Source organism: Chroococcidiopsis sp. [FACHB-1243] (assembly GCF_014696895.1).
Lineage (GTDB): Bacteria > Cyanobacteriota > Cyanobacteriia > Cyanobacteriales > Chroococcidiopsidaceae > Chroococcidiopsis.
This window is the reverse complement of sequence record NZ_JACJQX010000027.1, coordinates 1-103,728: the sequence shown is the minus strand read 5'-3', so window position 1 is coordinate 103,728 and position 103,728 is coordinate 1. Positions and strand designations below refer to the sequence as shown.

At 44.7% G+C, this 103,728-nt stretch carries 104 protein-coding genes and 6 pseudogenes; 43 read left to right on the top strand and 67 right to left on the bottom strand.

Annotated features, from left to right (window positions below; all coding sequences use genetic code 11):
- Window positions 1-401 precede the first annotated feature (401 nt).
- The 4 genes from H6G17_RS20320 (at window position 402) to H6G17_RS20310 (ending at window position 1,603) form a co-directional block, all read left to right on the top strand.
- Window positions 402-572: a hypothetical protein gene (locus H6G17_RS20320; RefSeq protein WP_192160246.1), complete on the top strand. Its 171-nt coding sequence runs from the start codon at window positions 402-404 to the stop codon at window positions 570-572.
- A 221-nt stretch (window positions 573-793) separates the two neighbouring features.
- Window positions 794-928: a hypothetical protein gene (locus tag H6G17_RS34205; RefSeq protein WP_277876049.1), complete on the top strand. Its 135-nt coding sequence runs from the start codon at window positions 794-796 to the stop codon at window positions 926-928.
- Between the two features lie 18 nt (window positions 929-946).
- Window positions 947-1,168 (top strand): hypothetical protein, encoded by a 222-nt coding sequence (locus H6G17_RS20315; protein WP_192160245.1) that lies wholly within the window; start codon window positions 947-949, stop codon window positions 1,166-1,168.
- A gap of 3 nt (window positions 1,169-1,171) precedes the next feature.
- Window positions 1,172-1,603 carry a PIN domain-containing protein gene (locus tag H6G17_RS20310; protein WP_192160243.1) on the top strand — a complete coding sequence of 144 codons (432 nt, stop codon included), beginning with the start codon at window positions 1,172-1,174 and terminating at the stop codon, window positions 1,601-1,603.
- Between the two features lie 69 nt (window positions 1,604-1,672).
- Here the strand turns inward: H6G17_RS20310 and H6G17_RS20305 are convergent, their stop codons facing one another.
- Window positions 1,673-2,851 (bottom strand): tyrosine-type recombinase/integrase, encoded by a 1,179-nt coding sequence (locus tag H6G17_RS20305; protein ID WP_192160234.1) that lies wholly within the window; start codon window positions 2,849-2,851, stop codon window positions 1,673-1,675.
- A 136-nt stretch (window positions 2,852-2,987) separates the two neighbouring features.
- Between H6G17_RS20305 and H6G17_RS20300 the strand changes: the two genes are divergently transcribed.
- Both H6G17_RS20300 and H6G17_RS20295 read left to right on the top strand, forming a co-directional pair.
- Window positions 2,988-3,497, top strand: coding sequence for a hypothetical protein (locus H6G17_RS20300; RefSeq protein ID WP_192160228.1), 510 nt, complete (start codon window positions 2,988-2,990; stop codon window positions 3,495-3,497).
- Between the two features lie 119 nt (window positions 3,498-3,616).
- A complete protein-coding gene (locus tag H6G17_RS20295) occupies window positions 3,617-4,300 on the top strand; it encodes a hypothetical protein (RefSeq protein ID WP_192160226.1) in 684 nt (227 codons plus the stop codon).
- A gap of 184 nt (window positions 4,301-4,484) precedes the next feature.
- Here H6G17_RS20295 and H6G17_RS20290 read toward each other — a convergent pair whose 3' ends face one another.
- A complete protein-coding gene (locus tag H6G17_RS20290; RefSeq protein WP_192160224.1) occupies window positions 4,485-5,195 on the bottom strand; it encodes an IS6 family transposase in 711 nt (236 codons plus the stop codon).
- 297 nt (window positions 5,196-5,492) lie between these two features.
- On the opposite strand from H6G17_RS20290, the pseudogene H6G17_RS20285 reads away from it, so the two are divergent.
- From H6G17_RS20285 to H6G17_RS20270, 5 genes and pseudogenes are all read left to right on the top strand, one after another.
- Window positions 5,493-5,642 (top strand): annotated as a pseudogene (locus H6G17_RS20285) (IS1 family transposase); the annotation flags it as partial.
- A 91-nt stretch (window positions 5,643-5,733) separates the two neighbouring features.
- Complete coding sequence (locus tag H6G17_RS20280) at window positions 5,734-6,627, top strand: AraC family transcriptional regulator (protein WP_192160221.1); 894 nt, start codon at window positions 5,734-5,736, stop codon at window positions 6,625-6,627.
- An 89-nt stretch (window positions 6,628-6,716) separates the two neighbouring features.
- On the top strand, window positions 6,717-7,097 hold the full coding sequence (locus H6G17_RS20275) for a DUF4440 domain-containing protein (protein WP_192160219.1): 381 nt from the start codon (window positions 6,717-6,719) through the stop codon (window positions 7,095-7,097).
- Window positions 7,093-7,269, top strand: a pseudogene (locus tag H6G17_RS34750) (rhodanese-like domain-containing protein); the annotation flags it as partial. The gene H6G17_RS20275 and the pseudogene H6G17_RS34750, both read left to right, overlap by 5 nt.
- Window positions 7,270-7,360: 91 nt before the next feature.
- Window positions 7,361-7,492 (top strand): annotated as a pseudogene (locus H6G17_RS20270) (IS6 family transposase); the annotation flags it as partial.
- Window positions 7,493-7,504: 12 nt separating this feature from the next.
- Here the strand turns inward: H6G17_RS20270 and H6G17_RS20265 are convergent.
- A complete protein-coding gene (locus H6G17_RS20265; protein WP_192160217.1) occupies window positions 7,505-7,753 on the bottom strand; it encodes a DUF3598 family protein in 249 nt (82 codons plus the stop codon).
- Window positions 7,754-7,839: 86 nt separating this feature from the next.
- Here H6G17_RS20265 and H6G17_RS20260 point away from each other — a divergent pair, with 86 nt between their 5' ends.
- Window positions 7,840-8,550: an IS6 family transposase gene (locus H6G17_RS20260; RefSeq protein WP_192160215.1), complete on the top strand. Its 711-nt coding sequence runs from the start codon at window positions 7,840-7,842 to the stop codon at window positions 8,548-8,550.
- 207 nt (window positions 8,551-8,757) lie between these two features.
- Here the strand turns inward: H6G17_RS20260 and H6G17_RS34745 are convergent, their stop codons facing one another.
- From H6G17_RS34745 to H6G17_RS20135, 27 genes are all read right to left on the bottom strand, one after another.
- Entirely contained in the window at window positions 8,758-9,006 is a 249-nt protein-coding gene (locus H6G17_RS34745; protein WP_347276454.1) for a hypothetical protein, read from the bottom strand.
- Window positions 9,007-9,112: 106 nt separating this feature from the next.
- Complete coding sequence (locus H6G17_RS20255) at window positions 9,113-10,096, bottom strand: ParB/RepB/Spo0J family partition protein (protein ID WP_192160213.1); 984 nt, start codon at window positions 10,094-10,096, stop codon at window positions 9,113-9,115.
- Window positions 10,077-10,748 (bottom strand): ParA family protein, encoded by a 672-nt coding sequence (locus tag H6G17_RS20250; protein WP_192160211.1) that lies wholly within the window; start codon window positions 10,746-10,748, stop codon window positions 10,077-10,079. Before H6G17_RS20250 ends, H6G17_RS20255 begins: the two co-directional genes overlap by 20 nt.
- Before the next feature lie 149 nt (window positions 10,749-10,897).
- Window positions 10,898-11,317: a hypothetical protein gene (locus tag H6G17_RS20245; protein ID WP_199316874.1), complete on the bottom strand. Its 420-nt coding sequence runs from the start codon at window positions 11,315-11,317 to the stop codon at window positions 10,898-10,900.
- Between the two features lie 109 nt (window positions 11,318-11,426).
- A complete protein-coding gene (ssb, locus tag H6G17_RS20240; RefSeq protein WP_192160209.1) occupies window positions 11,427-11,822 on the bottom strand; it encodes a single-stranded DNA-binding protein in 396 nt (131 codons plus the stop codon).
- 161 nt (window positions 11,823-11,983) lie between these two features.
- Complete coding sequence (locus H6G17_RS20235) at window positions 11,984-12,169, bottom strand: hypothetical protein (protein WP_192160207.1); 186 nt, start codon at window positions 12,167-12,169, stop codon at window positions 11,984-11,986.
- A 188-nt stretch (window positions 12,170-12,357) separates the two neighbouring features.
- A complete protein-coding gene (locus tag H6G17_RS20230; protein WP_192160205.1) occupies window positions 12,358-13,296 on the bottom strand; it encodes a hypothetical protein in 939 nt (312 codons plus the stop codon).
- A 122-nt stretch (window positions 13,297-13,418) separates the two neighbouring features.
- A complete protein-coding gene (locus H6G17_RS20225) occupies window positions 13,419-14,675 on the bottom strand; it encodes a PcfJ domain-containing protein (protein WP_192160203.1) in 1,257 nt (418 codons plus the stop codon).
- Between the two features lie 379 nt (window positions 14,676-15,054).
- On the bottom strand, window positions 15,055-16,173 hold the full coding sequence (locus H6G17_RS20220; protein ID WP_277876051.1) for a DUF86 domain-containing protein: 1,119 nt from the start codon (window positions 16,171-16,173) through the stop codon (window positions 15,055-15,057).
- A 13-nt stretch (window positions 16,174-16,186) separates the two neighbouring features.
- The gene (locus H6G17_RS20215; RefSeq protein ID WP_192160199.1) at window positions 16,187-16,501 is read right to left on the bottom strand and encodes a nucleotidyltransferase family protein; all 315 of its coding nucleotides are present in this window, start codon (window positions 16,499-16,501) and stop codon (window positions 16,187-16,189) included.
- A gap of 111 nt (window positions 16,502-16,612) precedes the next feature.
- Window positions 16,613-17,125, bottom strand: coding sequence for a DUF433 domain-containing protein (locus tag H6G17_RS20210; RefSeq protein ID WP_192160198.1), 513 nt, complete (start codon window positions 17,123-17,125; stop codon window positions 16,613-16,615).
- A gap of 1,099 nt (window positions 17,126-18,224) precedes the next feature.
- The gene (locus H6G17_RS20205) at window positions 18,225-19,241 is read right to left on the bottom strand and encodes an AAA family ATPase (protein WP_192160196.1); all 1,017 of its coding nucleotides are present in this window, start codon (window positions 19,239-19,241) and stop codon (window positions 18,225-18,227) included.
- Between the two features lie 62 nt (window positions 19,242-19,303).
- Complete coding sequence (locus H6G17_RS34200) at window positions 19,304-19,429, bottom strand: hypothetical protein (RefSeq protein ID WP_277876046.1); 126 nt, start codon at window positions 19,427-19,429, stop codon at window positions 19,304-19,306.
- Window positions 19,430-19,471: 42 nt separating this feature from the next.
- The gene (gene holA, locus H6G17_RS20200) at window positions 19,472-20,437 is read right to left on the bottom strand and encodes a DNA polymerase III subunit delta (protein ID WP_192160194.1); all 966 of its coding nucleotides are present in this window, start codon (window positions 20,435-20,437) and stop codon (window positions 19,472-19,474) included.
- Window positions 20,438-20,572: 135 nt separating this feature from the next.
- Window positions 20,573-20,857, bottom strand: a complete 285-nt coding sequence (locus H6G17_RS20195) for a GIY-YIG nuclease family protein (RefSeq protein WP_192160192.1) — start codon at window positions 20,855-20,857, stop codon at window positions 20,573-20,575.
- Between the two features lie 389 nt (window positions 20,858-21,246).
- Window positions 21,247-21,807: a hypothetical protein gene (locus H6G17_RS20190; protein WP_192160190.1), complete on the bottom strand. Its 561-nt coding sequence runs from the start codon at window positions 21,805-21,807 to the stop codon at window positions 21,247-21,249.
- On the bottom strand, window positions 21,773-22,510 hold the full coding sequence (locus H6G17_RS20185) for a hypothetical protein (protein ID WP_347276453.1): 738 nt from the start codon (window positions 22,508-22,510) through the stop codon (window positions 21,773-21,775). The genes H6G17_RS20190 and H6G17_RS20185 overlap by 35 nt, the downstream gene beginning before the upstream one ends.
- A gap of 131 nt (window positions 22,511-22,641) precedes the next feature.
- Window positions 22,642-24,453 carry a DNA polymerase domain-containing protein gene (locus H6G17_RS20180; protein WP_192160187.1) on the bottom strand — a complete coding sequence of 604 codons (1,812 nt, stop codon included), beginning with the start codon at window positions 24,451-24,453 and terminating at the stop codon, window positions 22,642-22,644.
- 216 nt (window positions 24,454-24,669) lie between these two features.
- Complete coding sequence (gene dnaX / locus H6G17_RS20175; protein WP_192160186.1) at window positions 24,670-26,004, bottom strand: DNA polymerase III subunit gamma/tau; 1,335 nt, start codon at window positions 26,002-26,004, stop codon at window positions 24,670-24,672.
- Between the two features lie 78 nt (window positions 26,005-26,082).
- The gene (gene dnaN / locus H6G17_RS20170; RefSeq protein WP_192160184.1) at window positions 26,083-27,432 is read right to left on the bottom strand and encodes a DNA polymerase III subunit beta; all 1,350 of its coding nucleotides are present in this window, start codon (window positions 27,430-27,432) and stop codon (window positions 26,083-26,085) included.
- A 66-nt stretch (window positions 27,433-27,498) separates the two neighbouring features.
- Window positions 27,499-28,575: a DUF5895 domain-containing protein gene (locus tag H6G17_RS20165; protein ID WP_242038503.1), complete on the bottom strand. Its 1,077-nt coding sequence runs from the start codon at window positions 28,573-28,575 to the stop codon at window positions 27,499-27,501.
- Window positions 28,532-28,846: a hypothetical protein gene (locus H6G17_RS20160; RefSeq protein ID WP_192160183.1), complete on the bottom strand. Its 315-nt coding sequence runs from the start codon at window positions 28,844-28,846 to the stop codon at window positions 28,532-28,534. Before H6G17_RS20160 ends, H6G17_RS20165 begins: the two co-directional genes overlap by 44 nt.
- 70 nt (window positions 28,847-28,916) lie before the next feature.
- Entirely contained in the window at window positions 28,917-29,144 is a 228-nt protein-coding gene (locus H6G17_RS20155; protein ID WP_192160182.1) for a hypothetical protein, read from the bottom strand.
- A 12-nt stretch (window positions 29,145-29,156) separates the two neighbouring features.
- Window positions 29,157-29,531: a hypothetical protein gene (locus H6G17_RS20150; RefSeq protein ID WP_192160181.1), complete on the bottom strand. Its 375-nt coding sequence runs from the start codon at window positions 29,529-29,531 to the stop codon at window positions 29,157-29,159.
- A gap of 51 nt (window positions 29,532-29,582) precedes the next feature.
- A complete protein-coding gene (locus tag H6G17_RS20145) occupies window positions 29,583-30,299 on the bottom strand; it encodes a PD-(D/E)XK nuclease family protein (protein ID WP_192160180.1) in 717 nt (238 codons plus the stop codon).
- Between the two features lie 67 nt (window positions 30,300-30,366).
- Entirely contained in the window at window positions 30,367-31,206 is an 840-nt protein-coding gene (locus tag H6G17_RS20140) for a ThiF family adenylyltransferase (RefSeq protein WP_192160178.1), read from the bottom strand.
- Window positions 31,203-31,781, bottom strand: coding sequence for a Mov34/MPN/PAD-1 family protein (locus tag H6G17_RS20135; protein WP_192160176.1), 579 nt, complete (start codon window positions 31,779-31,781; stop codon window positions 31,203-31,205). Before H6G17_RS20135 ends, H6G17_RS20140 begins: the two co-directional genes overlap by 4 nt.
- A 35-nt stretch (window positions 31,782-31,816) precedes the next feature.
- Here H6G17_RS20135 and H6G17_RS20130 point away from each other — a divergent pair, with 35 nt between their 5' ends.
- Window positions 31,817-32,098 (top strand): hypothetical protein, encoded by a 282-nt coding sequence (locus H6G17_RS20130; RefSeq protein WP_192160170.1) that lies wholly within the window; start codon window positions 31,817-31,819, stop codon window positions 32,096-32,098.
- Here the strand turns inward: H6G17_RS20130 and H6G17_RS34740 are convergent.
- From H6G17_RS34740 to H6G17_RS20100, 5 genes and pseudogenes are all read right to left on the bottom strand, one after another.
- Window positions 32,093-32,697 (bottom strand): annotated as a pseudogene (locus H6G17_RS34740) (hypothetical protein); the annotation flags it as partial. The gene H6G17_RS20130 and the pseudogene H6G17_RS34740 sit on opposite strands and share 6 nt — an antisense overlap.
- A gap of 147 nt (window positions 32,698-32,844) precedes the next feature.
- Complete coding sequence (locus H6G17_RS20115; RefSeq protein WP_192160165.1) at window positions 32,845-33,066, bottom strand: hypothetical protein; 222 nt, start codon at window positions 33,064-33,066, stop codon at window positions 32,845-32,847.
- A 99-nt stretch (window positions 33,067-33,165) separates the two neighbouring features.
- Window positions 33,166-34,533 (bottom strand): DUF2254 domain-containing protein, encoded by a 1,368-nt coding sequence (locus H6G17_RS20110; RefSeq protein ID WP_192160163.1) that lies wholly within the window; start codon window positions 34,531-34,533, stop codon window positions 33,166-33,168.
- Window positions 34,530-35,543, bottom strand: a complete 1,014-nt coding sequence (locus H6G17_RS20105) for a mechanosensitive ion channel family protein (protein WP_192160161.1) — start codon at window positions 35,541-35,543, stop codon at window positions 34,530-34,532. Before H6G17_RS20105 ends, H6G17_RS20110 begins: the two co-directional genes overlap by 4 nt.
- A gap of 65 nt (window positions 35,544-35,608) precedes the next feature.
- Window positions 35,609-36,412 (bottom strand): ion transporter, encoded by an 804-nt coding sequence (locus tag H6G17_RS20100; RefSeq protein WP_192160159.1) that lies wholly within the window; start codon window positions 36,410-36,412, stop codon window positions 35,609-35,611.
- A gap of 453 nt (window positions 36,413-36,865) precedes the next feature.
- Between H6G17_RS20100 and H6G17_RS20095 the strand changes: the two genes are divergently transcribed.
- Complete coding sequence (locus H6G17_RS20095; protein WP_192160158.1) at window positions 36,866-37,264, top strand: hypothetical protein; 399 nt, start codon at window positions 36,866-36,868, stop codon at window positions 37,262-37,264.
- Between the two features lie 107 nt (window positions 37,265-37,371).
- Here H6G17_RS20095 and H6G17_RS20090 read toward each other — a convergent pair whose 3' ends face one another.
- The gene (locus H6G17_RS20090; RefSeq protein ID WP_192160156.1) at window positions 37,372-38,082 is read right to left on the bottom strand and encodes an outer membrane beta-barrel protein; all 711 of its coding nucleotides are present in this window, start codon (window positions 38,080-38,082) and stop codon (window positions 37,372-37,374) included.
- A 37-nt stretch (window positions 38,083-38,119) separates the two neighbouring features.
- Complete coding sequence (locus H6G17_RS20085) at window positions 38,120-39,379, bottom strand: fasciclin domain-containing protein (protein WP_192160154.1); 1,260 nt, start codon at window positions 39,377-39,379, stop codon at window positions 38,120-38,122.
- A 614-nt stretch (window positions 39,380-39,993) separates the two neighbouring features.
- On the opposite strand from H6G17_RS20085, the gene H6G17_RS20080 reads away from it, so the two are divergent.
- The 3 genes from H6G17_RS20080 (at window position 39,994) to H6G17_RS20070 (ending at window position 42,283) form a co-directional block, all read left to right on the top strand.
- On the top strand, window positions 39,994-40,479 hold the full coding sequence (locus H6G17_RS20080) for a PRC-barrel domain-containing protein (RefSeq protein WP_192160152.1): 486 nt from the start codon (window positions 39,994-39,996) through the stop codon (window positions 40,477-40,479).
- Window positions 40,480-40,660: 181 nt separating this feature from the next.
- The gene (locus tag H6G17_RS20075; protein ID WP_192160151.1) at window positions 40,661-41,029 is read left to right on the top strand and encodes a hypothetical protein; all 369 of its coding nucleotides are present in this window, start codon (window positions 40,661-40,663) and stop codon (window positions 41,027-41,029) included.
- 234 nt (window positions 41,030-41,263) lie between these two features.
- Window positions 41,264-42,283 (top strand): AI-2E family transporter, encoded by a 1,020-nt coding sequence (locus H6G17_RS20070; RefSeq protein WP_192160253.1) that lies wholly within the window; start codon window positions 41,264-41,266, stop codon window positions 42,281-42,283.
- 117 nt (window positions 42,284-42,400) lie between these two features.
- On the opposite strand, the gene H6G17_RS20065 is transcribed toward H6G17_RS20070, so the two are convergent.
- The 3 genes from H6G17_RS20065 to H6G17_RS20055 all read right to left on the bottom strand — a co-directional run bounded on the left by H6G17_RS20065 (window position 42,401) and on the right by H6G17_RS20055 (window position 45,559).
- Complete coding sequence (locus H6G17_RS20065; RefSeq protein ID WP_192160149.1) at window positions 42,401-44,455, bottom strand: serine hydrolase domain-containing protein; 2,055 nt, start codon at window positions 44,453-44,455, stop codon at window positions 42,401-42,403.
- A gap of 112 nt (window positions 44,456-44,567) precedes the next feature.
- Entirely contained in the window at window positions 44,568-45,062 is a 495-nt protein-coding gene (locus H6G17_RS20060) for a hypothetical protein (RefSeq protein WP_192160147.1), read from the bottom strand.
- Between the two features lie 329 nt (window positions 45,063-45,391).
- On the bottom strand, window positions 45,392-45,559 hold the full coding sequence (locus H6G17_RS20055) for a hypothetical protein (protein ID WP_192160145.1): 168 nt from the start codon (window positions 45,557-45,559) through the stop codon (window positions 45,392-45,394).
- 247 nt (window positions 45,560-45,806) lie between these two features.
- Between H6G17_RS20055 and H6G17_RS20050 the strand changes: the two genes are divergently transcribed.
- The gene (locus tag H6G17_RS20050) at window positions 45,807-46,619 is read left to right on the top strand and encodes a hypothetical protein (RefSeq protein ID WP_192160144.1); all 813 of its coding nucleotides are present in this window, start codon (window positions 45,807-45,809) and stop codon (window positions 46,617-46,619) included.
- A gap of 30 nt (window positions 46,620-46,649) precedes the next feature.
- On the opposite strand, the gene H6G17_RS20045 is transcribed toward H6G17_RS20050, so the two are convergent.
- Both H6G17_RS20045 and H6G17_RS20040 read right to left on the bottom strand, forming a co-directional pair.
- Window positions 46,650-47,450, bottom strand: a complete 801-nt coding sequence (locus H6G17_RS20045) for a DUF1206 domain-containing protein (RefSeq protein WP_192160143.1) — start codon at window positions 47,448-47,450, stop codon at window positions 46,650-46,652.
- A gap of 520 nt (window positions 47,451-47,970) precedes the next feature.
- Complete coding sequence (locus tag H6G17_RS20040) at window positions 47,971-50,034, bottom strand: ATP-binding protein (protein ID WP_242038501.1); 2,064 nt, start codon at window positions 50,032-50,034, stop codon at window positions 47,971-47,973.
- 445 nt (window positions 50,035-50,479) lie between these two features.
- Here H6G17_RS20040 and H6G17_RS20035 point away from each other — a divergent pair, with 445 nt between their 5' ends.
- The 5 genes from H6G17_RS20035 to H6G17_RS20015 all read left to right on the top strand — a co-directional run bounded on the left by H6G17_RS20035 (window position 50,480) and on the right by H6G17_RS20015 (window position 57,755).
- Window positions 50,480-50,779 carry a hypothetical protein gene (locus H6G17_RS20035; RefSeq protein ID WP_192160141.1) on the top strand — a complete coding sequence of 100 codons (300 nt, stop codon included), beginning with the start codon at window positions 50,480-50,482 and terminating at the stop codon, window positions 50,777-50,779.
- A gap of 139 nt (window positions 50,780-50,918) precedes the next feature.
- A complete protein-coding gene (locus H6G17_RS20030; protein ID WP_192160139.1) occupies window positions 50,919-51,077 on the top strand; it encodes a hypothetical protein in 159 nt (52 codons plus the stop codon).
- Between the two features lie 42 nt (window positions 51,078-51,119).
- The gene (locus tag H6G17_RS20025; protein WP_192160137.1) at window positions 51,120-51,965 is read left to right on the top strand and encodes a hypothetical protein; all 846 of its coding nucleotides are present in this window, start codon (window positions 51,120-51,122) and stop codon (window positions 51,963-51,965) included.
- 27 nt (window positions 51,966-51,992) lie between these two features.
- Window positions 51,993-56,822 (top strand): translocation/assembly module TamB, encoded by a 4,830-nt coding sequence (locus H6G17_RS20020; RefSeq protein ID WP_192160135.1) that lies wholly within the window; start codon window positions 51,993-51,995, stop codon window positions 56,820-56,822.
- Window positions 56,823-56,834: 12 nt separating this feature from the next.
- Window positions 56,835-57,755: a metallophosphoesterase gene (locus tag H6G17_RS20015; RefSeq protein ID WP_192160131.1), complete on the top strand. Its 921-nt coding sequence runs from the start codon at window positions 56,835-56,837 to the stop codon at window positions 57,753-57,755.
- A 14-nt stretch (window positions 57,756-57,769) separates the two neighbouring features.
- Here H6G17_RS20015 and H6G17_RS20010 read toward each other — a convergent pair whose 3' ends face one another.
- The gene (locus H6G17_RS20010; RefSeq protein ID WP_192160252.1) at window positions 57,770-59,557 is read right to left on the bottom strand and encodes an alpha/beta hydrolase; all 1,788 of its coding nucleotides are present in this window, start codon (window positions 59,555-59,557) and stop codon (window positions 57,770-57,772) included.
- A gap of 874 nt (window positions 59,558-60,431) precedes the next feature.
- Between H6G17_RS20010 and pstS the strand changes: the two genes are divergently transcribed.
- Window positions 60,432-61,535 carry a phosphate ABC transporter substrate-binding protein PstS gene (gene pstS / locus H6G17_RS20005; protein ID WP_192160129.1) on the top strand — a complete coding sequence of 368 codons (1,104 nt, stop codon included), beginning with the start codon at window positions 60,432-60,434 and terminating at the stop codon, window positions 61,533-61,535.
- A gap of 79 nt (window positions 61,536-61,614) precedes the next feature.
- Here pstS and pstB read toward each other — a convergent pair whose 3' ends face one another.
- The 7 genes from pstB to sppA all read right to left on the bottom strand — a co-directional run bounded on the left by pstB (window position 61,615) and on the right by sppA (window position 67,706).
- Entirely contained in the window at window positions 61,615-62,448 is an 834-nt protein-coding gene (gene pstB, locus H6G17_RS20000) for a phosphate ABC transporter ATP-binding protein PstB (RefSeq protein WP_192160127.1), read from the bottom strand.
- 41 nt (window positions 62,449-62,489) lie between these two features.
- Window positions 62,490-63,383, bottom strand: coding sequence for a phosphate ABC transporter permease PstA (gene pstA, locus H6G17_RS19995; RefSeq protein WP_192160251.1), 894 nt, complete (start codon window positions 63,381-63,383; stop codon window positions 62,490-62,492).
- Between the two features lie 72 nt (window positions 63,384-63,455).
- Window positions 63,456-64,409, bottom strand: coding sequence for a phosphate ABC transporter permease subunit PstC (pstC, locus tag H6G17_RS19990; RefSeq protein WP_192160125.1), 954 nt, complete (start codon window positions 64,407-64,409; stop codon window positions 63,456-63,458).
- A 432-nt stretch (window positions 64,410-64,841) separates the two neighbouring features.
- Window positions 64,842-65,921, bottom strand: a complete 1,080-nt coding sequence (locus H6G17_RS19985) for a VCBS repeat-containing protein (protein WP_192160123.1) — start codon at window positions 65,919-65,921, stop codon at window positions 64,842-64,844.
- Window positions 65,922-65,955: 34 nt separating this feature from the next.
- Window positions 65,956-66,132, bottom strand: coding sequence for a hypothetical protein (locus H6G17_RS19980; protein ID WP_192160121.1), 177 nt, complete (start codon window positions 66,130-66,132; stop codon window positions 65,956-65,958).
- Between the two features lie 89 nt (window positions 66,133-66,221).
- Entirely contained in the window at window positions 66,222-66,743 is a 522-nt protein-coding gene (locus H6G17_RS19975) for a Yip1 family protein (protein WP_192160119.1), read from the bottom strand.
- A gap of 15 nt (window positions 66,744-66,758) precedes the next feature.
- A complete protein-coding gene (gene sppA / locus H6G17_RS19970; protein ID WP_192160117.1) occupies window positions 66,759-67,706 on the bottom strand; it encodes a signal peptide peptidase SppA in 948 nt (315 codons plus the stop codon).
- Window positions 67,707-67,972: 266 nt separating this feature from the next.
- Between sppA and H6G17_RS19965 the strand changes: the two genes are divergently transcribed.
- The 3 genes from H6G17_RS19965 to H6G17_RS19955 all read left to right on the top strand — a co-directional run bounded on the left by H6G17_RS19965 (window position 67,973) and on the right by H6G17_RS19955 (window position 71,723).
- The gene (locus tag H6G17_RS19965; protein WP_192160115.1) at window positions 67,973-68,491 is read left to right on the top strand and encodes a DUF1772 domain-containing protein; all 519 of its coding nucleotides are present in this window, start codon (window positions 67,973-67,975) and stop codon (window positions 68,489-68,491) included.
- Window positions 68,492-68,549: 58 nt separating this feature from the next.
- Window positions 68,550-71,054: a glycoside hydrolase family 31 protein gene (locus H6G17_RS19960; RefSeq protein ID WP_192160113.1), complete on the top strand. Its 2,505-nt coding sequence runs from the start codon at window positions 68,550-68,552 to the stop codon at window positions 71,052-71,054.
- Between the two features lie 162 nt (window positions 71,055-71,216).
- Window positions 71,217-71,723, top strand: coding sequence for a PRC-barrel domain-containing protein (locus H6G17_RS19955; protein ID WP_192160111.1), 507 nt, complete (start codon window positions 71,217-71,219; stop codon window positions 71,721-71,723).
- A gap of 143 nt (window positions 71,724-71,866) precedes the next feature.
- Here the strand turns inward: H6G17_RS19955 and H6G17_RS19950 are convergent, their stop codons facing one another.
- The 12 genes from H6G17_RS19950 to H6G17_RS19895 form a co-directional block, all read right to left on the bottom strand.
- Window positions 71,867-72,712, bottom strand: coding sequence for a YihY/virulence factor BrkB family protein (locus tag H6G17_RS19950; RefSeq protein WP_192160109.1), 846 nt, complete (start codon window positions 72,710-72,712; stop codon window positions 71,867-71,869).
- 128 nt (window positions 72,713-72,840) lie between these two features.
- Window positions 72,841-73,809, bottom strand: coding sequence for a TIGR03885 family FMN-dependent LLM class oxidoreductase (locus H6G17_RS19945; protein ID WP_192160107.1), 969 nt, complete (start codon window positions 73,807-73,809; stop codon window positions 72,841-72,843).
- Between the two features lie 75 nt (window positions 73,810-73,884).
- Window positions 73,885-74,772, bottom strand: a complete 888-nt coding sequence (locus H6G17_RS19940; RefSeq protein WP_192160105.1) for a hypothetical protein — start codon at window positions 74,770-74,772, stop codon at window positions 73,885-73,887.
- Window positions 74,773-74,796: 24 nt separating this feature from the next.
- On the bottom strand, window positions 74,797-75,084 hold the full coding sequence (locus tag H6G17_RS19935) for a hypothetical protein (protein ID WP_192160103.1): 288 nt from the start codon (window positions 75,082-75,084) through the stop codon (window positions 74,797-74,799).
- On the bottom strand, window positions 75,060-76,628 hold the full coding sequence (locus H6G17_RS19930; RefSeq protein WP_192160250.1) for an alpha-amylase family protein: 1,569 nt from the start codon (window positions 76,626-76,628) through the stop codon (window positions 75,060-75,062). Before H6G17_RS19930 ends, H6G17_RS19935 begins: the two co-directional genes overlap by 25 nt.
- Before the next feature lie 121 nt (window positions 76,629-76,749).
- Window positions 76,750-77,364, bottom strand: coding sequence for a DedA family protein (locus H6G17_RS19925; RefSeq protein ID WP_192160101.1), 615 nt, complete (start codon window positions 77,362-77,364; stop codon window positions 76,750-76,752).
- Between the two features lie 23 nt (window positions 77,365-77,387).
- Window positions 77,388-77,765 carry a sensory rhodopsin transducer gene (locus H6G17_RS19920; protein WP_192160100.1) on the bottom strand — a complete coding sequence of 126 codons (378 nt, stop codon included), beginning with the start codon at window positions 77,763-77,765 and terminating at the stop codon, window positions 77,388-77,390.
- Between the two features lie 37 nt (window positions 77,766-77,802).
- Window positions 77,803-78,666, bottom strand: coding sequence for an HAD hydrolase-like protein (locus H6G17_RS19915; protein ID WP_192160098.1), 864 nt, complete (start codon window positions 78,664-78,666; stop codon window positions 77,803-77,805).
- 22 nt (window positions 78,667-78,688) lie between these two features.
- Complete coding sequence (locus tag H6G17_RS19910; RefSeq protein WP_192160096.1) at window positions 78,689-81,088, bottom strand: glycoside hydrolase family 15 protein; 2,400 nt, start codon at window positions 81,086-81,088, stop codon at window positions 78,689-78,691.
- Between the two features lie 120 nt (window positions 81,089-81,208).
- Complete coding sequence (locus H6G17_RS19905) at window positions 81,209-82,627, bottom strand: Nramp family divalent metal transporter (protein ID WP_192160094.1); 1,419 nt, start codon at window positions 82,625-82,627, stop codon at window positions 81,209-81,211.
- Window positions 82,628-82,800: 173 nt separating this feature from the next.
- Window positions 82,801-83,325 (bottom strand): hypothetical protein, encoded by a 525-nt coding sequence (locus H6G17_RS19900; protein ID WP_192160092.1) that lies wholly within the window; start codon window positions 83,323-83,325, stop codon window positions 82,801-82,803.
- Window positions 83,326-83,602: 277 nt separating this feature from the next.
- Window positions 83,603-85,744, bottom strand: coding sequence for an ATP-binding protein (locus tag H6G17_RS19895; protein ID WP_192160090.1), 2,142 nt, complete (start codon window positions 85,742-85,744; stop codon window positions 83,603-83,605).
- A 317-nt stretch (window positions 85,745-86,061) separates the two neighbouring features.
- Between H6G17_RS19895 and H6G17_RS19890 the strand changes: the two genes are divergently transcribed.
- The 5 genes from H6G17_RS19890 to H6G17_RS19870 all read left to right on the top strand — a co-directional run bounded on the left by H6G17_RS19890 (window position 86,062) and on the right by H6G17_RS19870 (window position 90,558).
- The gene (locus H6G17_RS19890) at window positions 86,062-87,192 is read left to right on the top strand and encodes a site-2 protease family protein (protein WP_192160088.1); all 1,131 of its coding nucleotides are present in this window, start codon (window positions 86,062-86,064) and stop codon (window positions 87,190-87,192) included.
- The gene (locus H6G17_RS19885) at window positions 87,193-87,393 is read left to right on the top strand and encodes a hypothetical protein (RefSeq protein WP_192160086.1); all 201 of its coding nucleotides are present in this window, start codon (window positions 87,193-87,195) and stop codon (window positions 87,391-87,393) included. It abuts the gene before it with no gap.
- A gap of 143 nt (window positions 87,394-87,536) precedes the next feature.
- Window positions 87,537-88,865 (top strand): DUF2254 family protein, encoded by a 1,329-nt coding sequence (locus tag H6G17_RS19880; protein WP_192160084.1) that lies wholly within the window; start codon window positions 87,537-87,539, stop codon window positions 88,863-88,865.
- A 175-nt stretch (window positions 88,866-89,040) separates the two neighbouring features.
- Window positions 89,041-89,943 carry a DUF3267 domain-containing protein gene (locus tag H6G17_RS19875; RefSeq protein ID WP_192160082.1) on the top strand — a complete coding sequence of 301 codons (903 nt, stop codon included), beginning with the start codon at window positions 89,041-89,043 and terminating at the stop codon, window positions 89,941-89,943.
- Window positions 89,944-90,180: 237 nt separating this feature from the next.
- Window positions 90,181-90,558: a response regulator gene (locus tag H6G17_RS19870; protein WP_192160079.1), complete on the top strand. Its 378-nt coding sequence runs from the start codon at window positions 90,181-90,183 to the stop codon at window positions 90,556-90,558.
- Between the two features lie 44 nt (window positions 90,559-90,602).
- On the opposite strand, the gene H6G17_RS19865 is transcribed toward H6G17_RS19870, so the two are convergent.
- Window positions 90,603-91,658, bottom strand: coding sequence for a response regulator (locus tag H6G17_RS19865; RefSeq protein ID WP_192160077.1), 1,056 nt, complete (start codon window positions 91,656-91,658; stop codon window positions 90,603-90,605).
- Window positions 91,659-92,059: 401 nt separating this feature from the next.
- Here H6G17_RS19865 and H6G17_RS19860 point away from each other — a divergent pair, with 401 nt between their 5' ends.
- The 3 genes and pseudogenes from H6G17_RS19860 (at window position 92,060) to H6G17_RS19850 (ending at window position 94,060) form a co-directional block, all read left to right on the top strand.
- A complete protein-coding gene (locus H6G17_RS19860) occupies window positions 92,060-92,662 on the top strand; it encodes a general stress protein (protein ID WP_192160075.1) in 603 nt (200 codons plus the stop codon).
- A gap of 45 nt (window positions 92,663-92,707) precedes the next feature.
- Window positions 92,708-92,959 (top strand): annotated as a pseudogene (locus tag H6G17_RS19855) (DUF1830 domain-containing protein); the annotation flags it as partial.
- 378 nt (window positions 92,960-93,337) lie between these two features.
- Window positions 93,338-94,060 carry a general stress protein gene (locus H6G17_RS19850; RefSeq protein ID WP_192160071.1) on the top strand — a complete coding sequence of 241 codons (723 nt, stop codon included), beginning with the start codon at window positions 93,338-93,340 and terminating at the stop codon, window positions 94,058-94,060.
- Between the two features lie 54 nt (window positions 94,061-94,114).
- Here the strand turns inward: H6G17_RS19850 and H6G17_RS19845 are convergent, their stop codons facing one another.
- Window positions 94,115-95,419, bottom strand: coding sequence for a chloride channel protein (locus H6G17_RS19845; protein WP_192160069.1), 1,305 nt, complete (start codon window positions 95,417-95,419; stop codon window positions 94,115-94,117).
- A gap of 344 nt (window positions 95,420-95,763) precedes the next feature.
- Here H6G17_RS19845 and H6G17_RS19840 point away from each other — a divergent pair, with 344 nt between their 5' ends.
- From H6G17_RS19840 to H6G17_RS19805, 8 genes are all read left to right on the top strand, one after another.
- Complete coding sequence (locus H6G17_RS19840; RefSeq protein WP_192160249.1) at window positions 95,764-96,948, top strand: HhoA/HhoB/HtrA family serine endopeptidase; 1,185 nt, start codon at window positions 95,764-95,766, stop codon at window positions 96,946-96,948.
- Window positions 96,949-97,047: 99 nt separating this feature from the next.
- Entirely contained in the window at window positions 97,048-97,614 is a 567-nt protein-coding gene (locus tag H6G17_RS19835) for a DUF3611 family protein (protein ID WP_192160068.1), read from the top strand.
- Between the two features lie 377 nt (window positions 97,615-97,991).
- Window positions 97,992-98,438, top strand: a complete 447-nt coding sequence (locus H6G17_RS19830; RefSeq protein ID WP_192160066.1) for a PRC-barrel domain-containing protein — start codon at window positions 97,992-97,994, stop codon at window positions 98,436-98,438.
- A gap of 95 nt (window positions 98,439-98,533) precedes the next feature.
- Window positions 98,534-99,145, top strand: a complete 612-nt coding sequence (locus H6G17_RS19825; protein WP_192160064.1) for a hypothetical protein — start codon at window positions 98,534-98,536, stop codon at window positions 99,143-99,145.
- Window positions 99,146-99,229: 84 nt separating this feature from the next.
- Entirely contained in the window at window positions 99,230-100,084 is an 855-nt protein-coding gene (locus tag H6G17_RS19820) for a hypothetical protein (protein WP_192160062.1), read from the top strand.
- 143 nt (window positions 100,085-100,227) lie between these two features.
- Entirely contained in the window at window positions 100,228-100,650 is a 423-nt protein-coding gene (locus H6G17_RS19815) for a hypothetical protein (protein ID WP_192160059.1), read from the top strand.
- Window positions 100,651-100,769: 119 nt separating this feature from the next.
- Window positions 100,770-100,985 carry a hypothetical protein gene (locus H6G17_RS19810; RefSeq protein ID WP_192160057.1) on the top strand — a complete coding sequence of 72 codons (216 nt, stop codon included), beginning with the start codon at window positions 100,770-100,772 and terminating at the stop codon, window positions 100,983-100,985.
- A gap of 9 nt (window positions 100,986-100,994) precedes the next feature.
- Window positions 100,995-101,831: a M48 family metallopeptidase gene (locus tag H6G17_RS19805; RefSeq protein ID WP_192160055.1), complete on the top strand. Its 837-nt coding sequence runs from the start codon at window positions 100,995-100,997 to the stop codon at window positions 101,829-101,831.
- 43 nt (window positions 101,832-101,874) lie between these two features.
- Here the strand turns inward: H6G17_RS19805 and H6G17_RS19800 are convergent, their stop codons facing one another.
- The 3 genes and pseudogenes from H6G17_RS19800 to H6G17_RS19790 form a co-directional block, all read right to left on the bottom strand.
- On the bottom strand, window positions 101,875-102,183 hold the full coding sequence (locus tag H6G17_RS19800) for a hypothetical protein (protein WP_206757167.1): 309 nt from the start codon (window positions 102,181-102,183) through the stop codon (window positions 101,875-101,877).
- Window positions 102,184-102,328: 145 nt separating this feature from the next.
- Window positions 102,329-102,964, bottom strand: coding sequence for an SH3 domain-containing protein (locus H6G17_RS19795; RefSeq protein WP_192160053.1), 636 nt, complete (start codon window positions 102,962-102,964; stop codon window positions 102,329-102,331).
- Between the two features lie 141 nt (window positions 102,965-103,105).
- Window positions 103,106-103,627 (bottom strand): annotated as a pseudogene (locus tag H6G17_RS19790) (efflux RND transporter permease subunit); the annotation flags it as partial.
- Between the last annotated feature and the right edge of the window lie 101 nt (window positions 103,628-103,728).

Genomic DNA, 103,728 nt, shown 5'->3' with positions numbered 1-103,728 from the left:
CATTGGAAGACATCCTCCAGCTTGCTCTGTTCTCGATCCTATATAACCTAATAGCTTCTATCTTCCCGCGTTTACAAAAACACAAACTAGAGTAGAACCAGAAAGGTTCGACCTGGCTTTGAGAACCCATCGGGCTTACCCTTTTCAGTGCGTTCTACATTCGCTTTGGATTTAGGTGTCAACTATATTCCGGTGAGGCTTGAGACCTGCTGTTTACTGCTTCGACAACCAGTAAACCTCTTCTGAAACTCTTACGAGTGCTTCAGCTTGCTCACGTACCTTTTTTTGGTTCAGGTGTATCAACCTCTTTTCACCTGTCAATCAATAACGGAACTGACGTTGATTCACCAATGTTCACCTTATCCAGCTTTCCCTTGCCCTGCCATCCCTGGAGGTTAAGAATGGTTCAGGCTTTTGTGCCTTGCACTCCATCAGGGTCATTACTTACTGCTGATGTAGGCGGGGTCAATGACCCTTTTACAGGGGAACATGGGGCAGGAACCCAAGGGGAAGACGGCTTCCCAGTAGAGGCGCAATACTTAAGGTCGCGCGTCGAAATCGATTTGATTTGAGATCTCAATCCATTTCGATCTCAAAATTTTAAAATCTTTGCACAGTAGGAGTTTCAAACTACACTAGATTCACCAAAATTGTCAGCAGATTCGCTCTTACCCTTGTGCTGCTTCAGTTTTCAAAGATTAAATCGAAATGGTTTGAGATCCTAAACCATTTCGATCCATGATACACTTTCTTTTTTTAGTCTAGTCCAGTAGATTCAACAGAGAAAGTTGTTATGAAAGGCTGCGAGCTTTCCTCTTTCTATAGCCGACTAGGAACCACGACAAGTATGGAGCTTGCCTGTTTGAATCACAACAAGGGCGATCGCGCTCTAGAGCAATCGGTTATCCTGAGAACAGAAGTAGTATAATGCCTGGGAGGATTGAACGTGTCTAGCGTTGAATTTCAAGCCAAAGTTGAAAATGGCAATATCGTAATTCCTGACGAATATCGGCAAGAATTATCAGAAGTCGCTACTGTAAAGATTGTTATATCAAAGCAGTCCAAACAACAATTTATTCCATTCGATATCATGGATGAGTTAGCACAAAACCCTGTTTCAATTTCAGGAATTCGCACGATTTCGCGAGAAGAAATGCACGAGCGATAAAAGATGGATGAGCCGCTTTGTTTTATTGATTCCAATGTTTGGCTTTATCGTCTAACAACCGATCCAAACTCAAGTGAGGCTATTGAAGTTAGAAAACGGACGATGGCAATTGAGCTAACTAATAGTGTTAACGGTATTGCCAGTACTCAAGTTATCAATGAAACTTGCTCCGTATTACGTAGAAAGGCTGCATTTACTGAAAAACAAATTAAGCAAGTTATTCAATCTTTCTACAATAGAATTACTGTAGTAAAGTTGACTAATGAGATTCTCATAAATGCATCTGACTTACGAACTCGCTACAGCTTGTCATTTTGGGATGGTTTGATTGTTGCTACTGCATTATCTGCAAATGCTGATATTTTATATTCAGAAGATATGCAAGATAATTTGGTTATCGAGCAAAGACTGACAATTGTAAATCCCTTTAAGTAAATGTATAACCTTCTTCAATCTGCATTGGTAAACTGTACTTTTGTAGTCATAGCTTTTAATTTTATAAGTTTAACTGCGATCCTTGCGGGCGATCGCCTGCCGATAAGCAGCCTCAGCCGCCACCCCACGCCCGTACTCGCTGTAACGCCGGAAAGCGCTTTCCGATTCGTGCCGTGTCAGCTTCCGCGCTAGATAACTGTCTATGCCCATCAATACCAAGCGAGTGGCAAAGGTATGGCGCAACTGATGTGGATGAACTACCAGCAATCGTTTGGCTTTTGTTTTCAATTGGGGCGGTAGGTACGCCAATGCCCATTGGGGAAAATTAGATGGATTGTTGAGAGCCAAAAATGTTTGCATTTGCTGGGTTTGAGTTTCATCTAAACAGCTAGATAATTCATGCCGCTCAAACCAATCTTGGATCAACATTCCACAAGCGATGTGTCCCAAATCCCGCACCATTTTGTAAATGCCATCATATCCCAAACGTTGGGAATTCAATTTTGGTTTTGGAGAATGGGAGAGGAATAGTGGGTTTATCTCCTCCATAGTCGTGTTTTCTTGCTGCCGTCTCGCTTCCAGGTAGTTGTCTAGAGCAAGCGACGACTCTGGAGCTAGGGGAACCCAACCAGTACTATCGTGTTTGGCTTGCCGGATAAATACTCGCTCGCCGTCGTAGTCGGATACATTCAGCTGCGAAACTTCTTCTGCCCTCAACCCATGTTCCAGTACTGCTAGAATTGCTCGATCGCGCAATTGCATTTCGCCTCGATATGACAACGCTTCATACAGTGCTTCGACTTCGGCATCTGACAAATGCTGTGGTTGTGGTTTTTTCTGCGGCGGAATCGTCACGGCAACTGTAGGATTTTCATTGATGTAGTAGCTAGCAGCCATCCACTTGAAGAAACTTTTGAGCGCGGTCATCGCAACGGCAACTGTGGAAAGCGATCGCTGCTGCTTCCCATTATCGGTAGCACAAGTCTCTAAGTCATGCTTGTAGTTAGCAACGTCGCGACCCGTAATGTCGTTCCAAGCTTTATCCGTCCAGTCCACAAAGCGCCTCAGCTCGCGCTCGTAGGCTTTTTTCGTATTCGGTGCGATCGTTCTGGCATGGAAAAATTCTTCCACGCGCAACCAGCGTAAGTCACGAGGGGGTTGGACTGGTTGTTCGTTTGGTGCGCGGCTCCTGATATTGTGAAACTCCAGAATTGGCTGGGGTTTGTTCGTAGGGGTGAAGGCAGACACGGTATTTTCCCCAAATTTTTCTAAAATTATAGTTCCTGATAAGCAAGATATGTGACCAATATCGCGCTTACACTATACTTACACTAAATTAACAAGCGTGCTAGACTGAGCGAGAGACTCCTACCCTGTAACCGTCATGGGTCGTCCTATCAGCAAAATCTGTCGCCAGTGTGCCACCCTATCTGTAGAAGAAGCTAAAGAAATTCACGGCGAACACGGCGAGCGCTGTTGGAATCCTCAAGTTTGCCATCGTCGGCGCTCTCACTACCGTCACCGCGATGACAACAATCGCTCCCGTCGCCGGACGAAGAGGATGGGAACTTCGGCAAGTACAGAGCTACTAGGAAGAGTCGAGATCGAACCGCCAGTCCCTCAAGCGGCGATCGCTGCTGTTTTGGTATTGTATCGCCAGCACAAAAATTCGCCAGTCCATGCAGTTGCTGCCGAAATCTGGCAAGGCAATAATCTCATTGCTTCGGTCAAACCCATTCACTGCATGGGGATGCGCGGCGATCGGGTGAGCGAATATCTTCAAGAGATTTTAGAATTGCTCACGCAACAATTCGGAGTTGTGCGGTTTGAGGACATAATTAAAGAAGTCCCCGTCCAAAAGTGTCCGATTCGTCCCTGCCCTTTGCAGATTTAGCAGGCAATTATGAGCAATCAATTTTTGGCACAATGTCGCGATCGAGGAGAAGCGATTGCCAATCGGCAACTGAGATCGTTCGTGCAAGCACAACTAACAAATTTGTCCGAATAGCAATCGTGAAAGCTATCCAACTCGAACTTGACCTATGGAGTAACCTGTCAGCCGCCGCCGCCTCTCCACTTGCTGCCAACATGAACCAACTGTGGCAGGATTTGGAAGTGGCGATCGCACCTCTACCACAGCAATTACAATTGGCGATCGTTCCCGAAGCCATCTTGAGGATAGCTCAAATCCATGCCGAGCGTGCCCAATCCCTGCTTGATGACTGGGAAGCAACCGATGAGTGTGATGACGAACCAATTTTAAACGAAGATATCCTGGCTCCAATGCTGCGTCAAACAATGACATTAGATCTAGAGGCATTGCTAGAGCCACCACCACTATACCCGCGCTCTTCCCACTCAAACTCTCAATCGGTGGCAAGTGTGGTAGACAAAGCAGCCATGCTGGATGTGTTGGACGACATAGCAACCGAACGCCCAGATGAAGAAGACCCAGGACTAGTAGCACATGTGGAAGATATCTCTGCTTGGACAAGCGCGATCGCTGAGTATTTTAGCAGTAGACAAGTACAAAGCTTACCGCTGCTGGAATTAGTACAAAAGGTACGCTACCCAACTCAAAAGCAGCAGGACTGTGGTTCGCAACTAGTCAAGACTTGGTTGGCATTGTTGTTAGGGGGATTTAGGCTAGAGCAACAAGAATTCTACGATTTAGAGAGCATCGAGGTTTGGTGCTAAAATCCCTTTGCAAACGAGATCCAGTTGGAAATGGTTTGAGATCTCAAACCATTTTCGGCACTGTTGCTTGGCAAATACCATGCATATCAGAATGGAGACGAGCGCTGAGTTAAACTCGCCTAGAAATTCTGGTTGTGTCGCAAAAACGATTTGAGGACAGGGAATCCTTCTCAATTCCTGTTGCTTATTGTGCAATGCCAAAAAGTTGAGACACTAACTCTATTGAAGCTCGCACATCACCTTTTTCAATGCCGTAAACTTGACCTTGACGAATCATGTTCATTGCCTCAAACCCCTTTAAAGTTCGTCGTGCCGTGTTGAATGAATCAAATCCCATTCCCAGTTTGGTCAAGCGCTTGATGAATCGATGATCCTGTTCCACCTGATTGTTCAAATATTTCACCTGCCGTAGTTCTGTTGTCTTGGGTAGTTGCTGATTGGCTTTGCTAGCCTCGATGGCAGGTGGGTAAGCCGCATTTTTATCCACGTTGACAACTTTTGGAGTCTGAGTGTGAGCAGCATTGAGGGTTTTGCGCAAGAACCGCTCTGCTGCCTGTGCATCACGTTTGGCACTCAGCATAAAGTCCAAGGTATTACCATCTGAATCTACCGCACGATACAAGTACTTCCACTGCCCTTTGACCTTAATGTAGGTTTCATCCACTCGCCATGAATCGTTGGTAGACCGGAGATGCGGACGAATCCGTTTGTCCAATTCCGTGGCGTATTTCAGCACCCAACGGTTAATTGTCGAATGATCCATGGCTATGCCTCGTTCTGCCATCATCTCTTCTAAGTCTCGATAGCTCAAGGCGTACCGACAGTACCAGCGCACATTGAGCAAGATGATTTCCGGTAAAAAGTGTCGCCACTTAAATACAGAGGGAGTAGACATGGGAAAGGTGGGTGGAAGTTTTCAGCTTTCCCACCTTATCATTTTTCAGTTTTTGCGACACAACCCTAAATAAGCAATGATAGTAGAGTAGTAGGTAGTTAATACAGATTAACCCTCTCATATCACTCTAGGCAAGTAAAATATTGACAAAACTTGGAAACATTTGCTGTGTAAAGCTTTTAGGCGCGATTTTCTAATACTTTCCTTTTTTTGTAGGAGTTTTCTCAAAATCCTTATCTAAAGCAGGCTTCAGAATTTACTCTCACTAAAGTGATTAAGGAGGCTTAATTGCGTCCAATGCCTGCTTGTCCCAAGTGTTCTTCTGAGCAAACTGTCAAAAAGGGTCGAATCCACAATGGTAAACAACGATTTATTTGTCATGAGTGTGGTAGGCAGTTTGTAGAAAAGCCGCAGAAGAAAGTAATCGACTCTACAACACGGGAGTTACAGCAATTTTTAGGTAATTAGACTACAAAAGGGGATAAACTAAAACATTTCAGTGATAGAAGTGCAAGCGCTTACGCAGAAACTTAAAAATATGCTTTCCTCCTCTTCGGCATCTCTCAGTACCAAATTCACGCAGGAGATTTTACAGACGTTTCCTCGTGCACCCGTTACCTCTAGTGCTAGAGCTAATTGGGATCATATTTTGCTCGTTCACCATCATCAACCGGCTTTTAGTGTGCCCGAACACTGTCTGCCTTATCACCAAATTTGCATCAAGTTAGGTAAACCCTATCTTTTCAAGCAAGTTGTTGATGGACGTGCTGAGACATTACAGGCTGTTCCTGGTCAGATCGGGTTGTATCTGGCTAATCTCAGTCAATCCTATTGTTGGGATAGCGAAGCCGAGTTCCTACAACTCTATTTAGCTCCAGAACTATTTAGGCAAATCAGTGAAGAGACTTGGGGGAACGACCGCATTGAATTCATCCCTCAACCATCAGCGTTGAGCGATCCCTTAATTGTACAGATTGGTTTGGCGCTTAAGACGGCTCTTGAAACCGAAGGTTTAGATAGTCGTCTCTATGCGGACTCCATGACGCATGCTTTAGCTATGCATCTTTTATCTCGATACTCAACGCGAAAGCCAGCAGTTTTACCTCCCCGAGGCAGCTTATTACAGCAGCCACTTAAACAAATCATTGAATACATTCAAGAGAACTTGGGCCAGAACGTAAGCTTAGCTGAACTCGCCGAGATTGCTAAACTCAGTCCCTATCACTTCGCCCGTTTGTTCAAGCAATCTACAGGCTTACCTCCTCATCAATATCAAATTAAATGTCGAGTTGACCGTGCTAAAGACTTACTTAAAACAAATTTAGCGATCGCAGATATTGCTCAAATCGTTGGATTTTCTAGTCAGGGACATTTGAATTATCACTTCAAGCGTCTTGTTGGAATCACTCCCAAAGCCTTTTTGCGACGATAGCAAGATCTTGTAAAAACGCCGCAAGCTCTTAGCATACGATCTGTCTGTGTGTCTGTCATAGTGGATTTAACTCAGAAAGGAGAGAGAATATGCCAGCACGCAAACCAGAAGAATGCGACATCCTACTTATGGAGGCGCTTCAGCGAAAGGATCTAGAGACCGTCGTTGCCCTCTACGAGCCAAACGCCACGTTTGTACTCGACTCGGGGGAGGTTGTCACAGGTCAAGCGGCCATTCGTGAGGCCCTCAAAACGTGGATCGCGTTTGACGAAGTCAGTTTCACAACAGAGATCAAGGCATTCCAAAGCGCAGACGGGAATCTTGCCATGTCGCGTGGAACGTGGAGTGCTACCACCAAGGGACCCGATGGCAATCCGGTCACCTTAACGGGGAAAAATGCCGAGGTGGTCCGTCGTCAGCCGGATGGGACGTGGCTATTCGTGATCGATAATCCACGTGGAGCGGATTAACCGAAGCACGCTTTAAGTGGTTTACTGCGACGGCATCGGCTGCAACGCCTCGACCAAGGGCACACTCAATCTGGCGCGACTGGGGTTTCGCGTGAAGGAGTTGATGGGTGGTTTGGATGGGTGGAAGCGAGACGGATACCTCACCGAAGGACAGCGGTTCAGAGGTGAGTAATGGAGACCATAAGGTTGTGTTGCAACTCCTGGTATTAGTCTGGTAGAAGTAGCATTTGTATCTACTGTTGCTCGCTCAACCCACCCCGTTCATGTCCAAGCACCCTTTCAAGTGGCGTCATTTCCAATCCGACATCATCCTGTTGTGCGTTCGATGGTACTTGCGCTACCCACTCAGCTACCGTAATTTGTCAGAAATGATGTTGGAGAGGGGACTAACGGTGGATCGTATCTGATTAGACTTCGTAGACTTGAAGCAAAAAGCGACTCAATTCAAAATTGTCAAAGTGACGAATTCCACGGAACAATTTGTTTGGAGTCGCCTGCCACTCGACAATCAGATCCATGTCGCTGTTGCTTTCAATCCTGGAGGGACAGCTAATCGAGCCTCCTGGCAAGTGAAATATCTGATTATTGCCACCTAAATTCTTTAGGGGTTGCCATTTAATTTCCTCTGAAGAGGATGTGGCTAGATCGGGGGTCATCTGTTTGACAGTTCCTTGCCGGTTGTGTTGCAAAAAGCGGTGCGGAGCAAGTAGTATATTCTTTGTGAAGAGTTAATTCTGGCTCAATGAATCCGAAGTACCCCTTTAAGCGGCGACATTTTGAATCAGAAATTATTCTGTTATGTGTGAGGTGGTATCTGCGGTATCCATTGTCGTACCGCAACTTGGAAGAGATCATGAGCGAGAGGGGGTTGAGCGTTGACCATACAACTATATATAGATGGGTACAGCGTTATGCTCCAGAACTAGAAAAACGATGTCGCCTGCATCTGAAGTTAACAAATGATTCGTGGCGAGTAGATGAGACATATATCAAAGTGAAAGGCAAGTGGAAGTATTTGTATCGTGCCGTTGACTCTGGCGGTAATACTATTGACTTTATGCTGAGTGCGACAAGAGATAAACGCGCAGCAAAGCGATTCTTTTGCAAAGCGTTGAAGGCAACTCACTCTCAACTTCCTCGCGTAATCAATGTGGATAAAAACGCGGCTTATCTACCATCTATTGAAAATTTAAAAGCAGAGTCAACATTACCTCAAGCGTGTGAGTTACGTCAAAACAAATACTTAAACAACATGGTAGAGCAAGACCACAGATTTATTAAAAGGCTAGTCAATCCTGGCTTGGGCTTTAAATCCTTTTACACAGCAAGAAGGACAATTATGGGTTATGAAACCATGCATCGAATTAGAAAAGGACAACTTCAAGGAGTAGAAAAAGGTAACATTTTAGGTCAAGTAGAGTTCGTGTCTCAACTTTTCGGAGTTGCGGCATAATTCCAACCACCTCACCCCAAGAGTCTGTTCTCTATAACTTTTTGCAACACAACCAGATCGGTTGCATTGTTCCAATACCTTGCCCGTCGTAGTGAGGTGGCGAGACCATCAGCAGCTTGTCTGGGTATAGGGAACGACTAACACCACACTATCAATACATCGATCGTTGACGGATTTTTCCCGCGATCGCAATTAATCTGCAAGGTACTAGGACTTTGTGTTCGACTTCGATCGTTTGACCAATACGGGTCTGGGCTTGCGTTTTTTCAGCTTGCTCGCGTCTTGAAGCTGGTGAGGCGGGCGACAAGTCTCGCAATAAAGCGGTCTGGGACCGTAAGATTCTCTCTCTGTAGGCTGTTGGCACTGCTGGCAGATCAATTTGAATAGGCGAGTGTGAATCGTCCTTTCGTGCGCTCGGACGGTGTATTCTCTTACAAAAACTTTCTTTGACGGCATGAAATTTAGCTACTGAATCACTGGACTGACTTTACAATCTCTAATTGGGATTGGTGAGAGAGAAAGACCGTGTTGCTAGTTTGACAGCAAGAGCGATCTTTTTCTACTAGGTTTGAATGAGCGATTCTAACCTGACTAACAGCTTCTCTAACTCCTTCGCCTTCTTGGGATCGTGCCAAACTTTGGCTTGCTTGACTCGCTTGTAGGTATCGGCAAAGCGGTGTTGGAGAGTTGGTTCTACCCCAGAAGGCGCTACTGGCTTCATTCGTTCGCGAATGGCTGATAAAGATAGCCGCTCCTCGAACGCCGCTTCCAGTAGCAATTGACGATTGGTTGGGTCTTTTTCTTTAGCAATTTCCAATCCTTTAGTGTATTCAATTTTACCAGCCCGAATCGCTTCTAGCACTTCGCTCGGCTTTCTCAGCAATGGTAAGTAATGGGAGACAAACGACTTCCACGTACTTTGACCTAAGAAATTAAAAACAAGGGCGATCGCTTCCCCTTGCTGGCTACCCACAACGTTGTGGGTAACTTTCCCTTTCACTTCATTGTCCATGCGGTAGAGTAAGCTGACTGCATCCTCAATCGAGCAATTTAGCTTCAGCGCTAGCAATTTGAGAGTGCCATCGGCATATTCTAGAGGACTAAAGTCTTGTCGATTGGTATTTTCAGATAGAGATGCCTCAAACGCTTCTTCGTCCGTCCAGTGATAAACGATAACTGGTACGGAGTCTAGAGCGATAATTTCAGCTGCTAGATGGCGGCGCAATCCAGCTACCAGTTCGTACTCTCGATCGCTACCCCCAGGCAAAGGACGAACCCAAAGTGGAGATTGGATACCATTGGGGGCAATATCGCTTTGAGCCCACTGCTTCAGCTTCTCTCGATCGTAGGAGTGGCGGACTGGTTGGCGATCGGGAGTAAAGCTAAAGGTGCGATGGATAGAAGTGCGAGGGACAACTCGGCGATCGCCTGCTTGAGTAGTGACACCCGTAGCTGGAGTGTTGTTACCAAATACAAAAGCTTTGAGGTTTGATTCCTCAGTCAAGCCGGAACCTTGGACTGCTTCTTTAAGAGATCTTCTTGTCATGGAGCACCTGCAATACTTCCTGAAATAAGTTGTTGTATGCTGCCGCCGCCGATGAAGCTTGTTCGCTTCGCATTTGAAACACGGTTTTGCGCTGACCTGGAGCATCAGTAATGCAAGTGAGGTCGTTAATGACTATCTTGGATAGTTTGAGCGGACAATCAGAGAGTGCCTCTTGCGCTTCCCGCAGCAGCACCGAGCGTTTGCCTTTGGCAGCATTGAGAAAGAGTACTGCTTCGGGCATTCCGCCTCGCAGTTCGCGGACGTGTCGCACGAACTGGACGATCGTACCGCTACTGCGGAGGTCAAACTCGGAGGGGCGGTTTGGCACGATGGCAATATCGCATCGTCCCAAGATAGATTTAGTAATTTCTCCGGCATTACCAGGTCCATCTACTACAACAGCATCGTACTGACGTGCCAGCACGGGCAATTCTTCAAACAATTGCTCTGGATCGTGCATCCCAACGATGTTTATCCCCAGGTCATGCATCCAAGGCGATCCACTTTGTTGTCCGTCAGCATCGACGAAGATCGCGGAGCCTTGTTGATTTAACCAGTAGGCGAGATGTCCTGCTGTGGTTGATTTTCCAGCTCCCCCTTTTTGATTGACGACAGCATAGATTTTGTGTGGCAGAATTTTCCTTTGACTCATAAAGGCTCCTTTTTTGTGAGCCGAATGCATAAAGTTTATAGCATCAAAATTTAAGTTGTGGCTGTTTTGAGGCAAAAAAAAAAGAAAAAGAATTAGTGCCAGCATGAAGGCAACACTAATTCTGTATATTTTGTTGAATCGAGCGGCGATTAGAATGGGATGTTCGTGTCGGTGTCATCCTCTAGCTGAGGAATGCTGCCATTACCGACCGCAGCACTGACTCCTGCAAGTACGGGTTCGGGTGCGGAAGGCGCGGGCGTAGCGGGGATCGTATCCGACTGGCTGGGAATGAAGCTATCGATGACAAGGCAGGGAATCTTTTCTTTGTAAGTGTCTTGGTTAACGATAATGAAGTCTACGTAGCCAATAGCTATACCTTGAGCGCTTGTACCTGCTGCACCGACTTGGACGGCACCAGCGCCTCGGCAGCGGTAGTTAATTTGTTCGGTAACGGGACCGTCCTTTGAGTAGGTTTGAATTGACGCGACACCGTTGCAGATTTTCATGCCTTCGGTGTCGTGTTGTTCGTTAATTTTTTCTAAAGCGATCGTCAGAGTAGCGATAATCATGGTTTTAATTGGATGATGTTTGAGATTGATAATGGAGACACAAGCTATTTCCCCAATTTTCGCTGCGAGAAAATTAATTAGGGAAGCAGTGTAGTTAAAATTGTTGGAATTAAAACTGGGCGTTGGCGATGGTGGCGAGGTCTGGTGTAGGAATCTCGCCAGTTGCCGCACCAGATTCTTGCCGCTCGCGGGGCGAACCTAGCAATTCGAGCAGCTTGACTCTGATGAATGCTTTGCTGCGGGGTGCGCCTGTGTTTTTGTCAACCCAATGGTCGAAAACCAGTTCGCCCTTGACGGCTAACCCAGTCCCCTTACGAACGTAGTTAGCAATCACTTCTGCCTGCGCTCCCCAGGCTTCTACGTCAAACCACTGCGGTTCTTCAGCTTTATATGGGGGACGTACAGCCATCGAGACCGATGCCTTGACTGCTCCGCTTTCAAAATAGCGGACATTGGGGTCTTGGCTAACTCGACCGATGACTGTTACAGAGTTTAGATATGTCATATACCCGTGTTGTGTTGAATGATTCCAATCGGGCGTGCGAAGCACTTAATTGCCTGGGTTCCTGACAAAAATCCCTGAATTTTTCATCTATCCTCGAATATGTAGTATTGGCTTAGGCATCTATTGTTGTTTGAGTCGCACTGTGCCTGGGCACGGAAGATTCAGGCTCGCTTTAAAAGCTCTGAAACATACGTAAATAGCGGTTTTTTGAGAATAATTTGATATTGGTCTTTCCCTACTTTTTTGACTAAAAATATTGCCCCTGCTTGCCGCAGCCTGTTAGATGTTTCGTTAAGAGCATCGAAGGATACTGTAATTGCATTGTTTGTCATGGATGAAACGTTCATATTGTTGGCGTTTGATAACTTTTCTCGTTCGTGCAACGCGCTTCGAGTTATTTTAATTTCTAGCAACTGGTAGAAATCAGATCGGGTAGCGAAAAACTGACTCAAAATACTACGTTATGCAAATCCTTGACCAGATTAAATACAAACTTACTATCCTCACCATGTTAAGCAAGCAAACGGTAATGCAGTTAGCACTGAAGTTGGAATAGCCCAGATGCTGCTAATGTACTCTTATTGTGATTGTGTGCCAGTAGCAGTTGATTAAGGTTATGAGCAAGTCTGCCAATATCGTGCTGCCTGCTCTTGCCGTAATATCTGGGGTCAATCCGATCTTCGCCTAAAATGTTGCAGGCACGACAGCAGCATCTGGGGGCGATCGCCTTAGTATCAGTTCTAGCAGTGGGATAGCGAACGAGCCTACCACCTTCATTCATCAAGAAGTTGCGAGCTATAAATGCTTCTTTAGCGTAGGTGGAGCCGTCGAAACTGACTCCTAGCTGGTGAAAAGCTTTGGCATATCTTGGGCTACAAAGTCCAAAAACGTGAAAGTGAACGTTTGTGTCAATCTGACGTATTGCTTCAATAGTTGCCGCGATCGCAATTAGGCTGCCCTGAAAATTTCTCGCCCCTGCTACGAGTCCTCCAATCCCAATAGCGCGATATCCTATCTCGTATAGTTCGATCGCTCGTTGGATGCGTTCGGCTAGGGTAAGTCCGTGAACCACTGCCATTGGCATCCGCTGGGGCAACTTCAATGCAGTCAGTTTAATAAACTCAATTGCCTGTTGCCAGTTAAACTTTCTACGCTCGTCAATGCGATTCCCTACAAGTAGGTGATCTGGTGCGACGATCGCATCTCCAGGTTTGCTCAAACGTGCGTATTGGTAAACACAAAAATTTGCAGTCACGAATCTACCGCGAATTTGAGGGATGTCGAGATTTCGGTAGCCAAACGCGCCGCAATCCCAAATCATCGACTGGCGAACGGGCATCACTATAGGTCGGCTGGCAAGCGATCGCAGCCAACCCGTGGGTTGCTGATCGAGCAGTTCCCAAATGGGTATTCTGCTTTCGTTTAACTTTATGTAGTCGCTATTGCCAACAACTGCATAGAAACCTGATTTCATATAAATATAACCTGCACTCGTGCGTGGAGAGAGTGCAGGCACTTTCGTTGTTGGAAAAAAATTAGACCTCTGCCTTACTAATGAAGGCAAGAAGTCCCAAGTGCGTTCTTTAGCGAACGGGTTTAACTTGCGATCGCCCGTGACTTGCTGAGAAATAGTTCTTCCAGCCTCGGTTGTAGAAATGCTTCGACTGCCGCTCGATCCTTAGCAGCTGGACGGCTGTTTCTCCGACCGCTAAACTGCACGATTCGACCTTGACGGTCGATCTCGATGGCATATTTCAACTCTGCTTCCGCCATAACGCCGAGTAAATAACAGTGCCGTTTTATCGCTTTGTCGGCGTAGCTCCCAATACAAATATTGAGAGCGTTCCCCCACTCAATCAGCGTCTGAGCGGTTCTGGGGACGACAAAGACAAAACCGTTGACCGTCGTGCCGTCTAATTTACCCAGCTTTTTGAAAGGCAGGCGGCGTTTTTCTTCTCGTTCGCTGCGAAAGCGATTGTAATCGCGTTGTATCCAGTCGTGCAACTGGCAGAGCGATCGCGGGCGCGAGGGCAGTTTGTAGTGAGGCAGCTCTTTTGACATCTGCCAATACATGTTAGCTGCATCTAGTAGGTAGCTGGAGTTGTACTCTTCTGCTGCTGCCGACTCCAGCAACTTCAGCGCCCGTTGGGGCGAATACTGTTGCAATAGGTGATGCATTTGTTGGGGATCGATTTCGACTGGCTTCAGTTCTAATAGGGTATGGATGTAGTCAAGCTGCCACTGCTGGGCGAAGGCTACTGCTAGCGCCAACCAGTTGATTTGAACTGCCCACAGACATTTCCTGCCATATTCTACTTGTGTCTCTAGCAGTCGCGCTACGAGTTTGAGCAGCTGCTTGCTATCCCTACCAAACCAAATTTTGACAGCATCCTTGAGATTTTCTCGTTTCAATCCCTGCCGCAGTATCGCGGGAATCGGAGGAATGCGATCGTATTGTTGGAGAAATGGCAATGCCTCAGCAATAGTTGTTTCGTAGAGGTTGGGGCATTTCTCGATTTGCAACAGTTCGGCTACGGCTTGCTTCGCCAATGCTATCGGTAGATTCCGAGAGTCAGAACCACCCACCCGCGCCGCTTTCGCAAGCTTGTATATGAGGCATTCGGTGTCGCTGTAGGTAACATCGCGCACTCCATACCGCTTGCTCCACCTGTAAACGCGCAACTTACCCGTTCTCAGGGAAAAGCAGAGCCATTTGGTAGTTTTAAACTCGCCTTTCACTTGTTGGCGCAACCGCAAAGTCACTTTATTTTCTGCATGGTCGAGAAACAATATGCCGTATTTTCCCTGCCAGTAGATGCCACCGTTAGCAGCAATTTTGTAAGTCTTGTCCATTGTCACGCTCCATCGATATTCTCCATGTCGATGCGCAGCATTTTTTATCTATGACAATCCACGAACGAACCGAGCGAGCAATTACCATTTGTCCAAAGGAGCGATCTGGTAATTCATACCATTTTGGATTTTAGATTTTAGATTGTGAAAATCTTGCTATTCGGTATTTTCAGCAATTCTTTATGTTGCAACAATAAAACAAAATGATATCATCTGGGTTGCGTTAATAGTTTGATAAATTAGAGTGAAACCTAGCTATAAATTTCAGCAAATATTTGCTAATAGATATCGATGAAAAGATAGTTGATTAGTTGGAGCAAAATCGCCAGAGCGATCGCTATACTTAAACGTTTTACTGATACTAATACTCTGATTTCTACTAATCTACTAGTGGCGGTTGCTGTTGGGTTATGAGGTTGCTGATATTTTCCCAATGCTCGATGTCTTCACCATTAATATTATTGGCGTGTAAAATTTTACCAGTGCTAGCCTGGGCGCGGACAATTTCTCCTCGTCCGTCTTGAGCCAAAATAGAAAAGGTATCGATTTGTGGATCGAGCCGCACTTGGTAGCTTTCAGCAGCAGCTACCTCAATACCAGAGCCTAGTTGTTGGTTTTGCTGGTTATTTCTTAGTGCCTGGAACAACAGCATGGCAGTGGGATAAATAGCAGCAGCTAAGGTTCGTTGAATCGGGTCGAGCGCACGGATTGTAGGCACATCAGTTTGAATGCTACTAGGACTACCAGAGGAATCTTGGGAACCTGACTGCTGCACGAGCAACTGCCCAGCTATATTTTTCCTCGATTCTGACTTATTTAGCTGTTGTTCGATTGTCAGCCATTTATTAATATCTTTAGGTGTTAATTTATTAGCTAAATCTAGTGTTTCTGTTTGTTCTTCTAATTTAGCTCTTATGAGAATCCCACGTTTGTCTTTAGTCGTAATTAGTAGAGTTTTTGTCTGTGCTTCAAATCGCAGCTTATAGTCTTCTATTTCCAGCTCTTCAACTCCTTGTTCTATTTGTTGAGTCGTGGCTATGGAGTTAGGAGTACGTCCTGCCTCCAACAGGCGGCGAGCGATTGGTATAATAGCTGCTGCTCGTTCCTGTTGCTGAGGATATATGGATCTAGCACTAGAAGCTGTAGAACTTGACTGCTCTATAAAGCTTTGGTTCTCAGATAGTTTCTCTAGTTCTATGATGCGCTCGATTTGAGTTTGTAGAGCTGGTACGTCATTTTGTGCAATCTTCCAGATGATTTCTCTTTTTACTTTGTAATAGCCGTGAGCTATTAAATTTCTGGCTCTGCCAATATCTTCCCATTCTACTTCTGGATATCGTTGTTTTACGTCTTGAGGTATGTTTAAAACAGCTTCTCCAATAATTTGTAGGTTATAAGTCACTGCTTTATAAGTGCGCTCGTCAGCCTCAAACCGATCATAGCTCGCACCAGATATCATATTCTGAGTTGATTGAGCGTATTCTAGTATATCTGCCAAATACAATTGATATTCACGCAATGGGAATCAGATCCTTTTCTACATAAGGACGAAGTTCCGGTCTGAGCATCTCTGCGTCCACTACATCAATTTCTCTTCCCAAGATCTTCTCTAGATACATACTAAGTCTTGCATATTTTTGCAGAGTGATTCCTCCTTCAAACTCTACTAAAATATCTATATCGCTATCCGGTCTGGCTTCATCGCGAGCTACAGAACCGAATAAACCGATAAACTTGACTCCAAATTGTTTAATGGTGTCGAGGTGTTCTACAATTTCTCCTATAACTTCTTCAGGAGAGATAGCTGTAGCTTCTTTTTGACTCATTTGGTTCTGCTAATGGCTAATTCATCTAAATTATAACAGTACATTTCAAGCCAAGATACCTTGTGAATACAATCGATAATTGTGTAATGAAAATAATGTTCGTTGAGTGCGCTAGGAGCCAGTTTCTTTACCATATCGAGAGGGGATAGATTCTTCCCATTTGATGTTTTCCGGTCGCAGACTCCAATACTGGGGATATAGGGTCATATCCGCTAACTTTTGTGCTTCTTCTGGTGGCATGTCGAGCAACTGCATTCTCGCCTCTATCTTTTCTCGGACTAGTTGCGCCATCTCTCCATCTTCGTACAAAGTTGTCAAGCCTGTTGCTTGGGCAGAATTGCTTGCTTGTTGGAGACGGCATTGCTGTAAGAGTTTAGCCAAAGGATGTTCTGGCGGTAGTGTATCTACAAAAGCAATGGCTGCATCAATACCTTCGGCATACAGAAGCGAAAAATTGGTAAGTAGATCTTGTTTGGTGTAACCTTCAAGGAGTTTTGTCACTACCCACTCGACGCTAAAATGAGTGCCAGAGATAAAAGGCTTGCCACCCAAGAAATTTGGATCGGAAACTATAAAATCTTCAACTAACTGGCGCTGCTGGTAATTTTTGCTGTCAGACATCATAGTTACGAAATCAGTTCAATTATTTACCAATTCATAAAATTAATGAAAATAGTAATTTCTTCACGATCTAACCCGTGAATTTTTCAAAAAATAGTTATGATTTCTACTCGTTTCATCGCTGTTTATTAGATCGCATTGTTTGCTAAGTAGTTTGATGTATGAGAGAGATGCAAAACACTACAATTTTAGACTTATTGTAACTCATGTCATCTGTTAAGTTCTTGAGTTGATCGACGCTCCTCTAGTAAATCTGCAAATCATCTTTGTTTGTCCTGACACGATCTTACGTCAAATCCTGTAAGAATAGCTTCATAAATGCTTTCTTCGATCGTACACCTAAGCGTCGAAGCTGTCATCGAAACAGGAGGCAACCAGCACATCGTCAAAGTAAACCCGACATATGGCTAGAAACTTGGCATTGAGGTATTGAAAAACGGTAAAGATTCTATGGCGATCCTCGCGCTCAAACAGACCTAACTAAAAAATTTCTTTATAATTCAACTTGAATTGTAAAGAAATGGTTTTATTCTGTGCAAAACTAAATATTGACTAACACCCCGATGTAAACTAAATTATTACGAGATTAAATCTCCTACAGTTATTTCAGTCTATCCTGAAATAACTTAGGTTTGATTTTGTTGTCTATGTTGTTCTAAGTCTTGAGTAGAAAAGCTAGTCCGTTGTCGTAATATAATAATTGTTTACGTTTGTATTTGTAAATATAAGTTATGGTTGAGAAGATAAATCGTTTCCAACAACTGGATATTATAGTAAATTGGATGCTCAGCATTATTTTTGTTTTGCTAGCAGGGGCAAATTTTTTGTTCGCTCGGCAACTATTAGCTCTACTTTCACTCGTGCCAGCAATTGGGCTTTTTCCACCTCTAAAATCTTCTCCAACGTTCAGACTAGTTATGCTAGTTATTGGAGTATTCGTAATGGTGCTTAGTTAGGTGTTTAAGTTCTGCACATTTTTGTACTAAATTTGCTCGCTAAGAAGATCCAAGACCTATAGCAATCTCGATCTAATTAACGACAGAATAAACTACATCAAGTCACTCTAGATTTTCAGAAGAGCGGCTGAAAATCTAGAGTTAGTCTATGGCATTAGTAAGATATCCCACACTAGCCGAGGCTGCGCTAGTTGTTTGAGTTGGTTTTTGGCATTATCTAGTTTGGTAAGCCAGGTAGGGTTTTTGAGCTGATGCCACCAGCAATATTCTAAGTATTCCAGCAACCAGAGTTGTTGTTGGAAGTCGAGCAATTCTGCTTTTTTACCAATTGATAAAGCTGTCACGAGATCTTTTGGAGGTAATTGGAGGTGGGAAAGGAGTTTGGGTGGAAGCGATCGCAGTTTTTGGTAATGATAGATAGCACGACCTGGGCTGCCATTGGCAAGAGCAATTATTTCAGGACGAGCGATAATTTCTGTATGTCCAATCTGGGAGAGAACTTGGAGGATTTGAGTGTTTAATAGGGGGAAGAACGGGATCTTCTGACATCTACTGGTCACTGTAGGTAGTAGTTGAGCCGGATTGCTGCTGATGAGGATGAGAATGCCTGTAATTGGTTGCTCCAAAGTTTTGAGTAAAGCGTTGGCAGCAGCAGGGTAAATAGCATCAGCATGTTGGATAACTGTAACTTTGAATGAAGCATCGAGAGCCGAAGTAGACAAAAATTCAGAAACTTTTCTGATTTGGTCGATCCTGATAGCTGGGGGAGATTTGCAGAGTAGTTCGCTTTCTGTTACTCGTGTTGCGGCGATTAGTTCTCCTTGATGCACGTATGTTGGTTCTATCCAGAGAAGATCTGGATGATTTTGTAGATTAGCGATCCCCAGCCATTGGTTGATAAAAGCGATCGCCGCCAGAGTTTTGCCAACACCATCTGGTCCTGCAAATAGGTATGCTGGGGCTATGCGGTGAGAGTCGATCGCATTTTGCAAGGTAGAAAGAGCAATTGGTTGACCGACAATTCGATCGAAGGTAAATTGCTGAGTCTGTTGTGGCAGTTTGTTTTGTGGCACTTGGTGGCTAGCATCGTCTATACATTGTTCCACCTTGCCTTGGGTTGCAGTGGTTTGCTCTAGTTGTAGTAACTCTAGTTGAACGTCCATCTGTATTTCTGAATTTTGTGAATATTTGGTATGCCGTTCGCATTGGATGCTGCCAGCGTGCGTTAAGGTTTGCGCTGGAGCGATCGATCGAGCAATCTCAGTCGAATCGGGAAATTCTTTCTGATTTGACCGTCAAGAACTGCTAGTGGAAGAAGCAACATTGCGATCGCTTGCAACAGTGGCAGCAAGGTAATAGCGGTTTTGTCAATCGATCGCCGTGAAGATTTGTCTTAGACAGTGCAGAGATTGATAACATATGTTGCCAAAATGTCGGCGTTGCCTCCCGATTTGAGCAAAACTTCTAACTCCAGCAGGATAGCCATCGCATTTCTGAACTTTGTCAGGGATACGGCTCTAATCTCTTGCTTGATAAAGAACAGTCTTTTAGGGTTTTTGAGTTCGACAAAAAGAGCAATTACAGCATCGTCTTTCCATCCCGCCTCTATGCATGCTTTAGCCGACAGCCAGGTACGAAAGCAGGTAGCCAGCGTAGCGACAATTCGCAGGGGAGGTTCGTTTAAAGCTAAGAGGCGATCGAGTTGTTTCAGCGCCAATGTTGGATCGCCCATCCGACAGGCAGCAGCCAGCTCCAAACTACTACTAGAAGTGTTGACTACCAATTGTTTGACCATTTCCACATCGAGTGGTGCACCGACTGCATAAAGCTTGAGCTTTTCTAGTTCGTTCCATGCTTGACGAGAGTTGTTGCCTACAGCTTCTACTAAAGCAGCTACAGCATCATTCGTGAGTTTGACACCGAGGGATGATGCAAACGATTTAACTTGTGACACGATCTTTGTGGATTCCCACTGGGGAATGAGTGGAAATGTTTTGAGCTGCGCGGATTGCAGAATTAACTTGACAGATTTGTTTCTTTCATCTGGTTTCTTAGCCGATGTCATCAAGAGAATGTTATTTTCTGGAATATTTGGTAGTGTCTTTTCTAGCTCCTCAATAACTTCTGGCGGACATGCTCCCAATAAACTACTTTGAGGTAGGTGTACAATTTTTCCACCTTCTCCCAAGGGTGCTGTTACAATCTCCATCAGAGCGTTAGCAATGTTGTCTTTATCTGCTGGTGCTATCTGAATGTAGTTCAGCAATCCCCACTCTCGATCTAAGTGTTGTGCGCGTAAAGCCTCAACTGCTTTTGAAAGCAGAAAATCGTCTTCTCCCCAATAAACGTGTACTGGCATAATGTATAAAAATTCTGTCTTTATTAGTTTCAGCGCCAGCTGTTTCGTTGTATGAAAATTAATTGACCGAGCGGTATACTCTACAAAAACTTAGCAAGCTGGAAGCCAAGAGCAGCACAAAATTTCTCAAAGAAGTTAGTTTTTTTTGCAGTAGGGACAGTAGTATTTCGGGTTATGTCTGCGTTTGAGTTCGCGTTCCAACGCTCTAGTACCGTTACGCCAGTGACGAACTAGTTTTAGTTCCCTGCCATACTGAAAGACAGCAGCGCGACAAATTTTGGCTCCCTGCCCATTTTTGTGCTGTTCTAGTCGTTTCTTCAAACTGCTAGATGTAAAACCGAGGTAGTGGCACGCTTGTCCTCGTCGAGAATTTGGGTTGCCTATGGGTTTACCAAAACAGATGAGATAGACATAGCCCATAAGTTTTGACCCGTCCGGTGTAGACGGGTTATCCTCCTATTTTTAACGGCTGCGTAAATTTCCCCGCGCTATTGCTTCAGTCGCGATACATTGAGAGGAGTAACGCGCTGGTGACAAACTGGTGTGAGCGATCGCTGTTTGCTGAATTGGTCGGGCGATCGCTACCTTGAAATAACCGCTCGAATGAGAGAGCAGTACTCCGTTTTAAGTGCTGCTTGTATATAGAGCGTTGTCATGCCTTCACTACATAAAAATGCTGGCAAATAATGATGCTTGCTTCTGCGTGTGGCTTTTGTGCTACAATTGCCGCTTTACGTTTAGAGTGAATTGCTATTAATACGAGATGTAATTAGAGAAAATTTAATAATAAAGCTATTTGAATTAACGCTTTAATTAGCTTTTTCTATAATTATTAAATGGCAATCAACATCAGTATACCTAACGCTATTGACGAATAGCCCATAGGGTAAATCGATAGCTTGAGCGCCAACCGTCTTCAGCCAATTTCTAAAGTATTTATCGAGGTTACTGTTATGTTGCCAGGGGGACAAACTACATAGAGATACTAGCCTACCTCCTGGCTTTAGACATTTATAGGCTTTGATAGTATGGCTGACTTGTAGCGAGAATGGTGGATTTTGGACGATCCTGTCATACTTACATTCGAGATTAGGTGTGGTGAGAAAGTCAGAACCGATTGCTAGAAGATTTTGTAAAGTGAGAGCCAGTTGTAGTTCTGGAATTGGTTCGATGACTTCGACTATTGCACCTCTATTTTGTAATTCAAGAGCGAGATTTCCAGTTCCAGCACTCGGTTCGAGGCAGAGACAGCCAGGAGTAATATTGGCGTTCTCTATGAGGATTTCTACTACCCACGGCGGAGAAGGAAACACATCCTTGCGATTGAGAATGCTATCAGATATTGCGATCGGTAAATTTAATAGATTCACTGCCTTGTTGCTCAATAGTATCTCTCTCGGTAATTGGTTGCGTGACAAAGCGATCGCGCAGTGCGTCGAGTCCCTGCAAGTATTGCATTACGCAAGTTGATCCTCCAACTTGGTACAGAGCGATCGCATCTGACCATTCTTTGGGAGATGCTTGCTTGTCTTGAAGAATGGCTACAACTGCCGCTGGTAGATGGATAGACGATCCTGTTGTTGAGTCATGGTAAACTACGGTTTCAGAAAGCAGTTCTCGTTCGCTGAGAACTTCACCTGTTTTGGACAAGTTAATCCGATGCAGTTGTGCTGCTATACCCGACAGCGGTAAGCTGTATTGGCTAGTTTTCACGGAATTTTTATTTTGGTTTTGACAGCGATTCTTCCGAACGATAACGGGATTATTTGGTGTTTGAATGCTATAAATTTGGGGAATTTCTAGAGATAGCTGTCCTTGAAGCTTATAAGTGGTAGTATGTTTTTCGGGAGCGATAATTTTATAGCTGTAATCTGCGCTAGAGCGGGGAGCGCCAAATTTTCGGAGTTTCACTCTAACTTGATGAAAAATTCGACCTCGAACGTAACTATCCGTAGATAGAATCGATAATGGTGTGTCTTCACTCCATTCAATCGTAACTATGCGATCGCCCGATAAACCTTCATAAATATCTGTAATTCTGGCATGGGAACGACAGGCAATAAATTTGTTCACCCAATCTTTTTGCTTTTTGTTTAGTCTGGGTTTTCTATAGCTTTTCTTTTTTGTCTTCATAGTGCTGGTTCAGTATTGCTAGTGAAATCTGCATAAATAGAAGACTTATGCAGATTCACTAAGGGGGATCTTTAAAAAAGAGATAGCTGTACTTTTCGGATACCAAGAATTTCAGGTGCAACTAAGTCAAGAATTTCTTGACGTTTTTGGGCAACGATTTCTAGATAATATCCGCTGGAGTAGGAACCGCAATTAGTTACCCCTTCAATACCTTGGTAAAAAGTGACAACTTCTCCCGTACTGCCCAGACGCAGAAGATTTTTTTCACCTTTTTTGATTTTGCGGGTGATTTGTAGTTTAGATATCGGAAAGCTACCAGAGCTAAGTTGTTGTTTGATGGATCGGTAATACGTCTCTGCTGTTTGGGGATTGTCCAGAAAGTGGGTCAGGTATTGTAGGGGAAATTCCTTTTCTAGTTGCGAGCGATCGCGCTTGCGCCAGATCCCCTTAGCAGTAACACTACCATCATCGTGCCAGAGAATGTAGTTTTTAGCGCCGCGTTCGGGAACGAACATAGCGGTGGCTTGAGTTTCAAGTTCGATGTCGATCCCTTCAGGCATTGCCGCTTGCAAACTTTGATAAACTTGCATTGGCTGGGGGTGGCTGAAGAAGATACCGTCGGTGTCGCTCTCAACTTGGATACCTCCTTGCTTTTCAATAAATGCGATCGCAAACCGGAGTATGCGCCTACCGTAGGCAGTGACGAGTGCAGCAGCTTCCATGTCGTTGAAACTCAGTCCCGAAGTGCCTAAAAAGCCAAATAAGGAGTTAATTGTGACTTTGAGGGCGCTTTGGGCATGACTGGCATCTATGTCTCCAGCTTTTGCCAGTTGCTTGAGCTGGAGTCGTTCTTGGGTCAGATACTCTAGAATGCTCAATCCCATTCGGCGCGGATCTTTACCAGAGCAGATACCGTACTTGAGCATGATGCTGGGGTACAGGCTAGCCACATCAATTTTGGCAACGTTACGGTGCAATCCTGGGACTGAAATTACTAGACCGCCATCGAACTGCATTTTCCGGTCGGCTGTCGGTCGAAGGGTGGGGTATTGGTTTTCCAGCACCCGCTGCCATTTCGTGCCGTTACCCGTGAGGGTGAGTTGTTGCAGGTTCATTCTGGGTACGACTAGAGATTCGTAGTAGTATGAAGGCACTAGCTTGTCAGCGATCAGTTTAGTGTCTTCTAGGTCAAAGATGAGATATTGGCGGATTTTTGCCCAGCCTTGACTCTGAGAGCCTTGTTGCCAGCATTCTAGGATCTGTTGGTATGGCAGAACCAATCGCTGTTGTTGGCGCAGTCCCATTTCTAACACTGCTTGTTTGAGCGAACGAGCGTTGTGAAGGCATTTATTGACATAATCCCATCTAAGAACGCAGATATAAACATCTACGTGTTGGCTGCCTTTGACGTACACTTGATGAATTTTTAACGGCTGACCGAATACTTGTGCTGTTTGGATTGTCCGCAACTTATCTATAATTTTGAATGGATGTCGAATGTTGTATTTTTCACATCGAGCGATGAGAAAAGGTAGGTCGAATTGCGTGCCGTTAAAGCTAAAAATTACATCCGCATAATATCCTGAAACGTGCCTGACAAATTTCTGTAATAAACTACTTTCATCTGACTCCATAAATATTGTGACTTGCCAATTTTCATCCATACAACCGATGGCGTATATGCGATCGGTTTGGCTGGAGAGTCCAGAAGTTTCAATGTCGATAACGAGCTGCCTGAGACGACCGTAGGGTATTAGCTCTCGATCGGGTTCCCATCGATCTCTGGGAGAGCAATCGGTATAGAAAATATCTAGTTCATTTTCATTGACAACAATTTTACCTTTACTCCTAGTCACCAGTTTTCTATGATTATATTGTTCCATCGCTATCAAGTGTAATGAACCTAGTCTATTTTTTAGTCAAACAACTAATATGCTTTGAGATAAAAAGTGCGATTTCAGCTAACTATAGTTACGCGGTATTTGAGTAGAGAGTGGCAATAGGATTCGGAAGAATGTATAGTTTTTCATCTTGTTGTCTGAGTACTAAAGACAAACATTCTTCCGTCCTTGACAGTCACCGTCAAAACTAGGCTAAAACTATCGCACTGAGCTTGTCGTTTTGCTTACAGTAGTCAATTGTTTGTGAAGACGTGCTTCTTCGATCGCCTTGACCCATGCAGGAGCTTTCTTACCGTTGATGGTTGCCAGAGCTTTCCATTTTTCCCACAGCTCTTTAAAGTTTAGGTGCGGGAGTAATTGATGCGCCCAAGCGATCGCGTCGCTAGGATATTCCCAACTGTACCAAGGGTCTGCGGTCAGCTTACGATCGGCTACTAACGGTAGAGGAATTTTGGCTAGTTCTAGAATTGTGACTTCCAGCCAGAGTTGCGACGATTGCTGTTTCATCTGCCGCTCTCTGAAATTAAGCAGTTTGATGGCATCTTGGATTGAGATTGCTTTCCAGTATTGAACTAAAGAAAGTAATCTCTCCCATTTTTCTGTTGCCTGCCATTCTAGTTCTGTAGCATCAGCGCAGGTTTTGATGACAAGCAGATCTTTAAGTATTCTCAAAATATCCAGGTAAACGATAAATGGATCTTTCCCTTGCTCGACGAGTTTTTGGATGATGCGACAACAGGCAGTTGCATTTCCCGTGCTGATGTTATCCAACAAATCGAGCAGTTCTGGTTCGGGGACAGTACCAGCCATGAGATACACCTGCTCGGCAGCGATCTGCATACCAACGTTACTCAGTTGGTCGAGCAGCGTCAGGGCATCTCGCAGGCAACCATGACTTGTTTGCGCCACGAGTTGCAATGCTTCAGGAGTGATGTCGATTTGTTCTGCGGCGGTAATTGCTTGCAGGTGTTTTGCAATTATCTTGGGAGCGATCTTTTTAAAGTCAAAACGCTGGCATCTAGAGATAATTGTCAGCGGCACTTTATGCACTTCTGTAGTACACAAAACGAATACTACGTTTGATGGTGGCTGTTCTAAAGTCTTGAGTAACGAGTTGAATGCCGCTAGGCTCAAAGAGTGGCACTCGTCGAGAATTATGACTTTGTATCGGCTTTCGACAGGTGCAAAGTTAGATCTTTCGACGATCTCGCGGATGTTTTCTACGCCAGAGTTACTAGCAGCATCGAGTTCGTTGACATCGAGGGAGTGGCTGGAGGCGATCGCGCGACAAGATTGGCACTGACCGCAGGGTGTTACGGTGGCTTGGTTGGCAGATTGGCAATTGAGAGATTTAGCCAGGATGCGGGCGGTAGACGTTTTGCCAGTACCTCTAGGTCCGACGAACAGGTATGCTGGGGCAATTTTGCCCACATTGATGGCGTTAGAGAGGGTGGTAGCAATGATGTCTTGTCCTACAAGTTGTGCGAGAGTTTGAGGGCGGTATTTGAGATGAATCGGATTGTAAGGAATCATGAGCGTATTTAAGGAAGTGTTTGCTTGAGAAAGCGCCCGAATGCAAAAAATCGAGCGCCAAGGAGGGCGATCGCCTTTTTAAACTGTTACGGCTGCTTTTGGTTTGCTTTGCCTGTTGCGCTTGCTTTTATGAGCTTGAGCTGGTTCTGAAGTTTCGGAGCTGGGTTCGCTTTCGACTTGTGCTACTGTCTCTACCACTTCTGATGGTGCAAGGTTGCTAGATTGAGTTTCTGCTGCATCCACCTTGCTCTCGCTGGGATCGAGGGTGGTTTTTGTATTCGTAGGTTTGTCAATCTCATAGCCGGAGGAAATCAACACGGGCATGACAAGGGTAATTTGGTTGAGGATGCCACCGACAGGGCAGACGATCGCAGGTCTAGACGCTCCGTTCGATTTAATGACGATTTCATCGGCGATCACGTATTTGACAGCTTCAGCCAGGTAAGTCAGGTTGAATCCAATGCCGATCTCTTCGTCCGATGTAGAATTGGCTTTGACAATCAGAGATTCGATCGCGTTCCCCACGTCAGTAGATTCCGTGTACAGTGTCAGTTGTTGGTTTTTAACGTCCCAGATAGTCTTGACAGTTTTACTTTTCTTCTCGGCAAGGGTTGCGACTCTTTTAAGTCCTGTTTCCAGTGCGGCTTTATCTATGTAGAATTCGTGTTGGAAGCTGGTGGGAATCAGGTTGTCGAGCTTAGGAAACTCGCCTTCAAGCAGTCGAGAGGTAATTCTGGTGTTGGGCAAGTTGAATTCCACAAAATTACTGTTGAAGTAAAGAGTGCAAGTACTGTTTTCGCTCTTGGTTGAGAGGATTTTCTCGATTTCTTGCAAGTTTTTGTAGGAGACAGTAAATTCAATATTTTCAGCCATATCTGCGTCGAAAGCTGCCGATACTAATGCCAAGCGATGAGAATCTGTTGCCCCTGCTTGCCAGCGATCGCGCTCGAATTTGAAATTGACACCAGTGATGACGGGTTTGGTTTCATCTCTGCTAGCGGCGAACAGAGTAGCGCGAATAGCCACTAGGAATTTCTTGACTGGCAACGTGATGCTTTGGCTGCCGCCGCTGGGCAGTTGTGGAAATTCACTGGGATTGAAGCTTTGGATTCTTCGCTTGCCGCTGGAGTGGGAGATAATGCAGGTGCGTTCTTCTAATTCAAAGCATAGATCTCCTTTGAGATAGCCAATCGTGTCTGCCAGCAATTTTCCAGGTAGTGCTGCTACACCTGAAGTTTTAATGTTGGCTTTGGTTTTGCTATGAATGCCGAGGCTGAGATTAAAGCTAGTGGCAGATAAAGTTTGGGTTTCGGCATCAGCGACTAATAAGATTGCACCGAGAATGGGGTCTGTGGGTCGAGTTGGGATGGCGAGGGAAGCAGCATCTAGTAACTGAGATAGTTTGTCTTGTTCGATGGTGAAGTTCATGTTTTTTCTGGTGATGGAATTCTACTGAGGGAGGTATTGCCTCCCCCAATCGTGCTTTTTGAAACTTTAGTAAGGCAGCTCGTCTGCGTTAGCGATTACAGCTACAGCATTGGTGTCGATAGTTGTTGCATTCGTGCTGTCTGAAGCACTTTCGATCGCTCTATTATGTTCTTGGGTAGTTTTGAGCATATTGCTAGAGAACTCGTTGCTACTTTGAACTATTGCCCATAGCTCCTCCTCTTTTTGCGGTACGAGGTAATTGCTGAGGTCGTAACCTTGGGGAGCAGGCGTGGCAAAACAAGCGGGAACGGCTACCCATGACTTTTGTTCGCCATCTGGAGGTTCGAGGGATGGTTTGAAGGTAGGATTGAAAATGCCAGCTACGTGAAAGCGTTCGGATTTAGGTTTATACTGAGTTTTTTTTCGGTTGGCATAGGCAATTTCTAGTTGACGTTTGAACTGCCTATATGCCTCGCCAAAGCGGACTGCTGCTACTCCTTTAATGGAAAGGATCAGTGGTAAGTCGTGGAGGTTATTGTTGGTTTCGTCTACTAAGTAGATCAAGTAAAAAGTCCGCAGCGTCGCTAAGTTGCCTAATTCCGCATATTTTTTGCGTCCTTCAACGTTTTCGTAGTTAGCAACAAGTTCTCCAGTTTTTCTTAGTTCGATACAGCGAGGTGAAGTCCTTAATATATGCATTCTCGGCGACTGGAGCAGAACGCCTAATTCTGTAGCACCACTAGAAAACGTATGCTCGTAGGTAGCTTCCGCTCCACGCCAGCCTATCTGCGGTAAGTTTTTGGCTTTAACAAACATACCAACACTTGCAGGAGACTTGTCGTTCAAGACTTGACAGATAGGGAGGTCGGTAATTTTGCCGTCGTATTGGGAAGATTCATACTTAACAATGAGATTGTCAAAATCATCTTCAGTAACAGCATCGTTATCTGATGAGTTTGTGGATGTGGCTTGAGTCGTTTGTTTTCGCATATATCCAAAGTAGATATGTCGGTTTAGAAGCACCAACCGAGATTGCAAAGCAATGAGCCGTTGTTGAAAAAATACTCCAGCATTGCTGGAGGGTGATTTTTTATGAGCTTCACTCAAACAGTTGACTAAAACTTTCAGAATTTTTGCTACCATTACTCTTGCCGAGCGTACAGTCAGCAGGTTTTTCTTGCAGCAGCTTGCTTTCCATCTCTAATTCTTTAGCTCGTTGAAATGCTAAAATATCTCTGATTTTTTGCAGTGCAATAATTAATTCATCTAACTTGCTAATACATTTGGTAGTGAATGATATAGAAACATTTTCGCCGTTCTCCATAAAATAAGCTGTCTGTAACTCTTCGCTACCGTAATTACTGATAATTGTATTAGGGGTTATATTGACATTAAGTGAATGCTTGAATAACATAAGTCTCCTGTTTTGGTGCGTGTAATAACTAGTAAAATTGAAAACCTGTATGAATTAAGTGCATCATGCTTTAACGTCCGCTTCTCTTTGGTGTAGCAGATAGCATCAGCTTGGATATGTTAGTGCCGTTCACAACTTTCCAACCTGCGTTCTTGCATTTTCCCACCGCTTCATCTAGTTCGGCTCGATTGGGTAAAAACTTGTATCGAATGTAAGGCTCTGTACCGCACGCCGGAAAGATATAGGTTTGAAATCCATCGCCAACTGCAACATATGTCATGCGCTTGTAGTAAATCATTGTTGCTTTGATTTAGTGAGTGCTAATTTTTGTGAAAGTAGGTTGAGGTAGTTGTTTCTGTGCGGACAAATTTTGTTGTTTGAGATCTTTGACAGCGCACTGCCAAATGATTTTGCTGGAGCATCCCCAAGCCTTACATTCAATTGGTGCAGCTAGCCGTCGGGAGCTTCTAATAACGGCTGCCGTACACAGATGGTTTTCCAGCAAATATTGTTGGAATTTTTCTGCATCTTTAGTTTTGTCAAAACCAAAGTAAGAGACTTTTCGCATCCCTAGTGGATTTGTAATTGTTGCCACTCTTGGCGATAAAATGTTGAGCGTCCAGCCATCTGGTGTTAGCTGCACTTTTTTGAGAGCGATTCTTTGGTTAATCGTAGTATTGTCCATATCTCGTTAGTCACGAGTAGGGAAATCGGTATTTCCCTACTTCTGTTACGTTCAAATTTCGACTTCGGGAACTGTGGCTAGATATTCTTGAGTGGTAAGTTCGCCATTGAGAAACTTTTTGAGATTCAGTTCGCTGGGATCGCGATCAAATTCTGAAAGAGCGGCAGGAGACACATTTTTTTCTGTTTCTGGAAGTTTTGAGAGAATGCCTGCTAATTTCTGTTGAAATTCTTCATGTTGTTGCCTACTGTATTCAAAATGGTAGATAGGAGCTGACTTAGCGTTAACTAACAGGTAGCTAATGCCAATCTGTTCGGGAGCGAAGCTACTGTTTTCTAGTAAGAGAAACAGGCGAAGTTGCGTCTGCCAGCTTTCGAGCAACTGCTGGTAGCTAACCGGACGATGTTGCACCGACCAATCTATAGCAATTAACCGCTCTTCTCTTTCTAAAATCAGGTCGTATTGTGCTACTAATAAGTTGTTATCGATCGGTTTTTGCAAGCTGACATTCCAACTCTTAGCGATCGCAGGTGTGCTAATAATTGGCTGAACCTTTTCTACCCATGCTTTAAGCTGCGGAGAATTATCTAGCAATGGTTCCACAGATAGACCCATGCCTATCTGTTGCATAATTAGATGAAACTGTTTGCTCAAAATATTTACTCGCTCGCAAAAGCCTGGAGTGTAAATACTTTCTCGCTCGAAATCTGGGAAGTTATCTGGGTCAGTTGCTAAAATTTCAAGTAGCTTGTAGTCGATTGAATTCATTTTTACAGCAATAGCATTCAACGGTGAGTGCAAAGCACTACCGTTGTTGGCTTTTGTACTGAATTTTTTAGTTGTGAAATTGAGATAAATTGGAGGGGGTGATATAAAGGGATTTGCAATTCATCGTTTTGCAATCAAAATACGTGGCGAATTTTCTCAATCCTCCAGTAAATGTGAGTTCTAAAATATATTGACTGGCTATTGTGGCAGCAAATTGATTGACGAATAATGCCTGATGGTTACTCAGTTGAATTTCAGCACAAGAGAGGCGAGAATTCGACAGTTCTTCTGGTTTTGCCACGAGTAATTCTGGGTGGAGCGATGTTGGAGATGGGAGTTGATAGCAAAGATTGGGGCATTCGGGGCGATCGAAAGCACGTAACAGGTCGAAGTTAGTGGTAGTCCCTAGCAAGACTTGACCGCTGGTTTGAGCGTTGCCGCAGTCTAGCCAGAATATGGAAGCTAGTTGCGTTTTTGAATTGTATTCCAGGCAGCGATCGATCTCTGCTCTGGCTGCGGCATTATCGACGCAGCCGATAATGACTGTCAGCGTATTCCATTGTTTTAATTTATTTACCATCTGACAGTTAAAGGGCTTTTTGATCGCTTTAATGCTAATTCCAAAGGCGCTGCTGTAACGAATTGCTAGTGCTGCTGCTTTATTCATGCCGATTTCTTCAGGCAGGAATATTTGTCGGGGAATATTGCGCGACTCTACAGTATCGAAGTCAACGATGCAGACGGATACTTGTTTTTTAGTAACGCTTTGAATTTGGCAAACGACTTTGCACAGTTCTCTGATGATACAGCTACCCGTTCCACCAGCACCGACAAGGATAAACTGAATCTGAGTATTTTGAGCCGGAATAATCGGTACTGAATTAGCAAACGATAAGTCGATTGTCATAAAGTAAAAATCCAAGAGTTGGGTATGTCGAAGAAGCGATCGTAAACTCCCAATCGCACGCTAATAGCAGGGCAATCGGGTAAAGAACCGATAACGGCGAAGATTCTGAACTTACCGCTTTCTTCGATGTCGTCTTGAGTTGAAAAACGAGCTGGCGCTCGTGCATGGCTGTGGATTTCGATGAGGGCAGTTTCATAATTAGAATTAAATGACGATTCCATTGCTGCAACGCTCGTGCGACTAGCTGTTTGTGCTGGAACGTGCAGTTGCCATTGGTTGGTATAGTCCAGATAGAACAAAACTTCTCGCTCGCCTGCTTCTTGGCAAGTATGAATAATTTCTGAGATAGTTAACGCAGGGACTTTTGGTGGCACGAGACGAAAATAAGGCTGGATGTGGGGAAGATTGTCAACACAGCTATTGGCAACGGGTAGGCATACTTCTATTTCTCGACGGTGCGATCGCAGGAAAACACCATTACCCGCCATCCAGTATTCTTGTAACTTTCCCGAATAAGGAGGGAGGTTGCTAGTATCGCTAGCGATAATGTTATGGCTGCAAAAGGGGTTGTTCATAGGGCGATCGGGCAACCTGTCGGTAGAGTACACAGATGAGCGCGCCGCGCTGTACTCGTTGTTTGGTTGCTCGAACGACAAGTGGTATAGGTGGAACTAGAGAAAAGAAGCCATTATGCCACAAAACGCTCTACTTCCTGAGCAAGACGCGATCGCACTACTACTGCCTGCTTGTCTGCCGAAGGCTCTACAATATCGCCATTGACGCGCTAGTGGAGCGATCGCTCGACGATAATGCTGTTGCAGCAACAGTAGTAAATGAAGGAGACAAGGGTGGCGGTATAGACAAACTCGAATTAGATGCGGCTGATTTATAGTGCTACCAAAAGTGCAGAATATATACTTGCACCGAGGGCAAAAGCCCAGAAGCGACTTTGACGTTCTTCGGGGAGTTCTTCTTTCAAAACATTAAGTACAACTCCTCCGGCGAGAAAAGCAAAGAGTAAGGCGATCGCAAGCTCGATCTGAGTGCCACTGCCAATTGCCCAGCCAACAATAACTGCTGCTGCTAGTATCCAACGACCGATGCGGTGATATGCCTTTATGGTGTTCGCGTAAACCATTGTCATTGACAAAAAAATGCAATGCCATTGCCAGGGCAAAAAACAATAAACTTGTCATCCCTGGTTCTTCTCGGTGCAGTCATAGATAGCCAATCAGAGCATTGTAGATGGCAAATGAACAAATGTGCATCCAGAAAACTCCCCGTCACATTTGATTTCCCTTCTTGACGATGGCGCTAGCGCCATCGCTTAGCCATCCGCTCTAGTCCGTAAAACACAACTAAACCTAAAAGTACCATGAGGTATACATGGTGTTCCAAAAAGGCAAGCGTTTTACCTACCACCCTCTGAATCGTCTCTTGTGCTTTACTGAGTTCGGGCAGGATATGAACGGAATAGCAATAAGTTAAGGTGAAAACCTTATCGGGTAAGAGTTGGGGCAACAGGATAGCTTAGAGCAGCAAAAGTCGGAAATCCTTAGCTGACCCAATTGCGATGGCGCTGTTTTGTCTGCCTCAAGCAGGAAAACTGTAAAACCTTTGCACATCAAGTTCTTGGGCTTATCTTAGTGCCATTCGGATATGAACGAAAACATAGGCAACAGAAACCCCGCTACCGATCGAGAGCCAAATGCTACGCGGCTTAGCTTGGAGAAAGCGTAGCCGACTAGAGAACAGAGGCACCAAAGCTAGACTGATCGCTAGTAGCGCAGATAGCAGAGGTAGGTTGGGGCTAAATGCTAACGGCTCGGCAGCTATAAGCAAAACTTGAGTTACGAGCATGAGATGCTTTACCTATTAATACAGATAATCGTTATCAGTTTTAAACCAGTGTTTCAAGAACTATTTTCGATTTTGTAGCTGGAGCGGAATTTGAGCTAACTACTGCGCCCAAGTCGCAGATGCTTGTGAATCAGTTGACTGCTGTAGTGCCTTCAATACTGCTTGGTATCGCCGTTCGATGTCCTGTTTATCTTGCTGTTGCGATACGCTCTGGTAACTGTCTTGCTGAATCATTTCGGCATGACGCAGCAGTGCTGCTTTATCTTGCCGATCGCAAGTATAAGTCGCAATTGTGGCGATCGCCTCCAGAAGCCGAATTACCACTCCCACATCCGATTTTCCATACTGACGAATCTGGTGAAAAGCAGCATCAGTTAGTCCAGCAAACGTAAATGTTTCGACAATGACGCGAAGATTGTTGCGCTCGTCATAGCGGTAGGGAGAGGGAATTTCTCTTTGAGCTAAGTGAGATAATCCAGCACTTAACTGGTCGATACACTGAATCGCAGTTGTCGGATCGTTGATCCCAGGAGAAATGGCACGTAGGGCAATGTCAACTAATTGGTTCACGGGAAACTCAACATCCTGTTGCTCGGTACGTTGCTTGCCAAGCACAAAAGCATCATTAATTTGCTCTGAGAGTCTCCGATTGACGCATTCCCCTGGAAATACTATCACTAAATTGCTACCCTTGACAACAAACCTACCTGGTCGAGATTTTATCTGCAACAGCAAGGAACGATTGTTAGCGATTTTCATTAATTCTTCGTCATCAATTGCTTGGAGATAACCGCTACTATTGGCTTTAATTGGACGAGCATCTGAATCGAAATTAGCTGGGATTGCGTGATCGTGAGGCTTGGCACTGGGCAAACTCCGCCCTAGCTTTTCGGGAAACAAGCGATCGATCGCGCGGTGTAGCTCGTTGCTAGCCTCGGTGATGATATGAGATACCTGAATGATGGTAGAGGCGTGATGGATAAAGTAAATCAGTACGCCAATGCTGGCAAGTGCCAACAACAACCCAACTGTAACTGAGAGCTGTGGGACAAAGAAGCTGTAGTCATCGCCATCACCGCGTATAGTCCGCAGTACGAGCAAGCAGTAGATGAACGTAGCAATAAATGTCCCCAAGACAAGTTGATTGCCCACATCCCGCATAAAGTTACGCAGCAAACGGGGACTGTAATTAGAAGCCGCCAGCTGAAGCGCCACAATGGTAATTGAGAAAGCGGTAGCGGCAACAGAAATAATCGAACTAGCCACAGATGAAAGCACCTCTCGTGCCCCGTCAGTGCCGCCAGTGTAGAGCCAACCCCACTCTGACAATACTCCATAATAGCCAGCGCGATCGAGGCTTAGCATTGTAAATGCTAGGGCGATCGCTATGACCGCCATCACAGTTGGTAAAAACCAATAGCTAGAGTGGAGGGAATCCCAAATTTTGCCAAGTTTGACGTTTTTCATGGACGCTCGCTCCTGATTGCCTCGGCTTCGCCACTACCATTTTGTTGCGCTCCCATTTGGGCTAGTATGCGAAGAGGATCGCTAATGCGGTGCGATTTTGGCACCTCCTTCTTGCCAGCGGGCCATCCTTCTCTTTGACGGCTGCGATCGCCATCCGTTTCTTCCGTTTGGTCGTGAAATAGAATTTGTCGGGTTGGATATGGCAGATCGATCCCATTTTCCACGTAAAGCTTTTGCTTAATCGCAGAAATTACCTTGTCTCGCGAACTCAAGTCATCAGCTCGGCGTGGTGGTTTAATCCACCAGCGGGCGCGGATATTGACACTACTTTGGGCTAGTTCCAGTACTAGTACGTCAGGAGCTGGATCTGTTAATACCTCATCCACGCTATGAATTGCTGCTAACATCAACCGCTTTGCTTCTTCAACGTCATCGCCGTAGCCGATGCCAACATCGTATTCAATGCGACGGGTATCAAAAGCAGTGTTGACGGTAACTGAATTCGTAAAAAGTTCGGAGTTAGGAATGACAATACGACGACCATCATAAGTGCGAATTGTGGTAGCGCGAGTTTCAATATTTTCTACCGTTCCCTCAAAATCTTTGAAAACGATTTGGTCGTCAATTTGAAATGGCTCTGTTAACAGAATTAGGATACCAGCCAAGAAGTTTTGCAAAATATCGCGAAAGGCGAAACCAATTGCCACACCGCTAATCCCTAGCAGTTGAATCAAATCTCCTGCTTTAAATGTCGGAATTACGATTGATAATGCGACAAATAACCCAATTAGGAGCGCAATTCCTTGAGCTAATCGTCCCAGCACCATGCCCAGATTCCGCGCCTGTCGATGCTTGCGAGTCAGGCGCTTGACTATCGACTTGAGCCATCGTGCTACGAAAAAGAATAGTATAAAGACGACGAATGCCAAGACAATATTTGGCAGCAAAGCAATGAAGCCATCGATCGTCGCCTGAATTTTGTTCCAAGCAGTAGATATTTCTGCGTTCATGACACTGCCTCACTTTTCAAGCAATTAGGGATTAGTGATGCATTCACAATAAAAAGCTGGCGAATTTAAGACTGGGAATTTTGACGGACAAGAGTCTGAATTTCTGCTCGTAAAGCAGCGATTTCAACCTGAAGTGCTTCAATAGATTTGGTTCCTGCAACTTCCGCTTGCGGATCTTCTGCATCCCGTCCCACAAAAAACGTGGCGAGGGTAGCAGTTACGTAACCAAATACGGCAAAAGCATACAGCGCCAGCAACAGGCATAAAATCCGTCCTTCTGGGGACTTGGGAAAGTAGTCCGATCCCATTGTGGTAATCACCATTGCCGTCCACCATAGCGCCGAGCCGTAGTCTGTTATCCCAGATGTAGGAATATTGCTTTCAAAGGCATAGATTCCAGCTGCACCAACTAAAGTGACGATCGCTGTTAGTGCCACCACATAGCCAAATCCCCGCCGCCTGACGCTAGCAGCCAAAGCCCGCATCCCCCGATTGGTGCGAGTCATCACCCGTAGTAACCGCAGTCCTCGCGCCGCACGAGCCGTTCGCAGTAGCCGCACGACTCGGATAATCCGCAGTGTCCTTAAAGCGGGAATCATTAAAGAAAAAGCTGTCAGCCAGTTTTGCCTCAGATATGCAAGTTTGCGCCCAGCGAAGAGAAACTTCAACGCAAAATCAAGGATAAAAATTATCCAGATGACGATGCCTAAAACTTCTAGGAAGGGGTTTAGTCCCCAAATTAGCTCAACAGCAAACAGTGCCAGCCAGACAAAGCTCAAAACTAGCATGGGAGTTTCTAGCCAGTCTTCTAATTGTTGAAGAATTTCGCTACGTTCTTGCTCGATCGCGCTTTTTTGTGGCTTAACCATGACCGTACTTGCTCACCCTGCCTAACCTATCTCGCCATACTTAAGCAACTGGGAAAACTAACTCAAGACATATTTGCTTGCAGTTGCTACTTTTGATGATGTGACTCGGACGATCGGGCGCACCCTATTTCTAGATTCCTACTGGAGTGTATAGCACTATTTCTCCTATGCATTAAGAGCTGATTCATGAACTACTAGTTAAACAAATTAGCTATGGCAATTTGAGTTTAGCTCAAAATAGTGGAAAATTCGGGGAGAATTTAACAATATCCTGAAATCTTTTTTTATTCAAAATTTTAAAGCATTCTTTTTGCGATAATTTCAATTGCTCTGCTTTCAGAAAAAACCTACCTTTTGTCATAGATACTCTAGACTAACAGCACCTATGATAGAGGCAAAAAAATTGTTTCAGGCGCAACATATATGAAAAGAACATAATAAAGGGTAAAATCAATGAAAAATAAAATTATTGTTGGATTAGGAATATTAGCAACTGTAACGGGTTTAGCTATTCCAATCCAGGTTGAAGCGGCAGAAAGAGTAACTTTATCTAGCGATGCTCTTAATCTGGAAAATAAGACGGTAGAAGATGATTATAGAGAATTTTTTAGAAACAGAGCCAATAATCCCGCTGAGATTTCCAACAACTTTAGCGATCGCGTTACTATTTCAAACGAGAAATATTGGAATTATCTCGACGGAGATGACGGTATATGGGAAATAACCGATCGCGTAGAACTATCAGTTAACGAACCAGTTTCACCGCCAATTTTTCCGACCTTACCCGCAGCTAGAGATAACAGATTTGATGGTGTTGAAAGAGTAAGAATCAAGTACGAACTAATTCCTTGAGTGGATAGAATTTGCTTTAATAATACTCTTTTTTAAGTTGAAAAAGAGTGGCGATCGCAAATCTTTTAGACTTTATTGCAACCGCGATCGCCTTTTAGTTTCACCGCTTAGAAAAAGTTATAACCAACTCCTAGTACTAGCCCGATATCTGTGTCATCAAAGAAAGCTGCATTTACTGCCGCAGTAGCAGTAAAGCGATCGGATAGAGGAAAATCTACACCACCTGTTATCATCGGACCTACATCGGCATCGTCATCATCGTCATCTTCAAATACATCAACCTCGTCATCGTCCTCAACACCAGTAGAAATTGCTACTCCAGCTCCCAGGTAAGGAGCGATAGACAACCTTTCGTCAAAAGCTTCTGTCGATCGCAAGTTGAAGTCGTAAGTAAGGGGAATCTGAAAGACGGTATTATCTCCAAATACTGCTGCTGGTCGTAAAGATAAATTCTGCGTCAGTCCAATTTTACTGATAACAGTAAAGTTAGTATCGCCTAAAGCTGTGTCTCCATCCAAACCAATATTTCCACCAATGCCAATATAGCTAGAACCGCCTGCGGTGGCTTGTCCTGGGTCTACATTGACCTGTGCTACCCGACGATCCTCTGGTCTTTCAACTTTGCTTGCTGCTGGCTTAGGTGCAGGTGAGGATTGTGTCAAAGCTGCGGCGGCGGTTGCTGTCGTTCCTGGGGTCGGTACTGAAGCGTTCTTTTTGGGAGCCATTGTTTCTGCTGTTGCTGATAATCCACTTCCTAAAACAGTCATAGCAGTTAAACTCAACACAATAGAAAGTCGCCGCGAAAAAATATTGTTCATTTTTCCTTCCAAATCGTACAAAGTGTACAGTAGTTTACTAGTTCAACTTTTCGAGATTAACGTTGGGTGGCAATAGGACTTGATTAACTGCGTGGATGACACCGTTACTGGCTTGGATATTTGGCTGAACCACGCTGGCATCATTCACGGCAACTTGATTCTGCGCTGGATCGATCTGAATATTGACAGGTCTATCTGCCAACGTTTTCAGTTCTCCCGCTTGCAGCTGACTGGCAGTGAGTTCGCTAGGAACCACATGATATGTGAGAATCCGAATCAAAGTATCTTGATTTTCTGGTTGTGCTAACTTTTCCAAAGTTCCTTTGGGTAACGCTGCAAATGCTCGATCTGTAGGGGCAAAAATTGTAAACGGTCCTCGTTTTTGTAGGCTCTCAGCTAGACCTGTAGCTTTGAGCAGAGAAGTCAGAGTGGAGAAAGATCGATCGGACGCAGCAACAGCAACCACATTATTATTAGACGCTGTAGTAGTGGTAGGCTGAGTTGTAGGAGTGGTCTGTCCAACATCATTTGCAGTAGGGCGCACGATGTAATTAGCTGCTGTTACATTGTTAGCTATGGGTTGTAACCGCCCTTGCCGTACTAAAGCTTGATGCAATAATGCTGCTGCTGTGCCTCGGTTCAGAGGCGTTTGGGGATTGAGTTCTTTGACATTGGGATAGTTGACGACTAGATTTGCTTGCGTAGCTGCGGCAATCGCACCCACAGCATACTCGGGAATGCTTTCGTAATCGGTGTAGTAAGTTTGTAGTAAATTTGAATCTCGATCGCTGGCTGTTAAGCCCAAACCATTAACTAATGCAGTAATTGCCTCCGCTTTGCTAATTTCCTGGTTCGGCAAGAATAAATTATTCGGATAACCTTGCAAAAATCCAGTTTCGTAAGCTTCTTCTACTACTGAAGCTGCCCAATAATCAGCCGGAACATCCTTAAATCCAGATTCGCTCAACTGGCGAACTGGTTTCGTATCAAAAGCACTGGCAAGCATGGCAGCAAATTCAGCTCGATCTACAGGCTCTTCTGGTCTATACGTCCCGTTAGGAAAGCCTGTAATGATGTTTTGAGCAGCTAAAGCTTGAATAAATGGCTGCGCCCAGTAGTTAGCAGAAACATCGGAGAAGTTAACTGTCGTAGCTGACGATGGAGATGGAGTAGCCGTTGGAGAACTATCCTGAGCAAAAGATGGAGTAGAAATTGCAATTGGAACCAATCCACTAACGGCGAGCGTCAGAGATAGCAAAGCGGCGCTATGGCGCGATCGCTGTAAGAAACCAAACATAAAAACTGTCCTGAAAAATTATCAATCGTTTAGTAGCAACTCATGAAGAAAGCTCTTTGAGATATGTGGTTCGCGCTCATCCCTAAATGAATGTCTTCCATCAATTAGAAAGAGGCGTTACAAGTGCTGGAACGAGTTAGCGATTTTAGTTTTTTGCTCGACCGTTCTTTGCAAATATGCAACGCCCAGAGTGTGTGTGATGAAAAAGGAGCTATGAACCACCAGTTAAATAAAGCACTTAACCGGCTCCGATCTGAATCTAGATCTAAATAGTGGAAAAATCGGGGAGAAGGCAAACTTAATTTTATGGGTGCGATAACTTACACGAGACGAGAGTAAAATTGGTACTTGGTAGTAGTATTTACATCTACTGCGACCGACTATTTTAATTTGGCACTCTACATCTATTTCTTAGGATAGATTTAGATCGGCATACGGTACTTTTCCACGAGTTTTCCACTTTCTAGATTTATTTTGATGGTGTAGTGCTAACTAAAGCATGAAGTAGGCACGCTCGACTCTTGTAGCTTTCAATTTATACTAAACACTGGAGAGCATTTTGCAAGATTGACAATACTTTAAAGCTTTTAAATAACAATCTTTCTGAAAAAACAATGCAATTAAAATGGAAAGGCGTTAATTCAATGTATCACCCCAATTTAAATGTTTTTAACAGCAAGATCGTAAAAGTCTATTCAGAAGCAGACAAGCGAAAAATCGGTACTATTAACGATGTTTTAGTTGACGATTCCACCGATCGGATTAGATATTTAATTATCAACGTGGGATTCTGGATCTTTGGCAAGAAAGTTATATTACCCATCGAGCTTGTTCGCGTAGATCCCGTTGACAACTGCATTTACGCCATAGGGTTAACTAAAACGCAAGCCAAGGATTTACCTGAGTTTAAAGATAACCGGAAACGCGATCGCACACCTGGCGAGCAAGATAGTATCGCAGTTACTTCTACAACTACTGATACTATATCTAAACCTGTAGCGCCAATAGCACCAGTCGATCCTATGACATTAAATACTGTCGCAACTTTAAACGAGCCTACAGGAATTGCTACATCCGATAGAATTTACGAACGTAGCTAAAGTGAAAACAGGATAGCGAAAACCTTTAGAAGTCAATGAAAATTAGAGTAGCAAACATCTAATAAGTCACCAGTCAAACAAAAACGATAGTAGTACGAGCGATCGAGTTACTTGGTTTTGAGAGGCTAATATCATGGTTGCTAATGAGTTAAATAGGCAGGACACAGCAATAAAAATAAGTGTGTCTGGAGAAATATTGAATCGAGAAAGCTCAAATAAAGCCAAATTAACTGAAGAGCGATCGGAGGCAAAAAAAACACATGAAGAACAGTTGAATTCAGCTAACTTACCTGAAGTAACTGGATTTGTGTTACCTACTTACTTAGCAATAATGGCTGTAGTCATGACCGTGTTTGCGATCTCGCGTAAAAACGAACGCGATCGCATTACTAATTTCTTAATTAGTTTAGAGCGAGTTCCTTGTAGGAATTGTCGTTTTTTCTCACTCAGCCAGTATCTTAAGTGCGCGGTACATCCGTCTGTTGTAATGACAAAACAAGCAATTGACTGTCCAGATTACTGTCCCAAAGATAGCAAACTTCGTGATTAAAGTATTCTAGCAATTGGTATTGAATACACTTCGTAAATCAAAAATTGGTAGAACGCGATCGATCCTAAATAGCGGTAATTGAAGCATAGAGTTTCTCAGCTGTTTTTGTACAAACGCGATCGCGTGTTTCTTCGCTCAGACAATCGAGAAATGGTGTATATCGGGCAATGCCTAGCGTACTTGCAGTTAAAAGAAGTAGACACTATCAAAAAAGCAATTTATGGAGGCAGTATTGTGCGCTTAAGTCAATGGCTCGGTTTACTTGCCCTGGCGATCTCTCTTTATATTCTGTGGCAAATTCGGCAAGTTGTTTTACTGTTATTTGCATCTGTAGTCTTGGCAACGGTTTTAAATCGAGTTGTGCGACGAATTCAGCAGTACCACATTAAGCGTGGGTTTGCTATTGGGATTACAGTTACGATCTTACTAGCACTAATTATTGGCTTTTTTGCGTTCATCGTGCCGCGCATTGTCGATCAGTTACAACAATTAGTTGATGTCTTGCCCCAAACATCAGAAAGAATAACGACTTGGTTGAATTGGTTGCAATCTACAATCCCAGGAGCAATGTTTGAACAGCTTCGTCTTTTAGAGAATATTCCGCAACAGCTTCAAGTATGGATAGCACAGCTATTGGGTAACTTTTTTGTTATTCTCAATAATTCGCTTGCTGTTGTTCTTAGCTTGTTGCTATTTTTGATTCTGACCGTCATGCTGTTAGCAAATCCCTCTCAATACCGACGAGTTTTTATCCTTGCTTTTCCTTCGTTTTATCGACAACGAATTGACGAAATTTTGTCGGAAACCGAAAAAGCTTTAGTTGGTTGGATAAAAGGCACTCTTATAGCAATGGTTGTCATTGGTTTAATATCTTTTATTGGGCTGACAGTTTTGGGAGTGCCACTGCCTTTAGTCAATGCCGCTCTAGCCGGATTGCTAGAATTTATTCCTAATGTTGGACCAACCTTAAGTGTCATTCCACCAGCACTGCTCTCCCTGCTCGATGCTCCTTGGAAGTCAGGAGCAGTTATATTACTTTATATAGCAATTCAACAGTTTGAAAGCCTAGTTTTGGTTCCCTTAATTATGAAGCAAGAGGTGAATCTGATGCCAGTATTCACTATCTTGGCAGTTGTAGTTTTTGCCAGCTTTTTTGGTTTCTTAGGCATATTTCTCGCTATTCCACTATTGGTTGTAGTACAGATTTGGCTCAAAGAAGTCTTGGTCAAAGATGTCATGAATAAATGGCAATGACGACAAGAGAATTAGGAATATTTATCTAGTTTTGTTCGTCCGTGCTAGAGTAGTTTGCATAAATGAAGCAGCCATTTTGATTAGCTTATTGTTTTCCAGGCTGAGTAAAGTGAGGTATTAAAACTGAAATCCCAAAAAATTCCAGTAGGTCAGAAAGGGAATAAACATCAAAGCAGCTAGGGTAATGAAAGAATAATGCGCTCGCCTCATTAAAGACCAATAATTATTCCTCCAAGCCACGGCGGTGAAGATAAACAATCCCAGTGTCAACACAGTGGTAAGTAGGGGAATGCAAAGGAATGCGATCGCCACAACAGGCACGCCATAGACTAGCTTCCATACTCCATACAGCCAGAGCGATAGGGGAAAGCCAATCAGGAAAACTAAATTCAGAGTCCCGATTAAACCTGCTAGTATCCAAGCCTGACTCAACCGCCGTTCCACGCGAAACTGTTTGCCTCGCCAACGCCGAATTAAAGGTAATATCGGATAAATTATTGCAGCCGACAGGAACATTACGGCACAAAAGCCAACAATTCCTAATTGCACCCAGACAGTTTCATACCAATGAATTCGCTCGAAGGTTCCGATAACGGGAAAAATTGGATTAAACGCAAATGCAATCCGACCGCTGCTGTCCTCACCAAAACCAGTGAAAGCCTCGTCATTTGCTCGCTGGAATAACAGTGGTTCTACAGGTATTAACCCAATCTTAGGAGCATTTCCGAGAAAAAATAGACTAGGACTACGAACGAGCAAAGTGCCGTTGTCACCTTTCTCGATCTTGATATGCTTAAAAGGTGCGCTCACTTTAGCAAAGGTGTCGCGGGGATACTCCAAGTCACGGTAGATGCCAGCAAACCGATTCAGTTGCTCCTCGTTGAGGGAAAGTGGTTGTTTACGTGCAGGTGTGATGACAGGAAAATAGCGATCGAAAAATTGAGAGAGGAATTTTTCATGTATCCCAGAGAAACTGTTGGTTGCAGTAAAGATGCCAATGTTTTGGTCGTTCAGCAGGGTAAGAGAGCTAGAATATCCTCGCAAGCTACCTAAGTGGGTAAGCGATCTAATGCCATTTTCCAACCGCTCGTGAAATTCGTAAGCAGTGCCAGGTAACAGAGGATGCTGGGTAAAGTGCGTTTGATGCATCAACCGGACGGTATCTGGCTTCAGGATACGCGCATTTTCATAGCGACCGAGTTGCAAGTGAGCGATCGCAAAGTGAGCCATATCTATAGCAGTTGTTTGCAGCGAAGCAGCTGGGGCAATGTTGAGATACAGGTAGGGGACGGGTTTAAAGTTACCATTTTGATACTGATAGCCCACAGCTAAATCCTTTGCTAAAGACAGTGGCGGTGGTTGAACAAAGGCGCTGCGGGGCATAGAAAGCGGTTGGAAGATGTTTTTGTCGATATATTCAGCGAAGGGAAGACCGGAAATCTTTTGCACCAAATAGCCCAGCAACGCAGTACTATGGCTGGAATAGTTGTAGAGTTTGCCTGGAGGCCAGAAAATGGGTGGCATCCGAGCGGCTAGATAGTCTCCTAGTGGCTGGATCTCCTGGGCGCTGCGAGCAGCAAGTCCGATCCGCCGCTGAGAAGTGCCATCCGTGTGCGTCATCAGTTGGGCAACTTTAACTGGTTCGGGATAAGGATTTTTGAGTTGGAAATCTATGAGGTACTGGTTCACATCTTCATCTAATTGCAGCATTCCTCGCTCGTATAACTGCATTGCTGCTGTAGCTGTGAATAGCTTGGAAAGCGAGGCAACGCGAAACAGCGTTTTATCTGCTGCTACTGGTATTTTCTGTTCCACATTGGCATAGCCATAACCCTTAGCGAAAAACACCTTACCATCTCTCACCACAGAGATCGCCCCGCCAGGAATATGAGTTTTCGACATCTCTTCTTGAAAAAACTTGTCTACAAATGCCTCAAATTCTCGTGGGTCATTTAATCCAGGCGCACCAGGCGCCGGAGATACAGGTTGCTCTGGCTCGCTAACTGGCTGTTGAGGTTGACGATCTAAAACTTGCACCTCATCTGATATGCTTTGCGCCCAAGTAGGTAGCCCTGATAGGGAGAGAGATAGGATGATGACAACTACCCAAGAAATCAAGTTATAAACAAACCGACGTTTGGCGATCGCCTTGTTTCTTCTGTGTGGCAACATTTCTAGTCTACTGATTCAATCTTTTACTACATGGCAACTTTAAGTCATGCATAAAAACTGTCATCGGTCATGAGCAATTCGTAAATGACCGATGACTAATGACTAATGACAACTACGGTCTGACACCAGCGTTAGCTTGAAATCGAGCCACGCCATAGGGGATGAGTCGCTCTAACCCAAGGTGCTTTCCAGCCACTTCGTAGTTAAAAAAGTTATCTGCACCAGGAACGGTAGGCTCGACTTCTTGCAGCGTAATTTTTAGATTCGTTCTAGCAGGAACGGGTTGAGCAAATGCGATGACGAATTGATTATCTTCCGTCAAACCGCGAAAAAGATTTGCCTCAATTTGCCGACCTGATTCGGTTGTCACCTGAGTACCTTCTTGAATCTGCACGTCATCTGGTGCTGTGATTCTTACGTATGATAAAGGTTTAGCTCCCGTATAGAGCGTCATCGAGTGATTTTCGTCATTGAGATCGATATTTGTGCTGACAATGCGGGGAGCGCTGGCATCATAATTAACTGCTTGTGCTTGAGCTACAGTTGGCACAACAGTTGTTGTTGCAGCTGCCAAAGTAAAGATGGTGGAATAGATTAAGCTTTTCATCAAAATTCTCCTTGTTAAGAACTTGAACTTAATTGATTGAGTGACGAGAAATCTTTTCACTTTCGTTTGCTTAGGGCGCAAGTGAAAATGAGTGCCAGTAGTATTGCCCCTTGATTCTTCATCCCAGGAAAGAGATAGTTTTCCTCCAGGATTTTCTTCTGTAGATCGATGGCTGTACTAGCTTTGAACTCAGATTAGATCTAAATAGTGGAAATCTGGTGGAGAGAGTAACAACTTTACTCAATAAAACTGATACGTCTTTGTTCAATCTCAGTACAAACGAGTACTGTCTGACTGATGGCAGGGGTCAGATTGTCCCCATTATGCATTTATCGTCCGTTCAATAGCTCTTGTTGAGGTATGTCAGCTTCTACTTCATTTTGTTGGACTTGTTGAGAAACGTAATTGATTACTGCACCGATCGCGAAGAACCCAAAGAGTAGCGCAATTGCTACAAAGATTTTAATGATGACATTACTGGGGCGCGGTTTTGTCATGGTTATAGTTGTTGATCCAAAAAGCTTAGATCGATGTATCCTGTCTAACTTTGGATGAAACTTCTTCATCCTTAAGACAGAAGTAACTCAAGCACCATACAGGTGATAAACACAAGATAGGGAGCGATAAGTGTCAAAAAAATTGGAGTTCACATCTGTCATCCTACCTTTACTGCCCAAGAAGTGCTTGACGAACGGGAAACTTAAAAAGACGCTCGCTCATTTGAGTGGAAAATTTTGTGTAACGATGAATAAACTTAATACTAATTGCATCCTTAGTCATAAATCTATCTGCGATCGCAACTTGACTCAAGCTTTGTGGAATAATGGCACAATTGCCGCGATGCTCTTAGCTCTAACTTTTTTTGGCTGCACCGATCCTAACTCGAACTCAGCTAATTCTGAGGCTAACGCAACAATAAGTGAAATCGTTAACGAAGCAAATACCAACCTCATAGATAAGACCGTGACTGTCAGCGGAGAAATCGAAGAAGTTATCAGTCCAAAGGCATTTATCATTGAAGGCGAACGCTTCTTTAACGATCCGGAGTTATTGGTTCTAAATCTGGGCGGTTCTCCTATAGTCAATGACAGCAACATTCAAGTTACAGGCACGGTTCGCCAATTTTCCAAAGCTGAAATCGAGAATCAGTTTGATGTGGATCTAGGAAAGTTAGAAGCAGAATTTAAGGGCAAGCCCGTACTTATTGCTACAGCAGTAGTTCTAACACCAGAACCAGGTGAAGTTGCCGAGGAACCAAGCCCGTTTATGGGTAAAACTGTGACCCTTAGTGGTAAAGTTGAACGAGTTATTAGTCGCAATGCATTTACACTTGATGACCAAGAGTTTATTGGCGGCAAAGAGTTGCTGGTCGTTGGTGCTGTGCCAGCTATAGGTTCGATTGATGTAGGCGAAACCGTCCGCGTGACTGGATTAATTCGCCAATTCATCACAGTAGAGATCGAGAAAGACTTGGATCTTAAAATACAACCCGAACTGAAAGCAAAATATGAGGGTAAAGCTGTTGCGATCGCGCGGTCAATCGAGATTGTCAAGTGAGATAGCCAAAGAAACGCGATCGCCGTCTCATCAAATACTAATCCGTCGATACCGTGCCAGGATCAGCAAGTGGATGGCATAAGCAACAAGACCGACTGCAATCATACCCAAAAGCCACCGACCAAATGTTTCTTCTGCTAGCGTTTGCAATGCACCACCCAGCCCTTGAACTTCGCCTGCGTCAGACTGAACGGCGGCTTGAATTAGAAGCAGACCGATAACACCGAAAGCAGCGCCACGGGCAGTAACGCCAAATCTACCAATACCCATCGCCCATTTTACCTGGGCAGTACTCATTTGTTTTAATTGAAGCCGTTGGCGAAATCGCTCGGTAAAGGCTACATACGCAAAGGAAACGCTTATGCCTAGCACGACGACTCCAACAATCCCGACCAGCCATTGTCCAAATGGTTGTGCTAGCAAACGTGCCGTCCAGTCTTGTCTCCAACGACTATTGCTTGACACACCAGTAATAATCTGTACGGCAGCAATTGCTAAACCTGCATAACTCGCGCCACTAATCGCGTAGCCCAGGCGTGGGATAACTCTGTTGGTATTCCTACCTTGATATTCGGGATCTACGAATGCTTGAAAGAAACGCCAAACCGCATAGCTAGTTAGACCTACAGCCACTACCATCAGCAAAAATTTACCAAATGGTTGCGTCACAATTATTTGGAGAACATCACTCGTCCCAGCCGCTTCGCCACCGATGCCGAGTGCTACAGGCATTGCCAACAAGCCAACGATTAAGTAAACCACTCCTTTAACCGCGTAGCCGAACCGTGCTATTCGCTCAATCCACGAGCGATCGCCATTGAGCTTTCGCATACTTTGCCGCACTACTAATCTATCTTGATACCTACAATTCTCCACGAGTTTTGCACTATTTGTGGCTAACCTTAAGAGTAAATCTATTTTAGCTAAATTCACTTCAATGAAAGGAGATAAAGGGCAGGCAACAGGGGAGAACTCATATAGGCAAAAGAGTAATGTTGAAGACACTAGTCATTATTTGCTACTGTTAAAAACAGGGAAATAAAAAATGAGGAAAAGGCTGTCATATTTTTCTATGAATAAGCGAGTGGCTTTTTGTTAACTTAGCCTCTTGCCGCTCATGCTAATAATATTTTAAATAGGAAGATGAATTAACCTTAAACATTACAAATCGATATTATGAAAAGATGGAAATATTAAATTTGACTCATCACCTTTTTATCGATGTTGCAAATAATAGAATGGAAAGAATAGCTAACAATTTTGACAGCTAATGCGCCGGATTGCTTTTTCAGCAGTTAGTAAATAATCAAACAGAACTAGAGCAAAAAGCAAATTAATATCAGAGATAATGTTAAAACTGTTCGCTCCTTTGAGCAAGGCTAGCAATAGCCACAATCAGTTGATTTGGCTCGACTGGCTTAGTAAGATATAGTTGAAAGCCTGCTTGAAGAGCCTGCGATCGATCTTCTTCCCTAGCGTAAGCTGTCAATGCGATAGCCCCAATTTTCACTCTTGTTTCTGCCTCAATTTGTTTCACATGGCGGATCAGAACGTAACCATCCTTATCTGGCATACCAATATCGCTAATTAGCACATCGGGTTTTGAGCGTTTTAATACCTCTATTGCTTCATCTACCGAGTTAACAACCGTTATTTCTGCTCCACACTCTTCTAACCACGTCCTCACTAATATTTGCGCGTCAACTTCATCATCTACCACTAATATCCGTAAGCCATTAAGATGAGGTGTGAGGGGTATTTTCTTCTCTCTTGTGTTCCCCTTGTCTCCCCCTCTTGTTTTCATCAGAGGCAAAAGTACTCTAAATGTTGCCCCATGTCCTGTACCTAAGCTCTCTGCCTCGATTGTACCGCCGTGTAGTTCTACTAAATGACGGGCGATCGCTAAACCCAATCCTAGTCCCTTATGTGCCCTCGTACTCGCACTATTAGCTTGACGGAAGCGATCGAAAACATACGGTAAAAAGTCGCGGTCAATCCCTATACCTGTATCTGTGACTTGGATTTGGGCAAAGTTAGTAATTGGTAATTGGTAATTGGTGGTTGGTAGTTGGTCTTCAGCGACATTTTTGAACGCCAGTTGCTTTAAGTCGGCGGAGTCGCCCAACAAACTGGCTCCTTTTGACTTTTGACCTTTGACTTTTTCTAGCCGCACTTCCACCCTTCCACCTTCTGGCGTGAACTTGATGGCATTTACAAGGAGATTCCACACAATCTGTTGCAAACGATTTGGATCTCCCCAGACAAGAAATGGTAAGCGATCGGATAAAGCTCGGCTAAAATTCAAGCAGAGTCCCTTGGTATCTGCCGCTGGTTGTACTACTCCTAAAGCAGATGTAATGACTGAAGCCAGTTCAACAGTACCACGATTAAGCGAGAGATCCCCCCGCACAATACGGGAAATATCGAGCAGATCGTCAATCAGTTGCATCTGCAAATTGGCGTTTCGTGCAATTGTCCCAACTGCTAGAGCAGTTTTAGTCTCGTCTAGCTTACCTGCTTCTAGCATCCCAGCCCAACCAACAATTGCTGTCATTGGGGTGCGGAGTTCGTGAGAGACTATTGCTAAAAACTCATCCTTTGAGCGGTTGGCTGCTTCTGCTGACTCTCGTGCTGCTTGTTCGTACAACAGCAGTTGCTCTCGTTCTTCCTCTGCCCGCTGACGATCGGTAATATCTTGTATAACTTCTGAAAAGCCGCGTAGATTTCCAGCTCGATCCCATAAGGCAGTGACGACATCATGCGCCCAGAACTGTGTGCCATCCTTACGGCTATGCCTGCGGTTCTCCTCCGACAACCCTTCAATTATTGCCGTTTCCAGCACTTGTTTTGGTATGCTACGCTCAATTGCTTCAGGCGTAAACAGGCACTCCCAAGATTGACCGACGATCTCCTCTTCCTGATAGCCAAAAATCCGCTCTGCCCCAACATTCCAATTGATAATATACCCCTTTGGATCTAGCATGAAAATAGCGTAGTCACGCACTCTTTCTACCATTAAGCGGTAACGCTCTTCGCTTTGGTACAGTCTTTCCTGATTTTGCTGCAAAAGTTCGCGATCGCGTACTGCTTGCCGTCGAGCAGAGCGTAACATTGCATTGAGCGTGACGATGAGCAGTGCCACTAGTACAAAGTAGCCTACTCTCATCAGGCTGTACCGACTCAAAACCAGAGTATAAATTGGTGGTAGAAAAAAGTATTCGCTAGCTAAAGCACTCAAGGCAATTGTCAACAGTGCAGGTCTTATACCCCCATACCAGGAACTAATCGCTACAGCAGAAAGAAAAAATGGGTAAATGACTGGTTGGAGCTGCCACCATAGTTGTTGTGTTAGTAGCAGCGCTACTACAGTGGTTAGTAAGGCAACGCCATAACGGTTGAGTGGGGAGCGTTTCAAGTTCAACTTCTCCTGTTGTTGTTGCCTGTATGCCCGTGCTGAAGCAGTTAAAGAGCGCGAAAATGCAATGCGCTTTATGTGACAACTGACAACTCTTAACTAGTCACTGGCAGAGGGTCACTGGTCAGGCGATAACTGATTCAATCTTCTTTCTACCCAAGTTTTCCACTTTTATACCCTAGCTTTAGACGTAGACAACCAAACTGGAGTTCCTGTATGGAAACCTACAAACTCTATGCAAAGTAAAAATAATTTAGTACAAAAACATACGCGATTTTTTGTACTAAATACTGTAAGTTGTACCTTTTCAACAATAGTAACGATAGTAACAATGAGAAATTGAGTTTCAATTTTGACTACAAGTCTAGTTCGCTCGTTTAGCTAACTTCAGATTGCAAAACGCAATACTTGTTCGCGACTCCCCATCATTCAGGAAAGCCATCCAATGTCTAAACAACTAATTTATCTGACATTGCCAGCAATTGCCGAAGCTATTGAAAGCACTTTATCTGCATTTCCATATCGTTGCTATCAAAATTATTTTACGAGTCCAGAACAACGTCGCAAGTTATTTTTATACATTCTCAAACGAATACGCGCTCGCTATACAGTTCTGATTGACGATCCCCAACCATCATTAAATTGTCAAACCGTTTCTCTTTCCCCAGAACAATACTTATACATCAAAGAATTTGCCCAACAAGGTATTTGCCATCTGATCCCAGAAAACTGTACAAGGAAATAGATTTTCTCCAAAGAGATCGAGACGCAATCGAGTCGATCCTCAAGCGAAGTTGAATGAGAAAAATGATGGAGAAAGCGATCGCTAGTTTTTATCCTTTCTCATCGTGTATTACTACCCTCTTGAGTAGGAGATTGAGATTATGACTGCTGAAACTGAAATTGTCAGTTACATTTCCCAACAGCTCGATCGATGTGTAAAGCAGTTTAACGAGCTGAGTTCTCCACTAGTTTTCCACTATTTAGGCTTATCTTCAATATATAGTCAGCTCAAAAAGAATAGTGAAGAGTTTTTGAACTGAATTGCTAGCACCTAGCACAACAACTGCTAGGACAGCAAAAGAATGAAATTGAAGGAGATTTTTTCGATCGTGGATAGGCAAAGACAAGACTTAGTTGGATCTAGTAGGCGCTCTGGGCAAGGTAACTTCGTCTCTAGGTTTTGGCGCAACCGGAGCGCAATTGCTCTGTTATTTTTCCCCGTACTGCTGGCGGCTTGCTCCCAACCAGAACCACGCGCCACCGCTCCCGAACAAGGTGCAACTGTAGAAAGTGTAGCTGAAGAAACGCAGCAATACGTTGGGAAGACGGTGACTGTCGATGGCAAAATCGCCAGACAAGTTAGCACAAAAGCATTCATCATTCAAGACAAAGAGTTTTTAGGCGGCGAAGATGTACTAGTGGTAAGTGCTAAAGAAGCTCCCATCGTCCCAGATACTTTCGCTCAAGTCACGGGTACGGTGCGCCAGGTGACAGAGATCGCCGAAATAGAGAAAGAGTACGGTTTCGATCTAGATCCACAGTTAGAAGTAGAACTGAGGCAAAGACCGATAATCGTTGCTCAATCGTTTGCGCTCAAACCTGACTTGGAAAAAATTACTAATACTCCAGTTCCGTTTTTGGGTAGAACAGTCACCATTGAGGGTGAAGTTGAAAGAGTGATTAGCCCGACTGCATTTATGCTCGACAGCAACGAAGTTCTGGGTGAGGATGACTTGCTAGTTGTAGGTGCAAAATCAGCAAATAACATTAAAGAAGATAGCCGCGTCCAAGTCACGGGAACCGTGCGTAAAGTAACTACAAGGCAGCTAGAGCGGGAATTTAACTTAGAACCGGCTCAGGAATATGAGGTGTACGTCAAGAAACAGCCTGCGATTGTCTCTCAGACAGTTCAAGTTGTAACGCAGTAGTCCGCAGACGAGCATAGCGAAATTCAGATGATACAACCGCCGCCACAACGAGAACGAGAACATCGAGAGCGCGATCTCCGGCTGCTGCTGTTAAAACGTACTGGCATCACTTTAGGGGTAATATTGCTGCTGGGCGTTGTTGGCAGTGCTTGGTGGGCTTGGGTTTTTCTCAACCAAAAGCTAGTGCCACTCGTTGAGAGCAATTTAAGTCAACTCTTAGGGCGACCTGTAGAAATTGGGCAGTTAGAAAGTTTTTCGCTTTCGAGTCTGCGGTTTGGCTCCTCATCAATCCCAGCCACCCCTACCGACCCCGATCGCATCAAAGCAGAAGCAGTTGTCGTCAACTTCGATCCTTGGCAGTTGCTATTCAATCGCACTCTAGAATTAAATGCTACTCTTGTCGAACCCAACATTTACATCGAACAGGCGAAAAACGGTGCTTGGGTTGATACTCGAATTAATCCTCCTCAAGGTGGCTCCGGTTTTATTCAAACTGAACTAGAGACAATTCGGGTACGAAATGCCGATGCGATCTTGGTTCCAAATCCCAGATCGGGTAGCCCTAAAGGTGCAGTCACGCTAGATAGTGTGGGTGGCGTTGCCCGATTTTTAGACCAAAATCAACGAATTCGCTTTGAGTTAACTGGTCAACCGACGCGGGGAGGCAAATTAGAAATTGCAGGTGAAACTCTGCTTCCAGGTGGCAAGACTACAGTTGCAATTCAAGGACAGAATTTACAAGCAGCCGATCTAAGTCGTTTAATTGAGTTACCAACTCGATTGCAGGCAGGTGAAGTCGAGAAGGCTAACATCACGGTACAATTCCAGCCAGGACAAGAGCAGCCGCCCGCGATCGCAGGTACGGCTAGCCTGAGTAACGTTACTGCTCAAATTGAAAATATTCCCCAGCAATTTACCAATACTACCGGACAACTGAAATTTCAGGGACAGGCGATCGCGCTGAATAATCTCAGCACGCGCTACGGCAAAATTCCGGTGCAAATTAGTGGTTCGCTGAATACGCTCAAGGGTTACAATCTCACCGGACAAGTAAAAGCAGTTAGCGCCAAGAACCTACTCGATACGCTGAGCGTCGAATCTCCATTTCCCGTAGCGGGGAAATTACAGGCAGACATTCAATTAAAAGGAGCGATTAGACAACCAGTGCTAACGGGAAGCGTCAGCACAATTGACACGGCTCGGATCGATCGCATTCCATTTAAAAATATTGCTGGTAACTTTCGCTCGATCGCAGCCCCAACGACACCAAAAATTAGCTTTACTAATCTTCGCGCTACCCCAACGGTGGGAGGACAGATTACAGGTGACGGTCAAATCTTGCTCGGAGACAAACCACAAATCGCTTTTAATTTTCTGGCTCAAAATCTACCAGGAAACGCGATCGCCCAACTCTATGGCACTTCTCCCCCAATAAAAATAGGTAATGTTTTAGCAGTAGGTAAGATTTCTGGCACTCCTGGCAACATCAAAACGGTAGCACAAATTTCTGCACCCCAAGCTACTTATCCTGGTACGGCAGAAGTGGCAATTACCAATGAGGGAATCGTGCGGCTGCAGGATTCTACCTTTAAGGTTGCAGGCGGTGTAGTTGAGGCTACAGGTCGGTATGCTAAAGAACAGTTTGAGGCAGTTGTTGATGCTACAGGCATCGCCTTAAACCAATTCTCGCCCCAACTGCGGGGACAACTGAGTGCGAGTAACTTACGCATATCGGGAACTTCTTTTGCACCTGAAGACATCCAAGCACAAGGACAGGTGCGCTTTTCCCAAGGGTTAGCTGTCATCGAGCAACCGCTAACAGCACAAATTCGCTGGAATGGGGAACGAATTATCGTTCAAAAAGCAACCGCAACAGGTTTAGTTGCAGATGGTACTGTCGGCGTGCGCTTGCAGGGAGCAAATGCACCGCAAATTACAGGGTTTAATCTGGACGTGCAGGTGCGGGGTTATAACTTGCAAGACCTCAACCTTAACATTCCTGGTAACGTCACCCTGGTAGGGAAAGCTGATTTTACCGGACAAGTGACGGGTACGCCAGATGCTCCTAATGCTATAGGAAATCTGCGGTTGCGAAACTTGAGCGTAAATAACGTAGCATTTGACCCAGTTTTAGCCGGAAAACTGAATTTTCAGGCGGGACAAAAGACTCAACTACAGGTAGCTAGTCAGGAAGATAGGATAGCCTTTACTCTAGATGCCAACAATCGCCCCACGTCATTTTTTATCAGGCGCAACTCTGCAATAGCAACAGGTAGAACCCAAGGAGAAAACCTAATAGTTGATGTGAAAGACTTTCCCGTGGCTGTGCTGCAAAATTTAATTCCAGGCGATCGCCTCAAACAAATCGGCGCGATCGCGGGGGAAGTATCGGGCAATTTAGCGATCGATCTTGCCGAGAATCTAACTGAATCTACCGTAATTGGAGATGTGGCAATTTCTCGACCCAGTGCGGGTAGATTTACAGCCGATGCATTTAAAGCTAGTATCCGCTATGAAGGCGGCGATTTCAGCTTAAAAGCAGGTGAATTGCGTCTAGGCGATAGCCGTATAGATATAACTGGCGATTTGCAAGCAGGACAAGACCGCAAATTTCAATTTCAAATTGACTTCGATCGCGCCAGAATCCAAAATGTTTTACAAGCACTGAGTATTTTCGAGTTACAAGATATTGCCGGAGGATTGCAACTTCCTGACTTAGCAGGAGCAGAAGCAGTTCAAACCGTGTCAGTCGGTCAACCCAATACCTCTTTACTCAACCAACTGCGGCTGTTCTCGGAAATTAGAGCGTCGCTAGCACAACAACAACAGCAGGAACGAGCATCAGCCCCATTACCATCACTTGCAGCCTTCAACGGTACGATTAGCGGTGAAATCGCTGTAGCCGGAGCATTACCTCCAGGTTTACAACCTTCGTTCGATGTTGACTTTGAACTCCTCGGTCAAGATTGGCAATGGGGGACGTATACAGTCGATGAAGCGATCGCCAGAGGAACTTTTGAAGATGGCGTTTTGACGCTGCTACCCTTGCGGCTCGATCTCGGTGACGGACTTATCGCCTTTACCGGACAACTAGGAGAAGATCTTTCGGGACAATTGCGAGTCGTCAGCGTACCTGTAGCAACCTTACAACCTTTTCTAGACCGCTTACCAGAAGCATTACCGTTTGATGTCACCGGACAGTTGAATGCCCTTGTCACCCTTGCAGGTAGTTTAGAAAATCCCCAAGCGATCGGCGAGGTGGCATTGGTGGAAGGAAGCTTGAATCAACAACCGATCCAGGCAGCCCAGTTGAGCTTTGACTATAACTCTGCGCGGTTGAGTTTTGCTAGCGACGTATTGATATCTGGTACTCAACCAGTGGAATTTACAGGTAGTATCCCCGTATCGCTGCCTTTTGCCTCTGTGCAGCCGGATAGTAACCAAATTAGCATCCAAGCAAACGTCCAAGATGAAGGCTTGGCACTGTTGAATCTGTTTACCGATCGAGTCACTTGGGTAGAAGGGCAAGGGCGACTGAATCTAGCCGTACAAGGGACTTTAAATCAGCTAAACGTGACGGGAAATGTTGTTGTCAAGAATGCCACGTTGAAAGCTCAGGTTCTACCCGAACCGCTAACAGATGTCACGGGAACGATTCAATTGAATGGCGATCGCATAGTCGCCCCAGGCATAAGTGGACAATACAATAACGAAGGGAATGTCACGGCTGAGGGAGTTTTACCGATTTTTGCCGGTCGAGAAACAGATAATCCCCTCACGGTATCGCTAGACAATCTAGAGGTTGCCTTGGAGGGACTTTATCAAGGGGGAGTTAGTGGCAATGTTGTCATTACAGGCATGGCATTCGAGCCTGACATCGGCGGTAGAATTGAGCTAATGGATGGTGAGATCGCTCTGGGGGGCAGGGAAGCAGCTGCCTCAGCAAGTAGCGCAACTCCTATCGATAAGCTAGCAGGAAGCGATGCAACTAACGTCACTCCAGACAGAGCGCCGATAGAATTGGCAGATCTCAGGTTGATTTTAACTGAAGATGTGCGCGTCACTCGTCAGCCCATCCTCAGTTTTGAGGCAGCAGGCGATTTAACCATCAATGGCACGCTAGATAACCCTCGCCCCCAAGGAGTTGTCAAGCTGACAGGCGGACAAGTGAATTTATTCACCACTCAATTCACCCTAGCTCGTGGCGAAGAACAGACAGCGCGGTTTACTCCCAAAGGAGGTTTAGACCCGATTTTAGATATTCAACTGGTGGCAACTGTACCGGAAACGACTGGCAGCATTAGGATTCCCACTTCACCTTTTTCAGGAGAAATTGCCGACGTGCCAACAACAACTAATTTCGGTACTCTTCGCACGGTGCGCGTGCAAGCAGCAGTAGAGGGACCGGCGAGCGAATTGGCAGAAAATTTAGAATTAACTAGTGAACCCAACCGCAGCGAACAGGAAATTATCGCTCTGTTGGGTGGTTCTTTTGTCAATACTTTGAGTCAGGGCGATCCGACTTTAGGACTTGCCGCGATCGCTGGTTCTACTCTCTTGGGCAACCTGCAAGATAATATCGGTGAAATCGGACAAGCGATCGGCATTGATGAGATTCGCGTGTTTCCGACCATCGTTACCGACCAAACATCAGAAGTTTCGGTACTTGGTTTAGCTGTAGAGGCGATTTTCGATATTACCAATGATTTTTCCGTATCTCTATCGCGGGTGTTTGCTGCCGACGATCCATTTCGATACAACTTGCTCTATCGACTCAACGACCAAATTTTAGTTCGAGCTTCCACGAATTTTTCCGGTGAAAGTCGAGCGGAGATTGAGTACAACATACGGTTTTAAAAGTCACGCAATATGAAAAAAATTAAATACATTTTCCTCAGTTTACTAGGACTAATTGGCGCTCTCCTACTTTGGGGATTGCTAGAGCCATACATAATTGATACCCAAGAAGAAGTAGTAGTAATTCCAAATCTTCCCAGTGCTTGGGAAGGGCAGCGAGTCGCAGTAATTGGCGATTGGCAAGTCGGAATGTGGTTGGATAACACTCTGACTATCCGCCGGATTGTCCAGCAATTAATCGAGGAGCGTCCCGCACTCATACTGATTGTGGGTGATTTTATCTATCATGCCAACGAAGATCCGAGTCAAGAAATCAGTCAGGTAATTGAACTAGTTCGCCCATTACCTGCTTCTGGCATTCCAACTTATGCTGTTTTGGGCAATCACGACTATGCCTTGGCTTCTGACAAAGACTCTCCCGATCGGTTATTAGCGACTAAACTGGAACGGGAGCTTGAAACTGTTGGCGTTCAAGTCTTGCAAAATCAGGCAGTTACTCTAAAAATACCTAGAAAAAGCGATCGCTCCTCAATGACAGCAGAAACTTCACTACCTCTATATTTGGTAGGGATAGGTTCGCACTGGGCAGATAACGATCGCCCCGTAGTTGCCCTCACACAAGTGCCAGACAAAGCTCCCAGATTTGCCATGATGCATCATCCCGACTCGTTTGCTAAATTTCCGCCCAACACTGCACCTATAGCTGTAGCAGGACACACCCACGGCGGACAAATTCGCTTGCCATTCTTGCCAGAGCGAACTTGGTTATCTTATGTCAAAGATGACGAGGTGTACGCTGACGGCTGGATTGACGGCTACGGAGAGCCAGGAAACCATCTCTACGTGAATCGAGGCATCGGTTTTAGTCTCGTTCCAATCAGAATTAATTGTCCGCCTGAAATTACTTTTTTCACTCTGCGGCAAAGCCCTTAGCTGGCTACTCACACTTAATTCAATAACTCGGTTAATCGCTCGGCGGGTAGAGATTGTACGAAATCGATTTCAAGTGGAGCTTGACTAATGGTTTGAGCAAAAGCCGCACTTAAATAAGGGCGATATTGCGATCGGTTTGCAATATAAGTTTGAAAGAAAGCCGTACTGAGTATATTGATATAGCGACGAGCTAGAGCGGGGTTTGGACCGATCAGTTGAGTTGGAATCGTCAGCGGCTCATCGGCTGGATTTTCTACCCCTAAAGCGGAAAAGTGGGTTCCATCTTCAAGCAAAATCAAATATTTTTCTGGAGCAGTTAACCAGGAGAAGGGCTGGATCTGTTCTGCTAAGGCTGGTGCAACTCGATCGGCACCACTACTGACGATTGCCACTGGAATTTGAATTTGCTTCAGTCCGGCTTGCCCAAACACGCTGCTAGCAATTGGATTAATCGCCATCGCCGCTTTAATTCTTGGATCGCGTAAATTGTAATCTCGGCGCGGTAAGCCCAAGACGCGACACTGCAACAGTAGCGAAGCATTAAACAGCTGGCTATCTTCGCCGCAGTTATTTCGCAATTGAGCAAAATTCAGTTCGCTACCAGCTAAAGCTAGCGCCGTATAGCCACCGAAAGACTGACCGATAATCCCGACTTGTTGTAAATTCAACTCAACATTTGGGCTAGCAGCGTCAAGACCTTCTAGTTCGTTGAGCAAATACGTTACATCCAGAGGACGGTTAATAAATTCATCTGGCTCCACAACCGCATCATACCTACCACCAAGTACCGATCGCAACCGTTCGGCACCACTGCCCAAATGCTCGGGAACGGCAACAGCAAAACCGTAACTCGCCAGTCGTTGAGCTAAATACTCAAACGTCATGCGGTTAGAACCCAGACCGTGAGAGATGACGATGACTGGAATTTGGTAATTGGTAGTTGGTAGTTGATAGTTGCTTCCTTGTCCTCCTTGTCTTTTTTGTCTTCCTTCTGTCTCCTGTCTTCTGAAGCGGGCGGCTGCGGAGGTGTCCTCCGCAGTAAAGCCGCGTTCTCCTGTCTCCCTCGGTAAATAAAGATCGGCAACAAAAGCGCGCTCGCGACGAGGATTGTCAACTGTAAGGGTCTGCTTGTTCCAACTAAATGAACCTGGCTGGCGGATGCTTGGTAACTGGGAGAAATTAATATTTGACTTGCTTGTAGCCGCGACTGCCGCTTGTCGTTCGACTAGAGCGATCGCTTGGTCTGTTTGATTAATCAGTCTTTCGATCTCGTTCACAATCTGAAGACTACGCCGTAAGTTAACCCGAATGCCATCGGTAGGAAACTTCTTTAACACGTTCAGCAGCGTCAAGCCATCTGAATCGGCTGCTGCTAAAATCAGTGCTGCGCGTAGAGCATAGAAACCAGATAAACGGGCTTCGGTCTGAACTAACTCTCCTAAGCGTTGTAATAATTGTTTGCCAATTGGTGTGTAAAGGAACTGCGAGACTTCCACCGGATTGAGATCGATCTGCGTTAGCAATACGCGACGCAATTGAACTAACTGTTGCGGACTGAGATCTTGAGCATAGAAGGCTAGTTCGTCTGTCAGTTTACCTTCTTCGGCATATGTTTCTAGAGCCTTAATAGGAATAGAACTTTCTAAAGCAGCATAAGAAAGATAAATTCTTTCAGCTGCTACTGTGGGTTTTTGCAGCCCTGCTATTGGTAATAGGAACATTGAAAGTAGGACTAAAATCCATCTTGGCGATCGCCCCACGAAACGAAACAAACGGGCAACTGAGGAGAAATTTTGCTCCATAAAACTCAGGTAAATTAAATACACGCCAAAGATCTACTGGCTCTATGACATAAAAGTAAATTTAAGCGCGATCAAACGCTGCGAAACTCATAGATGAAAGTCTATATACTACAGCCTACAAAAGTAGTAGTAAAACGTTCTCTACCTAAAGAGTCAAACCTTGCAGAGCATCTTGTTCTAAAGGAAGATGTAGCTTTTGGTGTAGAGCGCGAACATGAAAATCTGAAATTTGTTTCAATTTGAGTAACTGGACTGTTTGCCAACAGCTTAAGTGCTACTCCTTTAAATCATTTTTGCGCTTAGGTCGGTCAAAATCGGCAGCCCAACAATCGTGTTTAGTTAAATTCGCAACCGCACCAGATTAACTTCAAATTAATATAAATTTATCTTCTATTTATTCGTTCTAAAATATAGCTTTGTTTATTATTTTATTAACTTAAACTTAACTTTATATCTGTTAAAAGCACGTTGACTTTATATTGTTAATAGGCAATTAAAAATTTATTTTTGATTATTATGTCGTAAGAAATAGCTCTATTGATACTTGATTCAAGTAATACATTTTTTGATAATGTTATTGTTCTCATAGTTCTATCGACTTCTAACTAGAGATAGTCATCGTTAACTATTCAATGAAATTGACTTATCTCGTCTTCGAGCGGATTTGTGGAAAACTGTATCTTCGACTCATGTTTTGGTAATAATTTTGAGGTTTTGATCGCTGAATGTATGCTGTCGCGATCGCCTAATTCAAATTTTTCACCAAACTGAAAAAACTAGGGAAAAGAGCTGATGCTCTTTAGTCTCCCTTTGAATGCCAACTCATCGATTCAAGTATAAACCTGACGTTTCTGTAAAACACAAAAGACATCTTATGCTGAATCAACTGTCTTCTTTGCGACGAGCCTTTGTTCTACCCTTAATTGCTATTTCCTTCGGTACTGCTGCCTGTCAGCCGCCGAATACTGCTGAAAATACACCTGGAGGTAATCCTGCTACCTCACCTGTGGCAAATACTGGAGCAGGTGGAAATGTTTCTTTAGTTGGTGCTGGGGCAACTTTTCCGGCTCCGTTCTACCAACGATGTTTTGCCGAGTACAACCAAAAGAATCCCAACGTGCGAGTTAGCTATCAACCAGTAGGTAGCGGTGCTGGCGTGGAACAGTTTACTCAAGGAACTGTAGACTTCGGTGCTAGCGACGTAGCAATTACGGAAGAGCAAAGAAAAAAGATCGAGCGGGGGGCGCTGACAATACCTTTGACTGCGGGGGCAATTGTACTTGCATATAACTTACCTGGTGTGGAAAAGCCGATTAGATTACCACGGGAGGTTTATCCAGCAATTTTTACGGGTGAAATTCAGAATTGGAATCACCCAAAAATTGCTCAAGCAAATCCTGGCGTAAACTTGCCTGACTTGCCAATTATAGTTGTCCATCGCGCTGATGGTAGCGGGACTACAGCCGTTTTCACCGAACACTTGAGTGAAATTAGCCCGCAGTGGAAAAGTAAAGTCGGGGCTGGTAAAACTGTAGATTGGCCCGTAGGTATTGGTGCTAAGGGGAACCAAGGCATTACGGCTCAGATTCAGCAGACCAAAGGAGCAATTGGCTATGTTGAATATGGTTATGCTTCGCAAAACAAAATTCCTATTGCCGTTTTAGAAAATAATTCTGGTAATTTTGTCGAACCAACAGCTCAAACAGCAGCTAATGCTTTGGAATCAATTCAATTACCCCAGAACTTAGTTTCTTTTGCCAGAGATCCTCAAGGAGAACAAGCCTATCCCATCGTGACTTATACTTGGCTTTTGGTCTACGACCAATATCAAGACCCACAAAAAGCCCAAACAATAGAGAATGTAGTGGAATACGCCTTGAATGAGTGTCAACAATTCAGTGCAGAACTAGGTTACGTACCTTTGCCAGAGGAAGTTGTCAAAAAAGTAGAGCCAACTGTAGAACAGATCGCTAGTTAGAGTTAGTTTTGTTTCAGGTTTCAGGGCGAAGTTTTCGCCCTGATTTTTTGCGAAGGGGCGATCGCGATTGATTCTTTGCTTAACCAAAGCGACCGCTAACGTACTCTTTAGTAGACTCTTGTTGAGGACTCTCAAAAATCGCCTCAGTTTTGTCGTACTCTACCAGATAACCAAATCGCTTGCCGTTGCTGCCTGCTTCGGCATTAAAAAAAGCAGTAAAATCTGAGACTCGTGCCGCTTGTTGCATATTGTGAGTCACGATGATAATCGTGTATTCATGCTTCAACTCGTGAATCAGTTCTTCTACTCGCTGCGTGGAGATCGGATCGAGGGCAGAACAGGGTTCGTCCATCAAAACAACTTCTGGACGCAGCGCGATCGCCCGCGCAATACACAAACGCTGTTGTTGTCCGCCGGAGAGGGATAAGCCACTGCTTTTGAGTTTATCTTTGACTTCATTCCACAAAGCCGCTCGCTGGAGCGATCGCTCGACTAGTTCATCCATATCGCCCTTAAAACCATTCACCCTAGCACCGTAGGCGATATTCTCATAAATTGACTTTGGGAAAGGATTCGGCTTTTGAAACACCATACCGATCTGTCGTCGCACTGCAACTGGATCGATTTTGGCTGCATAGAGGTCTTTGCTACGATAAATGACTCTACCTTCTACCCGACAACCATCTATTAAGTCATTAAGACGATTAAAACAGCGAATTAGCGTACTTTTACCACAGCCAGAGGGACCAATAAAAGCAGTGACGCTGTTTTTCAAAACATCCATAGATACTTGCTGTACTGCCAGCGTATCGCCGTAGTAAACGCTCACCCTTTCTGTTCGTAAAACTATATCATTTAGATCTGCTGCCACTGGTTTAGCCGCGCGATCGTCAGTCTGATTTCTAGAGTGCATAAAAATTGTATGGAGGTTGGTAAGTTAAGCAAGCCAGCAGTTTAATAAGTTGTTCTACTCGCCACCCAGCGAGAGAGGATACTGGCAAGTAAAATCAAAAGTACTAGGATCAGAGAAGCTGCCCAAGCAATTTCTTGTTGGTTCTGATAAGGAACGGCAGCAAAGTTATAGATCAAAACAGAGAGGGTTGGAACTGGTTCCCAGATACTCCTGGGCCAGTATTGCGAGAACAAAGCTGTAAAAATTAGAGGTGCAGTTTCTCCTGCCGCACGGGCGATCGCTAAAGTGACTCCGGTGGCGATCGCGCCCGTCGCAGCAGGTAGTACCACTGTTAACACGGTTTGAAAGTTGGAAGCTCCCAGTCCGACTGATGCCCAGCGCACCTCTTGCGGCACGAGCTGCAAAGATTCATCAGCAGTCCGCACTACAATTGGCAACATGAGAATGGCTAGGGCAAATCCTCCTGCCACAGCAGAGTAAGTATTAGTAGTGAGAACGATAACGCCGTAGGCAAAGATGCCAACAATGATGGAAGGAACTCCACTCAGAACATTAGTAGCAAAACGAATCCACTTGGCTATTCTACCGGAGCTAAATTCCGATAAATAAACTGCGGCTAGCACGCCAAAGGGAATGCTAATTGCTGCAGCAATTCCTACGACAATCAGCGTTCCTACGATTGCCGGAGCAATACCTCCACCCTCTTGTAAGGCTACAGGAATTGAGCCAGTAAATAATTCAAGGTTAAGCCGATTTGCTCCTTTAACAATGACAAAACCAATTACTAAAAATAATGGCAGCAGAGCAACACCTAATAGTAGAAATGCTAATACTGTCAGTACCAGCCCGATTATCGTTCGGGGAGTAGAGTAAGAACGCTCCATTTTCGGAGTGGGAAATTCATCAGAGTATCTTTTCTGAGTACTGTCTGCCATGAGTGAATCTTCTCCTTTATTAGCGATCGTTCGCCTTTCATTCACAGTCAATCGCCATTGACCAAAGACCAATTAGTATTTCTTGACTCTTTGAATAATCCAATATGCCAAAACATTCACAATCAACGTGATGACAAATAGTACCAAACCTGCGTAAAATAAAGCAGCTTTTTGTAAACCACCTGCTTCAGCAAATTGATTAGCTAGTAGAGAAGCAATTGTATTTGCTGGTGCCAGAATTGAAAAATTTAAATTATTACTATTGCCAATGACGAGCGTGACAGCGATCGTTTCTCCTAAAGCTCGACCTAGAGCCAGCATGATACCACCGACAATGCCAGAAAATGCTGCTGGAATGAGGATGCTGAAAATTGTTTGCCAACGAGTTGAGCCTATCCCATAGGAACCCCACCGCAATTCGTCAGGTAGAGCGGCAAGAGAATCACGAGAAATAGCGGCAATAATTGGTAAAATCATAATCGCTAAAATTACCCCTGCCGGAAACATACCTGGACCGATATATCGAGTGGAAAATAGAGGGATGAAACTAAAATTCTCGTATAGCCACCTGCCAATCGGTTGCAGAAACGGAATCAAAACGTAGATTCCCCACAAGCCATATACGACACTAGGAATTGCTGCTAACAGTTCTACAAGAAAAACGAGCGGAGTCCGAATCGATAATGGTAAAAAATTCTCGCTCAGGACGATCGCGCACGCCAAACCAACTGGAATAGCTAATAGCAGGGCGATGAAAGAACTGACTACCGTACCATAAGCCATAGGCAACACGCCATAAATTTCCTCGACCGGATTCCACGCCGAAGTTGCGAGAAATGCTAAGCCGAACTGTTGAATAGCGGGGATTGAGTTCCAAGCTACTTGTCCAGTTATCCACAACAGAACACCCGCTACGGCTAATGCTAGTATCCGCGTAGTCCAAAAAAAGCTTTGGTCTATTGTTTTTTCAGTTCTCGATCGTTCTACTTGAGCCGTCATTTGAGCATCATTGGTTGTAGAATTCATAATCTCACTCAGTTAATAGCACAACCTAGATATATTGAATACGTTTCAAAATCTGAAACAACTAGCTTTAAACTAAACATATTTAGTACTGCCATCGAATTTTTTGCATTATCGCTCTATTTTTTTGGTTATTGATAAGGCAAATTTAACAATTTTATCTAAAGCTAATTCTTCTTGCTTGAGAGATATTTATAGTCAATCTGAAAAAATGTAGGTTATTTCTTTAGAGTAAAATTTACAACAAAATTTTTTAGCTTTAATTAACTTTAGAACAATGTGTATTTTACCTTTGCTTAACTTTCTATATGTAAAACCAAGAAAATCCGCTCAAATGAATCTATATTTTAGTACTGAAATATTAGCGTTGCACGAGCTTAGTTATCTCCATTATTCAAGAGATATTTCTGCAACTAGTAATTAGAATGCAAGTCTTTAGCATCCATATCCAGCACCATCGAAAACTTGCTTCAACCGATTATTTTCGTATTCGTAGATGCCATATCTGGTTGCTTCATAGCCATTATTTTGAACTATAACTTCCTCTACGCCGTCGCCATTCACATCCACAGTGCCGATAAGGTTGTAAACCGGACTGTCACTCGCTTCTACAGGTAGTTCGACATTATAAGACTTCACTTGACTCGAAATTACTTGTGGCTGCCCATTTTTGTAAGTTAGCCACACGGTAGCATAGACAGTGGTAGCAGCTTTAGGGCTTGCTCCTTTTCTTACCTGTCCGAAAACTTCTGGAGAACCATCACCATCAAGATCGCGGACGGAAATTTTATCGATCGCTATTGTTGGGTTAACTTCAGTGATTTGGATATTGGGAGATTCAGAAATTGTAGATTCAGCCGCCGCCAGTAAATCCCGCTCGTACCGTTCTAACTCGGCTGGAGTGGAATTAGGTTTTTGAGCTGAAGTGGGATAATAATGATGGAGAGCGATGCTAGAGCGCCAAGATTCATCGACTTTCTGACCGTTGATAAAGCCACTCGTGCCACCAGAGCGTTCAGGGGCGGTCGCGTTGTAAATATCTGCGAGCGATCGGTTATTCTCAAATTGTCCTTGTCCTACTAGTAAAGAAGAACAGGCAAATTGACTGACTGCCAGTTGTTGAACTTCAAAATTACCAACTTGGCGACCTTCATTAATCATTGTATAGTTCTCGACTGCATTTAAAAAACTTTGCTGTTGCCGATTTTTAATTAACTGTTCCGAACTAAAATTATTTCTGAGTACAAGAGTGACATCATCGCTAACATCTACATATTCGTCATCAATATAAAAGGCGATCGGATAAATTTCCCCACGATATTCTTGTTTGAGATTATCTCTTTTCACTAAAAACAGTGCCAGTAAGTTAGTTCGCTCGGCTTGCTGCTTCCGTGCCTCTGTGCTGGGATTAGGAAACTGAGCAGACTTAACTGGAGGATTTTGAATCGTTTGACAAGCAGCGATCGCTCCTAAAAAGAATAAAGTGACTAAGTAGAACAATTTCTGTCTAATCATTTTTTCCGAACGCGAGCCTTTTCGAGTTGAAAGACTATTTAAAGTAATATCGCAGCAAAGAAGCCCCTATCCAAGCTCCTACTAGAACAACATAGACAAACAAAACTACTCCAACTGGTTTGAGTGCGTCACAAATTACTGCTACATCGGAGGGGGCATTATTACCGATGTTTGACTGAATTAAAATGTATGTTTTCGGTTGCATCTTCACCTAAAATCTCCCAGTTGTAGATCTTTGGTTTTAAATTCACTTGGCTTGGTTGATGCCTAAACTGAGTCAATGCGTTGAATTAAACAAGCTTACATTCCTAGAATAACCATAACGGGCCAAAGGATCAGTCCCGATAAGGCTAAAAATGCAACTACTAAAGAGATTGCCAGAGTGAGAATAGATTTTAACCAAGTCAGATGATGAGCATTACGAATTGCGATCGCCAGGGTAACAAGGACGGCAATGCTAATCGCAAAGGAAAATAAGTTTCCGAGGGCATCAGACCACTTACTGGCAGCGATCGCAGGCGCAGTTAAGATTAAGGGCGACAGTCCTTGAGCGACCGCCTGCATGGTGGTACTGCCATCGGCTCGTCCGCCTAGTAGCTGTGCCAACAAATTAACCGCAGCAGACACCCAAAACCATCCTAGCAATCCAGCAAAGGCAAAGAGTACGATAAATCCAATTGCGCCACCGATACCGAATCCAGCCGTACCTGCCGCGTTTAATGCTAATACAAAGACAATCAGCAATCCAATGGCGATCGCTACTGGTGCTGAAAACCTAGCTGCTGATGGTCGAAAAAATGTAGTATAGAGAGAATCCAACATAGTTTATCCCCACAATTATTCCCACAGCGTTAGCGGAATTTTTTGCCAACGAGCCATTTGCAATTCTCGAATGTTAGGAATAAATCTATTCGTAACTGAGGAAAAGAAAATTCCTAAAGAGTCGCGCCAACCAGGGGAAGAGTAATTACGAACAGTTGGTTCTCCAGAAATTTTTGCTAGTTGGGCCGCTTTCATCAGAGCATCGTGAGTATTTCCCAGAGAATCCACTAACTTCACTTGTTGCGCTTGAGTGCCTGTAAATATGCGTCCATCTGCTAGGGGTTTGAGTTGTTCGAGTGAAATCTTGCGTCCTGCGACGATCGCATCGAGGAATTGCTGGTAGGATTCCGTCACAATTCCCTGTAAGATTGCCTGTTCTCCAGCTGAGATCTCTCGAAAAGGCGAGAGAATATCTTTATACTGACCGCTTTTGATATTACCTGTTTCAATCCCCACCTTATTCAGTAAGGAAGACAGATTTTGAGTACGAATAATTACCCCAATCGAGCCAGTTGTGGTTGCAGGATTGGCAACAATGTGATGAGCAGCACTAGCAACATAATAACCTCCCGAAGCTGCCACATCTCCCATGCTGGCAACAATCTGAATTGGAGTTTCATTACGAGTTCGCATTAGCTCGTTGTAAACTGCTTGAGAGGCAGCCGCAGTACCGCCAGGGCTATTGATATGCAATAAAATTGCTTTTACTCCATCTTTACGAGCTTGGCGAATCGATTTAATAATAGCGTTCGAGTTGGAGTTGTCTGCACTGCCAAAAGGTGTTGTAGGTTCGTCGCTAATCGTACCGTAGATTTCTACTAAAGCTACCTGGGCTGCTGTACCTGTTCTTCCCAGGCGATCGCTGGCAACTTCTGTTCTTCGAGGGTTTCCTAGCCAATTACCCAGTGCTGCCAGTAGACAAACGATAATCAGCACTATGGCAAAAATTCTATCCCAGCGCACAATATTTCTCCTGGTTGCTTTTATAGCATTACCATCTTTGCTTTTATAAAAACATGAAATAGCTCAGCTAAAATCTACCGATTGATAGAATCAAAAATTGTCAATAATTCACAAGTTAATAAAGTTTAATTCTTTCTCCCCGACTTTTCCACTATTTTTATATATGCTGAACTAAAACAGTAGCAAATTAAGGAGTAATAAAACATTTACTCAACTTAATTCATGAATTAAGTTGAGCAGGTGGAGGGAAAAGTCAGGAGGACATCATGAATCTAAGAATCATTCGATTTGTCACGCTTATCCTTGCCGCGCTGAGCATGGGAATGGCATTCTGCCACGTGCTAGAGTTGCCAGCCAAAATGAATTATCCTGCATCATTGTACTTAACGATTCAGCAAAGTTTGTATCGGCAGTTTGGCTCGTTTCCTGGCATATTTAGCGAAGTTGGTTCAATTGTCGCGGCGATCGTGCTGACATTTTCGGTGCGTAAACGCCGTCCAGCTTTCCAATGGACATCGATCGGAACGATTTTTCTAGCAGCAGCACTTGTAGTTTGGTTTGCCTTCGTTGCACCAATGAATGCTGAGTTTGCTCAGTGGACGGTCGATTCTATTCCAGCGGATTGGACGCAAGTACGGAACCAGTGGGAGTATTCGCACGCGACACGTTTTGTCCTGCAACTGCTCGGCTTGGGTGCGCTTCTAATCTCCGTACTGAGTGAGACTTCAGCCAAGCGTTCCCTCAATCGAACAACCCCTAAGACGGTAAATTTAACCAGTCATTAAGTAATGTACATGAGCCTGAAAAATTAGTTACGAGTATTCATCCTACTGCAATAGTAATATGACTAGTTTTAAGCAAATTAAACTGAAAATTAATTTTGTTGTTGGATCGCTTTTCTATACACGTTACGCCCTAAAATCATACCTCTACTCGCGCCAACGGGATGCCAGTGCCCGCTATTTTAAAAGACCGCCAACTAAAGAAGCTTTTGACAATCCTGGCAAACTACTTCAGGCTGAATCCACATCCAGAGGTGCTAATTTTTATTTTGAGCAGACAGAGTTGGAAGTTTGTTTTCTCACACCCAATTTAGTTCGCATTGAATGGAAAGGTGGATTATCGCCCGTTCCTTACGCTATTGCGCGTCACGATTGGCAGGAAGTAGAAACAAAACTGAAACAAACAGGCGATCGCTGGACTGTCTCCACTGCTGCTTTGCAAGTTATTGTCACAGTAGATGGTAGTTTGACATTTTGCGATGCATCTGGGCAAACTTTACGGGAAGAATTACCACCTCAACGTAAAGATTATGGCTGGATTCATCGAGCTAGTTTGCGACAAGAGGAATGCATTTATGGTTTAGGAGAGCGATCGTTTGGGCTTAATTTGCGTCAGGCAAAAGACAAACAGCAAAAGCCTCATGCCTTTCGGATGTGGAATTACGATGCAGCTGGGATGTATGGAGTGGGTTCAGATCCGATGTATATTTGCATTCCCATCTACATGAGTTTGCATTCTGCTGGTAGCTACCTGATTTTTTATGAAAATTCCTTTGAAGCCACTTTTACCTTTGTAGAAAATGCCGTAGCAGACTTTGAAGGGGGAGCGTTACGTTATTACTTTACTGCTGGATCGCCAGCTCAACTGCTAGAACGCTATACAGAATTAACAGGTCGTCCGCCGCTACCTCCTCGCTGGGCTTTAGGCTATCACCAGTCGCACTGGGGCTATCTATTTGAGGATGTTGTCCGTGCAGAAGCCAAAGAATTTCAGGCGCGTAATTTGCCCTTGAGTGCAATTCACCTAGATATTGACTGTCAGGTAGGCTTCCGTGCCTTCACGATCGATCCGTTGCGGTTTCCCAATCTGGCAAGTTTTACACGAGAACTGCGGGAACTGGGAGTGCAGTTTATTGCAATCAATAATCCTGGGATTAAGTGCAGCCGTGAAAGCAATCTATTTTTAGAGGGGCAGGTATTAGACGGCTTTTGTAAATATCCTGACGGTCAACTCGTGACTGCTCCCGTGTGGCCTGGTTGGTGCGTGTTTCCAGATTTTACTCACCCCAAGGTTCGTAACTGGTGGAGTCGGCAGTATCAATACTTGCTCGATGCTGGTGTAGCGGGTTTTTGGCACGACATGAACGAACCTGCGGCTTTTGTTTCCTGGGGCGATCGCTCTTTACCTAAAGAAACACGGCACGATCTTGACGGCAGAGGTGGCGAGCATCGAGAAGCGCATAATATCTATGGACTTCTACAAGCTAGGGCAGCATACGAAAGCCTGCGTCAGTATTGTCCTCATCAACGTCCCTTCATCGTTTCCCGTGCGGGATGGGCGGGTTTGCAACGCTATAGCTGGACGTGGACGGGAGATATCAACTCCGATTGGAGTATGCTGCGGACGACCATCTCGACAGTTGTGGGTTTGGGGTTATCGGGAATTCCCTACAGTGGCTCGGATATTGGTGGTTTCCAAGGCAATCCCAGTGCCGAACTGTACCTGCGCTGGTTCCAAATGGCAACCTTTCACACTTTCTATCGCACCCACTCTTCTAATAACGTTGCCAACCGGACACCTTGGTATTACGGCGAACCTTATTTGAGCATCATGCGCGAATTCCTGCAACTGCGCTACCGATTGATGCCGTATTTCTATACATTGGCATGGTGGGCGAGTCAAAAAGGTTATCCACCAGTGCGTCCGGTATTCTGGGCAGATAGTCAGGATGCGGCACTTTGGAATGTGGATGATGCCTTCTTGCTGGGCGATGCGTTGCTGGTGTGTCCGGTGCTGGAGTCAGGAGCGCGAATGCCTACGGCACAGCTTCGCTTAACGCGTCATGCTATTCTCCCCAAAGGCTATTGGTATAACTTCTGGGACGATACATTGCTTGAAGGTGGGCAGCAAGTGGATTTGGCAGCACCGCTAGAACGAATTCCCTTACTAGTCAAGGCAGGCAGTATTATCCCAATGGAGGAAAACAAACAACTGATTCTTCACGTTTATCCATCTGTGGAAGGGAATGCAAAGAACATACCCGACTCCCGACTCCCCACTCCTCACTCCCTATACAGCGACGCTGGTGACGGCTACGGAGAGTGGCGACTAGATCGATTTGGCATGGTAAGAGATGAGAATGGTTTAGAACTGAGTTGGGAAACTCAAGGAGATTATGCTTTTCCTTACCAAAAAGTACGAGTGCATCTGCACGGAATCAAGTTGCAGCAAGTGTGGGTGGATGGAACAGAACTTGCTTGTCAGGGACAACAAATTGAGTGCGATCCCTTTCATCAGATGCGTTTGAATTTTCTCCTAGCAGACACCTCAAAAACACAGAATTAACGAAACCAGCAGTAGAAATAGACAATTTCTTACCGTTCAATCTCTCCCCGATTTTTCCACTATCTTGCTATATCTTCAAACTAATCGGTAGCGAGACTCATGAGATTACGAAATTTTTGCTCTGATGAGTTCGCTAACCTCAAACAAGTGGAGAGAAATGACATGGTTTTGTACAAGCTGAATGAATACGATCCCGATTACAAAGATGCTTTTCATGGCAAAGACATTCTGAGTTTTGATGTTTACGGTCAGGGTGACGATAAAGTTGGTTCTGTAAAAAATGTCATGGTAGATGAAGAAGATCGTCTCCGTTATTTCATTGTCGATACAGGTTTTTGGATTTTCGGCAAGAACGTATTACTCCCAGTTGGAATGACTCGTATAGACTTTGACGACAATCGAGTTTATGCTCCAACTCTGACTAAACAGCAAGTGGAAGATTTACCCGAATTTACGGAAGATCTAAAAATTGACAACGATTATGAGGAGCAAGTTAGAGGTATTTATCGCCCTTCAATGGCAATGCCAGCAGCAGGTTTTCTGTACAGTCCTATGACGTACAACTATGCTCTAGAGCCTTACTTTTACGACATGAATGAGCTGTACATGAAAGATTACGAAGATCGGCTCAGGGCTAGAAGGAACCGTAACAGAGCAGACATTCTCTAAATTAGTTCGCTGCTGGCAATAGAAGTTTGGTTCTTATAAGAGTTGCAAAACTGAAAAAATGCAACTCTTACTTAATAAGTAAATAATTCAAGCTTTGAGTCGATAAGCTTTGTGAAGAATGAATAAGGCTGTTTAAATATGATTCATTTGTAACGGTTTCGCTTAGCATACACTTGAGTAAACTCAGCACCTAGCAGAAGAATTTGAGCCGAGAAAAAGACCCAAATTAATACGATAACGAGAGAACTTGCGGCTCCATAACTAGAGCCAATGCTGCTATTACCGAGGTATAGCCCAATGAAATATTTACCCAGAGCGAATAATAAAGCAGTAGTAGTTGCACCAATCCAAAGATTACTCCAAGCAATTTTAATATCGGGTAGAACTTTATAAATTAGAGCAAATAGTAGCGTTGTCCCAATTAAGGAAAAGATGAAATTTAGGATTCGCCCCAACTGAATCCAGGTTGGAAATAGGTGTCCGAAGAAATTGGCGATCGCTGCTAGTGCCGCACTAGCGAGGAGTGACACTAGCAATAAAAAGCCAATGACTAAGACTATCGCGAACGATAATAGACGTTTCTGTAAGAAACCTCTAATATTTAATCCAGGTTGGGGGTTGACATCCCAAATTACATTCAGTGCTTCTTGTAGTTGCGCGAATACACCTGATGCTCCTAGTAGCAGCGTGGCAATGCCAAAAAGAGTTGCTAAAGTTCCCCCTGCTCCTGGCTGCTGAGCATTTTGAATTATTGCTTGGACTGCTTGCGCTCCCTGCTGACCGATTAACTCTTGGATCTGGGCGACGGTTTGACTTTCGGCAGCATCTCGACCGAATACTGCTCCAGCAATCGCGATCGCAATTATCAGCAAAGGTGCAATGGAGAAAATTGTATAAAAGGCGATCGCTGCTGCCCACAGAGATGCTTTATCTTCCTGCCATTCTACCGCAGTATCCTTCAGTAGAAGCCAGATAGTCTTTAGTCGCATCGGCAATAGCTCCCTTATTTGGGATTGGCTTTAATACCAAATAGCAAAAACCAACGCAGCTTAACTTCTACTTTGGGATGGAGCTATTTGAGCATAATGTAGTTCTGTTTTGATTTTGCCTCATGAGTTTAACTGCGAAGGAGTTCTGGCAAAACTTTCTCGCCAAATACCTCAATAAACTGCTGCTGCTCTCGATTGACGTTGTGCAACATTAATTCATCAAACCCTAGTTCGATATCTTTCTGGAGCCACTCAATATGCTGCTGCGGATCTGCCGATATCCGAACATGCGCGGATAATTCCTCTGGTTTGACAAACTCCCCCGCCGCATCAAACTGTTGCGGTGTTCTTAGTTGAGTCATCACGATATTTTTAAAAATATTATTGCGCCATTGTTGATGAGCTTTTTGACGTGCTGATTCTTCATCACAATCGTATGAAAGCTGGACTTTCAAAATCATCGGCTTGCCTTCGCCGCCACCCCGACGAAAAGCATCAACGACTTGTTTGAGTTTATCTGGCGGACGAGAAATGGTAATCAATCCATCTGCCCAACTCCCCAGCCATTCGGCTGTTTGAGTTGTAATGGCAGCACCGATAATTAGGGGTGGGTTTTCGGGGCGCGAATAAAGTTTTGCTTCCTCAACACAAACCCAACCTTTGTGAGTCACGGTTTCTCCTCGCCACAAAGCGCGAATAATATCGACGCACTCTTTGAGTCGAGTATTGCGATCGCTCTTACATAACCACTTATCACCCGTAATACTCTCATTCACTGCCTGACCGCTACCAACAGTCAGCCAGAAACGATTGGAAAACATTTCTGCCAAGGTAGCCGCTGCTTGAGCAATAATTGCCGGATGATACCGTTGTCCTGGAGCGCAGACAACTCGGTAATTCAGCTCAGGTGTTGCTTGCATTGCTGCACCCAACCAAGACCAAGCAAAACCGCTTTGCCCCTGTTGTTCGCTCCAAGGGTGGAAGTGATCTGAGGAAAGGGCATGGGTAAAGCCAGCCTGAGCTGCCATTTGCACGTACTGTAACAGTTCTCTGGGTTTGAATTGTTCGTGAGAAGCGTGATATCCAATCTGAGCCATAGGAAGAAGGAGTTGCGTGTAGGAAGTCGGCACTCGTGTAAAAGCTGATGCGACAGTAGCCAGAGCAAATGTCAATTACTGTTCGACTGCGGACGGGTAAACACCATCACTAATAAGTACGGGCTTGCCAGCATAGGCAGTTTCCAACTGCCTGCGTACATCTGCATCGAATTTTAAACCATAGTCCCTCTCCAGATCGGCAATGACGAATTGGCGCAGCACGCCAGTGGTAACGACTTTCTCACCGCGATCGACGTTTTGCCGAAAATTCGGTTGTGGATTTGGATTCAACACCAACAAACTCTCGTCGAGAGTAAAGGCATAAGGACTGTAGATGTTTGATACATCGCCTGGCACGGCAATGCGTCTGCCATAGTACGGTTGTGGGGTAATCGTTAGTTCATCTGCTTCTGGTGCGGGAGCAACTGATCGAGCAACGACAACCGGAGAGTTTTTATACAGTGCCTGCGTAGCGCGATCGAAAGAGGTGTTGTAATATTTGCTGACTTGCTCCAAGGAGAAATTCCGCACGACACCTGTTGCTTGAACTTTGATATCGTCAGTGGGAATATTCAAAGGATTGCCAGAAATATTCACGACGACAATTGGTTCAGCACCAAAAAATCGCTCGTCAACAATTGCAAAAACATTATCACCAATTTGTTTGACAAATTGACCTCTAACGGTCACAGTTTTACCTACCAAGGCTTTGACTTTATCGGCTAATTCCTCTGCAGTAACGTTTTGTCTCTCTTGCGGCGTTCTGCGCGTATCTGCCTGAGCAATAACGTTCTTTTGATGCGTAACTGATGTAACTTCTGTTGCATTAAGAGCGCCAGAAGGTATAACTAATGCCATTGCTGCTAAGGCAATTATTCCCTGAGTCTTCCACAGTTGGGGAAGTTCGCAAGGGTAAGCGAGAGCGCAGGCAATACTTTTGTTGTTAATGAATTTTCTCTTCACGATCGCATCCTCAATTTCTGATGTCTACTTGTCGATCGCCAATTTGTGTTCTGTACTAGAGCCTGTGAGCCTGTGTAGTGCAGTCAAATTAGATAACCGACTTGGTTCTATTACAGTAAGAATAAATAGTAGAAAAGTCGGGGAGAAATTGAGATTCTGCATTAAATTACTCCTCAAGGAATAACCTATATAATGCAGCGATCGCTCCTTAGATAGGGTGGCGATCGCTCCACCAGATCGATGAGTCCGAGAAAATCGATCGCCAACTAAATCGAGCGAGCGTGTTGCTACATCTGATTCACCCGCAACCAACGATAGCCGTATGCTTCTAGAGGGATAGAACCAGAATCATCGCTAACGGCTTCGTACTGGCGATCGCCAAACACATCGCTTAGATGCTGATACTCGCTCGACTTAAGCCTAACGATACATTTTCGGTCAGATAAATTGTGTAGGGCAATAACCGCATTACCTTCCCACTCGCAGCAGTGAGCGAATACGCACGGCTCGTCCGTCTCCAAAATCTGCCATTGTCCTCGCCCAAACTCTGGGCATTGCTTGCGTAGACGAACTAGCCGTTCCATCCAGTTGACGAGCGAGTTAGGGTCGCGCTGCTCTTTGGCAACATTGACTCGCTCGTATCCGTACTCTCCTTCTGTTATGACGGGTCGGCTTAGGGCAGCGGCGGGAGCAGCAGAAAAGCCACCATTGGCTGCATTTGACCATTGCATCGGTGTCCGGACGCTATCTCTACCTGGTAGCGATAGGTTTTCACCCATGCCAATTTCTTCACCGTAGCGGATGAGGGGCGTACCTGGTAGGCTAAACATCAAGCTATAAACCAGTTCGATCCGTCGGCTGTCACTATCTAGCATTGGTGGTAGACGACGGCGAATCCCATGCCCATAAATCCGCATATTCTCATCTGGGGCAAAGGCTTGAAAGACTTCTTCCTGTTGCGATTGACTGAGGCGATCGAGCGCGAGTTCGTCGTGGTGACGGACAAAGTTGAGCCACTGACAGTTTTTGGGCATCTCCGGTAGAGTTTTCAGTCCATCACGCAAGGGGCTAGCTTCTTGCCGCGCTAACGCCAAAAACACATACTGGTTCAACAGAAAGTTAAACAGCATATGCATCTTATCGCCATTGCCAAAATAAATCGGGATTTGATCTGGAGGGACGTTAGCTTCTGCCAACAGTATGGCATCACCCCGCCGAGCAGAAAGAAATTCTCGCATTTGAGCCAAGAAATCTGGTAAATCTTGCTGGTTTGCACCTTCGATCCCAATCCCTTTAATTAAAAATGGAGCAGCATCGATCCGAAAACCAGACACGCCAAGTTCCAGCCAGAAACCCATGATTTTGCAGATTTCTTCTCTCACAGTAGGGTTAGCAATATTCAGATCTGGCTGTTCTTTGTAGAAATGGTGTAAGTAGTACGCTCCTGCCCGTTTGTCGTAATCCCAAATGCTATCTTCCACATTGGGAAACATCAGCAGTTTTGGGTCAGATTTAGGCGGATCTTCCGACCATACATAAAAATCGCGATATTTAGAGTTTTTATCTTTTCTCGCGGCTTGAAACCAGGGGTGCTGAATTGATGTATGGTTGACGACAAGATCGACGATGACCCGAATACCTCGTTCTCGTGCTTGGTGCATGAACTCAACAAAATCGCCCAGCGTCCCTAGTCTGGGATCGACGCTGTAATAATCCATTACGTCATAGCCGTTATCGCGGTTGGGAGAGGCATAGAACGGTAACAACCACAAACAGGTAATTCCTATGCCCGATAAATGATCTAGACACTTGGTAAGTCCTTGAAAATCACCGATGCCATCACTATCTGAGTCCATGAAAGTTTCAACATCCAAGGAGTAAACGATCGCATTTTGATACCATAGGTTTTTTACTGCATCCACTTTTCCAACCTCTTGCTAAAGTATGAAATGCGAAATCTGAAGTAGGAAGACTTTTTTACTTTTTACTGCTGTGTTTCTTCTGGCGGCGACGGAAAATCCAAACACCCAAAACCAATGCCAGCACCACCGCCACGACAATAGAAATCGGAGTAAGGAACTTTTTCACGAGCTGATAATTCTGACCCAGCACAAAACCCGCATAGCTCAGCAACCCTACCCACAATAAAGTCCCGACTGTTGAATACAGCAAGAAGGCGAACAGTGGCATTTCCTCAAAACCAGCTGGGATCGAGATCGGGGTACGAACGCCTGGAATGAGGCGACCGAAGAACACCACTGCCCCACCGTATTTGTTGAACCACTGCTGAGACTTATCGATATCCTCCCCTGATAAGGTCAACCACTTACCGTGTCGGTCTACCCACTGTCGCAAGCGTCGTTCTCCCACCTGCTTGCCGATGTAGTACCAAGGTAATGCACCTAATATCGATCCTACCGTTCCTGCCAGAATGACAAACAGCAAGTTCAACTGCCCTTTCTGGGCGGTAAATCCTGCCAGTGGCATAATCACTTCTGAAGGTATGGGAGGAAGAATATTTTCCAGCAGCATCAGCAGGGCAATACCCCAGTAACTCAAGGAAGAAATAATGTTGGTAATCCAGTTGAGCATGGAATCGTCCCCAATTAACTGAATTAACTGCTGGCGTAGGCAATCGTGCTAAGCAAAGCATTTTCTGCTTGTCTGGAATCCAGCCGAGTATGCTGCACCACAATTGGTACATCGGATTCAATTACGCTGGCGTAGTCAGTATCGCGAGGAATGGGTTCGGGTTCTGTGAGGTCGTTGAAACGCAAATGTTTGGTACGTCGGGCGGGAACAGTTACCCGATACGGTCCTATGGGTTCTTTATCGCTGAAGTAGATGGTGATTTCTACATGAGCATCTCGATCTGAGGTATTCAGCAAACAGGCAGTTTCGTGACTGGTAAACTGGGGTTCTTTGCCAGTGCCGTATGCAGGGATGTAACCTTCTGCAATCGCCCAATGTTTACGTCCTATCGGTTGACTCATCGGTTAGCTGTTTCCTTTTTCTGAAATGAGTGTTTAATTACTCGCCAACGCTTAGTTGATGTAGAGAAATTTGTTTGCATATACTCTCTACAGCTAGCATTAGCGATCGCATTAATTCAGAATTCTCGCTGTAATCTACGGGCGTTAGATTGGCAACTCGCTGGCTTTGGGTCAGGTTTAATTCCCGTCCCCATTCTTTGGGCGTACTACTATTTTTGTAAAGAGCGATCGCTGTACCCTGTTCTTGATTTAGTAGCGAAAAGCAGGGAATATCGGACTCTCCATCACCAACATAAATCGCTTGCGTCAGAGGAATACGAAGTTCCTCAGCGGGTACGTCTCGATAAACAAAAGTTTGACCGTCATCTTGATGATGCTCAATTCCTTTTGCCAGTTGAAAGAGATAGCGAGTTTTTTCAGTATGCGTAACGATTTTTTTCAAAAACTCAATTCCGCCATTTTTATTATAAGAAAACTCACACCCCCACATTGCTTTAAAATGAGGAGCAATGCAATTATGGCGGGCAATCTCCACCATCCCGCAAGTAATTAGGTAAAATTCAACCTCTACTTTAGGATTAATTTGGTGGGCGCTTTGTCGCAGGCGATCGAACATTTGAGTCACGCCATCAAACGGCTGTAACCGATCGCCAAAACTAGCAATATATTCCTTGGTTATCTTGTTGCCCTGGCGTTTTGATTCCTCAATTAAAGCATAGAATCGTGCCAGAATCTTATCCCAATCGCTTTCAACTAAGGGCTGAATTCGTTCTTGGCGGAACTTCAAAGCATCAATATCTAAACTTTCTAATAAACTATCGACGGTATCCGGTACGAGGGTATCGTCAAAGTCAAAAACAACTGCGATGCGGTTAGAAAAAGGTTTGGTTGCAAGAGTCATAAGGTAATAGCTTTTATACACATCAACTAACAACCGCAACTTGATAGTTGCGACTTTCCCAGTTTTGAGAATCAATCCAGAAGAAGGTGAAATGAATTGGAGATGAATGCTTAGAGTCAATTGAAATATCCACAAAATCAATGTCAAGAGCCGTTGCTGTTGAGTCAGTGTCATTTACCGTTTGCCAGTCATCTTTTGACCAGCGCAAGCGAAAGGGAACCAACGTTTGAATTCGTAGGGTGTATCCCTGCTTCACAGTGGAGACTTGACGGTTGAATTTCCAAATTTCTAAACAACGATGAGAGTTACGATCGCCTTGGTAGCGTGCTGCGACTTCTGGTATCCACTCAAATACTTGTCCATCTCTAGCTGATCGCAGCAGCATGATGTATTCGGCGTGCGCCCATGCCAACGGCATAGCCGAACCTGTAGGTTTTCCCAGATATAGGTAAGCTTCGGGACGATCCGCTTCATCCCAGATTTGTTCGGGCAGCAATCCTGTATCGGAAGCAAAGCCTTCCATTGCTTGGATGAAGGGCTGAGGATCGCGCCCTGCGGCTAGTTCGTAATGCCCGCGCTCTCCTGTAAGTAGGGGCCATGCCCGCCCCTTGCCTCCAGTAATAAAAGAATCGCCATCCTCTCGTTGTCCGTAGCCATCGTGGTTGTAGCGATGCCAGCAGGAACCAAAAGGCGTTTCTACTTTCAGGACAGCATCTACAACTTTTAGGGAATCAACTATCACAGGGTCATCGGGCTGGCGAATGCCGTAGCGCACCAGTTCTAGAAAACCTGCATCGACAATTTCTTTAGCGGGAAATTGCCACTGACTACCAGGCGGACGATTGCTAATAACTAGCATTCCCCGATCTGGGTCTTCATTCGGTTGCGGGTTGTGAATATCTACAGGGTTAATTCTGATGTAGTGGCGTTTGATTTGGGGAACTAAAGTTCCCTCAGTCGTCACCGTCCAAGCTTCGATATGACTTTCGAGAAAATCGGCATACTCTTCCATAAACAGAGCAGTATTTTCATCTCCCCGTTCACGAGCATAGGTAGCAGCACAGATCAAAGCTGCGATATTCGAGGCAAGAGTTGAAGGTGAGTAGCCGCTCGCTTCCTCCCAGCGTTCCTGTTGAGTAGCGGGACCGTGACGGATTAAGTACCCAGCTGCCCCCATCACCATTGGATAGGGGTCAAACTGGCGCAGGACTTTGTGGCGATAGAGTCGCCACGCTAGCATGATTGGGAAGGCAACCTGATCGAGCTGAATTCCTGTCCAGTAGGGGTCGCCATTAATCCAGAAGTTTTGGGCAAAGCCACCATCTGCTTGTTGGCTGGCAGCTAGATAGATTAATGCTTCTAGAGCTGTTGCTTTGTGTCCAGCCGCTAACAATGCCGTGACGCTGCTTACCATGTCGCGGGGCCAAACGAGATGGTAGCCTCCCTGCTGGTTATCGCTGTGCGCCTCGCCCCAAGGAATTGATAGAGAGGCGATTAATGCACCGGGATAGATTTTGTCCTCGTGTGCTAGGAGCAGGTTGAAACTGCTGTGATACAGATTGCCGCGATCGCCAGAAACTTCTTGTAGTGGTAAGCGATGTTCGCAGGCACTTTGCCACTGGTTGATATAGAGCGATCGCTTTTCCTCAAAAGGAATATCTAGAGACAGCAACAAAGTTGTCACTGTGTCGTGCAGTTGTCTACCAAAGGCAAGCCCCAAGGTAAATTCCTGAAAATTTTGCACGTCGATTTCGGCTGTCAAGGCAATATTCCCTGCTTCAGCCAAGGGGAACTCCCAGTCCATCTGCAAGTTATCTACTAAGTCTGTCCAACCATCACTGACACCAACATAGCCACAAGAGAGGCGAGTCAAGGGAACAGTTGCTGTCATTGCCAGCCAGTTATCGCCTTCTTCGGCAGTTAAAATTTTCCGTCCTGCCACTTCCACCACAGCAGCGCTGTCATTCCAGCCCCCAATGCTTAAATGAGGGGCGCACAGCACATAAAGCCGCAGTTTCGCCAGCCAATCGGGATCTCCTGTAAGTTTTGTGTGCTGCAAAATACAGGAATCTTGGGGATCGGCAATAATTTCCTTAGTAATGGTGTAGCGTCCCTCTGGGTCAGAGTTAGTAATTCGGTATCCTAAAACGTCAGGGGCGATGCGCTCAGTTTTGGTGTAGAGATGACGCTTTTCTTCATGCAGAAAGCTTTCACCATCGGTAATTAGATATTGTAAATCCTGAATTTGCGGGCGATCGATGGTGGGATAATAAACCTCATTCAAAATACCATTGGAGAGCGTAAACCAAACTCGACTGGCGGCGCTATAAGCAGTTCCTACCCCGTCTTTGTTACCTTGAGTCCAACGGGGTTCTACACCTGGTTGCCCAAAAGCCTTACTTTGCTCGTGCAATTGTGCCATGCTTAATCCCAAATCTACAATTGTATTGATATGCTCTGAAGTAGACGCTTTCCCAAGCAAGCGGCACTTTAAAACCCGAGATTCCCAGAGCGATCGCTCCTTTGTCTAATGACACCGACTTCAGCCCGATGAGCTACCCGATCCGATAAATCCAAGCAACTGAAGCAAGTAGATAACTGCAAACACAGCGAAGAAGATTCCGGCAACAGCCGTTCCACCAAAAATAAACTTGGACGGACGCAGTTCCTTTGGTAGCATTCGGTGATTGAGGTAGAGCGTTAGTCCGGCAACGATAGGAATGTGGGCGGCTTCAATTGCGCCTGCGGTTTGCAGCAAGCCAATAGGTTGACCGAAAAACAGGTAAACGGCGATCGGTAAAGCTACTAGCAGCACGATAATGTAGAAACGCTGTAAGAACTTTTCATTTGTCCAACGCCCTCTTACCCCAAATCCTTGTAAAAGAATTTGCGTGCCATCGGCAAACATCCGCCCAAAACCATCTTCTACGGAAAGGACAGTGCTACAGAAGGTGATGAATACGATCGCGATCATAAACCAGAAGCCAAACGGTCCCCAAATATCGCCTAATAATCGCCCCAGAGTTTCCGCCACCTGATTTTCTCTTGGTACAAGTCCCTGCGGACGCAGCAATTCAGCACCGAGAATCAGGAAAGACAGTGCCGACAATAATGCACCTACCACAGCTAAGGTGTTAGCTAGGAGCGTTAGACCCATCCAGCCTTGCAACTTTTTTTTCTCCCCTTGGTCGAGTTGCTTGGGGTCTATCCTCTCTCTGCCCTTAACGCTAGCAGCACCATAACCTCTGGCTTCTACCCAGTAGGAGTACCACATCAACCCCGCTGCTCCAGCTAGCATAAAACCCAACCAAGGCAGGATTTCTTCATACTGTACGTTTTGCGGGATTTGCGGCACTAGTCCATTTGCTAGTTGGCGAAAGCTGGGAAAAACAAAAAGCGCAGCTGCTACCACTGCAATTGTGCGGGCAATTCCCACATAAGAAGAAATCTTTTCAACTACGCTATATTGCCCAAACAAAACAATTGCCGCCGTGACAACGATAATAATCACCGTCCAAAGCTGGAGTGTTCCCCCAGTCACTAAAATTAGTGCTGTAGCAGCAGCGCCCGCAAGTCCGGCAACAGTAGAAACTGCTACCACGGCTTGCGGTAGTAAAATCAGCCATATTGACCAATTTTTCGGACCAGGAAGTTGCTTGAAGCCTTCTAGAATTGTTGCCCCTGTGCAGACTGTAAAGCGCCCCACCTCACCGTTAATGAACCATTTCAAGATCACAGCTGCAAGCAGCGCCCACAGCAGAGAGTAGCCATATAGAGCAGCAATGCGCGGCGTAAACAGCAATTCACCCGATCCCGCGGCTGAAAGCATCCACAAAAAGCTTGGTCCTAGCCACTTTAAGCGCTCTTTGCCTTTGGGTGGCTGCGGCACTTGTGTTACATTGCGATCCTCCTGCTGGGTATCAGTTTGGGATGAAGAATTGCGTTCGTTCCTACTGCTCATCTTCGTGCTACCTCTCTATCGCTTTATTACTAGTGGGTTAATGGCAGGCTATTGGCATAGTTAGACCAGTTGGAAGACACTCAGTTTCAACTGGTCTCGATTAGTTGTAAGAATAAGCTGTAATAGTGGAAAACTGGGGGAGAAGTCTACAAATTGCGATTTAGTTGTCAAAATTAACCAACAACGCCAAACCATGTGTCGCGATCCCTTTCGATCTGCTTGGCTGCTTGTATGTTCAACCGCCATGCTCCGATAAAGGCAGCTATCTCAAACAAAAACAGAATGATGAAACTAATAGAAGATTTGTCGTAAACGCTCAGAAGATAGATCGAAATCCCCAAGAATAAAGGCAACAGATACCATAACCAAACAAGCCTGAGCATACGAGCCTGATGAGTCAAACGATGCTTCCACTTGCCTGGAAACTGAGTGGGAGGGAATGCAGAAATTTCCGATTTTGGGATATGCAGCTTCCATCTGATGATAGTAACATTCAGCAACATCGCCAAGATTATTATGCTGCCGCCAACGAGCGAGAGATTATCTTCTCTGTGCTGAGAAATACCGTAAGCAATATCAAAAGCAAAAATAGCAATGACAGCGAATGCAGCCAGTGTCTCACGGATATTCCGGCGATGAATGCGGTTTAAAAAATTGAGAATCTTTTTCTCTAGTGATTCCGTTTGTCGAGCGAGCATATTTTTCTCCTTTCGAGCCAAGCAATTTGATTTTTTTGATAGGTTTTAAAATCAAAATTGCTCTGAAAATATCTGACATACAGTTATGTTTGAATTAGGCAAAAATCTTGCTTGTTTGCCAAAATTCTCCCCTAGTTTTAACAAGTAAAAATAGAAATTTTTATTTTCAGTGCAGTGCTGGAATTAACATGAATCAATTTAACGGTCTACACCTTGAAGTTATATCCAAATAGTGGAAAACTGGTGGAGAAATTTGAGAGAAAAGCCTCCAGCCAGATTATTCGGGGTTTTTAGCCATGCGAGCCAAACTAGCGACTATGGCAATTAACTCGGCAGCTCGAATTGGTTTAGCAACGTGGAGTTGAAAGCCTGCGGCGATCGCCTCTTGATAATCCTCGACTCTGGCATATGCCGTGAGTGCTACAGCGGGGATAGTGCCGCCCATTCGGGGTTCGAGTTCTCTGATTTTGCGGATCAGCCCGTAGCCATCCTCCCCTGGCAAGCCGACATCGCTGATTAGTACATCCGGTCTTTCTGTTTCGAGTGCCACCATTGCCTCGTCTACCGAATTAACCGCAATGACTCGTGCACCACAAGTTTCCAGCACCGTGCTAATCCATTCGCGCGTATCAGCCTCATCTTCTACAATGAGTACCCGCAGACCGTTGAGAGTAGGAGGATTGTCTGACGACATTGCATCTCCTACAGTTGCGGGTGAGTGCATTTGATCTGCTGCACTGCTGACTTGCACCGAATTTATTGGCGATGCATCCCTCACAGGTAGCTTGACAGTAAATGTAGTTCCTTGTCCCCTACCTGGGCTATTAGCTTGAATGGAACCGCCGTGTAGTTCCACAAGATGACGAGCGATCGCTAAACCCAATCCTAACCCCTTATTTGACCTAGCACTCGTACTATCTGCCTGACGAAAGCGATCGAAAATATATGGGAGAAAATCAGGGCTGATGCCGATGCCCGTGTCGATAACTTGGATCTGGGCATCACAGTGGTAAGTGGTGAATTTTCCTCTGCTCCCTGCTCTCTGCTCCCTACTCCCTTGAGTCAGCCGCACTCCAACTCTTCCGCCTTCAGGTGTGAACTTAACAGCATTGGAGAGCAAATTCACGATTACCTGCTGCAAACGCTCGCTGTCACCCCAGATTAGAAGCGGTGAGCTGTCAGATCCCCGACTCCCGACTCCCGACTCCCGACTACTCGGTTTCGTACCGCTTGAAACCTCACCCTCCACCCGCTTCCCGATTTCTCCTAGCGAGTCCCGCACGAACTCTAATTCAATTTCTTTCTTTACGGCTGTTGGATGCACGACTTCAAGTGCTGCTGTAATAACTTCCACTAAATTAACTTGAGTGAAATTTAACGAGATCTCTCCTCTGATGATGCGGGAAATATCAAGCAAGTCCTCAATCAGTTGTATCTGCCAGCTAGCATTACGTTCGATTGACTCGATCGCCCCAGTTGCCCGACTTTCATCTAGCATCCCCGATCGCAACATCCCCGCCCAACCAATAATTGCTGTCATGGGGGTGCGGAGTTCGTGGGAGACGACTGCTAAAAAGTTGTCTTTGGCACGGTTGGCTGCTTCTGCTTCGGCGCGGGCTGCTTGTTCGCGAAACAGTAGTTGCTCCCGTTCCTCCTCAGACTGTTTGCGCTCGGTCAAGTCTTGTAGAATTTTAGCAAAGCCGCGTAGAGAACCTGCTGCATCTCGGATGGGGGTGACGACACCATGCGCCCAGAACCGCGAGCCATTTTTACAGAGGTGCCAGCGATCGTCCCTAGACATCCCTTCGGCTACAGCTCTACCGAGCGCTTGCTGTGGTACACCCTGCTCGATGTCTTCTGGGGTAAAAATCAGCGATAGCGGTTGACCAATAGCTTCTGCTTCAGAGTAGCCTAAAATACGTTCTGCTCCCACATTCCAACTGGTAATTTGACCGTCTGCATTCATCATGAAAATCGCATAGTTAGTTGCTCCTTCGACAAACAAGCGATAGCGTTCTTCACTTTGATGCAAGTTCTCCTGAGATTGCTGTAAATATTCATAATTGCGCTGGGCTTCTTTGGCGTTAAGCTCGGCTTGGCGTTGGGTAGAACGCAACGTTGCGTTGAGAAAACTAATTAGGAGTGCCACGAGCGCAAATTGCAGCAGTCCAACGATTCCATCTCGATTGAGTACCAGTGAATAAACTGGAGGAATAAAGAAGTAGTTGCAGAGTACAGCAGATAAGACAGTAGCAAATAATCCAGGTCCAATTCCGCCAGACCAGGAACTTACCATCACCGCAGCTAGAAACAGCGGATACAAGTGGGGCTGAATTAGCCACCAGACAAGCTGCGTCAATAGAAAAGCGATGACAACGGCGATCGGGGCGACAGTATAACCTTTAATGTGGGAATACATTATTTTCTATACGTTCTGCATTTTTTAGCTTGCATCTTTTATGTTGACGGTTAATGTTAGAGATTGACTTGTAGCACAAGACAGAAACAATTCACAATTCGCAATAAACGCTCTTACGCTTCGCTACACTACCCCTTCGATACCCGCAAGCTACGTGAACGCAATTAATTACTGACTACACCCCACACCCTACAACCTTTCTTCGGTCGTTGATAACTGGTCACTGGTCACTGGTTACTGATAACTGACCTGTCTTCCCGACTTTTCCACTTTTTTGTTCTAACTTCAAAGACATAAAACGGAAAAAGTTGTGTCTTATGCAAAGCTTTCGACTTGGTTCCATTTCTGGATTTGAGATCCGTGTCGATCTGTCCTGGTTCCTCATTTTCTTCTTAATCTTGTGGACGTTTATCGGCAGTGTATTCCCAGGTAACTACCCTGGACTGTCGCAAGGGACGTATATCGTAATGGGAGTAGTGACAACACTGCTGTTTTTTGCTTCCCTACTGGCTCACGAACTTTCTCACTCTTTTGTTGCTAGAGCTAAAGGGATTTCGGTGGAAGGAATCACGCTGTTTGCCTTTGGTGGCGTGTCCCGTACCCGTATGGAAGCCGAGACTGCTGGTGATGAGTTCCAAATTGCCGGCGTAGGACCGCTTACTAGTGTAGCGATCGCCGTTCTATTTGGTCTGCTCTACTGGATCGGTACGGCTGCTGGCTGGAGCGTGGCTGTCAATGGCGTGACTGGATATCTCGCCTCGATTAATCTCATCCTCGCTATCTTCAATCTGCTACCTGGTTTTCCCCTGGATGGCGGTCGTCTATTCCGTGCCACTGTTTGGAAAATCACGGGGAACTTGAAAAAAGCGACGCGCATTGCTTCATGGGGTGGGAAATTCTTCAGCTACCTAATTATCGCTCTTGGAGTCGTGCAACTGTTTGGCGGTTTAATCCTCAACGGTTTGTGGTTAATTTTCATTGGCTGGTTTTTGAACAATGCGGCTGACTACAGTTACCAACAACTGGTAGTACGGGCGAGTTTAGAAGGAGTGCGAGTACGAGATTTAATGACACCTGCACCTGAGACCGTACCACCTAACTTGATGTTACGAGAGTTAGTTGATGAATACTTTCTCCGGCAGCGTTACCAAGCTTACCCCGTGACTGAGGGCGATCGCCTGCTAGGAATCATCACCCTCAACCGAGTCAAGGATATCCCCCGCGAGGAATGGCATAGCCGCGCCGTTGCAGATACCATGATTTCAGTCGAGCAGGGGATCGTCTCTCGTCCAGAAGAAAATATGACCCAGGTGTTGGAAAAAATGGCAGCATCGGGAGTGCGACGGGTACTAGTTGTCCGTGATGGGAAGTTAGAGGGGATCGTGACTGCGAACGATATAGCTAGCTGGCTGCGGCGCAGACGAGATTTGGGAGAGAAAATGGGATGAATGTTAGGTCAAACGATCGGATTCAGTGCGCTCCTGATTTCCGTACTGGTTGAAACTCCGACAAATCGTTCTCGCGATCGCGCAGCGCAACAGTACGCAACACTTGCAATCGAACCACAAGTCACTAAAGTGGGCGATTACTATGAATTGGCGACTGAGATAGACTGCCAATATTTAGCCCGTAACTTATGTCATATATAATTTCTAGACTTTTATCTCTCTTTAACTTACGTCGAACTCAGGTAAAAAAAGGCAGGCGAAGGAGTACATACAGCCGCTTCAGGGAGTATAGGGGAGGCATATTCAAGACACTTGGTACGCTCAGGCTTGCCTTTGTAGAGTTTTTGACTATCCCAACCTGTACCATCATCGGCTTCCTCCTGCTGGCAGCAGGCTCATATACCCTCGATCGTACCCAGATTGCGTGGCTCGAACCGCTCCGTCATGTCTTAAAATTGCATGTATTTTCCGACACGAACGCGACCAGCAATTTGCTCGGCACAATCTCTAGCGGTATTATTACGATAACGTCGATCACAATCTCGCTGCTGCTGGTGGCGCTACAGCAATCCGCTAGCTCCCTCACTTATCAAGTTTCCGACCAGTTCTTGCGCCGTCCGCTGAATCAATTCTACTTCGGATTCTTCGTCGGTCTTGCGCTCTACGCGCTTGCCACTCTTGCCACCGTTAACGAACCCTTTAATCCGGTGTTCGGCGCAACCCTGGCGCTGCTACTGATTGTTATCGCACTTTACCTACTGCTCCTGCTACTCTACACGACCATCAACCAGATGCGACCCGTTGTGATTATCGAAGCCATTCACGATCGTATCCTGGCGGCGCGAGAGCATCAACTACACCTGATTCAAAAAACTCGGCGAGCGTCACGCTACAAGGGAGCTGTTAGGATGCTGGTCACGGCGACAAGGCATGGATCGGTAACTCACATTGATATTGATAGCATTGGTGCTGTTGTTAAGGATGTACAGGGTGAAGTCGAGATCGTTCTACTGGTGTCAATCGGCTCGTACGTGGCGTTCCAAGATGCGATCGCCCTTTTTCAAGCGCAAACAGACAAAGATGCGGCAAGGGTTAAGCACTGTGTGCAAGACGCTATTCGTCTAGAAGTCCAGCGAGACATCGATACTGACCCTGAATACGGAATCGAGCAACTCGCAACGATTGCTTGGACATCAATATCCACCTCAAAATCTAATCCTTACCCAGGGCTGCTGACAATCCACAGTCTGCGGAATATATTGGCTCAATGGTCGATTGAGCAGGATGAAGACTCCGACGAGCAGCCTATCCCAGTAGTTTACACGGACAATGTGTTAGCACGACTGATGGACGCGTTCGAGTCCCTGGCAGTTGTCTCCTCAGAATCGATGCAGCACCAAAATTTCATTGAGGTCGTCCATACGTTTGCCATCATGTTTGACCGCCTACCCCCAGAGCAGCAACAACGGGCAGAGAGCCTTATACTCTGCATCCTATCGGCACTTGGCGACCACGTTTTGACGACTGAACTGGATGCGGCACTTTCCGCTTTGGTCTGCACGCTCAGATCGTCGGCGCGTTTCGATACCGCCGATGCAGTTCAAGTGGCGCAAGACAAGCTTAGGCTTTCTATCGGTAAACTTAACTCTCGCTCAACACGGTCGCTGGGTTGAGGGTAATGCGGCGAGAATCTTGTACAGGCTGAGTTTCACTTCTAGCTAGTTTCAGAGATGGCAAGCATCCGCCTCTAGAAAGAGATAGCCTGATTGAAATTGAAGGGAAATTGAGCAACAAGACTCCACCTTGCTTCGATACTACCAACTTAACTCGGCAGGAGGTGTGTTAACTATGACCAAGGCAACTCGCGATCGCCCAATCTACGTCTTTCGCTTGACGAGCGATATTGCTTTGTATTGGACAAGCTTGAGTATCGTACTGTTTCTAGTTACAGCAGCAGCGATCGCTACTTTTTACCAAGCAATTCATGGCTATGGGAGAGCATGGATTTTCAGTGCCGCAGTCCATTCTCAACAGGCATGGCAGACACTTTTGATCTTGCTCTACTTCCTGGCTATCCCGATCGGTACGTTTATCGTACACGAGCTAATCCACGGTCTTGCTTTTACCGCATTTGGGGGCAAGCCGCGCTATGGAGTCGGGGTTAAGTTTTTCCTGCCTTATGCTTACGCCACTGCACCTGGAACTCGTTTTGAGCGTAATGCTTTTTTGGTCATTTCACTCGCTCCTTTAGTTGTCATCGATGCGCTTGCGCTTCTACTCATGGCTATTTTTCCCCAAGCACCCTGGTTGGGATGGATTGTAATCCTCAACACGAGCGGAGCCAGTGGAGATCTGTGGCTGGCAACGCTACTCTTACGCTGTCCGGCAACAATCGAAGTCGAAGACCGTAAAGCAGGAATTGCAATCTATGCACCTCCTGATGTAAATACTCCTTCGCTACCTTTTGGGCAACCGAGTGGGCAAGTAAGATCTGCAATGTGGCGCGTGTTAAATCTGACTCTCACAGTTGTAGCCCTACTGGTTCTCGTTAGTTTTTTCTTGCCTGTGGTATTCGATATTATAGGAGTGCCTTCGTTCTTCATTGGTACAGAAGGTTTCTGGCTTTTGCGGTGGGAGAGTAGCCCACGGGGATTTAGTCTGGCATTTAACCCGTGGCTCTGGTTAGCGATCGCTGTCCTATTCGGGTTAGTGGGAGTTTTGGTTAAGTCAGCGAGCGATCGCCATGAATAAATGATTGAATTTATCTCATCACTTTTTCTTGCCGCCATCTCACTCTGCACGACTTTTCCACTTTTTCTGCTTATCCTTAAGCATAAATCTCTTGTTTCGAGCGGCAATTCAAATGTACGCTTCCGTTCGTAGAACCATTTAAACAAAATTTTGGTAGACAGATCGTTAATAATAATTACCCAGTAAACATTGATCAAAATCGTACAGTAACTTAAAATTGACAGGGAGAAGAGAAAAGTGACAGATAAAAAGGATAAAAAGATTTTAGTGATTGATGACGAAGATGATATCCGTCAATTAATTCAAACCTGTCTGGAAATTATGGGAGGTTGGCAGGTGCTAACTGCTCGTTCAGGAAAAGAAGGACTACTCTATGCCTTAAACGAACGACCGGATGCCATTCTTCTGGATGTCATGATGCCAGATGAAGACGGACTGACGACTTTGCAAAAACTGCAAAATCACCCAACAATTAGTAATATTCCTGTGGTTTTACTGACAGCTAGGGGGCGTTTTGTCGATCGCGAATTTACTCAACTTGGCGCAAAAGCCGTCCTGAATAAACCATTTAATCCCTTAAAGATAGCCGACCAAATAGCTGCCGTCTTAAATTAAAATATTTCGGCGATCGCGGACAACATTGAAATCCCCAGAGTCAATTATAATTTCTGTTGCAGCTGCACCACAAGTTGAGAGAGGTGTAAAGATTGAGCTTCATCTAGAGAAGCTGTGATGGTTTGCAACTGGTCTTCTATTTCTTGAGCTAGACGCGAAGCTTCAGTAAAACCAAAAGTGCCTAAAGTGCCTGCTAGTTTATGGGCTTCTTGCCGTGCTTGTGAAAGCAATTCATCACCAGGCTGACCTTGTTGTAGCACCTGAGACACTTGTGACAATACGACGAGGCGATCGCTAACTTTAATTTTGAAATCCTCCCTGGCTTTAGCCACAGCCAGCACGATCTGTTGTTGCGCCCAACTTGACTCAATTTGGGATGTTTCTGCTTCTGGTTGACTGAGTATGGAATCTGTTGGGTGGGTTTGAGGCAGAGGCTTGAGGCGATAGCCTAACCCATAAACAGTTTCTATCGCATCTTTGGACGCACCTGCGGCTTTGAGTTTTTGGCGCAAGCTTTTAATATGAGATTTAATCGTGTCTTCTTCCGGTGGGTCGTCTAATGCCCAAAGTTGTTCGACAATCGCACCTCGGCTGAATACCCGTTGTGGGTTACGCATAAATAGTTCTAACAGCGCGTACTCTTTGGGCGATAAATGCAGAGTTTGACCGTTGTAAGCCACCTCACAACTACTGGGGTCAAGACGCAAGTGACCCCAATTTAGCACCGGAGGTAAGACAGCGTTTCCCCGTCGCAACAAAGCGCGAATTCGAGCAGTTAAGACTTCAAAATCAAAGGGTTTGACAACATAATCATCTGCCCCAGCATCCAAACCCATCACTTTATCAGTTTTGGTATCCTTTGCCGTGAGTAGGAGAATGGGCATTTGATAGCGCTCTTGTCGTAACTTTCGACACAGACTGATACCATCCAGCTTGGGTAGCATCAGATCCAATACGATTAAGTCGTAGTTGCTCACCCCCACTAAAGCCCAACCATCTTCACCATCAACAGCAATATCGACTACGTAATTTTGCGTGCCAAGAGCATCTGCTAGAGCTTGAGCGATCGCTTCATCATCCTCCACCAATAAAATTCTCATAACTCGTAGCTCCTAGAGCTAAATGCAAATCGACGACTAGGGGAAAGTGACTAAGCCTACAGATTGTACGGCTGTGCTGTAACTTGAGTCTTCAACCGTAAGGGTTAGATCTAAAGTTGTAAACCTAACTGCGTCACATATTCACTTTTTCACTCGAATGGCTCATCTAGCCACTGGTTACATTTTTAGCAACCAAGATTTTGTCAGCTCTCCACGAGATTTCCACTTTGTAGATCTATCTTCGTACTATCACCACCTCGATCGTTAATTTATAAGTGGTATATCGCTCGCTCTGTAACGCAACTTAACAAAATTGAAATCTACAACATGAGTCGAGCAAAACAGATGTCAATAATTTTCAAATTTTTCTGGCTCGTTTAGATCGCACAAAAGGAGGCAAAATGGTTGTAGGTCATCTCAAACACGCTGTTGGTATATTTCCCAATCGCGTACAAGCAGAACAAGCACTCAGTCAATTGAGAGATAGCGGTTTTCCCATGCAACAAGTTTCTGCTATTGCCAAAGACGCAGCGAGTCGCGATCGACTTGACAATACATCCCAAACCGGAAACCAAGCTGGTGAAGGTGCTAGAGCTGGTGCGATCGCTGGTGGTGCAACCGGAGGTTTACTTGGTTTAATTGAAGGGTTAGCAGTGCTAGCAATTCCTGGGGTTGGTCCCGCAGCCGCCGCAGGTGCAGTCTTAGCAAATACTCTCGTCACAGGTGGAATTGGTGCTGCAATTGGTGGACTTGGTGGAGCGTTAATTGGCTGGGGAATTCCCGAAGAGCAAGCCAAATTTTATCAAAATCGAGTCGCTCGAGGGGATTATTTGATAGTGGTGGAAGGTACGCCAGCAGAGATTCATCGCGCTGAAGCTATCTTGAATCGCTGGGGAATTCAAGCTTGGGGGGTATACGATACACCAAACAGTCATCATGCTGCCAAGAGTAACCATCATCATTCTCAGATGGATATAATTAGCCGTCAGCCAGGGATTGATTGAGTTGTGCGGCAAATTCCCAGTACCCTTAGCATCCTATTTGCAACTATGGATCGAGTCCCTTTTCCAGCTTCAGAGCATCCGCAGCAAGTTCTTTGCGGATACATGAATACTACTAATTTGATTCAGGTTGCTCGGATTGCAAATATTTCTAATTGGTACTTTGAACGAGTTGTTTTTCCAGGGCAACGTCTTTTGTTTCATGCTCCGCCAGATGCTTATTTAGAAATTCACACGGGTAAAATGGCAAGTGCAGTTCTCTCAGATAAAATTAGCTGTCAATCCTTGCAGATCGAGGAGCGGTGAGGCTATCTTTTGGCAGATGATGACTTAACCCTTTAGGCAGATGAATATCTTGCATTTAGTCAAGAAGATGTCAGTAAATGCAAAAGTAATAGCTCTGTCGTAGTTGCAATAAATTTGTCTGATGCTAGCAGGACTAACAAAATAATCTAGCCATTTTTTGGCACAACTGCTAAGAGCCGACAATACAAAGATGAATTAACAAGCACGGCATTGTCAGAGAGAAGATTGCTCGAATTAAAGCATTTTTTCAAAATAGATCGACAAGGATGATTCGCTTCCAAAAACAAACCTTGTTATTTCATCAGAGCTGAGGCTTTAACGACAAAATTTGCACTTTTGTTATTGCATTTGTAACTGTAATTAGGAGAAAACATGGTAACTCAACAGTATAAGCGTGCAGTTGGTGTATTTCGCAGCCGAGAGCAAGCAGAAGATGCACTCAACGCACTCAGAAATTCTGGCTTCTCCATGAATCGAGTGTCTGTATTAGCTAAAGACACAAGTCGCAATGAAGAAATTGCTGGAGTTGACGTACAAAATCGCAACGAGTTTAGAGACTCTAATCGCGCTGAAGATCGCGGCGATAATGAGTCCCAGGAAGGCGCTGGGGTTGGTGCTGTCACGGGTACGGCGTTGGGCGGTATTGGTGGCTTACTCGTAGGTCTAGAAGCTCTAGTGATTCCTGGTGTAGGTCCATTTCTAGCAGGTGGAACTATAGCCACTACCTTAGCTGGTGCTGGGATTGGTGCAGCAGCAGGCGCTATAGTTGGGGCGCTGACTGGTTTGGGAATTCCTGAAGAAGATGCCAAAGCATACAACGAGCAGGTATCTCAAGGCGATTACCTAGTTATGTTAGAAGGTACGGATGAGGAGATTAACCGTGCGGGTTCAATTTTAAGCGATCGCGGCATCCACGATTGGAATATTTACAATATGTCGGGCGATCGCTATGACTCTGGCGTAGCTACCACAGATGTGAATCGCGAGACGCAGAGATATACAGCTTCCACAGATCGTAACGTGGTAGATCCAACCACTACCAGCAATAGCGATGCTGACGTGGTAATTGTCGATCGCCGAGAAGAGAGCCGCTAATCAAATTTTCTTTCACCCCCATGAGGAAAACAGGCGATCGCTTGTTTTCCTTTTTTATGAGTTGGATTCTTGTTCGCTAGATGCTTTTTCCCTTAATTTCAACTGCGAGGCAATAAAAGGCACTTTAGGTGCTAGAAAAAAACCAAATAAACTGGCAAAAAGTACTGGTGTAAATATGCTCAAGCCAGTGAGTTTAGCCAACAGTAAAGTCGTGCTTATAGGAGTTCGCGTTACTGCTGCATTTAATGCTGCCATAGTGCAGATAATTGCCAGTGCCGAATTGAGATCGGGACTCGTAAATGCTACTGCTTTACCGATGCAGGCTCCAGTAAAAAACAGTGGAATAATTATCCCGCCGCGCCATCCACCAGTAACGGTGATGCTAATTGCCAGCATTTTGACAACGGCTATGCCTAAAAGCGCAGACAAACCGAAATCGCTTGTGATAATTGAACCCAGCTCGTGATGCCCGTAATAACGAGTGAGCGGAAATAAAGCTGCTAGTAAACCTAAAACTAAACCCGCTCCAGTTGTTTGTACGTAAATCGGACAGGATAGACGAGCAACTAGGCGATCGCAACAGCGAAATATAGTCACAAATATCCAAGCCGCTGCCGCACCTAAAATTCCATAACCAACTGCTAAAGCAAAGTCATTGACACCTGTTACCTGGTATTGCGGAAAAGTCCAAGTCGGTCCGATTTCTAGACGGGTAATAATGATGAAAATTACGTAGCTAGCACAACTAGAAACAATTGCAGGCAAGATCGCTTCATAGTACTCTAAGACGTATTTGTGATGTAAGATTTCTAAAGCAAAAATCGCTCCACCTAGAGGAGCGCCAAACAAAGCGGTAAAGCCAGCTGCCATTCCAGCGATACTGATAGATCTGAGATTTTCGCCTCGCAATTTGAGGCGATCGGCAACCCATGTACCAAAAGAACCTGTAACTTGAACTAGAGGTGCTTCTGGTCCCGCACTACCTCCAGCAGAGATCCCAATTAAAGAAGCCAGAATCATCGAAGGATTCTCGCGGGTATCCAGTCTTCCCCCGCGAAAGTGAATGTTATCGACAATTAAGCCAATTTCACCAGGATTACCGAGAAAATGAATGACTAAGCCGATTGCCAAGCCAGCAAGTGGCATTACTAATAGTAAACTGTAACCTGTAAAAGCTTCTAAACCGTGAGTCATCCACTCCAGTACTAGCCAGTAGGATGCTGCAAATAAGCCGCACACCACACCTAAGATTGCCCAAAGTAAAACCCAGCGTGAAATTGATAATGGATTGCGCCGCAAATGGGTGGCAATCCATGTGAAAGTCTGGCGTTTTTTCGAGGAGTTTTTTTTTGCTGTCACTTTTTTGGAGAAATAATATACTGCTGAAAACTTTCTTTAAATTGCTGAGAAATGCAATTTATCCGAGCTACTAAACAAGCAAAATTCTAGAGCGAGTGCATCAATGTCACTCGCTCTAGTCTGAAGATATCGCCCAACAGAAATACAAACGGTCTATCAAAAGTAGTATCTTGAACCGAGATTTCGCTCTTCCCCGACTTTTCCACTATTGAGAGCTAGCATCAAACCATCTCACACTCTGGTTCTGGGTTAATTCAAATCCAAGTCAATAGTTTGAGTTGACACAACCCTATTTTTCTGCACGAGTCAGAGGAGAAATTTTCGTTGAAAAAGCTTTTATATATATGAAAAAGCAATCGATAAAATTAGCGGAGTCTATTAAGCGTATTTCACCTAAAACAACTCGCACTTTGTTTGTCTTCATGCTACTCGGTAGCACTGCTGGATGCGTGGGTTTAGAAAACAGACAAGCGACTCAAACACAGCCTTCACCTGTAGAACAATCGGCGAATCTCCAAAACAATGCTAACTTTATTGCTCAGGTTGTCAGAGAAGTAGGACCGGCAGTGGTGCGAATTGATGCAACTCGGAGGGTGGAAGTACCCGCTAGGTCAATCGATCCTTTAATCGAGCGTTTCTTTGGAGAGAACATATTTCCATCTCAGCAACGAGTTCAGCGTGGCGTTGGCTCTGGATTTATTATCAGTCAGGATGGGCGGATACTGACCAATGCCCATGTTGTAGAAAATGCCGATGAAGTTACAGTTGTCTTAAAAGACGGTCGCCGTTTCGCGGGAAAAGTTGTAGGTGCAGATCCGGTTACGGATGTCGCAGTTATTGATGTAGATGCAACAAACTTACCAACAGTGGAACTGGGGAATTCAGATAATATCGTCCCAGGACAATGGGCGATCGCAATTGGTAATCCGTTAGGTTTAAATAATACAGTTACCCAAGGTATTGTCAGTGCTATTGGGCGTAGTGGTTCTGATATTGGGATTCAAGATAAGCGGCTGGATTTTATTCAAACCGATGCCGCAATTAATCCTGGGAATTCTGGTGGACCGTTGCTGAATGCCCAAGGTGCAGTAATTGGAGTTAACACTGCTATCATCGGTGGAGCGCAAGGTTTAGGTTTTGCCATTCCGATTAATACAGCCCAAAGAATTGCCGAGCAGTTAATTACCACTGGTCGAGTCGAACATCCATATATCGGCGTGCGCCTGATCGAGCTAACACCGGAAATTCAACAGGAAATTAACCAGAGTAACAGTGGTTTTAAAGTCGAGCAAGAACGGGGAGTTTTAATCGTCCAAGTTGCTCCTAACTCTCCAGCAGCGCGTGCTGGTCTGCGTCCTGGTGACGTTATTACTCAAATTAATGAAACTGAAATTCAAACTGCCGACTCTGTACAAGACTCTGTAGAAGCAACGAATTTAGGCAAGACATTACAGGTTACAGTCAATCGTAATGGCTCAACTCAACAGCTAACGTTGAAACCAGAACAGTTACCAACCCCCTCTAAATAGAAAAATCTTGGTTGTGGATCGTCAAATCATCCTTTGAGTGATGATTTAGTTTAGAAAACTTGTCATTAATTAAGTGACATACCCTTGCAGGAGAAAGTCATGTCCGAGCTGATCCAAACTTCGCTTCCAACCCCAACGAAACAACGATTTGCTGCAACTTTCCGCGTTGTCAGTCGCTTTAGCTTCTGGATACAGTTGGCGCTCGCTAGTACTTCCGGTATTATTTTAATCTTTGCCGTCTTTAGCCGCAGCCTCAGTGCAGTCACAAATAATGCAGCCATTGGTTTTAGCATCTTTTTTGCTGTAATTGGCGTATTGCTTGCTGCTTTTAGGATATTTTGGGCATTTAGAGGACGGGTTTTAGCTAGACGCTTGCAGTCAAGCGATCGCGGATTGCATCCCAGAAAAGAAGAGGTGATTCAAGCTTTAAAAATTGGCTTGATTGCGAGCTTTGTGGGGTTGTTGTTAGCCTTTATCGCATCGGAAGTCAGCGCGATCGCAATACTTTCACAATCTTTAGCTGTACCCCAAGGTGTAGCTGTGTACCAGCAGGGAAATGTACTTCGTTCGTACGATATTCTTGTCATTTTAGCTAATGTTAATCTAATTGGTACTCACTTAGTTGGTAGTTTGACTTCTTTAGGACTACTCGAATGGATAGACTAATGTTTTGTTTAAAACGGCTTCTAGAGTCACAACTACTCAAATTGGTGTAGTTAAAGTCCTTCTTAAGTAGCAGATTGTTCCAGAGACTAATTTTTCCACGAGTTTTCCACTATTTGAATCTAATCTGAAAGTAGATTCGGTCGAAACGGAAACGATTGAATTCTACACCAGTTCAAACAGTTGAACTTACACCCCCAGTTGAGCGCTCAACTTTTTCTCTTTACTACCTAGGATAGTAAGTGACGATCGCAAACAATAATCTCCATGGCAGGTTCCCTCACTTGAATGAGGCTGGCACTCTTGTCTACGTGTAGACTTTTCAATCGCTGAAACAGTAATGCTGGGTTAAGAGAATAAAATTTTTTGGAAGTTAAGAAATGGCTTTACTAAAGCTGAAAGATATCTATCCACAGATGGCAAGCAGAATCGAAGATAATAGCATCACTGGATTTACTGTATACACAAATAAAGACGAAAAAATTGGTACAGTCAAAGGCATTTTAGTAGATGAAGACACGGGAAAGTTTCAATATTTGATTATCGATCTTGGTCTTTGGATTTTTGGCAAAGAAGTCTTACTCCCGATAGAAAGAGCGCGAGTTAGGGCAATAGAAAGAAGAGTAGACGCTGAAGGATTAACAAAAAAACAAGCAGAGAATCTACCTGAGTTTAACGACGATCTGAAACTCGATCGCGATTATGAAGTTCGCGTCAGTAATGCTTATCGTCCTGCAAACAATAATCCTTCAATTCAACCAGCACCAATAGCAGCAATCGATCCAATAGTATTGAACACTACTGCAACTTTAAGCAAACTAACATGAGTTGCGATTTCAAAAAGTAGCAGACGCGAGCGCCTCTTTTAGCTAATGCAGACTGCACGTAGAGCAAAATAACACACTTTTAATCGGAGTTACAGATGCATCACAAAAATAGAATTCAACCTAAAAAAGTTAGGATAGTAGGAACCGTTTTTGGCAGCTTACTAATTGGCATACCAGCGATTCCTCTGGTAGCATCAGCACAGGGTTCTCAAGTACTCAACCCTTGTCCGAAAATCTACTATGAAGAACCCTTCAATAGTACGCGCCTAGCTCCAGAAGGATGTCCCCCTAATACTGCAACCCGATTATTGAGCGGACAGGGACAAACGGCTCAGCAGCCTGCAGAAGTTACACCTTCTGCACAACCACCATTACCAGAAGCTAGAGCTAATGCAATTGCCTCTGTAATGCCGATGGATGGCAATGTCAACGTGAGATTGAAAAACAATACCAACACTTTAATTACATACGAAGCAATTGGTTATACTGGTCGCCGCTCTTTACCAGGTGGAGAAGAGATAGTGTTGCGTAACTTGCCCGTACCCGTAACCATCACTACAGTACGTCAAGATGACGGGCTAGTTGATGTCACTCCCATAGCTTCCGAAGAAGGGGTACTAGAAGTCTCGTTAAACGAATCAAAGAATTTAGACGATAACGCAGGTGCATTGCGAATTCAAAAAGATGGTCAAGTCTTCTTGAACTAGCAATTTATCAAAAAGATTAGAGCGCAAAATGTCGCACTTCTACTACGAAAACACGAATCAAAAAAAATGTGAGGAGATTTTTCAATGTTAAATAAGTTAAAGAGATTGAATCGCGATCGCTACAACAACATTACTCAAAGATTGTGGCAAACCAAAGGCGCGATCGCTCTAGCACTAATGGCAATAATTCTTCCTGCTTGTAATACCAACGAGTTAGAAGCAAGAACTCCCGCATCTCCAGGGAACGTCACTACAGAGGAAGTTTCTGACAATACTAATAAACTCATCGGTCAAACTGTCACTGTCAGAAGCGAACCGATTAAAAAAATTGGGACGAATACCTTCACAATTAGCGACGAGCAGTTATTTGGTACTGAGCCAATTTTGGTTGTGAATACTTCAGGAGATCCGATTGTTTTACCTCAAGGCGATACCGAAGTGCAAGTTACTGGTAGGGTGACTAAATTAGTAGTTGCTGAGGTAGAGAGAGACTTCGATTTGGACTTAGATCCAGAACTAGAGGTAGAGTATGAAGGCAAGCCTGCAATTATTGCCCAATCTGTTGCTCTAGCACCGGAACCAGGTGAAATTACCAAGAATCCTAATCGATACTATGGCAAGACTATAGCAGTGCCAGCTGAAGTTGAAGAGATCTATAGTCCTAATGCTTTCACTCTCGATGAGGATGAGTTAATTGGTGGTAGCGATCTGCTAGTTTTAAGAGCGAATACAAAAGAAAAACAAACACCAATTCAAGACGACCAGAAGGTTGTCGCTACGGGTGTACTGCGTCCGTTTGTAGTTGCAGATATTGAGCGAGACTACGATTTAACCTGGGATTTGAACTTGCAAAAACAGTTAGAAGCGGAATATAGTAAAAAACCCGTACTTGTGGTTGAATCTGTCTATCCAGTGTCAAGGGAAGACGCAGTGAAATAAGCCGATTGGTAGAGCGAAAATTGTAGGGGTGGGTTCACCAAAAAAATCTGAGTTCAACAAACATTTGAGGTAAACCCGCCCGTACTAAATCCAAATCTAAATTTTCGTGCAGGAGTTATTGTTGGTTTGCCGAGGTAAATCATATGTATGTTAAGAATTTACTGAAGCTACATCCAGAATCGGGAGTCAAAAGTTCTGAAGCGATCGCAGTTGAATCTCAACCCGTTAGTTCAGAAGTTCCCCAACAAAAACTGGATGTAACAGCCATCCCGAATGAAATTTTATTTCTGATTCCAGTGGGGTTCGTTACACTTGGGGTAATTATTGCTTTTAGACTAGCAAAACTTGCCGATAAATTTTCCCATTTCACTTTTAGATTTCCAAATACCTTAGAGGTAATCGGAGATGAAATGTTGACAATTGAATACTTTCATAAGTTTCCCTGTAGAAGCTGTCGTTACTTTGAAAACAATCCTTATCTAAAATGTGCGGTACACCCTGATAACGCTCTCACGGTGCGATCGCTTAATTGCTCCGATTACTGTCCCCAGAGAGAGCATTGTTAGTTCAGTCAATTTGAGTGAAGAGTTAAAGAAGCAAAACAATATAGAATTAACGAGCCAAACTTTATTAAAATAGAATGAATTACATTCAGACATTTTAATCCGTTTGGGATCGAGCCGCTATGTTTGAAGATCCATTAATAGATTGGAATTTGAGGAATTTAACCAGAATTATTTCTGCTTTTTTCTTATTTGGTATGCTATTTATCATAGGTTTTGTTGGCAGAAGATCGCGCGTCGTCTTATTACTAACTATTATGACTGCTGGCTTGCTCTTTTTCTTATTGACAATTAGCCGCAATAAATATGGTTTAGGCTTTTTCAGCCTGAAATTTTGAGAGCGTTTTATGTCAAATTCTTTCTTTTTCTCCCCTCGTCGCTGGTATACTCCATTACTGAGCTTCTCCATAGCACTTGGTATTGGTGCAAGTACTCCCGAAGTCACGCTAGCAATTCCTTGGCTTGATATCTTGCGTCAGGGCGTACAAGTATATCAACTTTATAATGTTTCTAACCGAGAAGAAGTACAGTTGGGTCAGCGGATTAACCAGCAGTTAGTTGGCGAACAGTTTCAACTCTATAATAATGCGCGAGTCAATAGTTACGTCGATCGCATCGGTCAGCGTTTGGCAAAAAATAGCACCCGTCCTGACATCCCTTATACATTTCAAGTCGTCAAAGACGACAGTATCAATGCCTTTGCTACTGCTGGGGGCTATGTTTATGTCACCACAGGTTTACTCAAAGCCGCAGACAATGAAGCACAACTTGCTGGCGTATTGGCGCACGAAATCGGACATATTGCCGAACGACATTTAATCGAACAGATGCGAGAAACTGCGATCGCCCGTGGACTGGCTACGGCTGCTGGGATTGACGACAGTACGGCGGTGCAGTTAGGGGTAGAACTGGCACTACGCCGTCCTAACAGTCGGGAAGATGAATTTGAAGCCGATGCCAGAGGCGTTCAAACATTAGGAAAGGCTGGTTATGCTCAAGTAGCAACGATCGACTTTCTAGAAAAGCTACGCAGCCAACGTTCAACTCCCACTTTTTTGAGTACTCACCCTGCAACAAGCGATCGCATTGCCAGACTGAGAGAAATTATTGACTCCCAACAGGCAAATCGAGGTGAAGGTTTAAATGAATCTAACTATCAGGCACAAACCCAACCTTTAAACTAGTATTGCTCCTAACTATGTAAATAGAACAGTAGTCAAATTGTTTTTAAGGAGACAGTAACGATCTTTGGTTACTGTTAGCGTCTGCAAGTTCTTCTGTTGTTGGTACGTCTACTTGCATTTTGACTTCAGCAAGATTCACAATTTTGATACTCACTTCTAATTTCACATTTTCGGTTGGTACGCCACTTTCTCTCACTCGCTGACTCGCGGTTTGAATCACATGAATTGCTTGGTCAACTGCTGCGTCAATTGCTTCTTCAGTTAGTTCCGAAGTTTTCTCTTGTGTAGTTTCTGCTACTTGATGAATTATCTGCTGTCCCCTTGCTTTAAAAGTATCAGCGAGTGGAGTCATAACTTGCTTATTCTTCCTGAAAAACATTACAGTTAGAATCAACAGTAACGCTGTAGCAATGATGCCAAAAATTGATAAAATTGGACTATTCTGCATTTGATTCATTAGATTTCACAAACTAAAAGACCGAGCGAGACTACCTTGCTCAACTGGAACTGCTGGGAAAATTACGACAGTATACGAGTTGGTCTGATGGCACGTATCCCTTGAAAGGAACTGAAATTGGCACCCAACCGTTTTTCCCTTGACCCGTAAGTATCACTCTCCGTCCGCTAGAAATATATCCTACAGTCTTGCTATTAGTTGAAGGTTCTCGCCGCACGGGAATACCTTTTTGGGCAACAACTCGACGACAAGTACTTGGTGGTGGAGATACCGCCTGACAGCGACCAATCCAATCTGCATAGACATATCCTTTTAAAGGAGCAGAAATTGGCACCCAACCATTTGTAATACCGCCTGCAACTTCCACATTACGTCTGTAGGCAATGACACCGACTGCATTACTATATACTGTTGGTTTTTCTCGCACGTACAACCCTCGCTTAGCAATGACCTGATGACAGCTATAGGATGTTTGTGCCAATGTTTTGTTTGTACTGGTGCGATCGCTCGAATGTTGGGATAAATTCATCGCTACAGAGGGAGTAGCAAAAACTGTCGCACCCAAAAAAAGCGACATCATTAGGGCTGAAAATGCCTGCCGATCGCGTTGCTGTTTCATGAGAATAATTGCCCAAAATACAACTGAAAGTAGTTTTTCTTCTGTTTTGGCAAACACCCAAAAAAAGAGTAATGCTTGCTAAATGATTGGTTTGTTTGGCTCTATTGTGAACGAAAAAGGTGGAAATCTCGTGGAAGCAATATCTTCATTGTGAAGCAAGCGTTAGAGAACGCTTTAATCGAGTAGTTTAAATACGATTTAGCGGGTGACTTCTGACTCCCGTGCTTTCTCTAGCGATCGCCGTTCGGAGCGATCGGGTCCACGACCTTTATGAAACCAGCGATCGCCCAGCGATTCAAATACGATATATAAAATCGGGACGACAAATAAACTTAAAACCGTAGCCACCAGCATTCCGCCAAATACAGCAGTCCCCAAAGATTGACGGCTACCTGCTCCCGCTCCAGTTGCAATAACTAAGGGGAAAATTCCCACCAAAGTAGAAATCGCCGTCATTAAAATTGGTCGTAGGCGTTCTTGCGATGCTTCTAAAGCTGCTTGAGTAATTGATAAACCGCGATCGCGCAGTTGGTTGGCAAATTCTACAATCAGAATTGAATTTTTACTTGCCAACCCAATTAACATTACTAACCCCACTTGACCGTAAACATCATTAGGAAAGCCGCGCAGCGTTAAAGCTATCAACGCACCTAAAATAGCTAGCGGTACAGCTAATAGAATAATCAACGGATCGAGATAATTTTCATATTGAGCCGCTAGGGGATTGAGCCGAGATCCGTGTAAAAAAGTGCCACTTTGCCGCAAATGCTTGCTAGATATAGCTTTTGTCTCTCACTCCCAAGCAATTTTCTCTACTTCTT

Bases quoted from the DNA above. Each gene is read 5' to 3' on its own strand.
- H6G17_RS20035 (WP_192160141.1), top strand. From the start codon at position 50,480: ATGTCTAAACAACTAATTTATCTGACATTGCCAGCAATTGCCGAAGCT.
- H6G17_RS20230 (WP_192160205.1), bottom strand. From the start codon at position 13,296: ATGAAATCAGGTTTCTATGCAGTTGTTGGCAATAGCGACTACATAAAG.
- H6G17_RS19860 (WP_192160075.1), top strand. From the start codon at position 92,060: ATGGTTGTAGGTCATCTCAAACACGCTGTTGGTATATTTCCCAATCGC.
- H6G17_RS20140 (WP_192160178.1), bottom strand. From the start codon at position 31,206: ATGACAATCGACTTATCGTTTGCTAATTCAGTACCGATTATTCCGGCT.
- H6G17_RS20225 (WP_192160203.1), bottom strand. From the start codon at position 14,675: ATGGACAAGACTTACAAAATTGCTGCTAACGGTGGCATCTACTGGCAG.
- H6G17_RS20300 (WP_192160228.1), top strand. From the start codon at position 2,988: ATGGGTCGTCCTATCAGCAAAATCTGTCGCCAGTGTGCCACCCTATCT.
- pstA (WP_192160251.1), bottom strand. From the start codon at position 63,383: ATGGCAGACAGTACTCAGAAAAGATACTCTGATGAATTTCCCACTCCG.
- H6G17_RS19835 (WP_192160068.1), top strand. From the start codon at position 97,048: ATGTCCGAGCTGATCCAAACTTCGCTTCCAACCCCAACGAAACAACGA.
- H6G17_RS20110 (WP_192160163.1), bottom strand. From the start codon at position 34,533: ATGAAAAACGTCAAACTTGGCAAAATTTGGGATTCCCTCCACTCTAGC.
- H6G17_RS19960 (WP_192160113.1), top strand. From the start codon at position 68,550: ATGACTAGTTTTAAGCAAATTAAACTGAAAATTAATTTTGTTGTTGGA.
- H6G17_RS19930 (WP_192160250.1), bottom strand. From the start codon at position 76,628: ATGGACTCAGATAGTGATGGCATCGGTGATTTTCAAGGACTTACCAAG.
- H6G17_RS20235 (WP_192160207.1), bottom strand. From the start codon at position 12,169: ATGAACGTTTCATCCATGACAAACAATGCAATTACAGTATCCTTCGAT.
- H6G17_RS20090 (WP_192160156.1), bottom strand. From the start codon at position 38,082: ATGAACAATATTTTTTCGCGGCGACTTTCTATTGTGTTGAGTTTAACT.
- H6G17_RS34205 (WP_277876049.1), top strand. From the start codon at position 794: ATGAAAGGCTGCGAGCTTTCCTCTTTCTATAGCCGACTAGGAACCACG.
- H6G17_RS20265 (WP_192160217.1), bottom strand. From the start codon at position 7,753: ATGACCCCCGATCTAGCCACATCCTCTTCAGAGGAAATTAAATGGCAA.
- H6G17_RS20290 (WP_192160224.1), bottom strand. From the start codon at position 5,195: ATGTCTACTCCCTCTGTATTTAAGTGGCGACACTTTTTACCGGAAATC.
- H6G17_RS20145 (WP_192160180.1), bottom strand. From the start codon at position 30,299: ATGAATTCAATCGACTACAAGCTACTTGAAATTTTAGCAACTGACCCA.
- H6G17_RS20030 (WP_192160139.1), top strand. From the start codon at position 50,919: ATGACTGCTGAAACTGAAATTGTCAGTTACATTTCCCAACAGCTCGAT.
- H6G17_RS20130 (WP_192160170.1), top strand. From the start codon at position 31,817: ATGAGCGCGCCGCGCTGTACTCGTTGTTTGGTTGCTCGAACGACAAGT.
- H6G17_RS19945 (WP_192160107.1), bottom strand. From the start codon at position 73,809: ATGGCTCAGATTGGATATCACGCTTCTCACGAACAATTCAAACCCAGA.
- H6G17_RS19975 (WP_192160119.1), bottom strand. From the start codon at position 66,743: ATGTTGGATTCTCTCTATACTACATTTTTTCGACCATCAGCAGCTAGG.
- H6G17_RS19905 (WP_192160094.1), bottom strand. From the start codon at position 82,627: ATGAGCAGTAGGAACGAACGCAATTCTTCATCCCAAACTGATACCCAG.
- H6G17_RS20255 (WP_192160213.1), bottom strand. From the start codon at position 10,096: ATGACAAGAAGATCTCTTAAAGAAGCAGTCCAAGGTTCCGGCTTGACT.
- pstB (WP_192160127.1), bottom strand. From the start codon at position 62,448: ATGCACTCTAGAAATCAGACTGACGATCGCGCGGCTAAACCAGTGGCA.
- H6G17_RS20135 (WP_192160176.1), bottom strand. From the start codon at position 31,781: ATGAACAACCCCTTTTGCAGCCATAACATTATCGCTAGCGATACTAGC.
- H6G17_RS19915 (WP_192160098.1), bottom strand. From the start codon at position 78,666: ATGACTCTTGCAACCAAACCTTTTTCTAACCGCATCGCAGTTGTTTTT.
- H6G17_RS20160 (WP_192160183.1), bottom strand. From the start codon at position 28,846: ATGTTATTCAAGCATTCACTTAATGTCAATATAACCCCTAATACAATT.
- H6G17_RS20020 (WP_192160135.1), top strand. From the start codon at position 51,993: ATGATACAACCGCCGCCACAACGAGAACGAGAACATCGAGAGCGCGAT.
- H6G17_RS19830 (WP_192160066.1), top strand. From the start codon at position 97,992: ATGGCTTTACTAAAGCTGAAAGATATCTATCCACAGATGGCAAGCAGA.
- H6G17_RS20105 (WP_192160161.1), bottom strand. From the start codon at position 35,543: ATGAACGCAGAAATATCTACTGCTTGGAACAAAATTCAGGCGACGATC.
- H6G17_RS19885 (WP_192160086.1), top strand. From the start codon at position 87,193: ATGTTAGGTCAAACGATCGGATTCAGTGCGCTCCTGATTTCCGTACTG.
- H6G17_RS20015 (WP_192160131.1), top strand. From the start codon at position 56,835: ATGAAAAAAATTAAATACATTTTCCTCAGTTTACTAGGACTAATTGGC.
- H6G17_RS20115 (WP_192160165.1), bottom strand. From the start codon at position 33,066: ATGCTCGTAACTCAAGTTTTGCTTATAGCTGCCGAGCCGTTAGCATTT.
- H6G17_RS20310 (WP_192160243.1), top strand. From the start codon at position 1,172: ATGGATGAGCCGCTTTGTTTTATTGATTCCAATGTTTGGCTTTATCGT.
- H6G17_RS34745 (WP_347276454.1), bottom strand. From the start codon at position 9,006: ATGCCGTCAAAGAAAGTTTTTGTAAGAGAATACACCGTCCGAGCGCAC.
- H6G17_RS20195 (WP_192160192.1), bottom strand. From the start codon at position 20,857: ATGGGCTATGTCTATCTCATCTGTTTTGGTAAACCCATAGGCAACCCA.
- H6G17_RS19910 (WP_192160096.1), bottom strand. From the start codon at position 81,088: ATGGCACAATTGCACGAGCAAAGTAAGGCTTTTGGGCAACCAGGTGTA.
- H6G17_RS19840 (WP_192160249.1), top strand. From the start codon at position 95,764: ATGAAAAAGCAATCGATAAAATTAGCGGAGTCTATTAAGCGTATTTCA.
- H6G17_RS20155 (WP_192160182.1), bottom strand. From the start codon at position 29,144: ATGATTTACTACAAGCGCATGACATATGTTGCAGTTGGCGATGGATTT.
- H6G17_RS20055 (WP_192160145.1), bottom strand. From the start codon at position 45,559: ATGACAAAACCGCGCCCCAGTAATGTCATCATTAAAATCTTTGTAGCA.
- H6G17_RS20060 (WP_192160147.1), bottom strand. From the start codon at position 45,062: ATGAAAAGCTTAATCTATTCCACCATCTTTACTTTGGCAGCTGCAACA.
- H6G17_RS19805 (WP_192160055.1), top strand. From the start codon at position 100,995: ATGTCAAATTCTTTCTTTTTCTCCCCTCGTCGCTGGTATACTCCATTA.
- H6G17_RS20010 (WP_192160252.1), bottom strand. From the start codon at position 59,557: ATGGAGCAAAATTTCTCCTCAGTTGCCCGTTTGTTTCGTTTCGTGGGG.
- H6G17_RS20065 (WP_192160149.1), bottom strand. From the start codon at position 44,455: ATGTTGCCACACAGAAGAAACAAGGCGATCGCCAAACGTCGGTTTGTT.
- pstC (WP_192160125.1), bottom strand. From the start codon at position 64,409: ATGAATTCTACAACCAATGATGCTCAAATGACGGCTCAAGTAGAACGA.
- H6G17_RS20280 (WP_192160221.1), top strand. From the start codon at position 5,734: ATGCTTTCCTCCTCTTCGGCATCTCTCAGTACCAAATTCACGCAGGAG.
- pstS (WP_192160129.1), top strand. From the start codon at position 60,432: ATGCTGAATCAACTGTCTTCTTTGCGACGAGCCTTTGTTCTACCCTTA.
- H6G17_RS19800 (WP_206757167.1), bottom strand. From the start codon at position 102,183: ATGACTCCACTCGCTGATACTTTTAAAGCAAGGGGACAGCAGATAATT.
- H6G17_RS20165 (WP_242038503.1), bottom strand. From the start codon at position 28,575: ATGGTAGCAAAAATTCTGAAAGTTTTAGTCAACTGTTTGAGTGAAGCT.
- H6G17_RS20320 (WP_192160246.1), top strand. From the start codon at position 402: ATGGTTCAGGCTTTTGTGCCTTGCACTCCATCAGGGTCATTACTTACT.
- H6G17_RS19810 (WP_192160057.1), top strand. From the start codon at position 100,770: ATGTTTGAAGATCCATTAATAGATTGGAATTTGAGGAATTTAACCAGA.
- H6G17_RS20150 (WP_192160181.1), bottom strand. From the start codon at position 29,531: ATGGACAATACTACGATTAACCAAAGAATCGCTCTCAAAAAAGTGCAG.
- H6G17_RS20210 (WP_192160198.1), bottom strand. From the start codon at position 17,125: ATGATGTCTGACAGCAAAAATTACCAGCAGCGCCAGTTAGTTGAAGAT.
- holA (WP_192160194.1), bottom strand. From the start codon at position 20,437: ATGCCAGTACACGTTTATTGGGGAGAAGACGATTTTCTGCTTTCAAAA.
- H6G17_RS20205 (WP_192160196.1), bottom strand. From the start codon at position 19,241: ATGGACGTTCAACTAGAGTTACTACAACTAGAGCAAACCACTGCAACC.
- H6G17_RS19865 (WP_192160077.1), bottom strand. From the start codon at position 91,658: ATGAGAATTTTATTGGTGGAGGATGATGAAGCGATCGCTCAAGCTCTA.
- H6G17_RS19820 (WP_192160062.1), top strand. From the start codon at position 99,230: ATGTTAAATAAGTTAAAGAGATTGAATCGCGATCGCTACAACAACATT.
- H6G17_RS19955 (WP_192160111.1), top strand. From the start codon at position 71,217: ATGGTTTTGTACAAGCTGAATGAATACGATCCCGATTACAAAGATGCT.
- H6G17_RS19850 (WP_192160071.1), top strand. From the start codon at position 93,338: ATGGTAACTCAACAGTATAAGCGTGCAGTTGGTGTATTTCGCAGCCGA.
- dnaN (WP_192160184.1), bottom strand. From the start codon at position 27,432: ATGAACTTCACCATCGAACAAGACAAACTATCTCAGTTACTAGATGCT.
- H6G17_RS20180 (WP_192160187.1), bottom strand. From the start codon at position 24,453: ATGGAACAATATAATCATAGAAAACTGGTGACTAGGAGTAAAGGTAAA.
- H6G17_RS19895 (WP_192160090.1), bottom strand. From the start codon at position 85,744: ATGTATTCCCACATTAAAGGTTATACTGTCGCCCCGATCGCCGTTGTC.
- H6G17_RS20025 (WP_192160137.1), top strand. From the start codon at position 51,120: ATGAAATTGAAGGAGATTTTTTCGATCGTGGATAGGCAAAGACAAGAC.
- H6G17_RS20245 (WP_199316874.1), bottom strand. From the start codon at position 11,317: ATGATTATCGCTACTCTGACGATCGCTTTAGAAAAAATTAACGAACAA.
- ssb (WP_192160209.1), bottom strand. From the start codon at position 11,822: ATGACATATCTAAACTCTGTAACAGTCATCGGTCGAGTTAGCCAAGAC.
- H6G17_RS20215 (WP_192160199.1), bottom strand. From the start codon at position 16,501: ATGAGTCAAAAAGAAGCTACAGCTATCTCTCCTGAAGAAGTTATAGGA.
- H6G17_RS19950 (WP_192160109.1), bottom strand. From the start codon at position 72,712: ATGCGACTAAAGACTATCTGGCTTCTACTGAAGGATACTGCGGTAGAA.
- H6G17_RS20085 (WP_192160154.1), bottom strand. From the start codon at position 39,379: ATGTTTGGTTTCTTACAGCGATCGCGCCATAGCGCCGCTTTGCTATCT.
- H6G17_RS20080 (WP_192160152.1), top strand. From the start codon at position 39,994: ATGCAATTAAAATGGAAAGGCGTTAATTCAATGTATCACCCCAATTTA.
- H6G17_RS19875 (WP_192160082.1), top strand. From the start codon at position 89,041: ATGACCAAGGCAACTCGCGATCGCCCAATCTACGTCTTTCGCTTGACG.
- H6G17_RS20260 (WP_192160215.1), top strand. From the start codon at position 7,840: ATGAATCCGAAGTACCCCTTTAAGCGGCGACATTTTGAATCAGAAATT.
- H6G17_RS20250 (WP_192160211.1), bottom strand. From the start codon at position 10,748: ATGAGTCAAAGGAAAATTCTGCCACACAAAATCTATGCTGTCGTCAAT.
- H6G17_RS19815 (WP_192160059.1), top strand. From the start codon at position 100,228: ATGTATGTTAAGAATTTACTGAAGCTACATCCAGAATCGGGAGTCAAA.
- H6G17_RS20100 (WP_192160159.1), bottom strand. From the start codon at position 36,412: ATGGTTAAGCCACAAAAAAGCGCGATCGAGCAAGAACGTAGCGAAATT.
- H6G17_RS19965 (WP_192160115.1), top strand. From the start codon at position 67,973: ATGAATCTAAGAATCATTCGATTTGTCACGCTTATCCTTGCCGCGCTG.
- dnaX (WP_192160186.1), bottom strand. From the start codon at position 26,004: ATGATTCCTTACAATCCGATTCATCTCAAATACCGCCCTCAAACTCTC.
- H6G17_RS20095 (WP_192160158.1), top strand. From the start codon at position 36,866: ATGAAAAATAAAATTATTGTTGGATTAGGAATATTAGCAACTGTAACG.
- H6G17_RS19925 (WP_192160101.1), bottom strand. From the start codon at position 77,364: ATGCTCAACTGGATTACCAACATTATTTCTTCCTTGAGTTACTGGGGT.
- H6G17_RS20050 (WP_192160144.1), top strand. From the start codon at position 45,807: ATGAATAAACTTAATACTAATTGCATCCTTAGTCATAAATCTATCTGC.
- H6G17_RS19920 (WP_192160100.1), bottom strand. From the start codon at position 77,765: ATGAGTCAACCGATAGGACGTAAACATTGGGCGATTGCAGAAGGTTAC.
- H6G17_RS20275 (WP_192160219.1), top strand. From the start codon at position 6,717: ATGCCAGCACGCAAACCAGAAGAATGCGACATCCTACTTATGGAGGCG.
- H6G17_RS19900 (WP_192160092.1), bottom strand. From the start codon at position 83,325: ATGCTCGCTCGACAAACGGAATCACTAGAGAAAAAGATTCTCAATTTT.
- H6G17_RS19825 (WP_192160064.1), top strand. From the start codon at position 98,534: ATGCATCACAAAAATAGAATTCAACCTAAAAAAGTTAGGATAGTAGGA.
- H6G17_RS20045 (WP_192160143.1), bottom strand. From the start codon at position 47,450: ATGCGAAAGCTCAATGGCGATCGCTCGTGGATTGAGCGAATAGCACGG.
- H6G17_RS19890 (WP_192160088.1), top strand. From the start codon at position 86,062: ATGCAAAGCTTTCGACTTGGTTCCATTTCTGGATTTGAGATCCGTGTC.
- H6G17_RS19985 (WP_192160123.1), bottom strand. From the start codon at position 65,921: ATGATTAGACAGAAATTGTTCTACTTAGTCACTTTATTCTTTTTAGGA.